This is a genomic window from Kitasatospora aureofaciens (assembly GCF_001188955.3).
GTDB lineage: Bacteria > Actinomycetota > Actinomycetes > Streptomycetales > Streptomycetaceae > Kitasatospora > Kitasatospora aureofaciens.
Genome location: NZ_JPRF03000036.1, coordinates 1 through 84,547 on the forward strand (window position 1 = coordinate 1; position 84,547 = coordinate 84,547).

78 protein-coding genes, 2 pseudogenes and 3 riboswitches are annotated in these 84,547 nt (G+C 73.0%); of the genes and pseudogenes, 43 read left to right on the plus strand and 37 right to left on the minus strand.

Features of this window, described 5'->3' with window-relative positions; all coding sequences use genetic code 11:
- The 6 genes and pseudogenes from HS99_RS23965 to cobU all read right to left on the minus strand — a co-directional run.
- Window positions 1-678: pseudogene (locus HS99_RS23965) on the minus strand (biotin/lipoyl-containing protein); the annotation flags it as partial.
- A 66-nt stretch (window positions 679-744) separates the two neighbouring features.
- Complete coding sequence (gene lpdA / locus HS99_RS23970; RefSeq protein WP_030282716.1) at window positions 745-2,133, minus strand: dihydrolipoyl dehydrogenase; 1,389 nt, start codon at window positions 2,131-2,133, stop codon at window positions 745-747.
- A 412-nt stretch (window positions 2,134-2,545) separates the two neighbouring features.
- A complete protein-coding gene (locus HS99_RS23975; protein WP_030282717.1) occupies window positions 2,546-4,051 on the minus strand; it encodes a leucyl aminopeptidase in 1,506 nt (501 codons plus the stop codon).
- 261 nt (window positions 4,052-4,312) lie between these two features.
- Entirely contained in the window at window positions 4,313-5,104 is a 792-nt protein-coding gene (locus tag HS99_RS23980) for an adenosylcobinamide-GDP ribazoletransferase (protein ID WP_030549984.1), read from the minus strand.
- Window positions 5,105-5,321: 217 nt separating this feature from the next.
- Window positions 5,322-6,437 carry a nicotinate-nucleotide--dimethylbenzimidazole phosphoribosyltransferase gene (locus tag HS99_RS23985; protein WP_030282724.1) on the minus strand — a complete coding sequence of 372 codons (1,116 nt, stop codon included), beginning with the start codon at window positions 6,435-6,437 and terminating at the stop codon, window positions 5,322-5,324.
- A gap of 11 nt (window positions 6,438-6,448) precedes the next feature.
- Window positions 6,449-7,021 (minus strand): annotated as a pseudogene (gene cobU / locus HS99_RS23990) (bifunctional adenosylcobinamide kinase/adenosylcobinamide-phosphate guanylyltransferase); the annotation flags it as partial.
- Window positions 7,022-7,164: 143 nt separating this feature from the next.
- Between cobU and HS99_RS23995 the strand changes: the two are divergent.
- Window positions 7,165-7,365 carry a hypothetical protein gene (locus tag HS99_RS23995; RefSeq protein ID WP_030282729.1) on the plus strand — a complete coding sequence of 67 codons (201 nt, stop codon included), beginning with the start codon at window positions 7,165-7,167 and terminating at the stop codon, window positions 7,363-7,365.
- A gap of 25 nt (window positions 7,366-7,390) precedes the next feature.
- On the opposite strand, the gene HS99_RS24000 is transcribed toward HS99_RS23995, so the two are convergent.
- On the minus strand, window positions 7,391-8,131 hold the full coding sequence (locus tag HS99_RS24000; RefSeq protein ID WP_094742835.1) for a class I SAM-dependent methyltransferase: 741 nt from the start codon (window positions 8,129-8,131) through the stop codon (window positions 7,391-7,393).
- 179 nt (window positions 8,132-8,310) lie between these two features.
- Entirely contained in the window at window positions 8,311-8,910 is a 600-nt protein-coding gene (locus tag HS99_RS24005; protein WP_030282734.1) for a DUF3043 domain-containing protein, read from the minus strand.
- 315 nt (window positions 8,911-9,225) lie between these two features.
- On the opposite strand from HS99_RS24005, the gene HS99_RS24010 reads away from it, so the two are divergent.
- Both HS99_RS24010 and pspAA read left to right on the plus strand, forming a co-directional pair.
- Entirely contained in the window at window positions 9,226-10,020 is a 795-nt protein-coding gene (locus HS99_RS24010) for a PspA/IM30 family protein (RefSeq protein WP_370863292.1), read from the plus strand.
- A 40-nt stretch (window positions 10,021-10,060) separates the two neighbouring features.
- The gene (pspAA, locus tag HS99_RS24015) at window positions 10,061-10,360 is read left to right on the plus strand and encodes a PspA-associated protein PspAA (protein ID WP_030282737.1); all 300 of its coding nucleotides are present in this window, start codon (window positions 10,061-10,063) and stop codon (window positions 10,358-10,360) included.
- 100 nt (window positions 10,361-10,460) lie between these two features.
- Here the strand turns inward: pspAA and nadA are convergent, their stop codons facing one another.
- Window positions 10,461-11,645: a quinolinate synthase NadA gene (nadA, locus tag HS99_RS24020; RefSeq protein ID WP_030549986.1), complete on the minus strand. Its 1,185-nt coding sequence runs from the start codon at window positions 11,643-11,645 to the stop codon at window positions 10,461-10,463.
- 221 nt (window positions 11,646-11,866) lie between these two features.
- On the opposite strand from nadA, the gene HS99_RS24025 reads away from it, so the two are divergent.
- The 3 genes from HS99_RS24025 (at window position 11,867) to HS99_RS24035 (ending at window position 14,954) form a co-directional block, all read left to right on the plus strand.
- Window positions 11,867-12,790, plus strand: a complete 924-nt coding sequence (locus HS99_RS24025) for an NADP-dependent oxidoreductase (protein ID WP_030549988.1) — start codon at window positions 11,867-11,869, stop codon at window positions 12,788-12,790.
- Window positions 12,791-12,934: 144 nt separating this feature from the next.
- Window positions 12,935-13,399: an Lrp/AsnC family transcriptional regulator gene (locus tag HS99_RS24030; protein ID WP_046386417.1), complete on the plus strand. Its 465-nt coding sequence runs from the start codon at window positions 12,935-12,937 to the stop codon at window positions 13,397-13,399.
- Window positions 13,400-13,586: 187 nt separating this feature from the next.
- Window positions 13,587-14,954, plus strand: coding sequence for a pyridoxal phosphate-dependent decarboxylase family protein (locus HS99_RS24035; RefSeq protein ID WP_094742831.1), 1,368 nt, complete (start codon window positions 13,587-13,589; stop codon window positions 14,952-14,954).
- Window positions 14,955-15,056: 102 nt separating this feature from the next.
- Here HS99_RS24035 and HS99_RS24040 read toward each other — a convergent pair whose 3' ends face one another.
- The gene (locus tag HS99_RS24040) at window positions 15,057-15,926 is read right to left on the minus strand and encodes a GNAT family N-acetyltransferase (protein WP_030549990.1); all 870 of its coding nucleotides are present in this window, start codon (window positions 15,924-15,926) and stop codon (window positions 15,057-15,059) included.
- 247 nt (window positions 15,927-16,173) lie between these two features.
- Here HS99_RS24040 and erpA point away from each other — a divergent pair, with 247 nt between their 5' ends.
- Complete coding sequence (erpA, locus tag HS99_RS24045) at window positions 16,174-16,527, plus strand: iron-sulfur cluster insertion protein ErpA (RefSeq protein ID WP_030282750.1); 354 nt, start codon at window positions 16,174-16,176, stop codon at window positions 16,525-16,527.
- Window positions 16,528-16,609: 82 nt separating this feature from the next.
- On the opposite strand, the gene HS99_RS42715 is transcribed toward erpA, so the two are convergent.
- Window positions 16,610-17,305, minus strand: coding sequence for a hypothetical protein (locus tag HS99_RS42715; RefSeq protein WP_037829102.1), 696 nt, complete (start codon window positions 17,303-17,305; stop codon window positions 16,610-16,612).
- Window positions 17,306-17,397: 92 nt separating this feature from the next.
- The gene (locus HS99_RS24055) at window positions 17,398-17,604 is read right to left on the minus strand and encodes a hypothetical protein (RefSeq protein ID WP_143174805.1); all 207 of its coding nucleotides are present in this window, start codon (window positions 17,602-17,604) and stop codon (window positions 17,398-17,400) included.
- A gap of 279 nt (window positions 17,605-17,883) precedes the next feature.
- On the opposite strand from HS99_RS24055, the gene HS99_RS24060 reads away from it, so the two are divergent.
- Window positions 17,884-18,861, plus strand: coding sequence for a carbohydrate kinase family protein (locus tag HS99_RS24060; protein ID WP_030282754.1), 978 nt, complete (start codon window positions 17,884-17,886; stop codon window positions 18,859-18,861).
- A gap of 22 nt (window positions 18,862-18,883) precedes the next feature.
- Here HS99_RS24060 and HS99_RS24065 read toward each other — a convergent pair whose 3' ends face one another.
- Window positions 18,884-20,518: a cysteine desulfurase/sulfurtransferase TusA family protein gene (locus HS99_RS24065; RefSeq protein WP_232543035.1), complete on the minus strand. Its 1,635-nt coding sequence runs from the start codon at window positions 20,516-20,518 to the stop codon at window positions 18,884-18,886.
- Window positions 20,519-20,913: 395 nt separating this feature from the next.
- Between HS99_RS24065 and ctaC the strand changes: the two genes are divergently transcribed.
- The 4 genes from ctaC to HS99_RS24085 all read left to right on the plus strand — a co-directional run bounded on the left by ctaC (window position 20,914) and on the right by HS99_RS24085 (window position 25,395).
- Entirely contained in the window at window positions 20,914-21,768 is an 855-nt protein-coding gene (gene ctaC, locus HS99_RS24070; RefSeq protein ID WP_030282757.1) for an aa3-type cytochrome oxidase subunit II, read from the plus strand.
- Window positions 21,765-23,540: an aa3-type cytochrome oxidase subunit I gene (gene ctaD, locus HS99_RS24075; RefSeq protein WP_030282758.1), complete on the plus strand. Its 1,776-nt coding sequence runs from the start codon at window positions 21,765-21,767 to the stop codon at window positions 23,538-23,540. Before ctaC ends, ctaD begins: the two co-directional genes overlap by 4 nt.
- A complete protein-coding gene (locus tag HS99_RS24080; RefSeq protein WP_030282759.1) occupies window positions 23,540-23,959 on the plus strand; it encodes a cytochrome c oxidase subunit 4 in 420 nt (139 codons plus the stop codon). Before ctaD ends, HS99_RS24080 begins: the two co-directional genes overlap by 1 nt.
- A 179-nt stretch (window positions 23,960-24,138) precedes the next feature.
- Window positions 24,139-25,395, plus strand: a complete 1,257-nt coding sequence (locus HS99_RS24085) for a L,D-transpeptidase (RefSeq protein ID WP_046386418.1) — start codon at window positions 24,139-24,141, stop codon at window positions 25,393-25,395.
- Between the two features lie 49 nt (window positions 25,396-25,444).
- Here the strand turns inward: HS99_RS24085 and HS99_RS24090 are convergent, their stop codons facing one another.
- From HS99_RS24090 to ctaE, 5 genes are all read right to left on the minus strand, one after another.
- The gene (locus HS99_RS24090; protein ID WP_030549993.1) at window positions 25,445-25,816 is read right to left on the minus strand and encodes a GntR family transcriptional regulator; all 372 of its coding nucleotides are present in this window, start codon (window positions 25,814-25,816) and stop codon (window positions 25,445-25,447) included.
- A gap of 102 nt (window positions 25,817-25,918) precedes the next feature.
- A complete protein-coding gene (gene qcrB / locus HS99_RS24095; protein WP_030282765.1) occupies window positions 25,919-27,577 on the minus strand; it encodes a cytochrome bc1 complex cytochrome b subunit in 1,659 nt (552 codons plus the stop codon).
- Window positions 27,574-28,626, minus strand: coding sequence for a cytochrome bc1 complex Rieske iron-sulfur subunit (gene qcrA / locus HS99_RS24100; RefSeq protein ID WP_033348072.1), 1,053 nt, complete (start codon window positions 28,624-28,626; stop codon window positions 27,574-27,576). The genes qcrB and qcrA overlap by 4 nt, the downstream gene beginning before the upstream one ends.
- Before the next feature lie 8 nt (window positions 28,627-28,634).
- Window positions 28,635-29,444 (minus strand): cytochrome bc1 complex diheme cytochrome c subunit, encoded by an 810-nt coding sequence (gene qcrC, locus HS99_RS24105; protein WP_030282770.1) that lies wholly within the window; start codon window positions 29,442-29,444, stop codon window positions 28,635-28,637.
- A 187-nt stretch (window positions 29,445-29,631) separates the two neighbouring features.
- Complete coding sequence (gene ctaE, locus HS99_RS24110) at window positions 29,632-30,252, minus strand: aa3-type cytochrome oxidase subunit III (RefSeq protein ID WP_030282771.1); 621 nt, start codon at window positions 30,250-30,252, stop codon at window positions 29,632-29,634.
- Window positions 30,253-30,648: 396 nt separating this feature from the next.
- On the opposite strand from ctaE, the gene HS99_RS24115 reads away from it, so the two are divergent.
- The 3 genes from HS99_RS24115 to HS99_RS24125 all read left to right on the plus strand — a co-directional run bounded on the left by HS99_RS24115 (window position 30,649) and on the right by HS99_RS24125 (window position 33,959).
- Window positions 30,649-31,074, plus strand: a complete 426-nt coding sequence (locus tag HS99_RS24115) for a response regulator (RefSeq protein WP_030282774.1) — start codon at window positions 30,649-30,651, stop codon at window positions 31,072-31,074.
- 119 nt (window positions 31,075-31,193) lie between these two features.
- Window positions 31,194-32,270, plus strand: coding sequence for an anthranilate phosphoribosyltransferase (gene trpD / locus HS99_RS24120; protein WP_030549994.1), 1,077 nt, complete (start codon window positions 31,194-31,196; stop codon window positions 32,268-32,270).
- A gap of 155 nt (window positions 32,271-32,425) precedes the next feature.
- Window positions 32,426-32,543: riboswitch (SAM riboswitch) on the plus strand.
- 51 nt (window positions 32,544-32,594) lie between these two features.
- Window positions 32,595-33,959 (plus strand): aminotransferase class V-fold PLP-dependent enzyme, encoded by a 1,365-nt coding sequence (locus HS99_RS24125; protein WP_030282778.1) that lies wholly within the window; start codon window positions 32,595-32,597, stop codon window positions 33,957-33,959.
- A gap of 3 nt (window positions 33,960-33,962) precedes the next feature.
- Here the strand turns inward: HS99_RS24125 and HS99_RS24130 are convergent, their stop codons facing one another.
- Together HS99_RS24130 and HS99_RS24135 are read right to left on the minus strand one after the other, a co-directional pair.
- A complete protein-coding gene (locus HS99_RS24130; protein WP_030240061.1) occupies window positions 33,963-34,244 on the minus strand; it encodes an Lrp/AsnC ligand binding domain-containing protein in 282 nt (93 codons plus the stop codon).
- 42 nt (window positions 34,245-34,286) lie between these two features.
- On the minus strand, window positions 34,287-35,069 hold the full coding sequence (locus HS99_RS24135) for a rhomboid family intramembrane serine protease (RefSeq protein WP_050366817.1): 783 nt from the start codon (window positions 35,067-35,069) through the stop codon (window positions 34,287-34,289).
- 201 nt (window positions 35,070-35,270) lie between these two features.
- Here HS99_RS24135 and HS99_RS24140 point away from each other — a divergent pair, with 201 nt between their 5' ends.
- From HS99_RS24140 to HS99_RS24165, 6 genes are all read left to right on the plus strand, one after another.
- Entirely contained in the window at window positions 35,271-35,534 is a 264-nt protein-coding gene (locus HS99_RS24140) for a hypothetical protein (RefSeq protein WP_030282783.1), read from the plus strand.
- Window positions 35,535-35,671: 137 nt separating this feature from the next.
- Entirely contained in the window at window positions 35,672-37,099 is a 1,428-nt protein-coding gene (locus HS99_RS24145; protein WP_078938847.1) for an NYN domain-containing protein, read from the plus strand.
- A gap of 210 nt (window positions 37,100-37,309) precedes the next feature.
- The gene (locus HS99_RS24150; RefSeq protein ID WP_030282787.1) at window positions 37,310-38,347 is read left to right on the plus strand and encodes a C40 family peptidase; all 1,038 of its coding nucleotides are present in this window, start codon (window positions 37,310-37,312) and stop codon (window positions 38,345-38,347) included.
- Between the two features lie 339 nt (window positions 38,348-38,686).
- A riboswitch (cyclic di-AMP (ydaO/yuaA leader) is annotated at window positions 38,687-38,840 on the plus strand.
- 10 nt (window positions 38,841-38,850) lie between these two features.
- Window positions 38,851-39,975 carry an NlpC/P60 family protein gene (locus HS99_RS24155; RefSeq protein WP_030282796.1) on the plus strand — a complete coding sequence of 375 codons (1,125 nt, stop codon included), beginning with the start codon at window positions 38,851-38,853 and terminating at the stop codon, window positions 39,973-39,975.
- Between the two features lie 225 nt (window positions 39,976-40,200).
- Window positions 40,201-41,247, plus strand: a complete 1,047-nt coding sequence (locus tag HS99_RS24160) for a C40 family peptidase (RefSeq protein ID WP_030282799.1) — start codon at window positions 40,201-40,203, stop codon at window positions 41,245-41,247.
- A gap of 53 nt (window positions 41,248-41,300) precedes the next feature.
- Window positions 41,301-42,467: a hypothetical protein gene (locus HS99_RS24165; protein ID WP_050366818.1), complete on the plus strand. Its 1,167-nt coding sequence runs from the start codon at window positions 41,301-41,303 to the stop codon at window positions 42,465-42,467.
- 56 nt (window positions 42,468-42,523) lie between these two features.
- Here HS99_RS24165 and HS99_RS24170 read toward each other — a convergent pair whose 3' ends face one another.
- Window positions 42,524-43,879, minus strand: a complete 1,356-nt coding sequence (locus HS99_RS24170) for a glycosyltransferase 87 family protein (protein WP_050366819.1) — start codon at window positions 43,877-43,879, stop codon at window positions 42,524-42,526.
- Between the two features lie 232 nt (window positions 43,880-44,111).
- Between HS99_RS24170 and HS99_RS24175 the strand changes: the two genes are divergently transcribed.
- On the plus strand, window positions 44,112-45,248 hold the full coding sequence (locus tag HS99_RS24175; protein ID WP_030282805.1) for a glycosyltransferase family 4 protein: 1,137 nt from the start codon (window positions 44,112-44,114) through the stop codon (window positions 45,246-45,248).
- Between the two features lie 62 nt (window positions 45,249-45,310).
- Here the strand turns inward: HS99_RS24175 and HS99_RS24180 are convergent, their stop codons facing one another.
- Window positions 45,311-47,104, minus strand: coding sequence for an AMP-dependent synthetase/ligase (locus HS99_RS24180; protein WP_030549999.1), 1,794 nt, complete (start codon window positions 47,102-47,104; stop codon window positions 45,311-45,313).
- Between the two features lie 324 nt (window positions 47,105-47,428).
- On the opposite strand from HS99_RS24180, the gene HS99_RS24185 reads away from it, so the two are divergent.
- From HS99_RS24185 to HS99_RS24205, 5 genes are all read left to right on the plus strand, one after another.
- Window positions 47,429-47,863 carry an SRPBCC family protein gene (locus HS99_RS24185; RefSeq protein ID WP_030282809.1) on the plus strand — a complete coding sequence of 145 codons (435 nt, stop codon included), beginning with the start codon at window positions 47,429-47,431 and terminating at the stop codon, window positions 47,861-47,863.
- A gap of 27 nt (window positions 47,864-47,890) precedes the next feature.
- A complete protein-coding gene (locus HS99_RS24190; RefSeq protein ID WP_030550002.1) occupies window positions 47,891-49,063 on the plus strand; it encodes an ArsA family ATPase in 1,173 nt (390 codons plus the stop codon).
- A gap of 93 nt (window positions 49,064-49,156) precedes the next feature.
- Window positions 49,157-49,570: a DUF5304 family protein gene (locus HS99_RS24195; RefSeq protein ID WP_050366820.1), complete on the plus strand. Its 414-nt coding sequence runs from the start codon at window positions 49,157-49,159 to the stop codon at window positions 49,568-49,570.
- Between the two features lie 192 nt (window positions 49,571-49,762).
- Window positions 49,763-50,704 carry an ROK family glucokinase gene (locus HS99_RS24200; protein WP_030282815.1) on the plus strand — a complete coding sequence of 314 codons (942 nt, stop codon included), beginning with the start codon at window positions 49,763-49,765 and terminating at the stop codon, window positions 50,702-50,704.
- Between the two features lie 144 nt (window positions 50,705-50,848).
- Window positions 50,849-51,598 carry an endonuclease/exonuclease/phosphatase family protein gene (locus HS99_RS24205; protein ID WP_046386459.1) on the plus strand — a complete coding sequence of 250 codons (750 nt, stop codon included), beginning with the start codon at window positions 50,849-50,851 and terminating at the stop codon, window positions 51,596-51,598.
- 1 nt (window position 51,599) lies between these two features.
- On the opposite strand, the gene HS99_RS24210 is transcribed toward HS99_RS24205, so the two are convergent.
- Complete coding sequence (locus tag HS99_RS24210; protein WP_050366821.1) at window positions 51,600-52,418, minus strand: hypothetical protein; 819 nt, start codon at window positions 52,416-52,418, stop codon at window positions 51,600-51,602.
- 10 nt (window positions 52,419-52,428) lie between these two features.
- Complete coding sequence (locus HS99_RS24215; RefSeq protein ID WP_030282821.1) at window positions 52,429-53,223, minus strand: alpha/beta hydrolase; 795 nt, start codon at window positions 53,221-53,223, stop codon at window positions 52,429-52,431.
- Between the two features lie 175 nt (window positions 53,224-53,398).
- On the opposite strand from HS99_RS24215, the gene HS99_RS24220 reads away from it, so the two are divergent.
- The 3 genes from HS99_RS24220 to HS99_RS24230 all read left to right on the plus strand — a co-directional run bounded on the left by HS99_RS24220 (window position 53,399) and on the right by HS99_RS24230 (window position 56,264).
- Window positions 53,399-54,241 carry a lysophospholipid acyltransferase family protein gene (locus tag HS99_RS24220; protein WP_030550006.1) on the plus strand — a complete coding sequence of 281 codons (843 nt, stop codon included), beginning with the start codon at window positions 53,399-53,401 and terminating at the stop codon, window positions 54,239-54,241.
- A 107-nt stretch (window positions 54,242-54,348) separates the two neighbouring features.
- Window positions 54,349-55,554: a DUF5931 domain-containing protein gene (locus HS99_RS24225; protein ID WP_030550008.1), complete on the plus strand. Its 1,206-nt coding sequence runs from the start codon at window positions 54,349-54,351 to the stop codon at window positions 55,552-55,554.
- Entirely contained in the window at window positions 55,554-56,264 is a 711-nt protein-coding gene (locus HS99_RS24230; protein WP_370863293.1) for a response regulator, read from the plus strand. Before HS99_RS24225 ends, HS99_RS24230 begins: the two co-directional genes overlap by 1 nt.
- Before the next feature lie 40 nt (window positions 56,265-56,304).
- Here the strand turns inward: HS99_RS24230 and HS99_RS24235 are convergent, their stop codons facing one another.
- Window positions 56,305-58,263, minus strand: coding sequence for an anthranilate synthase family protein (locus tag HS99_RS24235; protein ID WP_030282829.1), 1,959 nt, complete (start codon window positions 58,261-58,263; stop codon window positions 56,305-56,307).
- A 299-nt stretch (window positions 58,264-58,562) separates the two neighbouring features.
- On the opposite strand from HS99_RS24235, the gene HS99_RS24240 reads away from it, so the two are divergent.
- Together HS99_RS24240 and HS99_RS24245 are read left to right on the plus strand one after the other, a co-directional pair.
- Window positions 58,563-59,912, plus strand: coding sequence for a class II 3-deoxy-7-phosphoheptulonate synthase (locus HS99_RS24240; protein WP_030550012.1), 1,350 nt, complete (start codon window positions 58,563-58,565; stop codon window positions 59,910-59,912).
- Between the two features lie 169 nt (window positions 59,913-60,081).
- Complete coding sequence (locus HS99_RS24245; protein ID WP_030550014.1) at window positions 60,082-60,390, plus strand: (2Fe-2S)-binding protein; 309 nt, start codon at window positions 60,082-60,084, stop codon at window positions 60,388-60,390.
- A gap of 44 nt (window positions 60,391-60,434) precedes the next feature.
- Here HS99_RS24245 and bfr read toward each other — a convergent pair whose 3' ends face one another.
- On the minus strand, window positions 60,435-60,914 hold the full coding sequence (bfr, locus tag HS99_RS24250; protein ID WP_030282836.1) for a bacterioferritin: 480 nt from the start codon (window positions 60,912-60,914) through the stop codon (window positions 60,435-60,437).
- A 229-nt stretch (window positions 60,915-61,143) separates the two neighbouring features.
- On the opposite strand from bfr, the gene HS99_RS24255 reads away from it, so the two are divergent.
- Entirely contained in the window at window positions 61,144-61,773 is a 630-nt protein-coding gene (locus tag HS99_RS24255) for a molybdopterin-dependent oxidoreductase (RefSeq protein WP_030550016.1), read from the plus strand.
- Window positions 61,774-61,787: 14 nt separating this feature from the next.
- On the opposite strand, the gene pknB is transcribed toward HS99_RS24255, so the two are convergent.
- The 4 genes from pknB to thiO all read right to left on the minus strand — a co-directional run bounded on the left by pknB (window position 61,788) and on the right by thiO (window position 65,876).
- Window positions 61,788-63,566, minus strand: coding sequence for a Stk1 family PASTA domain-containing Ser/Thr kinase (gene pknB, locus HS99_RS24260; protein WP_051746789.1), 1,779 nt, complete (start codon window positions 63,564-63,566; stop codon window positions 61,788-61,790).
- A gap of 79 nt (window positions 63,567-63,645) precedes the next feature.
- Window positions 63,646-64,452, minus strand: a complete 807-nt coding sequence (locus HS99_RS24265) for a thiazole synthase (RefSeq protein ID WP_030282842.1) — start codon at window positions 64,450-64,452, stop codon at window positions 63,646-63,648.
- 3 nt (window positions 64,453-64,455) lie between these two features.
- On the minus strand, window positions 64,456-64,695 hold the full coding sequence (gene thiS, locus HS99_RS24270) for a sulfur carrier protein ThiS (protein ID WP_030282844.1): 240 nt from the start codon (window positions 64,693-64,695) through the stop codon (window positions 64,456-64,458).
- Window positions 64,692-65,876: a glycine oxidase ThiO gene (thiO, locus tag HS99_RS24275; protein WP_030550019.1), complete on the minus strand. Its 1,185-nt coding sequence runs from the start codon at window positions 65,874-65,876 to the stop codon at window positions 64,692-64,694. Before thiO ends, thiS begins: the two co-directional genes overlap by 4 nt.
- Window positions 65,871-65,983, minus strand: a riboswitch (TPP riboswitch). (Overlaps the previous gene by 6 nt.)
- 95 nt (window positions 65,984-66,078) lie before the next feature.
- Here thiO and HS99_RS24280 point away from each other — a divergent pair.
- The 3 genes from HS99_RS24280 to thiE are packed head-to-tail and all read left to right on the plus strand — an operon-like array spanning window position 66,079 to window position 68,342.
- Entirely contained in the window at window positions 66,079-67,293 is a 1,215-nt protein-coding gene (locus HS99_RS24280; RefSeq protein WP_030550020.1) for an NAD(P)/FAD-dependent oxidoreductase, read from the plus strand.
- A 33-nt stretch (window positions 67,294-67,326) separates the two neighbouring features.
- The gene (locus HS99_RS24285; RefSeq protein ID WP_030282851.1) at window positions 67,327-67,692 is read left to right on the plus strand and encodes an Rv2175c family DNA-binding protein; all 366 of its coding nucleotides are present in this window, start codon (window positions 67,327-67,329) and stop codon (window positions 67,690-67,692) included.
- Complete coding sequence (thiE, locus tag HS99_RS24290; protein WP_030282852.1) at window positions 67,692-68,342, plus strand: thiamine phosphate synthase; 651 nt, start codon at window positions 67,692-67,694, stop codon at window positions 68,340-68,342. The genes HS99_RS24285 and thiE overlap by 1 nt, the downstream gene beginning before the upstream one ends.
- A 21-nt stretch (window positions 68,343-68,363) precedes the next feature.
- On the opposite strand, the gene HS99_RS24295 is transcribed toward thiE, so the two are convergent.
- On the minus strand, window positions 68,364-69,470 hold the full coding sequence (locus tag HS99_RS24295) for a polyprenyl synthetase family protein (protein WP_030282854.1): 1,107 nt from the start codon (window positions 69,468-69,470) through the stop codon (window positions 68,364-68,366).
- Window positions 69,471-69,654: 184 nt separating this feature from the next.
- Between HS99_RS24295 and metF the strand changes: the two genes are divergently transcribed.
- On the plus strand, window positions 69,655-70,572 hold the full coding sequence (gene metF / locus HS99_RS24300; RefSeq protein WP_030550023.1) for a methylenetetrahydrofolate reductase [NAD(P)H]: 918 nt from the start codon (window positions 69,655-69,657) through the stop codon (window positions 70,570-70,572).
- 163 nt (window positions 70,573-70,735) lie between these two features.
- Complete coding sequence (locus HS99_RS24305) at window positions 70,736-71,626, plus strand: hypothetical protein (protein WP_050366822.1); 891 nt, start codon at window positions 70,736-70,738, stop codon at window positions 71,624-71,626.
- Window positions 71,627-71,636: 10 nt separating this feature from the next.
- Here the strand turns inward: HS99_RS24305 and HS99_RS24310 are convergent, their stop codons facing one another.
- Together HS99_RS24310 and HS99_RS24315 are read right to left on the minus strand one after the other, a co-directional pair.
- A complete protein-coding gene (locus HS99_RS24310) occupies window positions 71,637-73,136 on the minus strand; it encodes a phytoene desaturase family protein (RefSeq protein WP_030550027.1) in 1,500 nt (499 codons plus the stop codon).
- A gap of 22 nt (window positions 73,137-73,158) precedes the next feature.
- Window positions 73,159-73,776 (minus strand): DUF4126 domain-containing protein, encoded by a 618-nt coding sequence (locus HS99_RS24315; protein ID WP_030282862.1) that lies wholly within the window; start codon window positions 73,774-73,776, stop codon window positions 73,159-73,161.
- A 581-nt stretch (window positions 73,777-74,357) separates the two neighbouring features.
- Between HS99_RS24315 and HS99_RS24320 the strand changes: the two genes are divergently transcribed.
- The 3 genes from HS99_RS24320 (at window position 74,358) to HS99_RS24330 (ending at window position 76,570) form a co-directional block, all read left to right on the plus strand.
- Window positions 74,358-74,939, plus strand: coding sequence for an SAV_6107 family HEPN domain-containing protein (locus tag HS99_RS24320; RefSeq protein WP_050366823.1), 582 nt, complete (start codon window positions 74,358-74,360; stop codon window positions 74,937-74,939).
- Window positions 74,940-74,984: 45 nt separating this feature from the next.
- The gene (locus HS99_RS24325) at window positions 74,985-75,737 is read left to right on the plus strand and encodes a methyltransferase domain-containing protein (protein ID WP_030282865.1); all 753 of its coding nucleotides are present in this window, start codon (window positions 74,985-74,987) and stop codon (window positions 75,735-75,737) included.
- A gap of 443 nt (window positions 75,738-76,180) precedes the next feature.
- Window positions 76,181-76,570 carry an SCO2097 family morphological protein gene (locus HS99_RS24330; protein ID WP_030550029.1) on the plus strand — a complete coding sequence of 130 codons (390 nt, stop codon included), beginning with the start codon at window positions 76,181-76,183 and terminating at the stop codon, window positions 76,568-76,570.
- A gap of 118 nt (window positions 76,571-76,688) precedes the next feature.
- Here the strand turns inward: HS99_RS24330 and HS99_RS24335 are convergent, their stop codons facing one another.
- From HS99_RS24335 to HS99_RS24350, 4 genes are all read right to left on the minus strand, one after another.
- On the minus strand, window positions 76,689-79,127 hold the full coding sequence (locus tag HS99_RS24335; protein WP_030550031.1) for a transglutaminase TgpA family protein: 2,439 nt from the start codon (window positions 79,125-79,127) through the stop codon (window positions 76,689-76,691).
- Window positions 79,124-80,446, minus strand: a complete 1,323-nt coding sequence (locus tag HS99_RS24340) for a DUF58 domain-containing protein (RefSeq protein WP_030282871.1) — start codon at window positions 80,444-80,446, stop codon at window positions 79,124-79,126. Before HS99_RS24340 ends, HS99_RS24335 begins: the two co-directional genes overlap by 4 nt.
- A gap of 1 nt (window position 80,447) precedes the next feature.
- A complete protein-coding gene (locus HS99_RS24345; protein WP_030550033.1) occupies window positions 80,448-81,419 on the minus strand; it encodes an AAA family ATPase in 972 nt (323 codons plus the stop codon).
- A 306-nt stretch (window positions 81,420-81,725) separates the two neighbouring features.
- Window positions 81,726-82,268 carry a beta-class carbonic anhydrase gene (locus HS99_RS24350; protein ID WP_030282876.1) on the minus strand — a complete coding sequence of 181 codons (543 nt, stop codon included), beginning with the start codon at window positions 82,266-82,268 and terminating at the stop codon, window positions 81,726-81,728.
- A 540-nt stretch (window positions 82,269-82,808) separates the two neighbouring features.
- Here HS99_RS24350 and rsmH point away from each other — a divergent pair.
- The gene (rsmH, locus tag HS99_RS24355) at window positions 82,809-83,783 is read left to right on the plus strand and encodes a 16S rRNA (cytosine(1402)-N(4))-methyltransferase RsmH (protein ID WP_030282878.1); all 975 of its coding nucleotides are present in this window, start codon (window positions 82,809-82,811) and stop codon (window positions 83,781-83,783) included.
- 132 nt (window positions 83,784-83,915) lie between these two features.
- Window positions 83,916-84,464, plus strand: a complete 549-nt coding sequence (ftsL, locus tag HS99_RS24360) for a cell division protein FtsL (protein ID WP_191093603.1) — start codon at window positions 83,916-83,918, stop codon at window positions 84,462-84,464.
- The last annotated feature ends 83 nt before the right edge of the window (window positions 84,465-84,547 follow it).

The window sequence follows — 84,547 nt, forward strand, 5'->3', positions numbered from 1 at the left end:
GCCGGAGCGGCAGCCGGGGCCGGAGCGGCAGCCGGGGCCGGAGCGGCAGCGGCGGCACCCGGGGCACCGATCAGCGCGAGCTGGGCGCCGACCTCGGCGGTCTCGTCCTCGCCGACCAGGATCTTGACGACGACACCGGCGACCGGCGACGGGATCTCGGTGTCGACCTTGTCGGTGGAGACCTCCAGCAGCGGCTCGTCGACCTCGACCGTCTCACCCTCGGCCTTCAGCCAGCGGGTGACGGTGCCCTCGGTGACCGACTCGCCCAGGGCGGGCAGCAGCACCGGGGTGGCGTCGCCGGCCGGAGCGGCCGGAGCAGCAGCCGGCGCGGCCGGGGCGGCAGCCGGAGCAGCCGGGGGCCTCGGCGGCGGGGGCCGGAGCGGCAACCGGGGCCGGAGCGGCCTCGGCAGCCGGGGCGGCGGCAGCGGCCGGGGCGCCCGAGCCGTCGTCGATGATCGCCAGCTCGGCGCCGACCTCGACGGTCTCGTCCTCGCCGACCTTGATCGAGGAGAGGATGCCGGAAGCCGGGGCCGGGATCTCGGTGTCGACCTTGTCGGTCGACACCTCGAGCAGCGGCTCGTCGACCTCGACACGCTCACCCTCGGCCTTCAGCCAACGGGTGACAGTGCCCTCGGAAACGCTCTCGCCCAGCGCGGGCAGTGTTACTGAGACCGCCATGGTTTCAGCGACTCCTATCAAGTCTTGCGTACGGGAAGTACTGGAAACGGGGGGTGGTGGGCGCGATCAGTCGTGCGCGTGCAGCGGCTTGCCGGCCAGCGCCAGGTGCGCCTCGCCCAGGGCCTCGGACTGGGTCGGGTGGGCGTGGATGAGCTGCGCGACCTCGGCCGGCAGGGCCTCCCAGTTGTAGATCAGCTGGGCTTCGCCGACCTGCTCGCCCATGCGGGCGCCGACCATGTGGACGCCGACCACGGCGCCGTCCTTGACCTGGACGAGCTTGATCTCGCCGGCGGTCTTCAGGATCTTGCTCTTGCCGTTGCCGGCCAGGTTGTACTTCAGGGTGACGACCTTCTCCTTGCCGTACAGCTCGACGGCCTTGGCCTCGGAGATGCCGACGGAGGCGACCTCCGGGTTGGAGTAGGTCACGCGCGGGACGCCGTCGTAGTCGATCGGCACCGGCTTGAGGCCGGCCAGGCGCTCGGCGACCAGGATGCCCTCCGCGAAGCCGACGTGGGCGAGCTGCAGGGTCGGGGCGAGGTCGCCGACGGCCGAGATGGTGGGCACGTTGGTGCGCATGTACTCGTCGACCAGGACGTAGCCGCGGTCCATGGCGACGCCGTTCTCCTCGTAGCCGAGGCCGGCCGAGACCGGGCCGCGGCCGATGGCGACGAGCAGCAGGTCGGCGTCGATCTGCTTGCCGTTCTCGGTGGAGACGCGGACACCGGCCTCGGTGTACTCGACGCCCGAGAAGCGGGCCTTCAGCTCGAACTTGATGCCGCGCTTGCGGAAGGCGCGCTCCAGCAGCTTGGAGGAGTTCTCGTCCTCCAGCGGGACGAGGTGCGGCAGCGCCTCGACGATGGTGACGTCGACGCCGAAGGACTTCCAGACCGAGGCGAACTCGACGCCGATGACGCCGCCGCCCAGGATGACGGCCGACTTCGGGATCCGGTCGAGCTTGAGGGCGTGGTCGGAGGAGATCACACGGTTGCCGTCGATCTCCAGGCCCGGGATCGAGCGCGGCACCGAACCGGTGGCCAGCACGATGTGGCGGCCTTCGATGCGCTGGCCGTTCACGTCCACCGAGGTCTGCGAGGAGAGCTTGCCCTCGCCCTGGACGAAGGTCACCTTGCGGGAGGCCACCAGGCCCTGCAGGCCCTTGTACAGGCCGGCGATCACGTCGTCCTTGTACTTGTGGACGCCGTTGATGTCGATGCCCTGGAAGGTGGCCAGAACGCCGAACTCGGCGGCCTCCTTCGTCTCGTCCGCGATCTCGGCGGCGTGCAGCAGGGCCTTGGTCGGGATGCAGCCGCGGTGCAGGCAGGTGCCGCCCAGCTCACCCTTCTCGACCAGGGCGACGCTCAGACCCAGCTGAGCGGCGCGGAGCGCCGCGGCGTAACCGCCGCTTCCGCCTCCGAGAATGACTACGTCGAAAACGGTGCTGGCGTCGTTCGCCACGTCACGTCCTCCATGCAATGGGGTGGGTCGCCGGGCCGGTCGCGGTCCGGTGGGTCGGAAGCCCTTGTGGGGCGCCCAGTCGTGCCGGAAATACATCTTCGCACTTGTTCGCGGTGGCTGATGTCCGGGTCCACCCCAGGGGCGTCCCGAGGAGTGGTCACGGGGGCGGGAAGACCCCCCACGGAAGGGCATCATCGCAGCTCAATGCGGTGTTGACAGCCGCCGGACGGGCGTCTTCCGCGCGGCTCCCGTCCGCCTCTTCCGCAGTGCGGAACAAAGTTTCGCCCGTGGCGAACAGGCGTGCGGTGGGCCGCTCCTGCCTACTCGCAGGTAACCCGCGCGGGAACGCCGACGGGGGCCCGGCGCGTGGTGCGCCGGGCCCCCGTCGGGGCTTGCGGATCGGGCTTGCGGATCAGGCCTTGCCGTTGGCCGCGGTCTGCTCCGCGAAGCGGACCAGGGTGCGCACCGCGCTCGCGGTGCCGCCCTTCGGGGTGTAGCCGAACGGCGCGCTCTCGTGGAACGCCGGGCCGGCGATGTCCAGGTGCGCCCAGTCGATGCCCTCGGCGACGAACTCCTGCAGGAACAGGCCGGCCACCAGGCCGCCGCCCATCCGCTCGCCCATGTTGGCCAGGTCGGCGATGGTCGAGTCGGTCATGCCCTTCTTGAGCTCGGCCGGCAGCGGCATCGGCCAGGACTGCTCGCCGACCTCGCCCGCGAGCGCGTGCAGGTTCTCGCGCAGCTCGTCGCTGTTGGCCATCACGCCGAAGGTGCGGGTGCCCAGGGCCAGCACCATGGCGCCGGTCAGGGTCGCCACGTCGACGATGACGTCCGGGTTGTCCTCGCCGGCCTTCACGATCGCGTCGGCCAGCACCAGGCGGCCCTCGGCGTCCGTGTTCAGGACCTCGACGGTCTTGCCGCCGTACATGCGCAGCACGTCACCCGGGCGGGTGGCCGAGCCGGACGGCATGTTCTCGGCCAGCGCCAGCCAGGCGGTCACGTTGACGGCCAGGCCCAGGCGCTTGGCGGCCACCACGGCGGCGAACACGGCGGCGGCACCGGCCATGTCGCACTTCATGGTCTCGTTGTGGCCGGCCGGCTTCAGCGAGATGCCGCCCGAGTCGTAGGTGATGCCCTTGCCGACGAAGGCCAGCGAGGCCTTCGCCTTCGGGTGGGTGTAGGCCACCTTCACCAGCCGCGGCGGGTTGGCCGAGCCGTTGCCGACGCCCAGCAGACCGCCGAAGCCGCCCTTGGTCAGCGCCTTCTCGTCCAGCACCTCGACCTTGAGGCCGTGCTCCTTGCCGGCCGCCTGGGCGATCGCGGCGAAGCTCTTCGGGGTCAGGTCGTTCGGGGCGGTGTTGACCAGGTCGCGGGCGCGGTTCATCTCCTCGCCGATCGCGGCGGCCCGCTCCACGGCGGCCTTGGCGTCCTTGCTGCCCTTGCGGACGGTCAGCACGACCAGCTCGCCGACCGGCTCCTTGCCGTTGCCGTTGCCCTTGTAGGTGCCGAAGACGTACGAGCCGAGCAGGCCGCCCAGCGCGACCGCCTCGACCTCCTCCGCAGACTCGGCCGGCAGGGCCAGCGCGGCCTTCTTGACGCCGGCCAGGGCGCGAGCGGCGACACCGGCGGTGCGGCGCAGCGCCTCCAGCTCGTAACCGGCCTCGGCCGCCTCGCCGAGGCCGACCGCCAGCACGAGCGCGGCCTTCAGGCCGGCGGGGGAGGCCACCTTGACGGTCTCGCCCTCGGCGCCGGTCGCGCCCAGGGTGCCGAGGACCTCGGCCAGCTTGCCGTCGAACGCCTCGTTCACGGCCTCGGCGCCGGGGGCCAGCACGATGCCCTTGGGGCCCTTGGCGACACCGACCACCAGGGCGTCCGCGCGCAGCGAGGCGGCGGAGGAGGTGCTCACAGACAATGCAGTCACGTAATGCGTCCTGTTCTTTCGCGGTCCACGGCCGGTCGCGGCGTGACTGCCGCACCGGCGCAGCCCGCCGTCGCAGGCCGTCCGCCCGGCGGGCCCCCTGCGGTTCCGGGCCCCCTGGCGCGCGCGCCCGCCGACAGCGGCCGCGCACACCAGAGGCCCCGGCTCCTCGGTGCGCGCCGGGCGGGCAGGACCTGCCACGGTGCAGGGCTGCGGTGCTCCAGGCATGGTAGTCCGCATGGTGGGATCACGCGCCGCCCGGTGTCAGCCCAGCAACGCCAGGGCGAACAGCGTCCCCGTCGCGGCGGTCTCCGCCATCGCGCCGAGCACGTCCCCGGTGATCCCGCCGAACCGGCGCTCACACCGTCCGAGCAGCAGTCGAGCGCAGCCGACGCCGAACACAACGGCCAGCGGGAGGCGCAGGACTGACCATCCGTCGAACGATCCGCCCGCGGCCAGGGCGAGCGCCGCGAGGGCCGTCCCCGCGGCGGCCCCGACGGGCGGTACGGTGCCCGCCACCATCGCCCCGAGCCCGCCCGGGCGCGCGGCCGGCACCGACCGCAGACAGCCCCAGGCGAGCGCGCACCGGGCGGCCACCGCCGAGGCGAGCACCGCGAGCGCGCCGCGCGGCACCGAGTGTCCGAACTGCCCGGCCAGCGCGGCGACCTGCGCCAGCAGCACCAGCAGCAGGGTCAGGACACCGAACGGCCCGATGTCGGACTGCTTCATGATCCGCAGCGCGTCCTCGGCCGGCTTGCCACTGCCCAGCCCGTCGGCGACGTCCGCCAGACCGTCCAGGTGCAGGCCCCTGGTCAGCGCGGCCAGGGCCCCCACCGCCGCCACCGCCGCCAGCAGCCCGCCCGCCCGCCCGGCCACCAACGACCCGACCCCGGACGCGATCCCGCCCAGGACGACCCCGACCACCGGAGCCGCCGTCATCGCCCGGCCCCCCGCCGCCCGGTCCCACCGCTCCACCCGTACCCGCAGCACCGACAGCGTCCCGAACGCGAACCGCAGCCCCTCACCCCACGTCGCCCGCTCGCCGCCGCCGGCCATCACTCCCACTCCTTCACCACACCGAACCCCAGGACCGAGAACCCCGTGCCCCCGACCAAGCAGAACCCCGCACCCTGCACCGACCCTCGGCCCACCCTCCCCGAACAAGCGAAATCCCCGCGCCCCGGAAGGGGCGCGGGGAACTGCGCGGGGCGCAAGTCCACGGGCCGGGGCCGACCGCCCGTACCGGGCTGCCGGACCGTCCGGCCCCCGGCCGCTACAGCCTCCGCAGCAGGTCGGCCGCCGAGGGCAGCTTCGGCTGCTCCTTCGGTGCCGCCGGCACGAACGGCCGCGGCGCCTCCTCCGCGAGCGCGTCGCCCGCCGCCTGGAGCAGCGGCAGCGCGAGCACCGCGCCGACGCCCTCGCCCACGGTGATCCCCTGGTCCTGCAGGGGCGTCAGGGTCAGCCGGTCGTACGCCTTCGCCTGTGCCGGCTCGCCGCTGGACTGCCCGGCCCGCCACCACTCCGGCGCCCGGAAGGCGATCCGCTGGGCGACCAGCGCGCACGCCGAGGAGACCACGCCGTCGAGCACCACCGGCAGCCGTCGGACGGCCGCCTGCAGCAGGAACCCGGTGATGGCGGCGAAGTCCGCTCCGCCGGTCGCGCCGAGCAGCGCCAGCTGGTCGCCGAGCACCGGCCGGGCTCGCCGCAGCGAGTCCCGGATGGTGGCGCACTTGACCATCCACACCCGGTCGTCGATGCCCGAGCCGCGTCCGCAGACCGCGGCGGCGTCCGTTCCGCACAGTGCGCCGACCAGGACGGCGGCGACCGTCGTGGAGCCGACCCCGATGTCGCCGAGCAGCACCAGGTCGGTGCCTGAGTCGGCCTCCTCGTCGGCCACGGCCATGCCGGCCCGGAAGGCCCGTACGGTCTCCTCCGGGGTGAGCGCGTCCTCGATGTCGATCCGGCCGGAGCCGCGCCGGATCCGGTGGGCGACCACCTCGTCCGGGAAGTCCGCGGGGTCGGAGTCCACCGCGACGTCGACCACCCGCAGGTCCGCGCCGTAGCGCGCGGCCAGTCGGGCGACCGGCGCGCTGCCGTCGAGCACCGCCCGCACCCGGGCTGCGGTGCCGCCCTGGGCGGGCAGCCGGGAGACCCCGAGCGCGGCGACACCGTGGTCGGCGGCGAACAGCAGCACCTTGGGCGCCGAGACCGGTCGTACGGGGGATCGCCCCTGCACGGACGAGAGCCAGCTGCCCAGCTCCTCCAGCTTGCCGAGGCCGCCGCGCGGCCGCCCGGCCTCCTGCCAGCGTTCGTCGGCGGCGCGCCGGGCGCTGTCGTCGGGGCGCTCGACGAGCGAGGAGAACGTATCGAGATCCACGGTCGTGTCCATCGTTCGGAAGGCTACACGCCGCAGGTGTGCGGGCTGGGCTTGACCGTCAGAACCTGCCCCGCGACGACCAGGAGCACCCGTTCCGAGGCGTCCGCCACGGCCATGTTGAGCCGGCCCAGGGTGTCGCGGAAGCGCCGCCCGGCGGCGGTGGCGGGGACGACGCCCATGCCGACCTCGTTGCTCACCGCGACGACCGTCCGCCCGGTGGCCGCCCACGCCTGCGCCAGCGCCGCGCAGCGCCGCTGCACCGCGGCCTCGGCCCCGTTCGCCCACGCCTCGTCGTCCCAGGCACCGCAGTCGTCCATCACGGAGGTCAGCCACAGCGCCAGGCAGTCGATGAGCACCGGCGCCGGGTCGGCGGTGTCGGCGAGCACGGCCTCCAGCTCGCAGGTCTCGACGGTGCGCCAGCTCGCCGGCCGGCGGTCCCGGTGCAGCGCGATCCGCTGGGCCCACTCGGCGTCGCCGTCCCGGGTGCCGCCGGTGGCCACGTACAGGACGTCCGGCCGGTCGGCGAGCAGCTGCTCGGCGCGGGTGGACTTGCCGGAGCGCGCGCCGCCGAGCAGCAGCGTGCGGGGGAGCGGGGGGTGGGTCGCCATGGCGACCATCCTGCCGGACAGGCATACGGAAGATCGGGCGGGGGAAGCTCAGGGTGCGTCTGGCGGGAATCGCCGGACGCACCCTAGGGTGCGCAGCACACAAGGCAGCGTCAGTGCGGGAGGAGCCGGGCATGGTCTGGACGTGGCGGTACGAGAAGGCGGACGGCAGCGCGGTGACGTCGAGCCTCGGCCAGGAGGAGTTCGCCGGCCAGGGCGACGCCGAGACCTGGATCGGGGAGACCTGGAAGCAGCTCGCCGAGGAGGGCGTGGACACCGCGGTCCTGCTGGAGGACGGTGCCAAGGTCTACGCGATGAGCCTGCACGAGGGCTGAGCCCCCGGGCGCCGGGCTCCCGGTGCTACTTCGCGCCGATCACGTGCAGCAGCGCCGCGACCTGCCGGTACGGGTCGGTGCGGCCGGCCCGGTCCTCGGCTTCCAGCAGCTGTGCCAGCTGGCGCCCGTCCACCGGCGGGGCGGCGTCGTCGGGGGCGTTGTCGGTGAAGACCCGGACGCCGTACCAGCGCCGCAGCGGCACCGACACCTCGGAGAGGGTGACGGACAGGTCGGCGAGCCGGTCGGCGCGGGCGGCCAGCCCGAGCCGGTTGTAGTAGCGGTCGCTCTCGAAGGCGTGCAGGGCGGCCCGCCAGTCCCCGGTGGCGGCGGGCCGCAGCGCGAGCGCGTCGCGGTTGCGGACCAGCAGTGAGAGCAGGCCGCCGGGCGCCAGCAGCCGGGCCAGCGAGGCGATCATCGGATCCGGGTCGGGCAGGTACATCAGGACGCCGTGGCAGAGCACCACGTCGAAGCTGCGCGGGCCGAACCAGCGCCCGCACTGGTGGCCGTCGCCGCTGAGCAGTTGCATCCGGCCGCGCACCTCGGGCGGCTCCTCGGCGAGCGCCCCCTGGGCGACGCCGAGCGCGACCGGGTCGGAGTCGATCCCGGTGACGTAGTGCCCGGCCCGGGCCAGCCGCAGGGCCTGGGTGCCCTGCCCGCAGCCGATGTCGAGGACGCGCTGCGCGGTGCGTCCGGCCAGCTGTTCGGCGAGCTGCCGGGAGACGAGCTCCTGCCGGACGAAGTTGCGCAGTCCGCCGAGCCGGTCCAGCCAGGCGCCGGTGCCGCCGGCGAAGGAGCCGCTGCGGGAGGGCAGCCGGCGTTCCTGGCCGAGCCGGTCGTGACCGCCGTCGCCCTGGCCGGGGAGAGTGCCCCCCTGCCCGGGCACGGCGTAGAGGCCGGGCCCCTCCCAGGACGGCGGGGCCCAGCCGGAGTCCACCGGTTCGGCGGTCAGGGCTTCTCCCCGCGCCGCACCTGCGGCTTGGGCAGGCGCAGCCGGCGCATCTGCAGGGTGCGCATGATGCCGTAAGCGACCACACCGCGGGTGTTCTGCCCGGCGAAGCGCTCGCCCAGCTGCTTGCGCAGGCCGAAGCCGAGGCGCACGAAGTCCAGGATCACCAGGACGAAGAACAGCAGGAACAGCAGCGTGGACAGCAGCTGCAGGGTGGGCACCTTGATGATGCTCAGCACCAGGATGACCACGGCGGCCGGCAGGAAGAACTCGGCGAGCGACCAGCGGGAGTCCACGTAGTCGCGGGCGAACTTGCGCACCGGGCCCTTGTCACGGGCCGGCAGGTGGCGCTCGTCGCCGTCGATCAGCGCCTGGCGCTGCTTCTCGCGTTCGGTCCGCATCCGGTCGCGGGCCTGGCGGGAGGCCTCCTTGCGGTCCTTGGGCACCGTGACCCGGGTACGCCGGTTGGCCTCGGCCTCGCTGCGCTTGGGGGTGGGGCGGCCCTTCTTGGCCTGCGGGTGGCGGGCCTGGGGCGTCTCGTCCTGCTTCTCCAGCACGGTGGCGGAGGCAGCGGCATCATCTGAACGGCGTCGGAACACACCCCCAGCGTACGGGGTGCGGAGGGGCGACCACGGGTCCCCTCGGACCCAAACGCATATCGATCCGTCCGGCCGGGTCCCGACCCGGGGTTCCCGGCCCCTTCCCGTAGGGGATCAGTCGGATGGACTATGGGGAGGATGAGAGGCGGATCCACCCGGGGGATGAGGATCTGCCGCTGGTCGCTGTAGCAGTCTTGTTGCAGGCAGGTGCACTGCGGCGACGGGCTCGCTGCACATACACTCGTCGTGTCTGGTAACGAGATTAAGACCGCAGGCCGGAGAAGGGGGCACCCGAGGCCCATGAGCGACGGAATCATGAAGCGTATGGGGCTGATCTTCCGCTCCAAGGCGAACAAGGCCTTGGATCGGGCGGAGGATCCGCGTGAGACGCTCGACTACTCCTACCAGAAGCAGCTCGAGCTGCTGCAGAAGGTACGGCGTGGCGTCGCGGACGTCGCGACCTCGCGCAAGCGCCTGGAACTCCAGCTGACCCAGCTCCAGCAGCAGTCCGCGAAGTACGAGGACCAGGGCCGCAAGGCGCTGTCCCTCGGCCGCGAGGACCTCGCGCGCGAGGCGCTGACCCGCAAGGCCAACATGCAGTCCCAGATCAACGATCTGGAGACGCAGTACCAGCAGCTGCAGGCCGAGGAGGAGAAGCTCACCCTCGCCTCCCAGCGCCTCCAGGCCAAGGTGGACGCCTTCCGCACCAAGAAGGAGACCATCAAGGCGACCTACACCGCCGCGCAGGCGCAGACCCGCATCGCCGAGTCCTTCTCCGGCATCTCGGAGGAGATGGGCGACGTCGGCCTGGCCATCCAGCGCGCCGAGGACAAGACGGCGCAGATGCAGGCCCGGGCGGGCGCGATCGACGAGCTGCTGGCCTCCGGCGCGCTCGACGACGCCAGCGGTCTCGGCCGCAAGGACGACATCGAGGCCGAGCTGGAGCGGGTGGCCGGCGGTTCCGACGTCGAGCTGGAGCTGGCCCGGATGAAGGCCGAGCTGTCGGGTGGCCCCGCCGCCGGTCCGGCCGCGATCGAGCAGGGCAAGCCGGCCCAGCAGCCGCAGGACTCGCACTCGCAGGACACCCCGCGCATCAACTACAACAAGTGATCTCAGCTCGACCCCCACGAGGACCAGGGAGACGCACGGCATGATCATGAGGGTCATGGGTGAGGGGCAGTACGAGGTGGGCGAGGACCACCTGAACCTGCTCAACCAGCTCGACGACGAGCTGCTCACCGCGGTGGAGTCGGGCGACGAGGAGAACTTCCGCCAGGCCTACGGGAAGCTGCTGGGCGCCGTGAAGCAGTACGGCACCCTGCTGCCGGACGACTCGCTGGAGCCGTCCGAGCTGATCCTGCCGAGTGCCGACGCGAGCCTCGACGAGGTCCGGGCCCTGCTGCTCTCCGAGGGCGAGGGCGTGATCCCGGGGTTCCCCGAGTACGACTAGGCCCCGCGGCCGCTGCCAGACGAAAGGGCGGGTCCCCTCCGGTGGGAGGGGACCCGCCCTTCGTTCGCGCGGTGCGCGTCCGGCGCGCGGCGCGGACGGACTACGGCAGGGCCAGCATCCGGTCCAGCGCGGCCTTGGCGTACTTCTCGGTCTCCGGGTCGACGGTGATCACGTTCGGCACCCGGCCCTCGACCAGCGACTCCAGCGCCCAGACCAGGTGCGGCAGGTCGATCCGGTTCATGGTCGAGCAGAAGCAGACCGTGCGGTCCAGGAAGACGATCTCCTTGTCCGGGTGGGCCTTGGCCAGCCGGCGGACCAGGTTCAGCTCGGTGCCGATGGCCCACTTGGAGCCGGGCTCGGCGGCGTCCAGGGCCTTGATGATGTACTCGGTCGAGCCCACCATGTCGGCGGCGCTGACGACCTCGTGCTTGCACTCGGGGTGCACCAGGACGGTCACGCCGGGGATCCGCTCGCGGACGTCGTTGACCGAGTCCAGGCTGAACCGGCCGTGCACCGAGCAGTGGCCGCGCCAGAGGATCATCTTGGCGTCCCGCAGCTGCTCGGCGGTCAGGCCGCCGTTGGGCTTGTGCGGGTTGTAGAGGACGCAGTCGTCCAGGGAGAAGCCCATGTCCCGCACGGCGGTGTTGCGGCCGAGGTGCTGGTCGGGCAGGAAGAGCACCTTCTGGCCCTGCTCGAAGGCCCACTCCAGGGCGCGCTGGGCGTTGGAGGAGGTGCAGATGGTGCCGCCGTGCTTGCCGGTGAAGGCCTTGATGTCGGCGGAGGAGTTCATGTACGAGACCGGGACGGTCACGTCGGCTATGCCGGCGTCGGTCAGCACGTCCCAGCACTCGGCGACCTGCTCGGCGGTGGCCATGTCGGCCATCGAACAGCCGGCCGCGAGGTCGGGCAGCACGACCTGCTGCCGCTCGCTGGTGAGGATGTCCGCGGACTCGGCCATGAAGTGCACGCCGCAGAAGACGATGTACTCGGCCTCGGGGCGGGCCGCGGCGTCGCGGGCGAGCTTGAAGGAGTCGCCGGTGACGTCGGCGAACTCGATGACCTCGTCGCGCTGGTAGTGGTGGCCGAGGATGAAGACGCGGTCGCCGAGCGCGGCCTTGGCCGCCCGGGCGCGCTCGACCAGGTCCGGGTCGGAGGCCGGGGGGAGGTCACCCGGGCACTCGACGCCGCGCTCGCTGTTCGGGTCGGCCTCCCGGCCGAGCAGCAGCAGAGCGAGCGGCGTCGGAGCGGGGTCGACGCCGTAGGTCTCGGTGATGGTGGTGGTCACGGGCGGGTGCCCTTCTGTGCGGCCGAGCTAGCGGTGGGGCCTTTTCGTCTATCTGACGCTATCTATTCTAACCGCTTAGCGTCAGAGTGACGATGGCCATCCTGTCGATGTGACGAGAACCGCTCGACGAAACGGACCCCCGGTAGAGCCGGATAGGCCATCTCGGGGGTGCCGCGCGGGGCCGAATCGATGTTTCGAAGCCCCCGGGTATGGCTGAGCCCATGAAAGCAATCGCGATCAACCGCTACGGCGGCCCCGACGTGGTCGAGTACACCGACCTGCCGGACCCCAAGGTCGGGCCCGACTCCGTACTGGTGCAGGTCCGGGCGGCCGGGGTGAACCCGGTGGACTGGAAGATCCGGGACGGCGCCCTGGACGGCCTGCTGGACGCGCACTTCCCCCTGGTCATGGGCTGGGACGTGGCGGGCGTGGTCCGCGCCGTGGGCGGCGGGGTGGCGGAGTTCGCCCCCGGCGACGAGGTCTGCGGCTACGTCCGCAAGGACTCCGTCGAGCACGGCACCTACGCCGAACTGGTCTCCGCCCCGGTCCGTACCCTGGCCCGCCGCCCCACCGCGCTGGACTGGGCGCAGTCCGGCGGCCTGCCGCTGGCCGGGCTCACCGCGCTGCAGAGCCTGAACGCCCTGCGGGTCGGGGCGGGGGACACGGTGCTGGTGCACGCCGCGGCCGGCGGGGTCGGTCACCTGGCCGTCCAGATCGCCCGGGCCCGCGGTGCCCGGGTGATCGGCACGGCGGGCGAGCGCAACCACGACTACCTGCGCGGCCTCGGCGCCGAGCCGGTGACGTACGGCGAGGGCCTGGCCGAGCGGGTCCGGGCGCTCGCCCCGGACGGCGTGGACGCGGCCCTCGACCTGGTCGGCCGCGGCGCCGTCCAGGTCTCCGCGGACCTGGTGGCCGACCCGGGCCGGATCGCCTCGATCACCGACTTCGGGGTCAAGGCGCTCGGCGGCCACTACGTCTGGGTCCGCCCGGACGCGGCGGGACTGGCGGAACTCGCCGCCCTCGCCGACGACGGCCGGCTCACCGTCACCGTCGCCTCCACCTTCCCGCTGGCCCAGGCGGCCTCCGCCCAGGCCCTCAGCGCCGAGGGCCGCACGAGGGGGAAGATCGTCCTCCTGGTGGGCTGACCGCTGCCCAGCCGTCATCCGTCGGCGGTGAACTCGTTCAGGTCATCCGCCAGAATGGGTGGCGAACCGTTTCGGCAGCGGCGGTGGCAACACCGGCCGCCGGGACGCCCTCGCCCCCCGCACGACCCGTGGAGCCCCGCACCGATGAGCAGCAGCCGAGCGCACGAGGTGATCGGGGCCGACCTGGACGAGACCGACCGGCAGCTCCTCGCCCGCCTCGGCAGCGACGGCCGCGCCTCCTACGCGGAGATCGGTCTCCAGGTGAACCTCTCCGCCACCGCCGTGCGCCGCCGGATCGACCGGCTCCGGGCGCGCGGCGTGGTGCGGGGCTTCACCGTGGTGCTCGACCCGGCCGTGCTCGGCTGGCAGACCGAGGCGTTCGTCGAGGTCTACTGCCGCGAGCGCACCGCCCCCGAGGAGATCCTCGCCAGTCTGCGCCAGTTCCCCGAGGTGGTCGCAGCCTGGACGGTCACCGGCGACCCGGACGCCCTGGTCCACCTGCGGGCCGCCGACATGCGCCACCTGGAGGCCGTCATCGAGCGCATCCGGCGCGAGCCCGGCGTCCAGCGCAGCCGCTCCTCGGTGGTCCTCTCCCAGCTGATCGGCTGACCCCGCGGAAGAGGGAACGCAGGAATCCTGCGCGGACCCGTCCGAAGACGCCCGAAACCTGCCTGACCAGCCGCGTTCGGACGCGCGGCGGAGCACCGCCGCTGCCTACGCTGATCACGTCCGGTCAGCGCGGTGAGGCGTCCCGCGGACCGGATCCCCCCGACACCCACAGCCGAGAGGGACAGCAGTGTCCGCAGCACCCGACCGCATGCACCGGCCCGACAACGAACTGGTCGACCTGGTTTTCGACTACATGCGGGAGCGGCTGCAGTACGACCCCGTCCCGCTCGACCACCCCGGTGACGGCGAGCACCTGCGCACCCAGCTGTCCGGCCTGCTCAACCAGGACGGCAACGACCCGGCCGACGTGCTCAAGCTGTACGACCACGAGCTGTCCCGCGCGGTCATCTCCGCCGACAGCCCCCGCTACCTGTCCTTCATCCCGTGCGCCCCGACCAAGGCCGCGCTGCTGTTCGACATGGTCGTCTCCTGCGCCTCGCTCCAGGGCATCTCCTGGCTGGAGGCGGCCGGCGCCATCGCCGCGGAGAACCAGGTGCTGCGCCTGATCGCCGACCGGGCCGGACTGCCCGCCTCGGCCGGCGGCTGCTTCGTCTCCGGCGGCTCGGCGGGCAACCTCTCCGCCCTGGTGGTCGCCCGCGACACCGCCCGCCGCCGCCTCGGCGTCGGCCCGGAGGCCCGGCTGCGGATAGCCGTCGCCGACCAGGTGCACTCCTCGGTCAAGAACACCTTCAACATCATCGGCGTCGAGGCCTTCAAGGTCCCGACCGTGAACCGCCGGTTCACCGGCGAGGCGCTGCGCGCCGCCCTGGCCGCCGACCCCCACCCGGAGACGGTGATCGCCGTCGTCGGCACCGCCGGCACCACCAACGAGGGCATCGTCGACGACCTGGCCGGTCTGGCCGAGGTCGCCCGCGAGCGCGACCTGTGGTTCCACGTGGACGGCGCCTACGGCGGCGCGGGCCTGTTCGCCCCCTCGGTGCGCGAGCGCTACAACGGCATCGAGCACGCCGACTCCTTCGTGGTCGACCCGCACAAGTGGCTGTTCGCCCCCTTCGACTGCGCCGCGCTGATCTACCGCAACCCGCAGCTCGCCCGTGCCGTGCACACCCAGGACGCCTCCTACCTGGACGTCCTGCACACCGAGGGCGACGAGTGGAACCCCACCGACTACGCCTACCACCTGACCCGGCGCGCCCGCGGCCTGCCGCTCTGGTTCTCGCTGGCCGTCCACGGCGTCCAGGCCTACACCGACGCCATCGAGACCGGCCTCCAGCTGGCCCGGGACACCGCCCAGCTGATCCGCGACACCGAGCACCTGGAGCTGCTGTTCGACCCGCAGCTCTCCGCCGTCTGCTTCAAGCGCACCGGCTGGACCAACGACGACTACTACCGCTGGTCGCAGCAGCTGCTCGCGGACCAGATCGGCTTCGTCACCCCGACCGGCTGGGACGGCGAGACGGTCGCCCGCTTCGCCTTCCTGCACCCGGGCACGACCATGGAGATGGTCAGGGAGATCCTGGACACCATGGCCTGATCGAGGCCCCGCCGTCCGTACGGCCCCCACCGGTCCTCCGGTCGGGGGCCGTACGCGTTCTCAGCCGTAGGCGTTCTCAGCCGTACGCGCCGGCCGTCCGCGCTACAGGAACGCCCCGCTCGGCAGGTACGGGGCCGGCGGGCGCATCCCGCGCACGCCGACGAAGCCGCTGGTCTCCGGCGTCAGCCCGACCTCCAGCCCGACGTCCAGCGCCCACTCCTGCTCGGCGGTCAGGTACTCCACCCGCGCCTCGGCCCCGTCCGGCACCCGGGCCAGCGCCTCGCGCAGCAGCCGGGCCCCGATCCGCTTGCTGGTCGCCGCCAGCAGCCGCACCGTGCCGCCGTCCCGGTAGCAGTAGCCGCTGCCGGCCAGCGCGTCGGCGACCAGGAGCTCCTCGAAGTGCCCGAGCATCAGCTCGTGGTCGGGCCCGTGCGCGGACCCGCGCAACCGGCGGTCCACCGAGTCCAGCAGGTGCAGGTGGCGGGCGTTGCCCGGGTGCACCGGGATGTCGCCCGGGTCGGTCAGCCCCTCCCGGTCGACCCGGCCGGTCAGCCGCATCGCCGGGTGCAGGGTGAACCCGGCCAGCCGGTAGCGGCGGGCCGCCGCCGGGGAGTCGCCGGCGCAGACCATCCCGCGCAGGCAGCCCCGGGCGTGGGCCAGAGCCCGCTCGAACAGCAGTCGTCCGATCCCCTGGCCCTGTGCGGACGGGCGGACCGCGAACAGCGAGGGCGTCCACAGGCCCTCGCGGCGCATCGACAGCACCACCCCGACCGCCTGCCCGCCGCTCTCCGCCAGCCAGCAGCCGCCGGGATCGGTGCGCGCCAGGTGCCTGGTCCTGGCCAGCTGCAGCGGCGTCGGCGTCGGCGCCGGCGGCCGCGCGGGGTCGTCGGACGGTGCGGCGAACGCGGCGAGGGACAGCTCCGAGACGAGCTCCGCGTCCGCTGCGGTGTCCCTGACCTGGCGAAGGATCATGCCGACCATCCTGGCGTCCGGGGCGCGGCCGCGGGGCCCGTTCACCCGGATCCATGACGTGCGCGGTGACCCGTCCTCCCCGGTTGTGCGAGCATGGGAAGCGTATGGGGACACGGGTGGCACACCCGGCCCACGGAAGATCCGCCGTCGAACAGGCCGAGAATTCCATCGCCGTCCGGGAATCGAAACCGGGCGGCCGTTGGTTGGCACTGGCGGCAGACCGTCGTCAAAGACCGGGAGAAAGCAGATGACCGTCCAGGACGAGACCACCGTCGAGAGTGGCATCCTCCTCACCGATGCCGCCGCGGCAAAGGTCAAGGCCCTGCTGGAGCAGGAAGGCCGCGAGGACCTCGCGCTGCGCGTCGCCGTCCAGCCCGGTGGCTGCTCCGGCCTGCGTTACCAGCTGTTCTTCGACGAGCGCTCGCTCGACGGCGACGTGGTGAAGGACTTCGGCGGCGTCAAGGTCGTCACCGACCGCATGAGCGCCCCTTACCTGGGCGGCGCCACCGTCGACTTCGTCGACACCATCGAGAAGCAGGGCTTCACGATCGACAACCCGAACGCCACCGGTTCCTGCGCCTGCGGCGACTCCTTCAGCTAAGCCCTCGAAGGCCCACTGAGCGAGCAGCGGTGAGGCGGCCCCCGGGACTCCCCGGGGGCCGCCTCTCGCGTTCCAGCGGTAACTAGCGCGCCGCGCCGTCCGGGGTCACCGGGTCCAGGCCCGCGTGCGGGTCGCCCTCCAGCGGCACCTCCTGGCCGCTCGTCCGGTCCACCACCGTCCGCCCGGCCAGCGGCGAGCGCAGGTCGACGGAGACGGCCTGCCGCTTGGCCATCGCGGTGCAGACGTGTCCGGGCTGGACGGTCGGCGGCCCGGGCACGACCGTGACGCCCACCTGGCCCTGCTGCGACTCGTCCGCCTTCACCGCGTACGTGGTGCAGACCCCGCCGAAGAAGTAGACGGTCAGCTTGTTGCTGCCGTCCAACCGGTAGCTGACCGGCGGCCGCACATTGGGGTTGGCCGTCCCGGTACCGGCCGGATTCGGCTCACCGGGCGCGATCCCGTTGGCCGGGGGAGTGGCCGCCGCAGAGGGCCGCCCGGGAGCGGGCTCGGCCGGGGTCGGGGACCAGCCCGTCGGCGGCTGACCCGACGGGCTCGCCGTCGCGGCCCCCCCGGACGGCGAACCGGAGGCCGTCGGGGCCGGCGAGGAGGTGCCCGCCGGGGCCGAGGAGCTCGCGGAGGCCGACGCGGTGCCCGCCGCCGAGTCCCCGGAACCCTTGCCGCCCCCGTTGCAGCCGGCCAGGGTCACCACCGCCGCCAGTGCGGCGACCGCCAGGGCAACCACCCGCCGACCGCGGCGGGGCATCGTCTCCAGATCCATCTGCACATCCTCCCGAGGGCTCAGCGGCGCCGTCCCGGCCGTTCCGCGCGGATGTGACGTGCCCCGGTCGGATCCGGTTCCCGGCCGCACCCTCACATGCCGTACTCGGCCATCCCGGCAACCAGTCGCTGCGCCCCGGACGGGACCCGGACGCCGACCGACGCGGGCGCGGCCGGCTCCGGCCCGGCCGCCACCTGGGGCCAGAACCGGAGCAGCCGCCGGGAGGAGCTGACCAGCGCCTCGAGGGTCTCGCCGTCCGCGTCGGCCCGGAGGGCGGTCAGCTGGGAGTGCTTGGACATCATCGGGCATCGCTCCGATCCAGAGCCGTGGCGCACCGCCACGGTCGCCGACGGGCCCCGCCCGGTCCGACGGGACCCCTGCGGCCGACCCTAGGCCCGGCTCCGGGGGCCCACCAGTGCTACCCGGAGGTAGTACACGTTCGAGGGGCCGGGGTGCCACCCTGGCCGTGGGACCGGTGCGGCAGCTTTCCGGACTCTTGCTGGCGGGCCGTCCCGGACGGGTACCGTGGGTGGGTTCGTCCGTGCCCGCTGGCCCTGTTGCCATCTTGAGGAGACCCCGTGCGTATCGCCGTCGCCGGCTCGATCGCCACCGACCACCTGATGACGTTCCCCGGTCGGTTCGCCGACCAGCTCGTAGCCGAGCAGCTGCACACCGTGTCGCTGTCGTTCCTGGTCGACGCCCTGGACATCCGCCGCGGCGGGGTCGCCCCGAACATCGCCTTCGGCATGGGCGTCCTAGGGCTCCGGCCGGTCCTGGTGGGTGCCGCCGGCGCGGACTTCGCCGAGTACCGCAGCTGGCTGGAGCGCAACAACGTGGACTGCGAGTCCGTCCACATCTCCGAGACCCGGCACACCGCCCGCTTCATGTGCACCACGGACCAGGACCACAACCAGATCGCCTCGTTCTACACGGGCGCCATGGCCGAGGCCCGCAACATCGAGCTCAAGCCGATCGCCGACCGCGTCGGCGGCCTCGACCTCGTCCTGGTCGGCGCCGACGACCCCCAGGGCATGGTCCGCCACACCCAGGAGTGCCGCACCCGCGGCTACGCCTTCGCCGCCGACCCGTCCCAGCAGCTGGCCCGCCTGGACGGCGACGACATCCGCGAGCTGGTGGACGGGGCCTCGTACCTGTTCACCAACGAGTACGAGGCGGCGCTGATCGAGACCAAGACCGGCTGGGACGCCGACGAGCTGCTCACCCGCGTCGGCACCCGGGTCACCACCCTGGGCAGCAAGGGCGTCCGGATCGAGCGCAAGGGCGAGGCCCCGATCCTGGTCGGCTGCCCGGTCGAGGACGCCAAGGTCGACCCGACCGGCGTCGGCGACGCCTTCCGGGCCGGCTTCCTGGCCGGTCTGTCCTGGGAGCTCGAACTGGAGCGCGCCGCCCAGCTCGGCTGCATGCTCGCCACCCTGGTGATCGAGACCGTCGGCACCCAGGAGTACGAGCTGCGCCCGACCGCCTTCCTGAAGCGCTTCGAAGCCGCCTACGGCGCCGAGGCCGCCGCGGAGATCCGCGCGCACCTGGCCAAGTAGTCCTCCGCGCGGTCCGCTCCGATCAGGAGCGGCGCAGCACGAGGTAGGCCGAGCCCCGGTCGCCGCCGTAGTCGGCGGCCGGGGCCTCGCCCGCATACTCCTGCCCGCGCATCCCGCACCAGGCCGGGACGTCCAGCCGGGCCGCCTCGTCGTCCGACAGCACGGCGATCGTGCCGCCCACCGGCACCTCCCCGATCCGCTTCGCCAGCTCGATCACCGGCAGCGGACACCGCTTGCCCAAGGCGTCGACAACTGTGACTCCCCCGCTCGCCTCCGGGCGCTCCGACCCGGCGCCGACGCTCTTCGCTCCGGCACTCCCTCCTGCGTCGGTCGCTTGTCGCTCATCACTTTCGGCACCGGCGCGCCCTTCGGCTCGGGGCGTGGCGGCGACTCCCCCGCTCGCCTCCGGGCGCTCCGACCCGGCGCCGACGCTCTTCGCTCCGGCACTCCCTCCTGCGTCGGTCGCTTGTCGCTCATCACTTTCGGCACCGGCGCGCCCTTCGGCTCGGGGCGTGGTTTCCGCGGCGCCGACGGGCGCCGGAAGGTCCAGCCCGAGGGGTGCCCGGACGCCGGCCACCAGGTCCGGGAGGACGGCGAGGAAGCGCTCCACGTCCGCCTCGGCCGTCCCGTACGGCAGTGAGACCCGGACGTTGCCCTCGGTGAGGACCCCCATCGCGGCCAGCACATGGCTCGGCGTCAGGGTGGAGGAGGTGCAGGAGGAGCCGGAGGAGACCGCGAAGCCCGCCCGGTCCAGCTCGGTGAGCAGCACCTCGCCGTCCACGTACAGGCAGGAGAAGGTGACGATGTGCGGCAGCCGCCGCACCGGGTCGCCGACCACCTCCACCTCGGGCACCAACTGCGGCACCCGGCCGCGGATCCGCTCCACCAGCGCGTGCAGCCGGGCGTTCTCCCGTTCGGCCTCGGCCCGTACGGCGCGCAGCGAGGCGGCCGCGGCCACGATCGCCGGAACGTTGACGTAGCCGGGCACCCGCCCGCCCTCGCGCTCGTCGGCCGGCAGCGGGGAGGCGTACCGGACGCCCTTGCGCACGGCGAGGACGCCGACGCCGGGCGGGCCGCCCCACTTGTGCGCGCTCGCGGTCAGCAGCGACCAGCCCGTCGGGACGTCCACCCGTCCGGCGCTCTGGGCGGCGTCCACCAGCAGCGGCACCCCGGCCCCGGCGCAGAGCGCGGCGACCTCGCCGACCGGCTGGACGGTCCCCACCTCGTGGTTGGCGCTCTGCAGTGCGGCCAGTGCGGTGTCGGTGCGCAGCAGGGCGCCGAAGGCCGCCGGGTCGACCCGGCCGGCGCGGTCGACGGGGGCGACCGAGACCTCGCCGCCGCCCGCCTCGTGGCGTTCGGCGACGTGCAGCACGCTGGAGTGCTCCACCGCGGAGTGCACCAGGTGCGCGCCGCGCCGCCGGTTGCCGGCGAGGGCGCCCAGCAGGCCGAGCTGGACGGCCTGTGTCCCGCTGGCGGTGAAGGAGATCTCGTCGGCCCGCGCGCCCAGGACGGCGGCGACCGTCTCGCGGGCGGCGTCCAGCAGCATCCGGGCCTGCCGGCCGGAGCGGTACAGCCGGGCCGGATCGGCCCAGCCCTCGTCCAGGGCGGCGGTCAGGGCCTGCCGCGCGACGGGGTGCAGGGGGGCCGTCGAAGCCACGTCGAAATACACGGTCACATTTAACGGCACGCATCCGCCGACACACCCGGGAGCGCGCTGCTCCGGCCGGATTGCTCACCGGCCGTCAGTCGATCACCCGGAATGTCCGCTTCGTCCGGTACCGACGGGCCGTCACCCACGTTGTTCGAGGTCATCCCCCGATCGGGCGTATGGACCTCGAATGCCTGCGATGACCTGCGACGCAGCCCCTGCCGGGCCTGATCGGGCGACCGGGCGGCGCGTTACCGGGGGCTGCCCGTCAGGAGCGCATAAGGCTGGAGTAGGGTTTGGCCCGCATAAGCATTCAAACCGTGCCCGTGGACGGGTCGCCGGAGGGGCTCACACTCCCCTCCCGGTGCGACGCGAAGGCGGGCGAGACTTCGGGAAGGCGCTACGTGAGTCCCAACGGCTCCGACCGCTCGCCGCGGCGCACGATGCGGCGGAAGCTGCCTCAGGCGCTGGCACTGGGCCTCGTCATCGCGACCGCCACCGGCTGCTCGGCCAACGACCTCCCCAGGCTTGGCCTCCCGAGCCCCGTCACCAAGGAAGGACCCATGGTCCTTCAGATGTGGCAGGGCTCCTGGATCGCGGCGCTGGTGGTCGGCGTACTGATGTGGGGTCTGATCATCTGGAGCGTGATCTTCCACCGGCGCAAGCGCACCGGCGTGGAGATCCCCCCGCAGACCCGGTACAACGTGCCCATCGAGGCGCTCTACACCGCGGTCCCCATCATCATCGTCTCGGTCCTCTTCTACTTCGTCGCCCGCGACGAGGCGAAGCTGACGCAGGTCTCCGCGAAGCCGCAGCACTACGTCAACGTGGTCGGCTTCCAGTGGAGCTGGGCGTTCAACTACGAGAACACCGAGACCCCCGACCCGGCCAACAAGGACGCCGCGTACGACGTCGGTACGCCGAAGGACGCTCCGACGCTCTGGCTGCCGGTCAACGAGACGGTGCAGTTCCGGCTCACCTCTCGTGACGTCATCCACGACTTCTGGCCCGTCAACTTCATGATGAAGATGGACGTCGTGCCGGGCGTGGTGAACAAGTTCGAGGTCACCCCGACCGTCAAGGGCGAGTACAGGGGCAAGTGCGCCGAGCTCTGCGGCGTCGACCACTCGCGCATGCTGTTCAACGTCAAGGTCGTCGATCGCGCCGACTACGACAAGCACCTGGCAGACCTTCGTGCCAAGGGCCAGAACGGCGCGGTGCCCTCCGGCGTCATCACCATGGGAAGTGAAGCGAAGTGACCATCCTCAACGAGCCCGCCGCGGCCGGCGGGGGCGCCGAGGCCGTCACGGTCGGGGCGCAGCGGACCCGGAAGCCGGGTTCGACCATCATCAAGTGGCTGACCACCACTGACCACAAGACGATCGGCACCCTGTACCTGGGCACGTCGTTCGCCTTCTTCCTGATCGGTGGCATCCTCGCCCTGGTCATGCGTGCCGAGCTGGCTCGTCCCGGGACCCAGATCCTGTCGAACGAGCAGTTCAACCAGGCGTTCACGATGCACGGCACGATCATGCTGCTGATGTTCGCGACGCCGCTGTTCGCGGGCTTCGCGAACTGGATCATGCCGCTGCAGATCGGCTCCCCGGACGTGGCCTTCCCGCGTCTGAACATGTTCGCGTACTGGCTGTACCTCTTCGGTTCGAGCATCGCGGTCTGCGGCTTCCTGACCCCGAACGGCGCCGCCGACTTCGGCTGGTTCGCCTACTCCCCGCTGTCGGACGCGGTGCACTCGCCCGGCGTCGGCGGCGACATGTGGATCATGGGTCTGGCCTTCTCCGGCTTCGGCACGATCCTCGGTGCGGTCAACTTCATCACCACGATCATCTGCATGCGCGCCCCGGGCATGACGATGTTCCGGATGTCGATCTTCGTCTGGAACGTCCTGCTGACCTCGGTGCTGGTCCTGCTGGCCTTCCCGGTGCTGGCCGCCGCGCTGTTCGCCCTGGAGGCGGACCGCAAGTTCGGGGCACACGTCTTCGATCCCGCCAACGGCGGGGCGATGCTGTGGCAGCACCTGTTCTGGTTCTTCGGCCACCCCGAGGTGTACATCATCGCGCTGCCGTTCTTCGGCATCGTGTCGGAGATCATCCCGGTCTTCAGCCGCAAGCCGATGTTCGGTTACTCCGGTCTGATCGCGGCCACCATCGCGATCGCCGGTCTGTCCGTGACGGTGTGGGCGCACCACATGTACGTCACCGGACAGGTGCTGCTGCCGTTCTTCTCCTTCATGACCTTCCTGATCGCGGTCCCGACCGGTGTGAAGTTCTTCAACTGGGTCGGCACCATGTGGAAGGGCTCGCTGAGCTTCGAGACGCCGATGCTCTGGACGGTCGGCTTCCTGGTCACCTTCCTCTTCGGTGGTCTGACGGGTGTCCTGCTGGCCTCGCCGCCGATCGACTTCCACGTCTCGGACTCGTACTTCGTCGTCGCGCACTTCCACTACGTGGTCTTCGGCACCGTCGTGTTCGCGATGTTCGCCGGCTTCCACTTCTGGTGGCCGAAGATGACCGGCAAGATGCTGGACGAGCGCCTCGGCAAGATCACCTTCTGGACGCTGTTCTTCGGCTTCCACACCACCTTCCTGGTGCAGCACTGGCTCGGCGCGGAGGGCATGCCCCGCCGTTACGCCGACTACCTGGCCTCGGACGGCTTCACCACCCTGAACACCGTCTCGACCATCGGCTCCTTCGTGCTCGGCCTGTCGATCCTGCCGTTCCTCTACAACGTCTGGAAGACCGCCAAGTACGGCGAGAAGGTCGCCGTGGACGACCCGTGGGGCTTCGGCCGCTCCCTGGAGTGGGCGACCTCCTGCCCGCCGCCGCGGCACAACTTCCTCACCCTGCCCCGGATCCGCTCCGAATCCCCGGCCTTCGACCTCCACCACCCGGAGATCGCCGCGCTGGACTACCTGGAGAACCACGGCGAGCCGGCCAAGCACCTCGCCGGTGTGACCCCGGCGAAGTACGACGCCCCGAAGCTGGGCAAGGGCAAGCAGGAGGGTGACGCCTGATGAAGGAACAGGGAAAGATCTTCCTTGGCCTGTCGGTCTTCGTGCTGGCGATGGCCATCACGTACGGCCTGTGGACCAACAACGCGGGCGGCCCGGGCCTGGAGGCCGCCGGTACCACCGCGCTGTTCCTCGCCTTCGGTCTGTGTGCCTTCATCGGGTACTACCTCGCCTTCACCGCCCGCCGGGTGGACAGCGGCGCGGGTGACAACCCCGAGGCCGAGGTCGCGGACGACGCCGGCGAGCTGGGCTTCTTCGCCCCGCACAGCTGGCAGCCGCTCTCGCTGGCGCTCGGTGGCGCGCTCGCCTTCCTGGGCGTGATCTTCGGCTGGTGGCTGATGTTCTGGGCCGCCCCGATCATCCTGATCGGCATCTTCGGATGGGTCTTCGAGTTCTACCGGGGCGAGAACCAGAACCAGTAGGTTCCCGCTTCCGACCACAGGGCCGGTCCTCCCGCACGGGGGGACCGGCCCTGCTGCGTCTCCGGGGTGACGACCTCACTCACCCGGGTCAACGGAGGGTCGCTCCGATGTCGCTCGATCCGGGCTGTTCCTACGATCTGATCAATCGTTCGAATCGTGCGGACCCCTCGGAGGCGGTCATGGCCGACAGGCGCGGAATCGCAGGAATCGGCAGCATCTCGCTGGCCATGGCAGTGCTGGCCCCGCTGGCCGCCTGCTCGTCCGGGGACGACGAGTCCTCCGGACCGCACCGGATCGACGCGGCCCCGCTCGTCCGCCTCTCGGCCGAGGACAAGGTCGACCCCTCGAAACCGGTCACCGTGACCGCCCTGGAGGGCAGCCGGCTCACCGACGTCACCGTGATCGGCCCGGACGGCCGGGTGGTGGCCGGCAAGCTCGCCGACGACCAGCGCAGCTGGCAGACCACCGGGCGGCTGAAGGCCGGCACCGCGTACGCCGTGCGGATATCCGCCGACGACGGGAAGAACGGCCGCGGCGACACCACCCGGAAATTCCGCACCCTGGCGGCCCAGCGCCTGCTCAACGCCAAGCTCGGCCCGGACTCCTCCGGCAGCGGCGTCTACGGCGTGGGCCAGCCGCTCACCGTCCAGCTGTCCGAGGCGGTGAAGGACCCGCAGGCCCGGCAGGAGGTCGAGCAGGCGCTGACCGTGACCTCCCAGCCGGCCGTCACCGGCGCCTGGTACTGGGTGGACGACAAGAACCTGCACTTCCGCCCGCAGGAGTACTGGCCGGTCGGCACGACCGTGTCGCTGGTCTTCGACGACACCGGCAGCCGGATCGCCGACGGCCTCTACGGCGGCGACCGCAGCTCGCTGCGGCTGCGGATCGGCGCGCGGGTCGAGACGGTGATCGACGCGGCCGCCCACGAGCTCACCCTGAAGCGCGACGGCCAGGTGCTCCGGACCATCCCGGTGACCACCGGCAGGCCCGGCTTCGACACCCGCAACGGCATCAAGGTGGTGCTCGGCCAGGAGCGCTCGGTCCGGATGAACGGCGAGACGATCGGCATCGCCGCGGGCACCTCGGATTCCTACGACCTGAACGTCGAGTGGGCCACCCGGGTGACCTGGAGCGGCGAGTACGTCCACGCGGCGCCCTGGTCGGTCAGCTCGCAGGGCGTCGAGAACGTCAGCCACGGGTGCACCGGCATGAGCACCGACAACGCCAAGTGGTTCTATGACAACACCCGGGTGGGGGACCTGGTCACGGTGGTGAACAGCCGCGGCGCCAAGATGGAGCCCTTCGGCAACGGCTTCGGGGACTGGAACGTCTCGTGGACCGACTGGGTCAAGCACAGCGCGCTCGGAAAGCCGCTCAGCACCACCGCCCCCGCCGCCCAGGCCCCCGCCGCCGGGATGATGCGCCCCGAGATGTAGGCCCGGGGTTCAGGCCCAGGGTACGGCCCGGATGCTCGGGCCCCGGGGTTCAGGCCCCGGGGTAGGCCACGCCCAGGGCGGTGACGACGGCGGCCAGGGCGTCCGCGTGGGACAGGCCCAGTCGGCTCGCCCGCTCGGCGTACTCGGTGGCGGCCTCGGCGGCCAGCCGGTGGGCGGCGTCCCCGGTCGAGGCGATCAGGGTGCCGCGCCGGCCGTGGGTCTCCACCACGCCGTCCGCCTCCAGCTCCTTGTAGGCCCGGGCGACCGTCCCGGCGGCCAGCCCCAGCTCCTCGGCCAGGGCCCGTACGGTGGGCAGCCGCAGCCCGGTGGGCAGCGCGCCGGAGCGGGCCCGCTCGGCGATCTGGGCGCGGATCTGCTCGTACGGGGGAGTGGCGGAGGCGGGGTCGACGGACAGCTGCACGGGTGGCTCCTGGAAGCGGTGCGGGTACGAGAAAGCCCGAGGGCCGCCGACCAGAGTTCATCTGGTCGGCGGCCCTCGGGGTGACGCGGGGTGCGTACGGGATCAGTGGTGGCCGTGGCCGCTGGTGATCTCGTGGTGCTCCTCGGCGGTCGGCTTGGGGATCTGGCTGCCCTCGCCGTAGAAGCCGCGGGAGAGCTTGGCCCGGGTGCGGGTGAGGGCGCCGGCCTTGCGGGCCACGCCGTTCTCGTCCGCCTGGGCCGGCAGCTCGATCGGCTGGTTCTGCTCGTGCGCCGTGAGCGTGTGCAGGTCCTTCTGCGGCAGCTGGGCGTGCACCTCGACGTACTCGCCGTGCGGCAGGCGCTTGATGACGCCGGTCTCGCGGCCGTGCAGCACCTTCTCCTTGTCACGGCGCTGCAGGCCGAGGCACCAGCGCTTGGTGACGATGAAGGTGATGACCGGCACCACGAAGAAGCCGGTGCGCACGAAGTAGGTGATCGAGTTGAGCGACAGGTGGAAGTGCGTGGCGAACAGGTCGTTGCCACCACCGATCAGCAGGACCAGGTACAGGCTGATCCAGGCCGCACCCAGGGCGGTGCGGACCGGGGCGTTGCGCGGGCGGTCCAGGATGTGGTGCTCGCGCTTGTCGCCGGTGATCCAGCCCTCGATGAACGGGTAGACCGCGATCGCGACCAGGACCAGCGGGAAGATCATCAGCGGGATGAAGACACCCAGGTTCAGGGTGTGGCCCCACAGGCTGATCTCCCAGCCCGGCATGACGCGGATCAGGCCCTCGGAGAAGCCCATGTACCAGTCGGGCTGGGCGTCGGTCGACACCTGGTCCGGACGGTACGGGCCGTACGCCCAGATCGGGTTGATCGTGGCGATCGCCGAGATGGCGGCGATGATGCCGAAGACCAGGAAGAAGAAGCCACCCGCCTTGGCCATGTAGACCGGCATCAGCGGCATGCCGACGACGTTCTTCTCGGTCTTGCCCGGGCCCGCCCACTGGGTGTGCTTGTGGTAGAAGACCAGGATCAGGTGCGCGACCAGCAGGCCGAGCATGATGCCCGGGATCAGCAGGACGTGGATGGTGAAGAACCGCGGCACGATGTCGTGGCCGGGGAACTCGCCCCCGAACAGGAACATCTGGATGTAGGTGCCGACCAGCGGGACCGCGAGGATCGCGCCTTCCATGAAGCGGATACCGGTACCCGACAGCAGGTCGTCCGGCAGCGAGTAGCCGAAGAAGCCGTCGAACATGCCCAGGACCAGCAGCAGGAAGCCGAAGACCCAGTTGATCTCACGCGGCTTGCGGAACGCGCCGGTGAAGAACACGCGCATCATGTGCACGAGCATCGCGGCCACGAAGACCAGGGCGGCCCAGTGGTGGATCTGGCGGATCAGCAGACCGCCGCGGATCTCGAAGCTGATGTCCACGGTCGAGGCGTACGCCTCGGACATCCCGATGCCCTTGAGCGGCACGTACGAGCCGTTGTAGACGACCTCGGCCATCGACGGCTTGAAGAACAGCGTCAGGTAGACACCGGTCAGGATGATGATGACGAAGGTGTAGAGGCAGATCTCGCCCAGCATGAAGGACCAGTGGTCCGGGAAGATCTTGCGCAGGTTGGCCTTGGCGAGGGAGTAGATCCCCAGCCGGCCGTCCGTCCAGTCAGCCGCGGCCTCCCACTTGTTGGCGGGGTTGGCGCGCGTGCTGGACGGCTTGGCGGCACCGGTCGTGGTGCTGCTCGCGCTACTCATCGAGCACGCTCCCAGAAGCTCGGGCCGACAGGCTTCTCGAAGTCGCCGGTGGCGACCAGGTTGCCCTTGTCGTCAGTGGTGATCTTCAGCTGCGGCAGCGGGTGGCCGGCCGGGCCGAAGATGACGCGCGCGCCGTCCGCCAGGTCGAAGGTCGACTGGTGGCAGGGGCAGAGCGCGTGGTGGGTCTGCTGCTCGTACAGGCTGATCGGGCAGCCGACGTGGGTGCAGATCTTCGAGTAGGCGAGGATGCCCTCGAAGCCCAGGTCCTTGGACTTGTCGTCCTTGATGTCCTCCGGCGCGATGCGCACCAGCATCAGGGCGTCCTTGGCGATGCGCTGCTGGAAGTCCTCGTCGTGGGTGGTCAGACCCTCCGGCATGGCGAAGGTCAGCGAGCCGACCACGAGGTCCTCGGGCTTCATCGGCTGCATGGTGCTCATGTTGACGAGCGCCAGCGGCTTGGCCGGGGTGGCCTCGCGCCAGCCCGTCTCCTGGAGCTTCTTCTCCGGCAGCGGGCCCAGGTCGCGGAGCAGGACCACGCCGGAGAGCGGCACCAGCGCCATCGACCCGATGAGGGTGTTGCGGATCATCTTGCGACGACCGAAGCCGGACTCGGCGGCACCGGTCTTGAACTGCTCGATGACGTCGTTGCGGACCTCGTCGGAAGCCTCGATCGGGTGACGCTCGGACGGCATCTCGACGTCCGACATCAGGGTGCGGGCCCAGTGGACCGCGCCCGCGCCGATCATGAACAGCGCGACACCCAGGGTCAGGCCGAGCGCGAAGTTCAGCGCGCTGACGTGACCCAGCGGGAAGATGTAGACGATCCGGTCCGGGTCGATGGCCACGTACGAGGCGATGAAGCCGATGGTGGCGATCATCGAGATCACGAACATCAGCGAGACCTGGCGCTCGGCCCGCTTGGCGGCCCGCTCGTCGATGTCGGTGCGGCGGGGCTCGTGGGCCGGAAGGCCCGGGTCGGCGAACGGGTTGCCGTGGTCGGCGACCTCGCCGGCGGAGCCGTGCGGCTCCGGGAGCTTGTCTTCTGACATGTCGTGGCTCATGACTTCTTGGCCTTGGTGGTGTGGGCGGCGACCCAGATCGCGACCGCGATGAGCGTTCCGAGGCCGAAGATCCAGCCGAACAGGCCCTCGGTCACCGGACCGAGGCTGCCCAGGGTGAGACCGCCGGGGTTGGGCTCATCGTTGGTGGTGTGGCGGACGAAGGCCACGATCTGCTTCTTCTGCTCCTCGGGCATGGTGCTGTCCGGGAACGACGGCATGTTCTGCGGGCCGGTCTGCATGGCCTCGTAGATGTGCTTGGCGTCCACGCCCTCCAGCGACGGGGCGTACTTGCCCTTGGTCAGGGCACCGCCCTGGCCCGCGAAGTTGTGGCACTGGGCGCAGTTGGTGCGGAACAGCTCGCCACCCTTGGAGATGTCATCGGGGTTGGTCGAGTTGTACTGCTCCGGCTTCGGCGCGATCGGGCCGGGGCCGAGCGAGCTGATGTACGCGGCGAGCTGGTCGATCTCGCCCTGGGTGTAGATCTTCGGCTTGCGCGGCACCTGGGCGCCGGGCTGCTGGGCCGGCATGCGGCCGGTGCCGACCTGGAAGTCGACGGCAGCCGAGCCCACGCCGACCAGGCTCGGACCCTCGCTGCTGCCCTGGCCGTTGATGCCGTGGCAGGAGGAGCAGCCGACGGCGAAGAGCCTCTTGCCCTCATCGATCGCGAGCGACTGCGCGGCGACGTCGGCCTGCGCCTTGTCGGCGGGCGCGAACGCGGCGTACAGCCCCCCGGTTGCCGCCAGGGCGAGAAGTAGGACGACCAGCGCCGCCAATGGGTGGCGCCGTCGTGCGGAGAGCTTTTTCACGGAATAACCCCGGTGTCAGGATCTGGTCGACTGGTGGGTGCACCCGGCGGCCGGTCTGGCCGGCACGAGGCTGCCTGTCCAAGGCTGCGCGCGCGGTCGGTCGGTGGGAGCGTCGGCACCGGCAGAAGCGGCCCGTCGCCGGTGAGGGCGGGGGCCGCAGCCGGTGGCCAGCGACCTGATCAGCTGGTTACTTGATCAGGTAGATGGTCGCGAACAGGCCGATCCACACGACGTCGACGAAGTGCCAGTAGTAGGACACGACGATCGCGGCGGTGGCCTGCTCGTGCGTGAAGCGCTTGGCTGCGTACGTCCGTCCCAGGACCAGCAGGAAGGCGATCAGACCACCCGTCACGTGCAGACCGTGGAAGCCGGTGGTCAGGTAGAACACCGTGCCGTACGGGTCGGAGGACAGCGAGAGGCCGTCGTTCTTGACCAGCTCGGTGTACTCGTAGACCTGGCCGCCGATGAAGATCGCGCCCATGAAGAACGTGAGGATGAACCACCCGCGGAGCTTCTTCACGTCACCGCGCTCGGCGGCGAACACGCCGAGCTGGCAGGTGAGCGAGGAGAGCACCAGGATGGTGGTGTTGACCGAGGAGAACGTCACGTTGAGCGCGTGCGCCTTCTCGGCCCAGAACTCGGCTCCCTTGACGGAGCGGAGCGTGAAGTACATCGCGAAGAGGGCCGCGAAGAACATCAGCTCGGAACTGAGCCAGACGATCGTTCCGACGCTGACCATGTTCGGTCGATTGACCGATCCGTGCGCGTGCCCGGTTTCTGTTGCTGTTGCTGTCGCCACGACGGACATTATGTCGGTCCCTTATTCCGTCTTCACGTCGGGGGGTGTCCCTCGGAGTGTCCGGTGCGTGCGGTATGCCCGCTTGGGGGGCGACGGAGGGTCCGTGCGGGGACTGAGCAGCGGCGTGTCCCTTTTCTGACGGTTCCTCGGACGGTCCGCCACCCCCGTGCCCGGCGGGTCGGTGCACGGGCGGCGCAGTGCCGGGTGTAAGGGGAGAGGATGCCGCATCCGCCGTCCGGGTGGACCGGGAGGGCCAGGGTGACGGACCGTCCTCCGGGTGGGTGAGCCGTCGGCGTGGGCGGCTCGGGGAGGAACGTGCGCGAGGGGGACCGGAGACGGGGGAAACGGGGGTAGCATCCGGATCAGGTGAACGTGGTCCGGATCACACTTGAGGGAGCAGGGTCCATGGCGTACACGACCGACGAGACGCTCACCGTCCTCGTCTACAGCGACGACCGCAACACCCGCGAGCAGGTGCTGACGGCACTCGGCCGCCGGCCCGCCGAGGATCTTCCGGAGCTGTCCTACCTGGAGTGCGCGACCACCCCTGCGGTGATCAAGGCACTGGAGAAGGGCGGCATCGACCTCTGCGTGCTGGACGGTGAGGCGGTCCCGGCCGGCGGGCTCGGTCTCGGGCGCCAGCTCAAGGACGAGATCTACGGCTGCCCGCCGGTGCTGGTGCTGATCGGCCGGCCGCAGGACTCCTGGCTCGCCGCCTGGAGCCGGGCCGACGCCGCGATCTCCCACCCGGTCGACCCGGTGGCGCTGGCCGGGGCGGTCGGCACCCTGCTGCGGGCACGGCTGGCGAAGCGGGCCCCGGCCGCGCGCTGAACGATGTCGTCTCAGTAGTAGAGAAGACCGGGGCCCGGGCGCCCCGCCGCTCGATAGGCTGGCTGCATCCGTACGGACGTCCCCCGGCACGGGGGAACCGACAACAGCTGGAGTCAGCCATGGTGAACGTGAACCCTGCGAACGGTGGTACCGACCCCGCGCAGGTGGTCCGCACCTGGCCGGACCTCCTGGCGGCACTGTTGAAGGGGGAGGACCTCGACCGCTCGTCCACCGCGTGGGCGATGGACCGGATCATGAGCGGCGAGGCGTCCCCCGTGCAGGTGGCCGGGTTCATGGTGGCCCTGCGGGCCAAGGGCGAGACGGTCGACGAGATCGCCGGCCTGGTCGACGCGATGTACGAGCACGCCGAGCCGCTGGACATCCCCGGCCCGGCGGTCGACATCGTCGGCACCGGCGGCGACCGGGCGAAGACCGTCAACATCTCCACCATGTCGGCGATCGTCGCGGCGGCGGCCGGGGCCAAGGTGGTCAAGCACGGCAACCGCGCCGCCTCCTCCTCCAGCGGCTCCTCGGACGTGCTGGAGAAGCTCGGCGTGGCGCTGGACCTGTCGGCCCGGCGGGTGGCCGAGGTGGCCGAGGAGGTCGGGCTCACCTTCTGCTTCGCGGCCAAGTTCCACCCCTCGATGCGGCACGCCGCCACCGCGCGGCGCGACCTCGGGGTGCCGACCGCCTTCAACATCCTCGGCCCGCTGACCAATCCGGCGAAGGTCACCTCGCACGCCATCGGCTGCTTCGACACCCGGCTCGCCGGGCTGATCGCGGGCGTGCTGGCCCGGCGCGGGGCGACGGCGCTGGTGTTCCGCGGCGACGACGGGCTGGACGAGCTGACCATCACCACCACCTCGCGGGTGTGGGTGGTGCGCGACGGGGTGGTCACCGAGACCGTCTTCGACCCGCGGGACGTCGGCATCGAGCTGGTCGGCATCGAGGCGCTGCGCGGGGCCGACGCCGCGTACAACGCCGAGGTCGCGCGCCGGATGCTGGCCGGGGAGCGCGGGCCGGTGCGGGACGCCGTCCTGCTGAACACGGCGGCGGCGCTGGTCGCGATGGACCTCGGCGACGCGCCGCTGGCGGAGCAGCTCGCGGCGGGCATGGCCCGGGCGGCCGAGGCGATCGACTCGGGCGCGGCGCAGGAGCTGCTGCGGCGCTGGTCGGAGGCCACCAGCCGGATCTGAGGCGGTGGTTGAGGGCCCGTGCCGATCCGTCGGCACGGGCCCTGGGGCTGCCCGCCCCTGCTCTGCCCGCCCGGAGGCGAGCGGGCGAGGAGACACCGTCCGGATGGTGGATGGCTGTTTGACCGTCCGACGTACCCGACCTAGAGTCTTCGCCAGGTCATGAGCGACAGCGTCAAGCCCCAGCTGGCTGTCCGGCAACCCTCCGTCCGTGGCGGGGTGCCCTGGGTGAGGACCGGGTCGCCGGGCAAGCCGTCCGCGCGACAAGCGCGGACACCGGACGACGAGCACTCCCGGGGTCCCTTACCCCAGAAGGAGTGCATCCCCATGTCTGTCTCCCTCGACCTCCACGCCCCGCTCGCCGTCCTCGGCCACGACGTCCAGGTGCCGCTCGCCAGCGGCGAGAAGGTCGGCTACGCGGCGCTCGACTACGCGGCCAGTGCACCGGCGCTCCAGCGGGTCTGGGACGACGTCGCCGCCTACGCCCCGTACTACGGCAGCGTGCACCGCGGCGCCGGGTACCTGTCGCAGCTGTCCACCGACCTGTTCGAGCAGAGCCGCCGGACCGTCGCCGAGTTCCTCGACCTGCGCGAGGGCGACCAGGTGGTCTTCACCCGCGCCACCACCGACTCGCTCAACCTGCTGGCCACCGCCGTCCCGGCCGGCACCCGGGTGTTCGCCTTCGAGACCGAGCACCACGCCTCGCTGCTGCCCTGGGCGCACGCCGGGCTGGAGGTCGGCTACCTGCGGGCGCCGCGCTCGCGGGCCGAGGCGGTGGCCGCCCTGGAGGCGGCGCTGGCCGCGGCGCCCGAGGGGCCGAAGCTGCTGTGCGTCACCGGTGCCTCCAACGTGACCGGCGAGCTGTGGCCGGTCGCCGAGCTGACCGCGACCGCGCACCGGTACGGCGCCCGGGTGGTGCTGGACGCCGCCCAGCTGGCTCCGCACCACCGCGTCTCGGTGCGCGAGCTGGACGTCGACTGGATCGCCTTCTCCGGCCACAAGCTGTACGCGCCGTTCGGCGCCGGGGTGTTGGCCGGACGGTCGGACTGGCTGGACGCGGCCGAGCCGTACCTGGCCGGCGGCGGGGCGACCCGGACGGTGGCCCGGGAGCAGGACGGCTCGGTGGCGGTGCAGTGGCACACCGGCCCGGCCCGGCACGAGGCCGGCTCGCCGAACGTCATCGGCGCCTACGCGATCGCCTCGGCCTGCCGGGCGCTGACCGAGGCCGGCTTCGACGTGCTGGAGGCCCGGGAACGGCGGTTGGTCGAGCGGCTGACGGCCGGACTGGCGGAGATCCCGCAGGTCAAGGTGCTGAACCTGTTCGGCGAGGGCTCGGCCCGGGTGGGCGTGCTGTCCTTCGTCGTCCGGGGCTGGAACAGCTCGCACTTCTCGGCCGCGCTGTCCGCCGAGTACGGCATCGGGGTGCGCGACGGGCTGTTCTGTGCCCACCCGCTGGTGCGGACGCTGCTGGGGGACGAGGAAGTGGCGCCGTCCGAGTGCGGGGCGCCGGAGCCCTCGCTCCCGGGGGAGCGCAGCCTGAACGCGATCCGGGTGAGCTTCGGGGCCGGCACGCCGGACGAGCACGTCGAGCGCTTCCTGACCGCTGTCCGTGAGCTGGTCACCGACGGCGCGGCGTGGAACTACCGCAACGAGGGCGGCCGTTGCGTCGCCGACAGCCGCCGCGGGAACTGACGGCTACTCGTCCAGGCCGAGGGCGAAGGCCGCCTCCAGGTCGTGCTGGGAGTAGGTGCGGAAGGCGATCTGGGTCTCGGTGTGGGCCACGCCCGGGACCTTGTTCAGCCGGCCCGGGATGACCTCGGCCAGGTCGTCGTGACGGCGCACCCGGACCATCGCCACCAGGTCGTAGCCGCCGGTCACCGAGTACACCTCGCTGACGCCCTCGATCGCGGCGATGGCCTCGGCGATCTCCGGGATGCGGTCGACACTGGTCTTGATCAGGACGATGGCGGTGATCACTGTTCACGGCTCCTTCGTGGGGTGCGGCCAGCGTATCGGGCCTCAGCCGGGTCGTCGCGGGGGGTGTCCGACCACGGTGCAGGCGTACAGGAAGCCGGCCGAGAAGCCGATCACGTGCACCAGGTAGGCCACTCCGGGACCGGCCGAGTGCACCGACCACCACTGCAGGGCGAACCAGAGGCCGAGCACCAGCCAGGCCGGGAAGCGCAGCGGGAGGAAGAGGAGCAGCGGCACCAGGGTGGTCACCCGGGCCCTCGGGTGGAAGCGCAGGTAGGCGCCGAGCACGGCGGAGATCGCGCCCGAGGCGCCGATCAGGACCCGGGTGGAGCCGGGCGAGTGCGCCTCGGCGAGCGCGAAGCCGTACGAGGCGAGGCTGCCGGCGGCCAGGTAGAAGAGGAGGTACCTGGCCCGGCCGAGCCGCCGTTCGACGGTGGGGCCGAAGACGTGGAGGAAGAGCAGGTTGCCCAGCAGGTGCAGCCAGCCCGCGTGCAGGAAGAGTCCGGTGAGGGCGGAGAGCGCCGGGTGCTTGCCCGGGGTGGGGGTGGCGGGGCAGCCGGGGACCGGGTCGGGGCCGGCGGCCAGCTGCTCGGCGGTGAGCGGGTGCCCGGTCAGCAGTTCGGCGGGGACGGCGCCCCAGCGCTGCTCGTACCGCTGCTCGGCGCAGACCCGGGCCTGGCCCTTGCCGTACAGCGGGTTGAGGCCGGCGGCCGGGCAGAGCAGGAAGACCAGGGTGTTGACAGCGATCAGGGCGTAGGTGACCGCCGGTGCGGGCACCGCCGGGCGGTCGCCCCGCGCTTCCGTGTGGTCGGGGGCCGCGAGCGCCATGGGGCCAAGCATCCCTCCGTGCGCGGCAGGTGACACGGCGGTTTACGGCAGGTGGACTAGCCACCGTCTTCCGGCAACCGGTGGTCGGGGTGGTTGCCCCAGGCAATAGGCTTGGGGCGGGCAATCCCGTCTCCCGCCGCCGACGCCGGGGCTCCGGGGGGAGCGCCTAGCCCACCCAGGGACCAGCCGAGAGGATCCCCGATGACCGTCCCCGCACTGACCGCCGAGACGCGCTGGCGCTGCACGCTGTGCGGCAACCTCACCCGCTTCGACGTGACCCGCACCGCGCGGGTGACCGAGTTCCTGCACTTCGACCTGGCCGGCGAGTCCGAGGTCGAGGAGACCGAGGTGCTCAGCGAGACGATCGAGTCGGTGCGCTGCCGCTGGTGCAACGCCGTGGACCAGGTCGAGCTGGTGGCCCGCCCGGGCGCCGAGGGCGCGGAGGCCCCCGCCGAGCAGGGCTGACCCCGCCGGTGCGGTGGACGGTGTGCGCGACGCGGCCGTCCACCGCACGGGACAATACAGACAAGACGCACGGAGCGTGACGACAGGGGCGGCCGCGGGGCCGCACCCGCTGGACCAGGATCGGAGCCGAGGACGTGGTGGACGCAGCGAGGGAGCCCGGCGAAGCGCAGGGGCTTCAGCCCGCTGCGCAGGCACCGGAGCCGGCCGCCGCTGATCCGGATGCAGCCGCTTCCGGTGCCGCCGCGGAGCGGCCGGCCGAGAAGCTGGACCGGCCGCTGCCGGAGGGCGTGCGTCGGCGCGTGGTCGGGCTGGCCTCGGACGCGCTGGGCGGGCTGCCGCCCGCGGAGCTGCCGCAGGGCCTGCGGCAGTACGTGAAGTTCACCCCGGCCCGGCGGGCCAAGTACGCGGCCACCGCGCTGGCGGCGGCGCTGGAGTCTGAGCCGGCCTTCCGGGTTCGGATAGCGGAGCGGCTGCGGCTGGGCCAGCCGGACCTGGTGAAGGCGCTGGAGTCGGGCGCCGTCCCGGGCGCCGCCGATCCGATGGACGTCGCGGCCGCCGCCTACCTGGTGCGCTCGGCGGGTTGGAGCCGGCTGGTCACCGAGGCCGGCGAGGAGGCCGAGCGGGCCGGCGCCGAGGACGCCGCGGCGGAGGCCGCCCGGTTGGTGGAGAAGCTGCAGGCCGAGCTGGCCGAGGTGCGGGCCGCGGCGCGGGCGGACCTGGAGCGCCAGCGGGCGGAGTTCGAGGGCGTCCGGCGGGAGGCCGAGTCGCTGCGCAAGAAGGTGCGGTCGCTGGAGAGCGACACCCGTCGGGCGCAGGCCGAGACCAGGCGGGTGACCGGGGAGCTGGAGGCCGCGAAGGCGCAGGCCGCGAGCGAGCGCAGTGCGGCCGAGGGCGAGGCGCGACGGCTGCGGCACCGGGTGTCCGAGCTGGAGACCGCCGCCGAGCAGGGCCGCCGGTCGGCCCGCGAGGGGCGCAGCGTCGAGGACATGCGGCTGCGGCTGCTGCTGGACACGGTGCTGCAGTCGGCCCAGGGCCTGCAGCGCGAGCTGGCGCTGCCGGTCTCCCAGATCCGCCCGGCGGACCTGGTGGAGGCGGTGGTGCCGGGGGCGGCCTCGCCGCACGACGTGGCCCGGCGCGGCCTGGCCGATGACGATCCGGCGCTGCTGGACCAGCTGCTGGCGATCCCGCAGGTGCACCTGGTGGTGGACGGCTACAACGTGACCAAGACCGGGTACCCGACGCTGCCGCTGGAGCAGCAGCGGATCCGGCTGCTGGGCGGGCTGGCGATGCTGGCCCAGCGCACCCAGGCGGAGGTCACCTGTGTGTTCGACGGGCAGGACCTGGACGTGCCGGTCATCATGGCGCCACCGCGGGGGGTGCGGGTACGGTTCAGCCGGACCGGGGAGACCGCGGACGAGCTGATCCGCCGTCTGGTCCGGGCCGAGCCGCAGGGCCGTCCGGTGGTGGTGGTGTCCACCGACCGGGAGGTCGCGGAGGGCGTGCGGAAGGCGGGCGCGCGCCCGGTGGCCTCGGTGCTGTTGCTGAACCGGCTGGCCCGGCCCTGATCCGGGCCGGCGGCCGTGACCCCTGGTCAGTGCCCTTTTCGGGCGCTTTGCGCGGGGGTGTGCGGATCCGGTGAAGCCGGCGTGGGGACCGCGGTTCACGCCTTCGGGGGAGTGGCAAAACGGATAGATCTTCACTAGGGTCTGGCGTCAAACCTATTTTCCGGAATCTCACCTGAACAGGTGAGTCCATTGGAAGAAGGAGCCGGTCCCTTGGCCTCCCACCGCCGTCCCAAGCAGCCGAGCCGCGCGCGGGTGTCCGTGCTCACCGCTGCCGCTGCGACCGCGGTCGCCCTCTCCGCCCAGGTGGCCGCGCACGCCGCGCCGCAGCCGAACACGTCCGACGTCAAGGCGCAGATCGACCAGCTCCAGCAGGAGCAGGAGCAGGCGGCGGAGAAGTACAACGGTGCCAAGGAGCGGGCCGACCAGCTCCGCAAGCAGGCCGACCAGCTGCAGGACCAGGTGGCCCGCAGCCAGGACCAGATGAGCCAGCTGCAGACCGGCCTGGCCCAGGTCGCGGGCGAGCAGTACCGCACCGGCGGCATCGACCCCTCGGTCCAGCTGATGCTCTCCTCCGACCCGACCGGCTACCTGGACAAGGCGTCGAGCGTCCAGCAGGCCAGCGAGACCCAGACCGAGGCGCTCAAGGGCCTGCTCGACCAGCAGCGCCGGCTGGACCAGGAGAAGGCCGAGGCGGCCGCCGTGCTGGCCTCGCTGGACGCCACCACCAAGGACCTCAACCAGGCCAAGGCGGACGTCAACCAGAAGCTGAAGGCCGCGCAGGACCTGCTGAACTCGCTCAGCGCCGCCGAGCGGGCCGCGCTGAAGGCCCAGCAGCAGCAGGACGACCGCGCCTCGCGCGGCGCGGCCCGGGTCGACCTCAGCAGCCTGCCGCCGGCCAGCGGCTACGCGGCCGTGGCCGTGGCCAAGGCGATGAGCAAGCAGGGCTCGCCGTACGTGTGGGGCGCCACCGGGCCGAGCACCTTCGACTGCTCGGGCCTGATGCTCTGGTCGTACGCCCAGGCCGGCGTCTCGCTGCCGCGTACCTCGCAGGAGCAGGGCGACGTCGGCACCCGGGTGCCCTCGCTGGACCAGGCCCAGCCGGGGGACCTGGTGATCTACGGCAGCGACCGGCACCACGTCGGGATGTACATCGGCAACGGCATGGTGGTCCACGCGCCGCACACCGGTGACGTGGTGAAGGTGATGAAGGCCGACGCGATGCCGATCAACACGATCCGCCGGGTCTGACGGCCCGACATGCCCGGGGTTCGACCCCCGGCCCTGTGATCCGCGCCACCTCCCGATCCGGGGGTGGCGCTTCGGGTTTGCCCCGCCATTCGACCGACCGGTGAGCGTCGATCAGCTTTGCGTGCGGCAGTGATCACGATCAGTCATTTTCACAAAGGAACATGGGTAATATTCCGTCTTTTTTCTGACAAGGATTTGAACGGATCACGGTTCAGTTACTAGGGTCGTGCCCCGAACCACCGCACTGTCGATCACCCAGCCTGGGTGGCGGCGGTGGTTTCCGTCGAGTTCGCGAAACAGCGGGGCAGGTCGAAGCGACTGCCCGACAGGGGAGCCCAGTGGTCGGGGGCGCTGCGGAGCGGAGCCGGGGAACCACGTTCCTCCGGGGTGAATCGGCGCCAGGTCGGCCGTTGGTGAGGCCGTGAGGCGTCGTAGGGCATGCTTCCGGCCCGAACCCGTCAGCTCACCCGGTAGGCGGAGGTAGGAAGAAGGAGTCCGCCTTCGTGGCGTCCCATCGTCGTCCCAAGCCCGCCGGCCGCGCTCGCGTCTCGATCCTGACCGGTTTCGCCGCCGCAGCCGTCGCCCTCTCCGCGCAGACCGGCGCGCACGCCGACCCGCAGCCGACCAAGGAGCAGGTCAAGGAGCAGGTCGACCAGCTCAACGAGCAGGCCGAGCAGGCGACCGAGAAGTACAACGCGGCGCAGGAGAAGCAGCAGGAGCTGGAGAAGCAGGTCTCCGGTCTGCAGGACCAGGTGGCCCGTCAGCAGGCGCAGGTGACCGACCTGCAGGGTGGCCTCGCCGAGATCGCGAGCGAGCAGTACCGCAACGGCGGCATATCCCCGACCGTCCAGCTGATGTTCTCCTCCAGCCCGGACAACTTCCTCAACCAGGCCGGGGCGCTGAACCAGGCCGGTGACACCCAGAAGAACCAGCTGAAGCAGCTCCAGGAGCAGCAGCGCAAGCTGGACCAGGACCGTACCGAGGCGCAGGGCAAGCTCGCCGAGCTGGAGTCCACGACCACGCAGCTGAAGGCGTCCAAGGAGGACGTCCAGAACAAGCTGAAGGCCGCCCAGGACCTGCTCAACACGCTGACCGAGCAGGAGCGCCAGGCGATCAAGGCGGCCGAGGAGAAGGCCGCCGCCGACGCCAAGGCCAAGGCGGACGCCGCCGCGCAGGCCTCCCAGTCGGGCTCTTCCGACCGCGCCTCGCGCGACAGCGGCCGCTCCGACCTCGGCTCGGGCTCCTCGTCCGCGCCGGTCAAGATCGCCCCGGGCAGCTCGCACGGTGCGGCCGCGTTGGCCGCCGCCGCCTCCAAGGTCGGCAGCCCGTACGTCTGGGGCGCCACCGGCCCCAGCTCCTTCGACTGCTCCGGCCTGATGGTCTGGGCGTTCAACCAGGCCAACGTGTCGCTGCCGCGAACCTCGCAGGAGCAGGCCGGCGCCGGCACCCGGATCGGCACCGACCTCTCCCAGGCCCAGCCCGGCGACCTGCTGATCTTCTACAGCGACGCCCACCACGTCGGCATCTACGCGGGCAACGGCCAGGTGCTGCACGCGCCCAAGCCGGGCGCCTCGGTCCGCTACGAGGCCGTCTCCAACATGCCGCTGGCTTCCATCGTGCGGGTCTGATCCCCGCCAGGTCCTCAAGGCCCGGTCCTCCACCACGGGGGGCCGGGCCTGCGGCTTTTCCGGCGGCCCGGTCTGGTGTCCGAATAGGGGTCAAATATTCTGGTCCGGAGGGGTTTGGACTCGCTTGCCCGGACTCGCTAACGTCTGCCACCGGACTCCCGCTCGACGGCCGCCCACCGGGGTGCGGCCGCGGGACCGCGCCGCAGGACTGGAGCCGCTGCCGTCATGCCCGTGCACCGCCGTTCCCAACTGCTCGCCCGTGCGCTGGTACTGACCGCGGCCGCCACCACGGTCCTGGGCGTGGCGACCGCCGGCAGCGCCCAGGCCGCCCCCGGGGCGCCGGACAAGCCCGACCACAAGGACGTCAAGGCGCAGGTCGAGCAGCTCTACGACGAGGCCGAGCAGGCGTCGGAGAAGTACAACGCCGCGCAGGAGGCGCAGAAGCGGCTCCTGAACGAGACCGCGAGCCTGCAGGGTGAGGTCGCCACCGCCCAGGACCAGCTCAACCAGCTGCGCGGTGACCTGGCCACGGTGGCCGGGGCCGAGTACCGGGCCGGCGGGATGACCCAGACCGCCCAGCTGATGCTCTCCACCGACCCCGGGGCCTATCTCGCCCGCGCCCGCACCCTCGGCCAGGCCGCCGAGCGGCAGCAGGAGACGCTGCACGAGCTGGTCACCCGTCAGCGCCGGCTCGACCAGCGCCGCGCCGAGACCGCGGCCAAGCTCGCCGAACTGGACCAGACCCGCCGCTCGCTGGCCGAGAACAAGCAGCAGATCCAGCAGCGGCTGGCCGAGGCGCAGAAGCTGCTGAACGGCCTGGGTGCCGCCGAGCGGTCCAGGATGGCCGCCCAGGACGCCCGGGAGGCCGAGCAGCGCGCCACCCGCGGCACCGACCGGCTGGACCTCGGCACCGCCCCGCCCGCCTCCGAGCGCGGGGCGGCCGCGCTGGCCGCCGCGGTGCGGATGATCGGCTCGCCCTACGTCTACGGATCCACCGGACCGCGTGCCTTCGACTGTTCCGGTCTGATGTACTACAGCTGGCGGCAGGCCGGAGTGTCCCTGCCGCGGACCTCGCAGGCCCAGGCGTACGCCGGGCAGCGGATCAGCCTCTCCGAAGCACGGCCGGGAGACCTGGTGATCTTCTACCGGGACATGCACCACGTCGGGATGTACGCCGGCGGCGGGGTGATGGTGCACGCCCCGTACCCGGGCGCCAGGGTCCGGTACGAGAGCGTCAACTCGATGCCGGTCTCGGGGGTGGTCCGGCTCTGAGCGCGACGCCTTCCGGCCCGCCCCACCCACACCCGATAGACGCGGCCGGTCGCGTGCTGTCCCGGCGCGGTGCGCTGCTGCTGGCGGCCGGCGGGCTGGCCCAGCTCTCGCTGCCCCCGGCCGCCCCGGCGGCGTTGCCGGACGAGCGGGCGGCCGACCGGCACGCCGAGGTGGCCGGGCTGCTGGCGGCGCGGGCGCGCTCGCTGCCCGTCCGGTCCGGGCTCACCGGGGCCGAGGCGGCGTACCGCAACCTGGTGCTGTCGCCCGGCCGGGGAGCGCCGACGGCAGACGGACCGGAGCGGCTGACCGCGTCCGTCGAACTGGCGGTGCGGATCGCCGGGTACGACGAGTACCCGGTGGTGTACCCGCGCCGGATCGAGCTGGTCCGGGACCGGGACGGCTGGCGGGTCGAGCACGAGGAGGGCACGGACGGGCCCCCGGCGCTGTGGGACCTCGGCCCCGCCCGGACCGCCCCCGGCGCCCGGTGCCTGGTGCTCGGCCTGGCCGGAGGGCCCGACCCGGCCGGCCTGGTCGCCGTCGGGGACCAGGCGGTACCGGCCGTCAGCGCGGTCTGGGGCAGCGGCTGGCCCGGTCGGCTTCTGCTCGAACTGCCCGCCACCGAAGCGCAGTTCGCCCGGCTGCTGGAGGCCGACCCGGCGAGCTGGACGGGCATGGCGGCGGTCACCGTGGCCGCCCCCGGCGCGCCCTGGCACACCCCGGCGGACCGGGTGGTGATCAACCCCGAGGCGTTCGGGCGGCTCAGCGACTTCGGCCGGCAGGTGGTGGTCACCCACGAGGCCACCCATGTCGCGACCCGGGCCGACACCCGGGCCTGGACCCCGCTGTGGCTCTCCGAGGGCGTCGCCGACTGGACCGCCTACCGAGAGTCCGGCCGCCGTCCGCAGCAGATCGCCCCTGAACTCACCCGGGACGTCGTCGCCGGGAGGCTGCCCACCGCCCTGCCCGCCGACGGGGACTTCGCCGCCGGTGCCACCGGCATCGCCCAGGCGTACGAGCAGGCCTGGCTCGCCTGCGCCCTGATCGCCGGCCGGTACGGGACGGACCGGCTGGTCGCCTTCTACCGGGCGGTCGGCGCGGCCGACGGGCAGGGCGAGGACCGGGACCGCCGCACCGACCGGCTGCTGCGCGGCGAACTGGGCGTCGGCCTGGCGGAGTTCACCGCGCTCTGGCTGGCCGAGGTGCAGGCCCTCAGGGGCTAGGGCGTGTCTCACAATTCGCGTCGGATCGGCGCGCGGCGGGAATTGTGAGACACGGCCTAACGGCCGGCCGGGTGGTCGATGCCGTCCAGCAGGTCCTGCTCGTAGGCGATGCCCGGGCGGACCGGGTAGGACGAGGCGGGCGGCAGCGCGGCGGGCTCGGACAGCACCACGGTGGGCGGCAGGGGCGCCGCGGCGCGGGTGGAGCGCCAGAGCCGGACGGCGGAGAGCACGGTGGCGGTCAGCAGCAGCAGGTTGCGCAGGCCCAGCACGGTGATCGCCAGCGGCTCGCTGTTCAGGACCTGGGTGAACATGGTCGGGAACTCGAGCAGGGTGAGCGGGCAGGCGAGCAGGATCAGCAGCGCCACCGGCCGCTGGCTGGTGCCGCGCACGGTCAGGCAGACCGCCGCCACGCCGATCAGCCAGACCAGGTACTGCGGGCTGATCACCCGGCTGGTCACCACGAAGATCAGCAGGGCGCACAGCGCCGCGTCGTACATGGTGGCCGCGTTGCGGCGGCGGGCGGTGAAGCGCCACAGCAGCAGCCACAGGAAGCCCAGCACGGTGCCGGCCATCATCACCTTGCTGATCACGCCGACCCACGGCCCGAGCATCTCGGGGGAGCCGTAGTTCATGGTGACCTTGCCGTTCCAGCCCCCGGCGATCCGGGCGAGGTGCAGCGGCAGGGCGCCGACCGACTCGACCTCGATGCCGCGGTCCTTCTGGAAGGCCAGGAAGCCGAAGGCGCCGTTCATCCCGGCCGCGAGCAGGAACCCCACCGAGACGGCGGTGGCCGCGGCCAGCGTCCAGGACCGGCGGGTGCGGCGGCCGGACGGGGTGCCGATCAGGCCGAGCAGCGGCCAGACCTTCACGATGCCGCCCAGGCCCAGCAGCAGCCCGCCGATCGCCGGGCGGCGGATCAGCGCGAGCAGGCCGGCCAGGGCGAGCGCGGTGACCAGGAGGTCGAAGCGGTTGTAGATCATCGGGCCGAGCAGCGGTACGCCGACCACCCACATCCAGGCGCCGGTCAGCGCCCGGCCCCTGCGCAGGCCGGTGCGGATCAGCAGCGCGGCCGCGGCGGCGTCGGCGATGCCGCAGATCACCCAGAACGAGGTCAGGTACGACCAGGGCAGCAGTCCCGGCAGCAGGATCACCAGGGCGGCGCCGGGCGGGTACTGCCAGGTCACGTCGTCGAACGGGAAGGTGCCGGTCTGCAGCACGCCGTACCAGGCGTGGTAGATCATCCAGACGTCGGCCGTGACGTCGCCGCCGGGCGACTTCAGCACGCCGGTCATCAGCAGCACCAGCACGGTGCGGGTGGCCACCCAGGTCGCCCCGAGGGCGGCGAGCGCCCCGAGCGGGCGGCCGAGGCGGCCGCGCGAAGTACCGGACTCGGTGGCCGGGGCCAACTCCACTGCGCTCCCTCGTTCGTCTCGACGTCCTCACCTGAGGCGTCGTACCGACGGACGCCCGGGCTGCCGCATCCGCGACCCTGGGGCCGGTCTCCGGACCCACGTACTAGGACTGACCCGGGGGTCAAACGGTTGCCGCGTGCGGTTCCGTTCCCGGCGGGTCATGGTGTTGACCTATCGTACGGATCACCCAGCGGTACACCGAGCACCCCCCGACCGAGCGAGCCGTGGCCTGATGCACAGAACCTTGATCGTCACCAATGACTTCCCGCCCCGCCCGGGAGGCATCCAGGCCTTCGTGCACAACATGGCCGTCCGTCAGCCCGCCGGGAGCGTCGTGGTGTACGCCTCGACCTGGCGGGACGGCACCGAGGTGCGGCGCTTCGACGCCGAGCAGCCGTTCCCGGTGATCCGGGACCGTACGAAGGTGATGGTTCCCACACCTCGGGTCACCCGCAGGGCCGCCGAGATCCTGCGGGCGGAGAAGTGCGAATCGGTCTGGTTCGGCGCCGCCGCCCCGCTCGGTCTGATGGCGCCCGCGCTGCGCCGGGCCGGGGCCGGGCGGCTGCTCGGCATGACGCACGGGCACGAGGCCGCCTGGGCCCAGCTGCCGGGCTCCAGGCAGCTGCTGCGCAGGATCGGCGCGGGCACCGACGTGCTGACGTACCTGGGCGAGTACACCCGCTCCCGGATCGCCGCCGCGGTCGGGCCGCGGGCCGCGGGCCGGATGGTGCAGCTGCCGCCGGGCGTGGACGAGTCGACCTTCCACCCGGCTTCGGGGGGCGCCGAGGTGCGGCGGCGGCTGGGGCTGGCGGACCGGCCGGTGGTGGTCTGCGTCTCCCGGCTGGTGCCGCGCAAGGGTCAGGACACCCTGATCGAGGCGATGCCGCAGATCCTGGCGGACGTGCCGGACGCGGTGCTGCTGATCGTCGGCGGCGGACCGTACCGGGCGGACCTGGAGAAGCTGGCGGACGCCAGGGGCGTCCGGGCCTCGGTGCGGTTCACCGGCTCGGTGCCCTGGGAGGAGCTGCCCGCCCACTACGGGGCCGGGGACGTCTTCGCGATGCCCTGCCGGACCAGGCGCGGCGGGCTGGACGTGGAGGGCCTGGGGATCGTCTACCTGGAGGCCTCGGCGACCGGCCTGCCGGTGGTCGCGGGGGACTCCGGCGGGGCCCCGGACGCGGTGCTGGAGGGCGAGACCGGGTACGTGGTGCCGGGCGGCTCGGCCGAGGCGGCCGCGGAGCGGATCGTCCGGCTGCTGGGGGACGAGGAGTTGCGGCGGCGGATGGGCGAGGCCGGGCGGCGCTGGGTGGAGCGCTCCTGGCGCTGGGACCTGCTGGCCGGGCGGCTGACCTCGCTGCTGGCGGGCTGAGACGCGGACGGGCCCGTGCACCCCTCCCGGGAGGGGTGCACGGGCCCGTCCGCGCCTCAAGGCTACTTCCGGTAGAGCGCCTCGATCTCGGCGGCGTAGTCCTTGAGAACGACGTTGCGCTTGAGCTTGAGCGAGGGCGTCAGGTGGCCGCTCTCCTCCGAGAACTCGGTGTCCAGCAGGCGGAACTTCTTGACCGCCTCGGCGTGGGAGACGGCCGCGTTGCCGTCGTCCACCGCGGTCTGCAGGGCGGCCAGCAGGTCGGGGTCGTCGGCGAGCTCGGCGACGGTGGCGGCGGCGGGCTTGCCGTTGAGCTCCTTCCACTTCGGGAAGAAGTCCGGGTCGACGGTGATCAGGCAGGCGATGAAGGGCTTGCGGTCGCCGACCACCATGACCTCGCCGACCAGGGCGTGGGCGCGGATCCGGTCCTCGATCACGGCCGGGGCGACGTTCTTGCCGCCGGCGGTGACGATGATCTCCTTCTTGCGGCCGGTGATGGTCAGGTAGCCCTCGGAGTCCAGCGAGCCGAGGTCGCCGGTGGCCATCCAGCCGTCCTTGAGGGTGTCCGCGGTGGCCTGCGGGTTGTTCCAGTAGCCGGTGAAGACGTGCGGGCCCTTGAAGTAGACCTCGCCGTCCTCGGCGATCCGGACGGAGGCGCCGGGGACCGGCTGGCCGACCGTACCGATCTTCGGCTTGTCCCACGGGTTGAAGGCGGTGGCCGCGCAGGTCTCGGTCAGGCCGTAGCCCTCCAGCACGGTGAAGCCGATGCCGCGGTAGAAGTGGCCGAGCCGCTCGCCGAGCGGGGCGCCGCCGGAGATCGCGTGGGTGGCCCGGCCGCCGAGGGCGGCGCGCAGCTTGCTGTAGACCAGCTTGTCGAACACCGCGTGCTTGAGCCGCAGGACCAGGCCCGCGCCGCCGGCGTCCAGCGCCCGGCTGTAGGCGATCGCGGTCTCGGCGGCCTTGTCGAAGATCTTGCCCTTGCCGTCGGCCTGGGCCTTGGCCCGGGCGGTGTTGTAGACCTTCTCGAACACTCTCGGCACGCCCAGGATCAGGCTCGGCTTGAAGGCGGCCAGCTCGGCGGTGACGTCCTTGATGTCGGAGACGTGGCCCAGCTTGATCGGCGCCATCGCCGGGGCGATCTCGGCGATCCGGCCGAGCACGTGGGCCAGCGGCAGGAAGAGCAGGACGGAGCTGTCGCCGGTGCGGAACAGCGGGGCCAGGCGCTCGACCACGTTGCCGCACTCGGCGAGGAAGTTGCCGTGGGTCAGCTGACAGCCCTTCGGGCGGCCGGTGGTGCCCGAGGTGTAGACGATCGTGGCGATGTCGTCGGGCCCGGCGATCGAGCGGCGCTCCTGCACCGTCGCGTCAGGGACGTCCCGGCCGGCCTCGGTCAGCGCGGCGAGCGCGCCGCCCTCGATCTGCCAGGTGTGCTTCAGCCCCGGCAGCCGGTCGCGGACCTCGGCGACCACCTTGACGTGCTGGTCGGTCTCGGTCAGCACGGCGACGGCGCCCGAGTCCCCGAGGATCCACTCGACCTGCTCGGCGGAGGAGGTCTCGTACACCGGCACGGTGATCGCGCCGGCCGTCCAGATCGCGAAGTCCAGCAGCGTCCACTCGTAGCGGGTGCGGGACATGATGCCCACCCGGTCGCCGGGCCCGATGCCCGCGGCGATCAGGCCCTTCGCGGCGGCGTGCACCTCGGCGAGGAACTGGACCGAGGTCAACTCCTGCCAGCGGCCGTCCACCTTCCGGCTGAGCACCGCGACGTCCGGGTGCTCCTCGGCGTTCCGGTGCACAGGGTCGGAGAGGTTACCGCCGCTCGGTACCTGGTAGAGGGCCGGAAGGCTGAAGTCGAGCAAGACTGCTCCTCGTTCGCGACGCTGCGGGACGGCAGGACGTTACTGCCCGGTAGGCAGCTTCGACCAGGGGGGTCGGCCCCGGTGTTCGAAGTGTCACACCCGGCCGGGTCGGACCAGGCCGTGACCGGGTCGTTCGACTGGCACCCTACGGCAGCCCACCGGTGACCGGCCGGTAGCGTGCCCCGCCGCCCGGCCCGCACCGTCCGCGGCCGGTGCCCGCGCGGCCGAGCCGATCGCCGGTCGCGATAGCCTGCTCCGGGCGGACCGGGTCGAGCGCGCCTCGACCGGACCGGCAGGCAGAGGGACGACACGGAGGGTCATTCCATGGCGGAGCACACCAGGTCGAGCATCACCATCGACGCGACCCCGGCCGAGGTCATGGCCGTGATCGCCGACTTCGCCGCCTACCCGGCCTGGACCGGCGAGGTCAAGGAGATCGAGGTCCTGGAGACCGCCGAGGACGGCCGCGCCGCCGAGGTCCGACTGCTGCTGGACGCCGGCGCCATCCGCGACGAGCACACCCTCTCCTACACCTGGGACGGCGACCGCGAGGTCCGCTGGACCCTCGTCCGCAGCCAGATGCTCCGCTCGCTGGACGGCTCCTACAGCCTCGCCCCGCTGGCCGGCGGCCGCACCGAGGTCACCTACCAGCTCGCCGTGGACGTCAAGATCCCGATGCTCGGCATGATCAAGCGCAAGGCCGAGAAGGTCATCATCGACCGCGCCCTGGACGGCCTGAAGAAGCGCGTCGAGGGCTGACGGGAACCGAGGACGGGGGCTGACGGCATGACGGCGACGCGCACCATCCTGGTCAGCGGTGACGCGGGCGCGCCCACCGTGGCCGCCGCCACCGCCCTGCACGCCGCCCGGAGCGGCCACCGCACCTGGCTGCTGGCCGCCGACGACCCGCACCGCACCCTGGACGCCGTCCTCGGCACTCGGCTGGAACCCGAACCGCTCCGCTACGCGCAGGGCCTGACGGTCTCCCGGATCGACGAGCAGGCCGCCTTCCGCTACGCCGTCGGCGAGCTCACCGGCCGGCTCAAGCCCGCTCTCGACCTGCTCGGCGCCGAGCAGCTCGACCCCGAGGAGCTGACCGCCCTCCCCGGCATCGCCCGGCTGGCCCTGCTGCGCGCCCTGCCCGCCGCCGACCAGGACGTCCTGGTGGTGCTCGCCCCGCCGCCCGCCGAGCTGATCGCCACCCTCGCCCTGCCCGAGCAACTGGCCCGCTACCTGGACCGGGTGGTCCCCGAGCAGCGGCAGGCCGCCCGTGCGCTGCGCCCGCTGCTGGCCGGGCTGGCGGGCGTCCCGATGCCCGCCGAGTGGCTGTACGAAGGCCGCACCAAGGCCGCCGCGGTGCTCGCCGAGTCCTGCGCCGCGATCAGCGGCCCGGGCACCAGCGTGCGCCTGGTCGTGCCGGCCGACGGCCACCCGTACGGGGAACTGCGCCGCATCCGGGCCGGGCTGGCGCTGTACGGGCACCGGCCGGACGCCGTCGTCGTGCACGGCGCGCTGCCGCCGGCCGCCCTCGCCTCGCCCGACGCCTGGCTGTCCGCGCTGGCCCGCCGCCGCCAGGAGGAGCTGGACCGGCTCATCGCCGAGACCGACGCCCCGGTGCTGGTCACCGGCCTGGCCGAGGGCACCCTGGAGGCCGTCGCCGACCGCCTGTACGGGGACGGGCCCGGCCCCGAGCGGCTGGACCCGCAGCCCTGGCCGGTCGAGGACCGGCTCGCCGAGGACGGCCTGCTGGTCTGGCACCTCGACCTGCCCGGCGCCGACCGCGCCGGACTGGACCTGGTCCGCCGGGGCGACGACCTGGTGGTGGGCCTCGGCGCCCACCGCCGGGTGCTGCCGCTGCCCGCCGCGCTGCGCCGCTGCACCGTCGCCGGGGCGGGGCTGCACGAGGGCGTGCTGTCGGTGCGGTTCGCGCCCGATCCTTCGCTCTGGCCGCAGGGCTGACGGGCTCTCCGGTCTTTTCGGGGCGTGCGGCCGGTCGGGTAGCGTCGGGCCGGAGGGCCGCGGGGTGCGGCCACGGCTGAGGAGGCGCCCGCGATGACCAGCACCGACGACCGTACCGAGCCCGGCGCGGAGCAGGGGAGCGGGCCGTCCCACCCGTTCGGGCCGGAGCTGGGCCCGCTGGTCGACGAGGTGCGCCGGTTCGCCACCGTCGTCGGCGAGAAGGCGCAGGAGACCAGCGCAACCACCCTGATCGCCCTCTCCGGGCTGGCCGACCGCCTGCGCACCCAGCAGCCGGAGGTCTACTCCCACCTCGCCGCGGCCGGCTCCGGGCTGGCCGCGGCGGGCGCCGAGCTGCTGGCCGCGTACCGGGCGGCGGTGGCCGGGCACGAGCAGCGCTGGACCGCGGGGGACGGGGCGCCGGTGGAGAAGATCGACCTCGACGAGCCCGGCCGGGCGGAGGACGCCGCAGCGGCGGACGGCGCTGACGGCGAGTCCGCCAAGCAGTGAATCCGTAACCTTCGGAGGGTGATCGCTCCGTTCTCCTACGTCACGAAGGAGGAGATTAGATAAGACTTTTGAAGCGTCACGGACCGGTTTTCCCAGAATTGTCTTCGGTTAATGTATGCGAGGCTGTGTACGGGGGCAGGGTTGGGCGGTACCGTTCCGTCCAGCGGGAACGAGTGAATAGCTGAGGGACACATGGCTCTGACCATCGGCGTCGATGTCGGCGGGACCAAGATCGCGGCAGGCGTGGTCGACGATGCGGGTGCGATCCTGGCGCGGACCCGGGTCCCCACCCCGGCCGACCCCCAGTGGGCGGTCGACGCCATCGCGCAGGCCGTGCGCGAACTCAAGGAGCAGCACCCCGACGTCACCGCGGTCGGCGTCGGCGCCCCCGGCTTCGTCGACAGCAACCGCTCCACGGTGATCTTCGCGCCCAACATCGACTGGGAGAACGAGCCGCTGCGCGGCCGGATCGAAGAGCTCACCGGCCTGTCCACCGTGGTCGAGAACGACGCCAACTGCGCCGCCTGGGCCGAGTTCCGCTTCGGCGCGGCCGCCGACCACCAGGACATGGTGCTGATCACCGTCGGCACCGGCATCGGCGGCGGCATCGTCCTCGACGGGCGGCTGCACCGCGGCCGATTCGGCGTGGCCGGCGAGATCGGCCACCTCAACATGGTCCCGGACGGCCTGCAGTGCGGCTGCGGCGGCAAGGGCTGCTGGGAGCAGTACGGCTCCGGGCGCGCGCTGCGCCGCTACGGCCGGGAGAGGGCCGCGGCCGACCCGGTCCGCGGCCGGCGGATGCTGGAGCTCAACGACGGCGTCGCCGAGACCATCCGCGGCATCCACATCACCGAGGCGGCCGAGGACGGCGACCCGCTCGCCCTGGAGTGCTACGCCGAGCTGTCCGACTGGCTGGGCCGCGGCATGGCCGACCTCGCCGCGCTGTTCGACCCGGGCGTCTTCGTCCTCGGCGGTGGCGTCTCCGACTCCGGCCGACTGCTGCTCGACCCGGTCGCCAAGGCCTTCGAGCACTACCTGACCGGCGGGGTGCACCGTCCGCGCGCCGAGGTCGTGCTCGCCTCGATGGGCTCCGCGGCCGGCATCGTCGGCGCGGCGGACCTCGCCCGCACCTGAGTGTCACCTCCCCCGGTCCTGTGGCCCGGGAGAGGTGTGAGACCCGCCGGCGGTGGTGCGACCGGGCCCCGACCAATCCCGGACGCGCCGCCGCCGTCGCACTACGGTCCTTCCCAGTGACACCGCACAGGGGAGGACCGTGAGATGACCACCGCGCCCATCGCTCCGCCGCCGGGCGGCCCGCGCCGGCTGCGCCTGCTCAGCTACAACATCCGCTCGTTGCGCGACGACCGGCGGGCGCTGGTGCGGGTGATCCGGGCCTGTGCGCCCGACCTGGTCTGCGTCCAGGAGGCGCCGCGCTACTGGCGCCCCGAGGGCCGGGCCGCCTGGTTGGCCCGGAGCACCGGGACGGTGGTGCTGTCCGGGGGCGGCCGCACCGCCGCGGGGCCGCTGCTGCTCGGCCGACCCGGCGCGGTGGAGGTGCTCGGCCGGTACGACCGGCTGCTGCCCAAGACCCGCGGCCTGCACGCGCGCGGCTTCGCCACCGCGCTGCTGCGGGTGCCCGGCGCCGCGCCGTTCACCGTCACCAGCTGCCACCTCAGCCTGGACGCCGAGGAGCGCCACGGGCAGTTCGAGCTGCTGCTCGACCAGCTCGCGATCGCCGAACAGGGCGTCGTGGCAGGGGACTTCAACGAGCACCCGGACGGGCCCGGCTGGCGGCTGCTGGCCTCCCAGATGTGGGACGGGTACCCGACGGCGCCCTGGGGCGGCGAGTTCACGTCCGTCCCCGAGAACCCCTACCAGCGGATCGACGCCGTCTTCGCCACGCCCGGGACCACCGTCCTCGGTTGCGGCGTACCGCACGGCCTGCCCGGCGTCACCGAGGCCGACCTGCGGGCCGCGACCGACCACCTGCCGGTGCTGGCGGTCGTCGAACTGCCCGAGAAGCGGTAGCTCAGACCACCGCGCCGTGGTCCGGGTCCTCCGGTTCGTCCTCGTCGCGGTCCTTCATCCGGGCGACCAGGGTGACGAAGCCGCCGAGGAAGGCGGTGACGCCGACCCAGGCGGGCCACCCGGAGATCTCCCGCCACACCACCGCGTCGATCAGCAGCAGGGCCGGGCCGCCGAGCACCGCCAGCCAGGCGAACTTGGCGGTCACGTCGGCGGGCGGCAGCGGCGGGGGCTCCGGCGGGACGTAGTGGCCCTCGTCGGTGTCCTCGGCCAGTTCGAAGTCGCGCGGGCCCGGGCCGGCGGCCGGGAGCACGGGACGGCCGGAGCGGGAGCGGGGCTGCGGGGCGAGGTCGGAGAGGTCGTCCGGGTCGCCCTGGCCGGCCCGGGGGCCGGCGCCGTCCTTGAAGCCGCCCTTGAGCTCGTTCTGTGCCCGGAGGTTCTCGACCTCCGGCCAGTTGGGGTTGGTGAGGTCGACCGGGTCGTCGAACTGGGCGACCAGGGCGGCGAAGATCGCGTCCTGTTCGGCCTGGCTGCGCTCGGGGGCGCGGCGGCGCGGGCGCGGTTCCACGGGCGCGGCGGCGTCCGCGTCGGCGGTCTCCTCGGCCGGTACGGTCGGCGCGGTGCCGTCGGCCGCCGCACCTGCCGCGGCCGGGCCGCCCTGGACGGTGCCGTCCCCGTGGACGGTGGCGTCGCCCGGGACGGTCGGGTTCCCCGCGATGCCGGCGTCCCCCCGGTCGGTGGCGTCCGTCGGCGCTCCGTCCGTCCGCGCGCCGTCCTCGCGGGGCTTCTCGTCCCCGCTGCCCGCCGTGCTGCTCTCGTGCACTTCCGGCCCTTCAGCCATGGTGATCGTCGGATTCGGCCAAGTCCGCCCCCGCCGCTTGCGCGGGAGCCAGCCGTCGGATGAAGTCCTGGCTCGCCGCGAATATTTCCGCCGCGTCGTGGTCCAGCGTCGCGACGTGGAAGCTGCGTTGGCACAGCCGCTCCGTCACGTCGGTCGAGGATATCCGGGCCAGCACCAGTTCGGAGTTGGCCGGCGAGACGACGTGGTCCTGCGGGCTGTGGAAGAGCAGCACGGGCTGGGTCACCTCGGGCAGCCGCCGCTGGACCTCCTGCCACAGCCGGCCGAGCGACCAGGCGGCGTGCAGCGGTGTCCGGTCGTAACCGAGCTCCCGGGCGCCCGGCTTGTGGATGTCGTTCGCGACTCCCGCGATGCTCGGGACGAGGTGCCGGAGCACCGGGAGCAGCACCCCCGCGGGGTTGTCGGAGCGCACCGACGGGTTGACCAGCACCAGCCCGGACACCGTCGGGCCGTGCAGCGCGGCCAGCCGCAGCGCGAGGGCGCCGCCCATCGACAGCGCGCAGACGAAGACCTGCTCGCACTCCTCGGCGAGGGCCAGCAACTCGCGCTCGACCTCCGCGTACCAGTCCTCCCACCGGGTGACCTGCATGTCCTGCCAACGGGTGCCGTGCCCCGGCAGCAACGGCAGCGAGACGGTGAACCCGGCCGCCGCCAGTTCCTCGGCCCACGGCCGCATGGACTGCGGCGACCCGGTGAAGCCGTGGCAGAGCAGCACCCCGACCGGTCCGCCCTGGTGGCGGTACGGTTCGGCACCGGGCAGCAGCGGCATGGCGGACTCCTTCGCGGGCGGGTGGCGCTGGGGGAGGGACGCTGGGAGGGGAGCTGCAGGAATCCGCATCGTCCCACGCCTCGAGCCGGGACGTACACCCCCTACGGCGGGCCCGGGCACAGTCGACGGCCTCGGGGCATTAGGATCGACCGGTCCGCATAACAGGAGGCCCGGGTTGTTCTACCGACTGATGAAGATGATCGTCGCGCCACTGCTTCGGATCTTCTTCCGGCCGTGGATCGAGGGTGAGGAGAACATCCCCACCGAGGGTGCGGCGATCATCGCGAGCAACCACCTGTCCTTCTCGGACTCGTTCTTCTTCCCCGCGCTGATCAAGCGCCGGGTGACCTTCATCGCGAAGGCCGAGTACTTCAACACCCCGGGCCTCAAGGGCCGGCTGACCGCCGCCTTCTTCAAGGGCGTCGGCCAGCTGCCGGTGGACCGCTCGGGCGTGCGCGGCGCCGGCGAGGCCGCGATCCGCAGCGCCATCGCGGTGCTGGACCGCGGCGAGCTGTTCGGCGTCTACCCGGAGGGCACCCGTTCGCCCGACGGCAAGCTCTACCGCGGCAAGGTCGGCGGCCTCGCCCGCGTGGCGCTGGCCACCGGCGCCCCGGTCATCCCGGTCGCCATGATCGACACCGAGAAGGTGCAGCCGCCCGGCCAGGTGATCCCGAACTTCGGCATCCGCCCGGGCATCCGGATCGGCCGTCCGCTGGACTTCTCCCGCTACCACGGCATGGAGAACGACCGTTTCATCCTCCGTTCGGTGACGGACGAGGTGATGTACGAGATCATGCGGCTCTCCGGCCAGGAGTACGTGGACATCTACGCGACGGCGGCCAAGCGGCAGATCTCGGACGAGAAGAAGAAGGCCGAGGCCGAGCGCCGGGCCGCCGCCAAGGCGGAGAAGGCCGAGGCCGCCGAAGCCGAGAAGGCCGCCGAAGCCGAGAAGGCCGCCGAAGCCGGGAAGGCCGAGCAGCAGGACCAGCAGGAGCAGAAGGGCACCGGGTCGGCCTGACCGACCCGGACGGGTCCAGGGGGAGGGGCCGGAGCATGGCGGGCGGTGCGGGAACGGACGGCGCGAGAGCGGGCGGTGCGGTCGGCGGGACGCTGGCGGCCGGCGGCATGTCCGTCGAACTCCCGCTGTGGAAGGCCATCTCCTACTTCCGGGTGCTGGCCCTGTGCTACGCGCTGCTGCGGTACTTCAACTCCTACCTGCACTTCCTGCACCCGGTCGCCGGCTGGATCTACTTCGGCGCGCTGATCCTCTGGACCCTCGCCAGCACCCGGGCCTTCTCCAACCCGCAGCGCTGCACCTGGTACGTCCTCGGCTTCGACCTCGCGCTGGCCGTGACCGGCATCGTGCTGAGCGGACTGACCGACGCGCCGGCCCGGATCAGCCACGGCGCTCCCACCCTGCCGACCATCTGGGCCGCCGGTACGGTGCTCGGCTTCGCCGCCAAGGGCGGCTGGCGCCCGGCGGCCGCCTCCGGTGCCGTGATCGGGGTGGCCAACATCCTCGGCCACGGCGGGCCCACCGGCGACAACGTCCACAACATCGTGCTGCTGCTGGTGGCCGGTTGCGCGATCGGGTACGTGATCGAGCTGGCCCGCGCGAGCGAGGCCACCCTCACCCGGGCGCTGCAGGTCGAGGCGGCCACCCGGGAGCGCGAGCGGCTCTCCCGGGACATCCACGACGGCGTGCTCCAGGTGCTCGCCCTGGTCCAGCGCCGGGGCGCGGAGCTGGGCAGCGGCGCCAAGGGCAGCGGCGGCACGGGCAGCAGCGTGAACGGCCGCAGCGCCGACGGTACGGACTTCGCCGAGCTGGGCCGCCTCGCCGGTGAACAGGAGCGCGCCCTGAGGGCCCTGATGACGGGTGGTCCGCTCCCGGCGCAGCGACCGCCGGAGGCCGGGGCCGAGGCGCTCGACCCGGCCGGGCCGCGCGACCTCACCGCGCTGCTGCGCCCGTACGCCGGCGAGCGGATCACGCTCTCCGCCCCGGGCACCCCGGTTCTGCTGCCGGGCCCGGCGGCGGGCGAGCTGGCTGCGGCGGTCGGTGCGGCCGTCGACAACGTCCGCCGACACGCCGGGGAGGGCGCCCGGGCCTGGATCCTGGTGGAGGACGAGCCGGAGGCCGTCACGGTCAGCATCCGCGACGACGGCCCGGGCTTCGCGCCGGGGCGGCTCGGTGAGGCGGAGCGGGCCGGGCGGCTGGGCGTCTCCCAGTCCATCCGCGGCCGGGTGGTGGATCTCGGCGGTACGGCCGAGCTGTACTCGGCGCCCGGGGAGGGCGTCGAGGTCGAACTGCGCGTTCCGAGGAAGGCCTCCTGATGACCAACCAGCCGATGACCGATCAGCCGGGCACCGATCAGCCGGGCACCGACCGGCCGGTGCGGGTGATGGTGGTGGACGACCACCCGATGTGGCGCGACGCCGTCTCCCGCGACCTCGCCGAGGCGGGGCTGGACGTGGTGGCCACGGCGGGCGACGGCGAGGAGGCGGTGCGCCGCGCCCGGGCCTGCTCGCCGCAGGTCGTCGTGCTGGACCTCAACCTGCCCGGCCTGCCCGGCGCCGAGGTGTGCCGCCAGGTGGTCGCGCACGACCAGGCGGTGAGGGTGCTGGTGCTGTCGGCCAGCGGGGAGCACCAGGACGTGCTGGAGGCGGTGAAGTCCGGCGCCACCGGGTACCTGGTGAAGTCGGCCGGGCGGGAGGAGCTGCTGGACGCGGTGCGCCGTACGGCCGTCGGCGACGCGGTGTTCACCCCGGGCCTGGCCGGGCTGGTGCTGGGCGAGTTCCGCCGGCTGGCCGCCGAGCCGGCCCAGGCCTCGGCGCCGGCCGTGCCTCAGCTGACCGCCCGGGAGACCGAGGTGCTGCGGTTGGTCGCCAAGGGCCTGTCGTACCGGCAGATCGCGGACCGGCTGGTGCTCTCGCACCGGACGGTGCAGAACCACGTGCAGAACACGCTGGGCAAGCTGCAGTTGCACAACCGGGTGGAGCTGGTCCGGTACGCGATCGAGCGGGGGCTGGACGAGGAGCTGTGAGCGGGGCCCGGGCGGTTGCCGCCCGGGCCCGCACGAGTCCTCAGCCCCGTACGGCCGTTGCCTCCCGCAGCAGGGCCGCGACGATGTCGACGCCGTCCCGGGTGAGCACCGACTCCGGGTGGAACTGCAGGCCCGCGAAGCCGGGGCCGCGCAGCGCGTGGACGTCGCCGGTGGCGGCGTCCCGGGAGACGTCGACGCCCGCCTCGGCGAGCCGGGCCGCGTCGGTGTCCGAGCAGCGCGCGGTGAAGGTGTTGTAGAAGCCGACCGTCCGCTTGGTGCCGAACAGGTCGATGCTCTCCTGGGCGCCCTGGTACGGGACGGCCTTGCGGCCCAGCGCGAGCCCGAGTTCGGCGGAGAGCAGCTGGTGGCTGAGGCAGACCGCGAGCAGCGGGGCCGTGCGGTCGCCGGAGCGGAGGGCGGCCAGGGCGTCCGCGACGATCGGCCGCAGCACAGCCATCTTGGGGTCGTCGACGAGCGCCGGGTCGCCCGGGCCGGGGCCGAGCACCAGCGGGCCGCGGTGCGCCGCCACCAGTTCGCGCAGGTCCGGCCGGTCGAAGCGGACCACGGTGACCCGGTGGCCGAGCGAGGTCAGCAGGTGGCTGAGCATCGAGGTGAAGGTGTCCTCGCCGTCCACGACCAGCGTCGGTTCGGCCTCGGTGACCCGGGACGGCGTCTGCATCCGCAGCCAGAACGGCGCGAGGTCGGCCCGGCGGGCGTCCAGGGCGGCCTGCACCCGGTGGTCGTCGGCGAGCCGGGGCCCGCCGGGGTGGGGCACCCGGGCGGGCGCGGGCCGGGCGCCGATCGCGGTGAGCACCCCGGCGGCCTTGGCGTGGGTCTCGGCGACCTCGGACTCCGGGACGGAGTGGCGCACCAGCGTGGCGCCGACCCGGACGACCAGCCGCCCGGTGGCCGGGTCGATGTCGGCGGTGCGGATGCAGATCGGCGAGTCCAGCAGCTGCCCACCGCTCGCGGAGCGGCCGATCAGGGCGAGCGCACCGGAGTAGTAGCCGCGCCCGCCGGGCTCGTAGCGCCGGATCACCCGGGTGGCGTTCTGCACCGGGCTGCCGGTGACGGTGGCGGCGAACATCGTCTCGCGCAGCACCTCGCGGACGTCCAGCGAGGTGCGCCCGCGCAGCTCGTACTCGGTGTGGGCGAGGTGGGACATCTCCTTGAGCCGGGGGCCGAGCACCTGGCCGCCGAGGTCGCCGACGGTGCACATCATCTTCAGCTCCTCGTCGACCACCATGGTCAGCTCCTCCAGCTCCTTGGGGTCGTGGAGGAAGCGGAGCAGCGAGTCGAGGTCGGAGCCGCCGGCCGGGTAGCGGTAGGTGCCGGAGATCGGGTTCATCACGACGGTGCCGCCGCTCTGCCGGACGTGCACCTCGGGGGAGGCGCCGACCAGCACCCGTTCGCCGGTGTGCACCAGGAAGGTCCAGTACGCGCCGCGCTCCTGGTCCAGCAGCCGGCGGAACAGGGTGAGCGCGAGTTCGGGGGCGCAGTGTCCGTTTCCAGCTCCGCCGGGGGCCTCCAGGGTGGCGTGGAAGTCCCGCCGGATCACGAAGTTGGCGCCCTCGCCGTTGCCGATCTCGTCCTCGATCACCCGGCGGACGATCTCCGCGTACGCCTCGTCGTCCACGTCGAACGCGCCGCCGGACAGCGTGACCGGCAGCTGTGGCAGGGCGGCCGTGAATTCGGCCAGCGGCAGGGCGTACTGCTCGGTCACCGCGAGGGCCTGCAGCGGGGTGCCGTCGTCGTGCGCCTCGAAGCCGCGCTCGCGGATCTGCCGGTACGGGACCAGCGCGAGGAGGTCGTGGACCGGCCCGGCGGCCGGGATGCCGGCCCGGACCGGCAGGTCGGCGAGGTGCTCGTAGCTGTCGACGGTGCCCAGCAGCACCTCGACGGTGTCCGGGGCGTGCCGGGGGGTGCGGCGGTGCAGCAGGGCGAAGGCGGGCGCGCCGGGGGAGGTGAGGCGGGCGAGCAGTTCGGCGGGGGTGGTCACGAGTACGGCTTCCTTCCGGGGAGGTGGCGAGGCGGTGCTGTTCCGCTCCCGGAGGGCCGTCTGCTCAGACGCACGACGGCCGCCCCGAGGGGCGGCCGTCGTGTTCGTCTAGGAACGCGCGATCTGTGGGCCACCCATGGGGGAGGCCCACCACCAGGAGTGGGTGTGGGGCGCGTGCATGGGGCGAGCCTAGCCGATTCGGCCGGGCGGGTGAGGCCGATGACGAGCATTGTCCGAGACGTGTCTCATCCCTCGGGCAATGGTCACGGAACGCTCTCGTGACCCCGTAGCCTTGCTGTGTGACCGTGACGACTGAGACAACGAGGACTGGCCACTCCTGGCAGTCCCTGCCCGCGGCGCAGCAGCCTGAATGGCCGGACCAAGAGGCTCTGCGCAAGACCCTTGCCGAGCTCGCCTCGTATCCGCCGCTCGTCTTCGCCGGCGAGTGCGACCAGCTGCGCGCCCGGCTCGGAGCCGTCGCGCGCGGGGAGGCCTTCCTCCTCCAGGGCGGAGACTGCGCCGAGGCCTTCGACGGCGTCTCGGCGGAGCACATCCGCAACAAGCTGAAGACCCTGCTGCAGATGGCGGCCGTGCTGACGTACGCCGCCTCGGTGCCGGTCGTGAAGGTCGGCCGGATCGCCGGCCAGTACTCCAAGCCGCGCTCGAAGTCGACCGAGACCCGGGACGGCGTGACGCTGCCGGTCTACCGCGGCGACTCGGTGAACGGCTTCGAGTTCACCCCGGAGTCCCGCATCCCGGACCCGGAGCGCCTGAAGCGGATGTACAACGCGTCCGCCGCGACGCTGAACCTGGTGCGTGCCTTCACCACCGGTGGTTACGCCGACCTGCGCCAGGTGCACGCCTGGAACCAGGACTTCGTGCGCAACTCGCCGGCCGGCCAGCGCTACGAGCAGCTCGCCCGGGAGATCGACAACGCCCTGGCGTTCATGAACGCCTGCGGCGTGGCGCCGGAGGAGTTCAAGACCGTCGAGTTCTTCTCCTCGCACGAGGCGCTGATCCTCGACTACGAGACCGCGCTGACCCGCGTGGACTCGCGCACCGGCGACCTGTACGACGTCTCGGGCCACATGGTGTGGATCGGTGAGCGCACCCGGCAGCTGGACCACGCGCACATCGAGTTCGCCTCCAAGATCCGCAACCCGATCGGGGTCAAGCTGGGCCCGACCACCTCGGTGGACGAGGCGCTCACCCTGATCGAGAAGCTGGACCCGGAGCTCGAGCCCGGCCGCCTGACCTTCATCACCCGGATGGGCGCGGGCAAGGTCCGCGACCACCTGCCCACCCTGGTGGAGAAGGTCACCGCTTCCGGCGCCAAGCCGGTGTGGATCTGCGACCCGATGCACGGCAACACCTTCGAGGCCTCCAGCGGTCACAAGACCCGCCGCTTCGACGACGTGCTGGACGAGGTCAAGGGCTTCTTCGAGGTGCACCGCGCGCTCGGCACCCACCCGGGCGGAATCCACGTGGAGCTGACCGGCGACGACGTCACCGAGTGCGTCGGCGGCGGCGACGAGGTGATGGTCGACGACCTGCACCAGCGTTACGAGACGGCCTGCGACCCGCGGCTCAACCGCAGCCAGTCGCTGGACCTGGCGTTCCTGGTGGCGGAGATGTACCGCGGCCAGTGATGCACCGGCCCTGATGTGACGAAGGCCCCTCCGGATTCGGGTTTCCCGGGTCCGGAGGGGCTTTTTCGCACCCGGATCGCCGGGTAAGGTGAGGCTCAGTGAACTAAGGCAAGCCTTAGTCAAGATCCATTCTGCGCTTCACCTGCGCTTCACCCCGGGAGAGACCGCGATGTACGTGTGCATGTGCCATGCGGTCACCGAGGACCAGGTGAAGGAGGCGATCGACGGCGGCGCCGGCACCCCGCGCCAGATAGCCAAGGGCTGCAAGGCCGGCACGGACTGCGGGTCCTGCGTCCGCCGGATCCAGGCGCTGCTCGGCGAGCACGGCGCCCGGCCCTGTCCGACCGCCCGGCTGGCCGCGAAGCTCGGCCTCGCCGATCCGCAGGTCCAGGATGTTCCGGCACCGGCCGCTCCGAAGCCCGGCCCGACTGCTCCGCTGGGCCCGGTCGCCCCGGTGGTCCCGCTGCGGGTGGCCTGAGCCGGAAGCCGGAAGCCGGAAGCCGGAAGCGGAACCAGACTGGACTAGGACTCCGGCTGCTCGATCTGCTGGGCGATGTAGAGCGCCTCGCCGAGCTTGTCCAGGAGCTCCAGCTGGGTGTCGAGGTAGTCGATGTGGTGCTCCTCGTCGGCCAGGATGTCCTCGAAGATGTTCGCCGAGGTGACGTCGTTCTTGGCCCGCATCATCACGATCCCGCGCTTGAGCCGGTCGATCGCCTCGACCTCGATCTGGCGGTCCGCCTCGAACATCTCCTTGACCGTCTGGCCGATCCGGACGTGGAACAGCCGCTGGTAGTTGGGCAGCCCCTCCAGGAACAGGATCCGGTCGGTGAGCGTCTCGGCGTGCTTCATCTCGTCGAAGGACTCGTGCCGGGTGTACTTGGCGAGCTTCGTCCAGCCGAAGTTCTCCTGCATCTTGGCGTGCAGGAAGTACTGGTTGATCGCCGTGAGCTCGGCCGTGAGCTGCTCGTTGAGGAACTCGATGACCTCCGGGTCGCCCTGCATGGTGGTGCCTCCCTGCGTTACGTCCTGCGGTGACTGCTGCGCTGGGCATCCTGGCACCGTATCGACAGGAATTTCCAGTAAGTTCACACTCACTGGGATATGTGGCGGAATATCCGGTTTGGGTGTTGTCGGATGGTGTGCGACCGACCGTTGGCCCGTACGGGCTGGGCGTGAAGCGGGGCCAAGGGGCGCGCGCCGGGGCCCGCCCGCCGTCTGTCACCATGGAGCCATGGGTCAGTCCGAACGAGAACCGCTTCCGCCGTCTGACCCGAGGCTCCCCCCGGGTCAGCGCGTGCAGCGCGGCTGGCCCGCCCTGCACTACGGGCCGGTGCCCCGCTTCAAGCCGCTGACCTGGGACCTCCAGGTGTTCGGCGCCACCGCCTCGGCGGAGAAGCACAGCTGGGACTTCGAGGCCTTCAACGCCCTGCCGCGCACCACCGTGGTCGGGGACCTGCACTGCGTCACCAAGTTCTCCGTGCTCGGCAACGAGTGGACGGGCGTGTCCGCGGCCCTCCTGCTCGACCTGGTGCCCCCCGCGCCCGGCGTCACCCACGTCATGGTCTGGGCCGAGTACGGCTACAGCGCCAACCTGCGGCTGGCCGACTTCGCCGACGGGCGCACCCTGCTCGCCACCCACCGCAACGGCGAGGCGCTGACCGCCGAGCACGGCTTCCCGGTGCGGCTGGTGGTGCCGGAGCTGTACGCCTGGAAGGGCCCCAAGTGGGTGCGGGCGGTGGAGTACATGCGGGCCGACCGGCGCGGCTTCTGGGAGGAGCGCGGCTACCACAACCTGGCCGACCCGTGGTGCGAGCAGCGCCACTCCTACCAGGAGGAGCCGGGCGACGGGCCGCTCCGCTGAGCCCCCCGATCCCTCTAGAACAGCGAGAAGTTGACCGTCACCACGGTCTTCTGCGGGCGCCGCTCACCGGCCGCCGGGGACTGGCTGCTCACCTTGCCCATGCCGAGCGTCCAGTCGGTGGACGCCTTCATGGTGAAACCCGCCGCCTGCAGCGCCTTCTGCGCGTCGTCCCGGCCCATCCCGGTGACGTCCGGAACGGGCACCATGCCCTTGCTGACCACCAGCGAGACGGCGGCGTTCTCCTGCAGCATCTGCCCGGCGGCCGGCGAGCTGCTGATCACCGAGCCCTCCGGCACGGTGTCGTTGTAGCTCTGGGTCACCGAGCCCCTGGTCAGCTGGGCCGCGGCCAGCGCGGCGGCCGCGTCGTCCGAGCTCTTGCCGGTCACGTCCGGCACCGCGATCCGCTTGGGGCCCTTGGAGACGGTGACCGTCACCGAGTCGCTCTTGCGGGTGCGCGCGCCGACCCCGGGGTCGGTGGAGATCACCTGGCCGGCCGGGACGGACTCGCTGAAAGCCTCGACGAACCTGCCGTGCATGCCCGCGTCGTCCAGGATCCGCTGCGCCTCGCCCCGGTCCTTGCCGAGCACGCCCGGCACCGAGCCGTACAGACCCTCGGAGATCCCGTAGGTGGCGCCGCCGACCGCCAGCACCAGGGCGGTCAGCGCGGCCGCCCAGATCAGCGCCTTGCGCGGGACGCGGCGCAGCCGGCTCGGCCGCCGCACCCGGACCGGGGTCGGCTCGTCGTACGGGCGGGGCTCGGCGAGCAGCTGGTCCATCACCTCCGCCGGCACGTCCAGCACGCTGGTGCGCTCCGGCGCGGGGGCGTCGGAGGGCCGGGGCAGCGGCTGGATCACCGAGGTCGGCTCGCTGGTCGGGTAGCGCGGGCTGGGCCGGGTGGAGGCCGGCGGTTCGGCGTCCAGCTCGGCCGGGGTGAGGGTGCGGCGGACCCGCTGGAGGGCGGCGAGCAGCTCCACCGCGTCGTACGGGCGGGCGTCGGCGGCCCGGGCGCAGGCGCCGGCCACGATGGCGTCCAGCGCCGGGGCGACGGTGGGGGCGGTCAGCGAGGGGGCGGGGACGTCCTCGTGCAGGTGCTTGTACATGACCTGGACGGGGTTGTCGCCGGTGTGCGGGCGGCGGCCGGTGAGCATCTCGTACAGCAGGATGCCGGCCGCGTAGACGTCGACCCGCTGGTCGGTGGGGGCGTCCGGGAGGATCTGCTCGGGGGCCAGGTAGGAGACCGTGCCCATGACGGTGCCGCCGGTGGCGGTGCTGGTCGAGGTGGGCGCGCCGTCGGCGCTGCCGAGCACCCGGACCAGGCCGAAGTCGGCGACCTTGACCAGGCCGCTCTCGGTGATCAGCACGTTCTCCGGCTTGACGTCCCGGTGGACCAGCCCGGCCCGGTGGGCGGCGCCGAGGGCGGCGAGCACGGGCTCCAGCACGTCCAGTGCGGCCCGCGCCGACAGTGCGCCGCGGTCGCGCAGCAGGTCGCGCAGGGTGCGGCCGGGCACGTACTCCATGGCGAGGAAAACGTTTCCGCCGTCCGCACCCTGGTCGAAGACGTTGACCACGTTGGGGTGGGTGAGCTTGGCGACCGCCTTGGCCTCGCGGATGAAGCGGGCGGTGAATCCCTCGTCCCCGGCCAGTTGGGGGTGCATCACCTTGAGGGCGACCACCCGGTCCAGCCGGGTGTCGGTGCCCTTGTAGACGGTGGACATCCCGCCGGTGGCGATGCGCTGCTCGACCCGGTACCGGTTGTCGAGCAGCGTACCGATCAGCGGGTCGTGCAGTGCCATGTCCACCCGGGGGAGTCTAGTGGGGCGGGCGGACGCCGGCCCCGGAGGACACCGCTCCGGGACCGGCTTGTGACATGCCCTACACGGACCGGAAGGCGGGCCGCTCGCGGCTGTCCAGGTCGGCGCGGCCGGCCATCGCGGAGGAGGCCTCGGCGTGGAAGCGGCGCGGGATGCGGCCGGCCCGGTGGGCGAGCCGGCCGGCCTCGGCGGCGTGCCGCATCGCCTCGGCCATCAGCACCGGGTCCTGAGCCCGGGTCACCGCGGAGGCGAGCATCACCGCGGAGCAGCCGAGCTCCATCGCCAGCGCGACGTCGGAGGCGGTGCCGGCGCCCGCGTCCAGGATCACCGGGACGCCGGCGTCCTCCACGATCAGCTGGAAGTTGTGCGGGTTGCGGATGCCCAGTCCGGAGCCGATCGGCGAGCCCAGCGGCATGATCGCCGCACAACCGACGTCCTCCAGCTTGCGGGCCAGCACCGGGTCGTCGTTGGTGTACGGGAGCACCGTGAAGCCGTCGTCGACCAACGTCTCGGCGGCGTCCAGCAGTTCGATCGGGTCCGGCAGCAGGGTGCGCTCGTCGGCGATCACCTCCAGCTTGACCCAGTCGGTGCCGAGCGCCTCGCGGGCCAGCCGGGCGGTCAGCACGGCCTCCCCGGCGGTGAAGCAGCCCGCCGTGTTGGGCAGGATCCTGATGCCGTTGCGGGTCAGTACGTCCAGGACGGAGCCCTGGGTGGTGGCGTCGACCCGGCGCATGGCCACGGTGGTCAGTTCGGTGCCGGAGGCGAGCAGGGCGCGCTCCAGGACCTCCAGGCTCGGCGCGCCGCCGGTGCCCATGATCAGCCGGGAGGAGAAGGCCGTCCCGGCGATGGTGAGAAGGTCGTCGGCCATGGTTCAGCCTCCCTGGACGGCGGTGAGGATCTCGATCCGGTCGCCGCTGTGCAGTGCCGTCGCGGACCACGAACTGCGCGGCACCACGGCCTCGTTGAGGGCGGCGGCGACACCGGTGTTGGCGGCGCTGACGGTGGCCACCAGTGCGGCGAGGGTGGTGGCGGCGGGCAGCCGTCGGGGCTCGCCGTTGACGGTCAGGGCGATGTCGGTCGGCGCGGTCTCGGCCGGAGTGGTCTCGGTCATGCGGAGGCCTTCGTGGTGGGGACGTCGGGGGAGAACCGGGTGGGAGTGAACGGCTTTGCCAGGTCCGGGACTTCGCCGGTCGCCAGGTAGTCGGCGAGCAGGTCGGCGGTCACCGGGGTGAGCAGCACGCCGTTGCGGTAGTGGCCGGTGGCGGCGACCAGCCCGGGCAGCGAGGTCGGGCCCAGCAGCGGGGCGTTGTCCGGCGAGCCCGGGCGCAGCCCGGCCGAGGTCTCCCGCAGCGGGAGTTCGGTGATGCCCGGGACCAACTCGTGTGCGTCGCGTAGGAGTTCGTACACACCGCCGGCGGTGACGGTGGTGTCGTAGCCCTGCTCCTCGGTGGTCGCGCCGACGACCAGTTCACCGTTCTCCCGGGGCACCAGGTACAGGTGTTGGCCGCGCACCACCGCGCGGACGTTGCGGGAGAGGAACGGCCGGTAGGCGTCGGGGACCTGGAGCCGCAGCACCTGCCCCTTCACCGGGCGGACCGGGGGCAGCACCCCCTCGGGCAGGCCCGGGAGCCGGTGGCTGTGCGGCCCGGCGGCCAGCACGACCTGGTCGGCTCCCAGGCTGTCCCCGGTGCTCAGCCGGGCGCCGGTGGCGCGGCCGCCGTCGACCAGCAGCTCGGCGGCCTCGGCCCGGTGCAGCAGCACCCCCGCCCGCTCGCAGGCGGCGACCAGGGCGGCGAGCAGCCGTCGCGGATCCACCTGGTGGTCGTCCGCGACGTGCAGGCCGCCGCGCACGCCGGGGGCGAGCATCGGCTCCAGCCTGCGGGCCTCCCGGCCGGTCAGCCAGCTGGATTCCAGGCCCAGCCGCTGGTGGAAGGCGTGCAGTTCGCGCAGTTCCTCGCGGTCGTCGGAGTCCAGTGCGACGGCGATGGTGCCGCAGCGGCGGTAGCCGGTGTCCAGGCCGCCGCTCGCCTCGGTGAGTTCGGCGGCGAAGGACCCGTACCGCTGGTTGGAGGCCGTCCCGAGGCGCAGCAGCGGCTCCTCGCCGTACTGCAGCTCGGTGACCGGGGCGAGCATCCCGGCCGCGACCCCGGCCGCGCCCCCGCCGTGGCAGGGGTCGACCACGGTCACGTTCCGCAGCCCGCGCTGCGCGGCGCGCCAGGCGACGGCGAGGCCGATGACGCCCCCGCCGATCACCAGCACGCCGGCGCGGCTGCCCGATGACGAGCGTGACAAAGCTGCTCTTCTCCCTTCGCCGGTATGACCCGGATCAGGTTCGGACGGTCGCGGGCCGTGCCAGCCCGCCTCTCAGCCCGGTTCGCCGGGCTCCCGTGTGGTGCCCCCACCTTAACGCCGGGGGGCGGCCCGGCCGAAGGGCCGTACGAGGAGTGGACGAGGGCCGGGACGGCCGCCGGGGCCCGCCCGGGCACTGAGTACAGTGACGGGCGTGGCAGAGCTGAGCGGAACGGACCAGGTGGTCGTCGTCGGAGCCGGGCTGGCCGGGGCGCAGTGCGCCCTGGAGCTGCGGCAGGGCGGGTGGCGGGGGCGGATCGCCGTGGTGGGCGAGGAGCCGCACGCGCCGTACGACCGGCCGCCGCTCTCCAAGGACGTGCTGCTCGGCAAGGCCGACGCCACCACCCTGGACATCGACTACGAGGGGCTCGGCATCGAGCTGCTCACCGGCCGCCGCGCCACCGGCCTCACCCCCGGCGTGCTGCACACCGACGGCGGCGACCTCCCGTACGACTCCCTGGTGATCGCCACCGGTGCCACTCCGCGCGTCCTGCCCGGGGCCGAGCGCGCCCACCTGCTGCACACCCTGGACGACGCCCTGGCGCTGCGCGCGCTGCTGCGTCCCGGCCTGCGGCTGGTGCTGGTCGGCGCGGGCTGGATCGGCGCCGAGGTGGCCACCGCCGCGCGCCAGGCGGGCTGCGAGGTCACCGTGGTCGAGGCCGGTCCGGCGCCGCTGCCGGGCGCGCTGCCGACCGAGATCGGCTCGGCGATGGCCGCCTGGTACGCCGAGGCCGGGGTCGAGCTGCGCTGCGGCGTCGGCGTGGCCGCCGTCGAGCCCGGGGCGGTGCTGCTGGCGGACGGCTCCCATCTGCCGGCCGACGAGGTGGTGGTCGGCATCGGCGCCCGGCCCGCGACCGGCTGGCTGGCCGGTTCGGGCGTCGAGCTGGACGCCTCCGGCGCGGTCCTGGTGGACGGGCGGCTGCGCACCACCCTGCCCGGGGTGTTCGCGGCCGGGGACTGCGTCAGCTACCCGTCGGCCCGCTCCGGCGCCCGGCTGGCCGTCCAGCACTGGGACCACGCGCTGCAGTCGGGCGGGGCCGCGGCCGCCGCCGTGCTCGGGGCGGACGAGCCGTACGACCCGGTGCCGTACTTCTGGTCCGAGCAGTTCGGGCGGATGGTCCAGTACGCGGGCCGGCACGCCGAGGGCGACGAACTGCTGTGGCGCGGCAGCCCGCAGGACGCCGGCTGGTCGGTGCTGTGGCTGCGCGACGGGGTGCCCGGCGCGCTGCTCGCGGTGGACCGGCCGCGCGACCTCACCCAGGGCCGGAAGCTGATCGAGCGGGGGGCGGCGCTGGACCGGGCCCTGGCGGCGGACCCGTCGGTCGCGCTCAAGTCGGCGCTCAGGGGGGCCACCGCTTAGCGCCGGGCCGCGCCGAGGTGGCAGTCTGGTGGCGTGAGCGAGATCGAAAGCAAGATTGAAGCCCTGGTCCCCGAGTGGATGTACCTCCCTGACATCTCCGAGCAGTGGGGGGTGCTGGTCACCGAGGTCCGGAACATGGTCAAGAAGGGCGAGCTGATCGCCGTCCGGCGGGGGCCGAACAAGTCGCTGCAGGTCCCTGCGGCGTTCATCGACGGCCCGGGCCTGGTCAAGCACCTGCCCGGCACCCTGACCGTGCTGCGCGACTGCGGGTACAACGACGTGGAGATCCTGGAGTGGCTCTTCACCGAGGACCCGTCGCTGCCCGGCAGCCCGATCCAGGCGCTGCGGGAGAACCGTGGCACCGAGGTCAAGCGTCGCGCCCAGGCGATGCTGATCTGATGGCGACGGACCCGCTGCGCGCCCGCCTGGCCGACGCCCGGCTCTACCTGTGCACCGACGCCCGCCGCGAGCAGGGCGACCTGGCCGAGTTCCTGGACGCGGCGCTGGCCGGCGGGGTGGACATCGTCCAGCTCCGCGACAAGGGCCTGGAGGCCAAGCAGGAGCTCGCGGCGCTGGAGGTCTTCGCCGACGCCTGCCGCCGCCACGGCAAGCTGCTGTCCGTCAACGACCGGGCCGACGTCGCCCACGCGGCCCGGCCGGACGTGCTGCACCTCGGCCAGGACGACCTGCCGGTGCCGGCCGCCCGGGCGATCCTCGGCGAGGACGTGCTGATCGGACGCTCCTGCCACGCCGAGTCCGAGGTGGACGCGGCGGTCGCCGAGCCGGGCGTGGACTACTTCTGCACCGGCCCGGTCTGGCCGACCCCGACCAAGCCGGGCCGCCCGGCGCCGGGCCTCGGCCTGGTGTCGTACGCGGCGAAGCAGGCCACCGACCGCCCGTGGTTCGCGATCGGCGGGATCGATCTCGGCACCGTGGACGAGGTGCTGGCCGCCGGCGCCCGCCGGATCGTCGTGGTCCGGGCCATCACCGCGGCGGACGACCCGCGGGCCGCCGCCGCCGAGCTCGCCCGCCGGGTGCGCGCGGCTTAGCGCCCTTCGGGGCCGCCGCCGTCAGTACTTGCGGACGGTGGCGGCCTCGGCCAGCGCCAGCAGCACCGTACGGGCCCGCTCGTCGGCGAGCGGCGCCGCCGCCAGCGCGGCCAGCGACTGGCCCATCAGCTCCTCGATCCGCTGCTCCACCAGCTCGGGCGCGCCACTGCGGGCGACCAGCCCGCGCAGCTCGGCGACCTCCTCGGCGGCCAGGTCCGGCGCGCCGAGCCGGGCGTCCAGGTGCCGGGCGTCGGCCTGCGGCAGGGAGCGCATCGCGTGGGCGACCAGCAGGGTGCGCTTGCCCTCGCGCAGGTCGTCCCCGGCGGGCTTGCCGGTGACGGCCGGGTCCCCGAAGACGCCGAGCAGGTCGTCCCGCAGCTGGAAGGCCTCGCCCAGCGGCAGCCCGAACGCCCCGAGCGCCTCGACCAGCTCCGGCCCGGCCCCGGCGAGCAGGGCGCCGACCTGCAGCGGCCGCTCGATGGTGTACTTCGCCGACTTGTAGTGCAGGACGGTCCGCGCCCGCTCCAACGCGCCCTCGTCGGCCGAGTCGCCGGCCACCGGCTCCAGCACGTCCAGGTACTGGCCGAGCATGACCTCGGTGCGCATCAGGTCGAACACCGGCTTGGCGGCCAGCACGGCGGCCGGGTCCAGGCCCGAGCGCAGGAACAGCTCGTCGCACCAGATCAGCAGCAGGTCGCCGAGCAGCACCGCGGCGGAGGCGCCGTACTGCTCGCGGTCGCCGCGCCAGCCGCTGTCCCGGTGCAGCGCCTCGAAGCGGCGGTGGACCGAGGGCAGGCCGCGGCGGGTGTCGCTGCGGTCCATCAGGTCGTCGTGCACCAGGGCGCTGGCCTGCAGCAGCTCCAGTGCGGCCGCCGCGTTGGCGATCCCCTCGCCCCCGGCCGCACCGCCGGCGGCGCGCCAGCCCCAGTAGCAGAAGGCCGGGCGCAGCCGCTTGCCGCCGTCCAGCAGGAAGTCGCGCAGGGCGTCGGCGGCGGGCACCAGCTGCGGCGAGATCTTGCCGAGCAGCGCGGACTGGCCGTCCATGAACGCGGCGAGGGCGGCGTTGACGCGCGTGCGGACGTCCTCCACGTCAATGGGGTTGGCCGGCCGGTTGCTGGACGAGGTCACGATGAGGCTCCGCTGGTTCGCTGGGGGTGCAGCAAGCGTAGCGGGGCGGCCGGGAACGGGCGTGCGAGCGGGCCGGTGGGGCCCGGGAGGCCGGACGGAACGGAACCGGAAGGGCGTCCACTACTTGTCCCGAATCGTGGAATCGAGTTGTCCGGCCCCTTCGGGGGCCGGATAACCTGCCAGCATGGCACTCGGCATCGCTTCCACGAGACCGGACCGCGCACTCACGGTCCGCGAGCTCCTGGCGGCCGGAAAGCGCTCCTTCTCCTTCGAGTTCATGCCGCCCCGCACCGAGGTCGGCGAGCAGAAGCTCTGGGACGCCATCCGTCGACTCGAACCGCTGGACCCGAACTTCGTCTGCATGACGTACGGTGCCGGCGGCTCCTCGCGCGAGCGCACCGTCAACATGGTCGGCCGGATCGCCACCGAGACCACGCTCACCCCGGTCGCCCACCTGACCGCGGTGGACCACTCGATCGCCGAACTGCGCAACATCATCGGCCAGTACGCCGACCAGGGAGTGCGGAACGTCCTGGCGGTCCGGGGCGACCCGCCCGGCGACCCGATGGGCGAGTGGGTCCGTCACCCGGAGGGCGTCACCTACGCGTACGAGCTGGTGGAGCTGATCAAGGGCATCGGCGACTTCTGCGTCGGCGTCGCGGCCTCGCCCAACATGCACCCGCGCTCGACCGACTGGGACGAGGACATCCGGCACTTCACCGCCAAGATCCGCTCCGGCGCCGACTACGCGATCACCCAGATGTTCTTCGAGGTGGACGACTACCTGCGGTTCCGCGACCGGGTCACCGCTGCGGGCTGCGAGACGCCGATCATCCCGGAGATCATGCCGGTCACCAACGCCAAGCAGCTGGAGCGCTTCCCCCAGCTCAGCGGCTCCGCCTTCCCGGCCAACCTGGAGGCCCGGCTGCGGGCCGTCGTCGACGACCCGGCGGCGCTGCGGGCGATCGGCATGGAGCACGCCACCGCGATGGCCGAACGGCTGCTCGCCGAGGGCGCGCCCGGCCTGCACTTCATCACGCTCAACCACTCGACGGCGACGCTGGAGATCTACCAGAACCTGGGGCTGCACCAGCGCCCGTAGGGCCGCGTTCACGAGCCCGTCATCGTTTCGCGGTGGCGGGCTCGGTCGTGTGCGGCCGGTGCCGTCGACGGCGGGAACGCGATGCGGTACCCCGGCCGTTGAACCGGTACAGTCGCCGCACACGCGCGGCGCGCGCGGGCACGCGACTGGAGGTAGCGCGCGGATGGGCATCGGATACCTGCTGCTGTACGTCGCGTTGGCGGTGGTGGCGCTCTGGCTGGTGGCCGAGGTGCTGCTGCAGAACCGGGCGCCGCTGCACTGGCGGGTGCTCGCCCTGGCCGGCTTCCTCGGCGTCGCCGTCGGGATGGGCCTCGGCTCGGTCGTGGTGATCGGCGCCGGAGCGGGCCTGTTCGCGGTCGGCCAGGCCTTCGTCACCCTGTCGGTCAAGAAGGGCTACCAGGCCGGCTGGTCCCTGCGGAAGGCCAACGGCAGCCTGCCCGGCCCGCTCGCCAAGGTGCCCCTGCTCGGCGCCCTGACCGGCGGCGCGGCGGTCGCGGCCACCGCGGCCGCGGAGGAGAAGCGGGTCGGCGAGGTCAGCGCGGTCGAGGAGGCCCCGGCCCCGGTCGCGGCTCCCGTCGAGGAGTCGGAGGCGGGGTCGGTGCCGGGCGCCGAGGAGACCCCGGTCGAGCAGACCGCCGCCTTCGAGATGCAGGAGCTGGCCCAGGACGGCATCTACGCCCCCGCCTACTACGAACAGCAGCAGGCCCAGCAGCCGCAGGACCCGTACGCCGCGGCCTACCAGTCCGGCTACGACCAGCAGCAGTGGCAGACCCAGCAGCAGCCCGCCTACGCCTACGACCAGCAGGACCCCTACGGCGGCTACTCGCAGCAGCAGGACCCGTACGGCGGCTACCAGCAGCAGCCCCAGGACCCGTACCAGGGCTACCCGCAGCAGGCCTGGGACCCGAACGCCCAGCAGCACCAGAACCAGCAGCAGAACCAGCAGCACTGGCAGCCCCAGCCGGACCAGCAGGGCCACGGCATCCCGCAGCAGCCGGCCTACGACCGGAGCGGCTACGGCCACCAGCAGCAGAACACCTGGCACCAGGGCTGAGGAGCGCCTCCTACGCCGGGCCGATGAGGTTGGCCGTGATGCAGGCCGACATGCCGACCCGGGCGAGCCCGCCACCGGGGTGGGCGGCGCCGCCGATCAGGTAGTGGCCCGGGTACTCCTCCGTGGCGGCCTGGAGGTAGGCACCGCGGGCGCCGGGCAGGGCCGGGCGGGGGACGGAGCCGAAGAGGGAGCCGTGCTCGCGCCGGGTGTCGGCCGGGGTGCGGACCACCCGCCACAGCACGCGCTCGCCGAGGCCGAGACCGGCCGCGTCCGCGTGGGCGAGCAGCTGGTCGGCGAACCGGTCGGCGGCGCCGGGGGCCGCCCAGTCGTAGGCCCTGGTGGAGGGGACGGTCGCGGTCAGGACGGCGGTGTGGTGGCCCGCCGGGTGCAGCGAGGGGTCGTCCGGTCGGAGCACCTGGACGGTCGGGCGTTCGGCGAGCGGGGCGCCCCGGTCGAAGATCCCGGCCCGTTCGGCGGCCGGATCGGCCGCGTGGACGACGGTGCGGTGCACGGTGCCCGCCGGGCGCTCCCCGCGCAGGGCCAGCAGCACCACGAACCGGCCGGGGATGTCGTCGGCGTGGTGCGCCGAGGCCGGCCGGTCGTCCGGGGTCCCGGCCGTGCCGGTCAGCTCGTGGTGCCGCACGTTGGCGTCCAGTGCGGAGATGACGACGTCCGCCTCGACCGGGCCCGCGGTGGTGTCGATCCCGCGGGCGCGGCCGTCCGCGGTGAGCACCTCCTCGCACCGGGTGTCGAAACGGAACTCGACCTTGCGCTGCTCGCAGCGGCGGTACACCGCGTCCGCCAGCGCGCGCAGGCCCCCCTTGACGTACCAGACGCCGAAGGACTGCTCCATGTACGGGAGCACGGTGGCCGATGCCGGGGTGCTCCGCGGGTCGAAGCCGAAGCGCAGCGCGTGCTCGGCCAGCAGGGCGGTCAGGCCCGGGTGGCCGCCGAGCTCTCGGGCGGCGACGTCGGAGAGCGTCCATCGGCCGGTGGGCCGCAGCCGGGCCAGGCCGCGCCGGGGCGGGACGGGGTACGGGTCGGTGTGCAGCGGTGTGGGGTCGGCCGGGAGCGGCTCCTCCAGCAGGGGGCGGCGGGTGGCCTCCCAGACCGTCCGGCCGCGGTTGATCATCGCGTTCCAGCGCTCGCCCGAGCCGGCCCCGAAGGCGGCGTCCAGGGCCTGGCCCACGCCGCCGCGGGAGGCGTTGGGCAGGGCGAGGTCACTGCCGTCCGGGAACAGGTGCCGGCTCTCCGGGTCGACCGGCGCCAGGCCGACCAGGTCCTCCAGCGGCTCCCGGCCGGTCTTCAGTGCGAGGTCGCGGTAGACCGCCGGCAGGGTGAGCAGGCCCGGCCCGGTGTCGAAGGCGAAACCGTCGCGCTCGTACCGGCCGACCATGCCGCCGTACGTGCCGCTCGCCTCGCAGACCGTCACCCGGTGACCGAGGGTCGCCAGCCGGGAGGCCGCCGCGAGCCCGCTCATTCCTGCGCCGATGATGACGATCCGTGCCATGGCACCCGATCCTAGGGCGCCGCTAGCGCCGGCCTGCGAAAGCCCCCTCGGCGGCCGCCTTGGCTGCCCTGCGCTCGCGGCGGCGGGCCCGGAACGCCCGGACCCGGCTGATCGCCAGCCGGACCAGCAACAGGCCGACCGCCAGCAGCACCGCGGCGATCGAGGCGGCCACCCACGGGTGGAAGATCGCCAGGGTGACCAGGCCGGCCACCGAGAGGTCCTCCAGCAGGCTGACCACGATGTTGCTGGCCGGTTCGGGCGAGGTGTTGACGGCCATCCGCAGCGAGGCCTTGACCAGGTGGGTGACCAGGGCCGTGGTGCCGCCCATCGCCCCGGCCGCGACCTCGCTGAGCGAGCCCGGGTCGTTGCCCGCGATCAGCACGCCGACGACGGCGCCGGCGATCGGCCGGATCACGGTGTGCACGGCGTCCCACACGGTGTCCACGTACGGGATCTTGTCGGCGACCGCCTCCAGCAGGAACAGCACGGCCGCCGCGGCCAGCACGTCGGTGCGCTCCAACGCGTGCGGCACCGACTCCGCCCCGGCGAACCGGCCCAGCAGGCCGAGCAGCAGCACCACCGCGTACGCGTTGATGCCGCTGGCCAGACCACTGGTGAAGATCAGCGGCAGGACCGTCATCGCGTCCCCCTCCTCGCTCTCCCGGGTGCTCCGGCCCCGGCCGGGACCGCCCGGCCCCGGCCGTACCGTACCGGGACCCGGGACGCCGCGGACCACCGCCGCGGTTCCGCGCCCGGCGGGAACGGGGCCGACTGAGTACGGGTACTCAGATCCGCGGTTGAGTACGTCAGCGGATGGCCTCCGACCTGCTGGGACGGGAGAGTGGTGGCACCCGGGAGGACGGCGCGTCGGGCGCCGGCCGCCCGGGTGGCGGATCCGTCCGTTCCCCCGGCCGGGAGGGCTCGGGGGGACGGCTGCCGGATCCGCGAACGGGCGCCGGTCTCGGGCCCCGCACCGCCGGCACGGGGCGGCGGAGCGGGCCGGGGGGAGGCCGGTCACCGAACGGGGGAGAACGGGGGGAGTTCGCCACCGCCGCCCGGTGGGAGGTGGGCGGGGCGACGGCAGACGGCGGCGGCGCGGACCGGGGGGACCGCGTCCGCCGCCGGTACGCCCGTTCCCGGGGCCGGATTGTCAGTGGTGCGGTTCACGATGGGAGAGCACGGACCACCCGGTCCGCGCGCTGCCTCGGAACGGGGGAGACCATGACCATCAGCCATCCTGAGCCCGTCACCGCCCGCCTCCACTCCGCCGCCCTCCCGCACGTGCCCGGCCCCGCCGGTGTCCGCCCCGCCGGGCGGGACGTCCACCCGGTGCTGCGCCGGACCGCCGCGCCGCCCGCCGCCCTCGACCTGCTCGCCGACGCGCACCGGACGCTGGCCCGCGCCCGCGCGCTGGAGGACCCGCTGGAGCGCTACGCCACCGCCCACCTGGCCGCGCTGCGCACGGTGGCGGCCGTACTGGCCGTCCGCGGACGGCCGGAGAAGAACCCGCGACGGCGCAAGGCCATCCGCAGCGCCTGGGAGGTGCTGCCCGAGGTGGCCCCCGAACTGTCCGAATGGGCGCTCTACTACGGCGCCGGAGCCCGCCGCCGGGCCGCCGCGGAGGCCGGCATCCGAAGCGCCGCCACCACCCGCGACGCGGACGACCTGATCCGCAACTCGGCCCTGTTCCTGCGCCTGGTCGAGCGCCTGCTCGGCCTGCACCCGGCCCCGCCCGCACCCCGGCTGCCGCTCGACGGCGAGGAGCCGGGCGGGGCGGGCGAAGCCGCCACCCGTCAGGCATAAGGTGGAGACAACCTGATCGATCTGCACGTGCCAAGGAGCCCCACCTTGTACCCGACGCGTCCCCGCAGCGCCCTGCGTACCGCCGTGGTCTGGGAGGTGGTGCGGACAGCCCTGGAGAAGCGGGCGGCCGAGCTGGACCAGCCGGTGCTGGACGTGGTGGACACCGGCGGCGGCACCGGCAACTTCGCCGTGCCGGTGGCCAAGCTCGGCCACCGGGTCACCGTGGTCGACCCGAGCCCGGACGCCCTGTTCGCGCTGGAGCGCCGGGCCGCCGAGGCCGGGGTGACGGACCTGGTCCGGGCCGTCCAGGGCGACACCCAGACGCTGCCCGAGCTGGTCGCCCCCGGCACGGTGGACGCGGTGCTCTGCCACGGCGTGCTGGAGGTCGTGGACGACCCGGCCGAGGCGCTGGGCAGCCTGGCCGCCACCCTGCGCAAGGGCGGCCTGGTCAGCCTGCTGGCCGCCAACCGCAACGGCGCGGTGCTGGCCCGAGCGCTGGCCGGCCACTTCACCGAGGCCCGTACGGTGCTCTCCGCCGTCGACGGCCGCTGGGGCGAGCAGGACCCGATGCCGCGCCGCTTCACCGGCGAGGAGCTGGGCCGGCTGGCCGAGGGCGCGGGCCTGCGGGTCGAGTCGGTGCACGGGGTGCGGGTCTTCGCCGACCTGGTGCCCGGAATCCTGGTGGACACCGAGCCGGGTGCCATGGAGGCGCTGCTGAAGCTGGAGGAGGCCGCCGCCGCGCAGCCCGCCTTCCACGCCGTGGCCACCCAGCTGCACCTGCTGGCCACCCTGGCCTGAGCCCCCCTCGCGGAGCGCTCCTGAACACCCTGGGACCCCCGCCCGCCGCCGTACGGTTCGCACCCCGTACGGCGGCGGTTCGCTTCCCGGACGGCCGTCGGACTCCCTCCCCCCGCACGGGCGCGCCCGCGAAGCTCCCCAGCTCCGGACCGATTCCATCGGACCGGGCACTTGTCCGAGTCGTCCGGCGTTCAGCAGGGTGCGGCCCCGCCCGGTCGAAGTGGCCCGGCCCACGCGGCGCAGACCACCCCGTAACGGGCCCACGGACCGTATGATCTGGGTAAAGCCGGAAAGCATGACAGCCGGACGCGTGGGGCATATGGACGACACGGGCCGGGTCCCCCGCACGGGCGTCCCACCGCATGCCCAAGGCTGATTGGACTGGCCTCCCCGACCGGGGTGGCGGACCGGTCGCACCCGCGACCGACGAGTAGGAGGACTCCGTGCCGCTCTCGGAGCACGAGCAGCGACTGCTCGACCAGATGGAGCGAGCGCTGTATGCCGAAGATCCCAAATTCGCGTCGGCGCTCGAGGGAACCGGGCTGCGCACCTACACCCGTCGGCGGGTCTACCTGGCCGTCGCCGGATTCGTGGTGGGGGTCGGCCTGCTGATGGGCGGCATGGTCGTTCCGGACCAGATCTGGGTCAGCATCGTGGGGTTCCTGGTGATGCTCGGGTGCGCGGTGTTCGCCGTGACCGGCTGGCGCCGCGGGCCCGCGAGCCAGGGCTCCGGCCCCCGCCAGGCCGCCGCCCCGCGCCGCAAGGCCGGGATGATGGACCGGGTGGAGCAGCGCTGGCAGCGCCGCCGGGACGAGCAGACCGGCGGCTTCTGAGCCGTACGGGTCAGGGCGGGGAGAACAGGACCGCGTCAGGGCCACTGAGGACCGTTGCGAACGAGAGCCGGGGCGGGGCAGTCGATCGACTGCCCCGCCCCGGCTCTCGTATGTCCCGTCAGGCCCCGGGACCGGACCGCTTGCGCCGGGTGAACACCCGCCGCACCGGCCCGGTGACCGCCTCCACGGCCCGGCCGGTGCGCGTGGCGACGGCCGTCCGGGCCGCCCGCACCGCGTCGGAGATCCGCCACCACAGCTGGGCCGAGGACGGCGGCAGCAGCAGCGCCCGGATCCGGCCGCGGCGGCCGGCGTCGGCCTGCAGTGCGCGCCGGGCGGTGCGGACGTCGGCGGCCAGCGGCGCCGTGGTGACCTGCCCGGCCGGGGCGTAGAGCACCCGCTCGGTGGCCAGCGCCAGTCGCCCGGCGGCGGCCGCCGCCTCCGCGTCCAGGTGCGCCGTCTCGGTGATCCGCCGGGCGGCCGAGCGCGGAGTGCGTGACTCGTCCGGGGGAATTCCGAGGTCCCAGGCGGAGTCGACCAGCTCGTCCCAGGCGGCCAGCACCTGGGCGTCGGTGAGCTCGGTCGGGCCGTCCCCGCCGGGCCGGCGCCGCCCACCACCGCCGAGCCGGCGACGGCGTACGGCGGTGCGCCAGAACATCGGGATGAGCAGCAGGGCGATCAGTGCCAGCACCACCCCCAGGGTGCCGAGCACCTGCCCGGACAGCAGCCAGGACTCCTCGGCGGCCTGGCTGACGGCCTTGCCCTTGGGGCCGCAGTCGCCCAGCTGGCGCTGCTTGGCGGTGCAGTCCGAGCTGCTGGACGGCGCCGGGGCGGCGGCCGCGCTGGTCGCCGCGACGGTCGGCTGCTGGGTGGGCGCAGTGGTCGGGGCGCTGGACGCCTCGGTGTACCGGGCCGGGACGCCCCGGCTCGGGGTCGGTTCGAAGCGCATCCAGCCGTAGCCGGAGAAGTACAGCTCGGGCCAGGCGTGGTACATCCGGCCGGTGACCGAGTAGTTCCTGCCGTCCTTGGTGTCGCCGGGGGTGAAGCCGACCGCGACCCGGGCCGGGATCTTCAGCACCCGGGCCATCGCCGCCATGGTGGAGGCGAAGTGCACGCAGAAGCCCCGGCGGTCGCGCAGGAAGACGGCGATCGCGTTGCTGCCGGTGCCGCCCTCGACCGAGGTGTCGTACTTGAACTGCGGGCCGGTGAACCAGTTCACCAGGGCCGTCGCCCGGTCGTAGTCGGTGCGGGCGTTGGCGGTGACGGCCCTGGCCTGGTCGGCGACCACCGACGGCAGGTCGGAGGGGAGGGCGGTGTAGTGCTCCCGGACGTCCTGGGGCGCGGGCGGCGCGGCGCGCAGCTCGTCGGCGGTGGGCCGCAGGTCCAGCGCGCTGACCTGGTAGTGCAGCCCGCGGATCGGCTTGTCGTTGGCCGGTACCACGGTGCGGGTCATCGGGTCGAGCTTCCAGTCGTCGCGCTCGGGGACCTTGACCGAGGCGGCCGGGTACGGCATCGGCAGCCAGCTCTTCTCCAGCTGGTCGCTGACCCGGAAGTCGCCCTCGATGTGGGGGACGTTGGGGTCGTGCAGGCCCTCGGGGGCGGGCAGGGTGGCCGGGAGGGCGGTGACCACGGTGCTGCTGAGCTTCCAGTTGGTGCCGTCGAACTGGTCCAGCGAGCCGGTGCGCAGGTAGGTCTGCTCGGCGAGGTCGCTGTCCAGGGTGTAGCTGAGCAGCTCGTTGTTGCTCGGCTTGGTGATCGCGGACTCCAGGCTGACCAGCGGGTCGAGGCTGGTCGCCACGCTGCCCCCGGGGCCGCCGCCGGACGACCCGCCGGAGCCGGAGTCCAGCAGCCCGAGGTCCCAGCGGGGCAGGAAGACCGGCAGCAGCAGCGCCAGCGCCAGCGCCAGGACGCCGACCTGCTGGCCGCCCAGGCTGACCTGGCTGGAGGTCACCGTGCCGCGTGCGCCGCCGCGGAAGACCCGGCCCCAGCGGGAGACCCGGTCCTGGCCCTCGGCGAACAGCAGCGCCAGGTAGCCGGCCGCGGCGAGGCAGAACCAGACCCAGCTGCCGTGCTCCCCGGCCAGGCCGTTGCCGATCGAGAACAGCGCCAGCAGCGGCAGGCCGGCCAGCGCCGCCCGCCGGTAGGTCACCGCGATGGTGTCCACCAGCACGGCGATCAGGCCGACCGCGGAGACCAGGATCAGCCGCAGGCCGGCCGTCGGCGGGGCCGGGATGGCGTACTGCCCGATGTCGTCGACGCCGGAGGAGAACACCCGGCCCAGCACGCGCAGCGCGTCCGCCCCGGGGAGCACACCCGCGGTCATCCCGGAGCCGGCGAAGCCGATCAGCATCAGCAGGAGCAGCACCAGCAGCTGGGCCACCGGCACCGACCAGCGGTACAGCGGGGAGCGGCGCATGCCCACGCCGACCGCCGAGACCACCCCGACGACCAGGACGGCGTGGGTGAGCCAGCTGCGGGTGGTCAGCAGCGGCAGCATGCACAGCGAGGCGAGGGCGGTGGCCAGCGCCGAGTAAACGGTCAGTTTGGCCCGGGTGGTCACGCGCCGGCCTCTTCTCGGTAGGGGGCGGTGGTCTTGGCGCCGTCGGCGGCCCGCCACAGGTCCGGCAGGGAGTCGCCGGCCCGGACCGGCAGGACCGTCCAGCCGGCCGCGCGCAGCTCGCGGACCCGGTCGCGGAACGGGTCGCCGCCGGTGTCGGGGGCGATCATCCGCAGGCCGGCCCAGGTGCCGGTGTCGAGGAGGAAGGCGATGGCCCCGCCGGTGCGGCTGCGCAGCCGGGCCAGCCGGGCGGCCTGCGCCCCGTCCAGGTCGCCGAGGACGGCGACCAGCAGGCCCTCACCGCCAGCCCGCAGCGGCTCCTCGGCGCGGGAGAGCCCGGCGCCGTCGGACAGGTCGGCGACCGCGAGGGCGTCCAGGATCAGCCCGGAGGTGTCGGCGGCGAGGTTCTGGCCGCCGGTGCCCGGCCCGGGCACCCACTGCCCGGTGTCGGTGAGCAGCTGGGTCTGGTAGCCGCGCTCCAGCAGGTGCACTGCGACGGAGGCGGCGCAGCTGACCGCCCACTCGAAGGAGGAGGCCGGGCCGCTGCCCCGGTGGCCCACCTCACGGGTGTCCAGCAGGACGGTGGCGCGGGCCTTCTGCGGCTGCTCCTCGCGGCGCACCATCAGCTCGCCGTACCGGGCGGTGGAGCGCCAGTGCACCCGGCGCAGGTCGTCGCCGGGACGGTACTCGCGCAGGATCACGTCGTCGTCCCCGGCCAGCGCCAGCGTACGGGCGTGGCTCTCGCCCTGGCCGATCCACTCGCCGGTCAGCCGCACCTGCGGCAGCGCCTGGACCTGCGGGACGACGGTGAGCACGTCGGAGGCGGAGAAGCCGCGGTTGACCTCGCACATCCCGAACGGGTCGGACAGCCGCAGCTGCAGCGGCCCGAGCGGGTAACGGCCGCGCAGGTCGGAGCGGACCCGGTAGGAGACCTCGCGGAAGCCGCGCGGCTCCACCCGGTCCAGCACGAAGCGCGGGCGCGGCCCGAGCACGTACGGCACCTTGTCCTCCAGGAGCAGCAGCCCGGTGGGCACCCGGGAGACGTTGTCCACCCGCAGGTGGACGCGGGCCTCCTGGCCGGCGATCGCCCGGTGCGGGCTGAGCCGGCGTCCGCTGGCCACCCGGTAGCGGGTGTTGGCCACCACCAGGGCGGCGGCCAGCGGCAGCGCGGCGAGCAGCACGCCGACCCGCAGCAGCGCGTCCTGGTCGAGCACGTAGGCGCAGACCACCGCCGTCAGACCGGCCGCCAGGAAGGAGCGGCCCCGGGTGGTGAGGCCGCGCAGCCCGGCCCGCAGTCCGCCGGTCTGATCGGATGAGGCCACCTCAGCCCCTCCGGCCGGCCGGGCCGCCCTGGGGACGCGGCAGCGGCAGCCGGGCGACCAGGTCGGTCACGATCTGCTCGGCGCTGCGGCGGCCGAGCTGGGTCTCGGCGGTCGGCATCAGGCGGTGGGCGAGGACCGGGACGGCCAGGCGCTGGATGTCGTCCGGGGTGACGTAGTCGCGCCCGTCCAGCGCGGCGGCGGCGCGGGCGGCCCGGACCAGGTGCAGGGTGGCGCGCGGCGAGGCGCCCAGCCGCAGTTCCGGGCTGGTGCGGGTGGCGCCGACCAGGTCGACGGCGTAGCGGCGGACCGGGTCGGCGATGTGCACGGTGCGGACCAGCTCGACCAGCTTGAGGATGTCGGCGGCGTGCGCGACCGGCTGGAGGTCGTCCAGCGGGTTGGCGCCGCCGTGCACGTCGAGCATCGCGAACTCGGCCTCGGGGCTGGGGTAGCCGATCGAGATCCGGGCCATGAAGCGGTCCCGCTGGGCCTCCGGGAGGGGGTAGGTGCCCTCCATCTCGACCGGGTTCTGGGTGGCCACCACCATGAACGGCGAGGGCAGCTCGTAGCTGGTGCCGTCGATGGTGACCTGGCGCTCCTCCATGGACTCCAGTAGCGCGGACTGGGTCTTGGGCGAGGCGCGGTTGATCTCGTCGCCGACCACGATCTGGGCGAAGATCGCGCCCGGGCGGAACTCGAAGTCGTGCCGCTGCTGGTCGTAGATGTTGGTGCCGGTGACGTCCGAGGGCAGCAGGTCGGGGGTGAACTGGATGCGGCGCACGGTGCAGTCCACGGACCTGGCGAGCGCCTTGGCCAGCATGGTCTTGCCGACGCCGGGTACGTCCTCCAGCAGCAGGTGGCCCTCGGCGAGCAGCACGGTCAGGGCGATCCGGACCGCCTCCGGCTTGCCCTCGATCACGCTCTCGACGTTGGCGCGGACCCGGTCCACGACCGCGGCGAGCTCGGGGAGCCCGATCCGCTGGTGCCCGTTCGCCCTCTGTTCGCCCCCCGCAGGACTGCCGAGACCGGCCTGATCGCTGTAGCTCGTCACCCGTTTACGCTCCCTGGCACGCTGCGCCCGCCCCACCCGAGGCCGGACCCCACCCCATGCTTGACGCGACCGCCCCGGGGGCGGTTCCGATGGAGGATCCGGCGCCGGGTTGGCGGCCTGCGGCCCGGCCGCCCCAGGTGGTTCGGGGTCTGACCGGCAGGCGCATTCTCCCCCGCGCGGCGGCCAGAAGTCACCATTCGGCCGCCGCCGAATGCCGGCGGGCGGAACGCGTCAGCGGATCTCGCGCAGCAGCCCGGTGTGGACGTCGAAGACGAAGCCGCGGACGTCGTCGGTGTGCAGCAGGAAGGGGGAGGTGCGGACCCGCTGCATGGACTGGCGGACGTCGCCGTCCAGGTCGACGAAGGACTCCACCGCCCACTGCGGGCGCTGGCCGACCTCCAGCTCCAGTTCGCGGCGGAAGTCCTCGGTGAGCCCGAGCAGGCCGCAGCCGGTGTGGTGGATCAGCGCGATCGAGCGGGTGCCCAGGGCGCGCTGGCTGATGGTCAGGGACCGGATGGTGTCGTCGGTGACGACCCCGCCGGCGTTGCGGATGACGTGGGCGTCGCCCAGTTCGAGGCCGAGCGCCGCGAACAGGTCGAGGCGGGCGTCCATGCAGGCCACCACGGCGATCTGCTGGACGGGGCGGGCGTCCATGCCGCCGTCCCGGAAGGTCACCGCGTACGCGCGGTTGGCCGTGACGAAGCGGTCGATGATGGTCGGTCTCGGGGAGTCGGCAGCGGCGTTCGGCGTTGGTCCGTCGGGAGTCACTGTCATGGTGGCGACGTTAGTGCGAACCGGGGCCGCACGGTGGGGCTGAGGGCTACAGAACGCGCCGCTGTGATCGAGCGCATAGCGACAACGGCACGGTTTGTCCGGTCTGGTCCCGGAGTGGGTTCGTGCCCGGTCGCTCGACGGGGCGCGCGGCGGTCGCCGGGGGCCCCCGGCCGGCGGCCCCGCCGGGCCGCCCCCACGGCCCGCGACCTGCGGTGATCCGTACCGCCGCCCGGGTGGTGCGCCGGAGCGGACCATTGACTCGAAGGGCCCGCGCGATAGAGTTGCGGCGCGTTGGAGCACACCCGCCGGAACCCGTCAACCGGGCGTCGTCCGTGCGGTGTGGCCCGTCCGATGCGGCCCGTGGCCTCCACCCGCTCCGTGTTCACCTGGCGCACCTTCCCCGGTGCCGGGCGGTCACGACCTTCCCCCTGAGCGGGCGGGGACCACGGGCCGCGTCGTCGTGCCGACGGGCGGTGGGCGAGAATGGTCGGAGCTCCCGGACGACGGGCTGCTCCGCACCGAGGAAGGGCGCCACCGCGCATGACCACCAACGAACCGGGTCCCAAGCACGTTCCGGTGATGCTGCAGCGGTGCATGGACGCGTTGGCCCCGGCGATCTCGCGGCCCGGCGCCGTGGTGGTGGACGCCACCCTCGGCCTCGGCGGTCACAGCGAGGCGCTGCTGACCCAGTTCCCGGAGGTCCGGCTGATCGCGGTGGACCGCGACCCGCAGGCGCTGAAGCTGTCCGGTGAGCGGCTGGCCCCGTTCGGGGACCGGGCGACCCTGGTGCACGCGGTGTACGACGAGATCCCCGAGGTGCTGGAGCGGCTGGGCATCGACCGGGTGGACGGCGTGCTGTTTGACCTCGGCGTCTCCTCGATGCAGCTGGACGAGGCCGACCGCGGCTTCGCCTACGCGCAGGACGCGCCGCTGGACATGCGGATGGACCAGACCCGGGGGATCAGCGCGGCGGAGGTGCTGAACACCTACAGCCACGGCGACCTGGCCCGGATCCTCAAGGTGTACGGCGAGGAGCGGTTCGCCGGGAAGATCGCCTCGGTCATCCTGCGGGAGCGGGCCAAGGAACCGTTCACCAACAGCGCGCGTCTGGTCGAGTTGGTGCGCAACGCCATTCCGGCGGCGACCCGCCGGACCGGCGGGAACCCGGCCAAGCGGACCTTCCAGGCGCTGCGGATCGAGGTCAACGGCGAGTTGGAGGTCTTGGACCGGGCGATCCCGGCCGCGCTGGACGTCCTCGCGCTCGGCGGCCGGATGGTGGTGATGTCGTACCAGTCGCTGGAGGACCGGCTGGTGAAGCAGTACTTCGCGGCCGGGGCGACCAGCACCGCCCCGCCGGGGCTCCCGTTCGTCCCGGAGGAGCATCAGCCCTGGCTCAAACTGATCACCCGCGGTGCCGAGCTGGCCACCGAGGAGGAGATCGAGGAGAACCGGCGCGCCGCGCCCGTGCGGCTGCGGGTGGCGGAGAGGATCAGGGACCGAAGCAAGCGGGGCTGAGGATCGGTTCCGGCGGGGTCCGAAGGGCGGAGGAGAGCAGTGGGGCCGGTGGCCGGTGAGGTCCGGGCGGGGCGGGGAGGACTCCCCGGGCAGGGCAGGGCGCGGATCACGGTCCGGCCGGGGCGGCGCCCGGTGCGGGGGCGCACGCCGTTCGCGGTGCTCGTGGTGGTGCTGCTGGCGGCGGGGCTGCTCGGGCTGCTGGCGCTGAACACGGCTCTCAACGAGGGCTCCTTCGAACTGTCCCGGCTGCAGAAGCAGACCACCAAGGCGACCGACGAGCAGCAGAGCCTCCAGCTCGAGATCGACCAGAGTTCGGCGCCGGACGCGCTGGCCAAGCGGGCCGGCGAGCTGGGCATGGTCCCGGCCGGTGGGATGGCCTTCCTGGACGTGCCGAACGGCGGCAAGGTGGTCGGCACGCCCGGCCCGGCGCAGGACAGCCCGCCGGTGAAGAAGTCGACGGTCGATCCGTGGCCGGTGAAGCCCTCGCCCGGGGCCCAGGGCCCGGCGCAGGCCCAGCCCCCGGCGCAGTCCTCGGCCCAGCCGAGCGGCTCCCCGAGCCCCCAGCCGTCGACGCAGCAGGCGCCCGCGCCGCCGACCCCGGCGGCCTCGGCCGGGGACTCGGTGATCCAGCTCAACCCGGTGTCACCCGCGCCGGCCCAGCACGGGGGTGGTACCCGATGACGACGCCTCGTCAGCCGTCCGGTTCTGGCTCCGGTTCCGGATCGGGCTCCGGCCGTCGGCAGCCGCCGCGCGCCGGTGCGGCC

What these genes read in the sequence shown, in the direction of transcription:
- HS99_RS24315 (WP_030282862.1), bottom strand. Translation starts at nt 73,776, where the DNA reads ATGACGGTCCTGCCGCTGATCTTCACCAGTGGTCTGGCCAGCGGCATC.
- HS99_RS24025 (WP_030549988.1), top strand. Translation starts at nt 11,867, where the DNA reads ATGAAAGCAATCGCGATCAACCGCTACGGCGGCCCCGACGTGGTCGAG.
- HS99_RS23985 (WP_030282724.1), bottom strand. Translation starts at nt 6,437, where the DNA reads ATGGACACGACCGTGGATCTCGATACGTTCTCCTCGCTCGTCGAGCGC.
- rsmH (WP_030282878.1), top strand. Translation starts at nt 82,809, where the DNA reads ATGACCACCAACGAACCGGGTCCCAAGCACGTTCCGGTGATGCTGCAG.
- HS99_RS24185 (WP_030282809.1), top strand. Translation starts at nt 47,429, where the DNA reads ATGGCGGAGCACACCAGGTCGAGCATCACCATCGACGCGACCCCGGCC.
- HS99_RS24225 (WP_030550008.1), top strand. Translation starts at nt 54,349, where the DNA reads ATGTCCGTCGAACTCCCGCTGTGGAAGGCCATCTCCTACTTCCGGGTG.
- pspAA (WP_030282737.1), top strand. Translation starts at nt 10,061, where the DNA reads ATGATCATGAGGGTCATGGGTGAGGGGCAGTACGAGGTGGGCGAGGAC.
- HS99_RS24305 (WP_050366822.1), top strand. Translation starts at nt 70,736, where the DNA reads ATGGGCATCGGATACCTGCTGCTGTACGTCGCGTTGGCGGTGGTGGCG.
- HS99_RS24055 (WP_143174805.1), bottom strand. Translation starts at nt 17,604, where the DNA reads ATGTCCAAGCACTCCCAGCTGACCGCCCTCCGGGCCGACGCGGACGGC.
- qcrA (WP_033348072.1), bottom strand. Translation starts at nt 28,626, where the DNA reads ATGTCAGAAGACAAGCTCCCGGAGCCGCACGGCTCCGCCGGCGAGGTC.
- qcrB (WP_030282765.1), bottom strand. Translation starts at nt 27,577, where the DNA reads ATGAGTAGCGCGAGCAGCACCACGACCGGTGCCGCCAAGCCGTCCAGC.
- metF (WP_030550023.1), top strand. Translation starts at nt 69,655, where the DNA reads ATGGCACTCGGCATCGCTTCCACGAGACCGGACCGCGCACTCACGGTC.
- HS99_RS24350 (WP_030282876.1), bottom strand. Translation starts at nt 82,268, where the DNA reads ATGACAGTGACTCCCGACGGACCAACGCCGAACGCCGCTGCCGACTCC.
- HS99_RS24115 (WP_030282774.1), top strand. Translation starts at nt 30,649, where the DNA reads ATGGCGTACACGACCGACGAGACGCTCACCGTCCTCGTCTACAGCGAC.
- HS99_RS24195 (WP_050366820.1), top strand. Translation starts at nt 49,157, where the DNA reads ATGACCAGCACCGACGACCGTACCGAGCCCGGCGCGGAGCAGGGGAGC.
- HS99_RS24040 (WP_030549990.1), bottom strand. Translation starts at nt 15,926, where the DNA reads ATGATCCTTCGCCAGGTCAGGGACACCGCAGCGGACGCGGAGCTCGTC.
- pknB (WP_051746789.1), bottom strand. Translation starts at nt 63,566, where the DNA reads ATGGCACTGCACGACCCGCTGATCGGTACGCTGCTCGACAACCGGTAC.
- erpA (WP_030282750.1), top strand. Translation starts at nt 16,174, where the DNA reads ATGACCGTCCAGGACGAGACCACCGTCGAGAGTGGCATCCTCCTCACC.
- trpD (WP_030549994.1), top strand. Translation starts at nt 31,194, where the DNA reads ATGGTGAACGTGAACCCTGCGAACGGTGGTACCGACCCCGCGCAGGTG.
- HS99_RS24245 (WP_030550014.1), top strand. Translation starts at nt 60,082, where the DNA reads ATGTACGTGTGCATGTGCCATGCGGTCACCGAGGACCAGGTGAAGGAG.
- HS99_RS24205 (WP_046386459.1), top strand. Translation starts at nt 50,849, where the DNA reads ATGACCACCGCGCCCATCGCTCCGCCGCCGGGCGGCCCGCGCCGGCTG.
- HS99_RS24255 (WP_030550016.1), top strand. Translation starts at nt 61,144, where the DNA reads ATGGGTCAGTCCGAACGAGAACCGCTTCCGCCGTCTGACCCGAGGCTC.
- HS99_RS24310 (WP_030550027.1), bottom strand. Translation starts at nt 73,136, where the DNA reads ATGGCACGGATCGTCATCATCGGCGCAGGAATGAGCGGGCTCGCGGCG.
- thiS (WP_030282844.1), bottom strand. Translation starts at nt 64,695, where the DNA reads ATGACCGAGACCACTCCGGCCGAGACCGCGCCGACCGACATCGCCCTG.
- HS99_RS23995 (WP_030282729.1), top strand. Translation starts at nt 7,165, where the DNA reads ATGGTCTGGACGTGGCGGTACGAGAAGGCGGACGGCAGCGCGGTGACG.
- HS99_RS24125 (WP_030282778.1), top strand. Translation starts at nt 32,595, where the DNA reads ATGTCTGTCTCCCTCGACCTCCACGCCCCGCTCGCCGTCCTCGGCCAC.
- HS99_RS23980 (WP_030549984.1), bottom strand. Translation starts at nt 5,104, where the DNA reads ATGGCCGGCGGCGGCGAGCGGGCGACGTGGGGTGAGGGGCTGCGGTTC.
- HS99_RS24135 (WP_050366817.1), bottom strand. Translation starts at nt 35,069, where the DNA reads ATGGCGCTCGCGGCCCCCGACCACACGGAAGCGCGGGGCGACCGCCCG.
- HS99_RS24010 (WP_370863292.1), top strand. Translation starts at nt 9,226, where the DNA reads ATGAAGCGTATGGGGCTGATCTTCCGCTCCAAGGCGAACAAGGCCTTG.
- bfr (WP_030282836.1), bottom strand. Translation starts at nt 60,914, where the DNA reads ATGCAGGGCGACCCGGAGGTCATCGAGTTCCTCAACGAGCAGCTCACG.
- HS99_RS24085 (WP_046386418.1), top strand. Translation starts at nt 24,139, where the DNA reads ATGGCCGACAGGCGCGGAATCGCAGGAATCGGCAGCATCTCGCTGGCC.
- HS99_RS24140 (WP_030282783.1), top strand. Translation starts at nt 35,271, where the DNA reads ATGACCGTCCCCGCACTGACCGCCGAGACGCGCTGGCGCTGCACGCTG.
- HS99_RS24160 (WP_030282799.1), top strand. Translation starts at nt 40,201, where the DNA reads ATGCCCGTGCACCGCCGTTCCCAACTGCTCGCCCGTGCGCTGGTACTG.
- thiE (WP_030282852.1), top strand. Translation starts at nt 67,692, where the DNA reads ATGGCGACGGACCCGCTGCGCGCCCGCCTGGCCGACGCCCGGCTCTAC.
- ctaE (WP_030282771.1), bottom strand. Translation starts at nt 30,252, where the DNA reads ATGTCCGTCGTGGCGACAGCAACAGCAACAGAAACCGGGCACGCGCAC.
- HS99_RS24200 (WP_030282815.1), top strand. Translation starts at nt 49,763, where the DNA reads ATGGCTCTGACCATCGGCGTCGATGTCGGCGGGACCAAGATCGCGGCA.
- HS99_RS42715 (WP_037829102.1), bottom strand. Translation starts at nt 17,305, where the DNA reads ATGGATCTGGAGACGATGCCCCGCCGCGGTCGGCGGGTGGTTGCCCTG.
- HS99_RS24230 (WP_370863293.1), top strand. Translation starts at nt 55,554, where the DNA reads ATGACCAACCAGCCGATGACCGATCAGCCGGGCACCGATCAGCCGGGC.
- HS99_RS24080 (WP_030282759.1), top strand. Translation starts at nt 23,540, where the DNA reads ATGAAGGAACAGGGAAAGATCTTCCTTGGCCTGTCGGTCTTCGTGCTG.
- HS99_RS24265 (WP_030282842.1), bottom strand. Translation starts at nt 64,452, where the DNA reads ATGGCCGACGACCTTCTCACCATCGCCGGGACGGCCTTCTCCTCCCGG.
- HS99_RS24175 (WP_030282805.1), top strand. Translation starts at nt 44,112, where the DNA reads ATGCACAGAACCTTGATCGTCACCAATGACTTCCCGCCCCGCCCGGGA.
- HS99_RS24030 (WP_046386417.1), top strand. Translation starts at nt 12,935, where the DNA reads ATGAGCAGCAGCCGAGCGCACGAGGTGATCGGGGCCGACCTGGACGAG.
- HS99_RS24320 (WP_050366823.1), top strand. Translation starts at nt 74,358, where the DNA reads ATGACCATCAGCCATCCTGAGCCCGTCACCGCCCGCCTCCACTCCGCC.
- HS99_RS24215 (WP_030282821.1), bottom strand. Translation starts at nt 53,223, where the DNA reads ATGCCGCTGCTGCCCGGTGCCGAACCGTACCGCCACCAGGGCGGACCG.
- HS99_RS24190 (WP_030550002.1), top strand. Translation starts at nt 47,891, where the DNA reads ATGACGGCGACGCGCACCATCCTGGTCAGCGGTGACGCGGGCGCGCCC.